The following is a 111,621-nucleotide window of genomic DNA, read 5'->3' on the forward strand; positions in this document are numbered from 1 at the left end:
CCGCGGGCTTGTCGCTCCACCATGGATCTCGACCGGCCGTCGGCGGGCTGCCGGCCCGGACCGGGGCGCCGGCGGGACGTCCGGCCGGGTAACCTCTGCTGACTTCCCCGGGGGCGATGTTTCCGGAATGCGTCAGGCCCTATGGCTCGATCACCTGGACGACATCGCGCGGTACGCCGAGACCCAGTCCTGCGCACCGCACGAGCTGGCCGCCGCCATCCGGGCGTGGGACGCCCGGCTCAGCACCGCTGTCTCGGCCGGTGCCGAGGCCGTGCTGGCGGGCCGGACCGGCGACGGCCTGCGGCTGTGGGGCATGTCGGCCGGCAGGGTCGAGGAGATCACCGACCCAGTGCTCCCGCTGTCATTATGGGGACTGCTCGACGAGCTCCACGGAACGCTGCCCGCAACCGGAGGACTGGAGCCGGCCCTGTACGCCGCAACGCTCGCCCAGTACGCGCTCATGGAGGAGAACCGCTGATGACCGCTGCCGACCGCGTTCCGCTCGACAAGTACCAGGCGATGAGCGAGGACGAGCTCTACGAGGAGCTGGGCCTGCGCCTGCTCGGCTCCGGCCCCGGTATGACGCCGGACGACCGGCGTGAGGCCCGCGGCTTCGGCCGCGACTGGTTCCACAACCAGTACGACCGGCTCCGGCACGGCATCTGCCTCCACCCCAGGCTCCAGAGCCACCGGAAGGACGGCGGCTCCGACATCCTGGTCGACGCAGGCGCCATCTACGGCATCGCGGGTCAGGTGGTCGACGATCCCGTCCAAGCGGCGATCGTGGGCGTGCTGGCCATGCGCATCGGGCTGACGGTCTTCTGCGCCGGTGTCTCACCCGAGGAGCCCCCCGGCGGGGCCTCCGGCTCCTGACCGGCCATGCTGGGCCGGCCTCCGAGACGGCGCGGTGGCCGGAGCCGTGCCGGCAAGTCGTCGCGGCTGGATCAGCGCAATGACCAACCGTTCCGGTGCATTGATCCGGTAAGTTCCTCAGCTCGATCGCCGTGACTTCGCGCGCCCTGACAGGTCGACGCTCTCTCAAGAGCTCCTGGCATGAGAGGGGCAGGGGCCTCCAGGTCGCCGCGAGCCCATGCCCCGCAATTGCGCGCCGTCGCCGACGGCCGGGACCCGGGCGCGCATGCCCCTGCGGGCGCAGTCGCGCAGCAGGCCGGCCCATGCGACGGACGAGGACACGGACTGAGCGAACGCTTCAGGCCCAGTCCGCGGGTGAAATACGCCGACCCGGACGTACGCGCCGCTGACGCGAGGGGGACATGGGCAGTGGCCGGTAATAACACCGCACTCTTTGTGCCCGTGCACAATCGCGGGGGTCTACCATCTGCGCATGACGCCGCCCAGCGCTGACGCGCGCATGACCGATCTGCTCGACCGGCTCCTGGGCTCGGTGGACTCGCTGACCGACGAACTGACCGCCGAGATCCTCAATGGCGAGCACTCGTACGCCGAGAGCACGCTGCTGAGCCACGAGCAGCTGCGCACCGCCGTGCACGACAACCTGTGCGCACTGCTCATGGCCTTGAACAACGGGGGTGTGCCCACCAACATGGACGCCCCGCGGGCGGCAGGCCGGCTCAAGGCCGAACAAGGCATCCCACTGGCCGCTCTGCTCCATGCCTTCCGCCTCGCCGGGCGGTTCATCTGGGACCGGCTGCTGGCCATAGCCCTCGACCAGGACAGCGCCACCTGGCTGCTGCACAGAGCCTCGGACGTCTGGCTGATCATCGACGAGTGCTCCAGCGCCGCTGCCGAGGCCTACCGCACCGCGGTGGAAGAACAGGCGCGCCGCGACGCCTCCGCACGCAGCGTCATGCTCACAACGCTGCTCGACGGCACCGCAGGGAACAGCTCCAGCGCCTGGGAGATCATGCGGGTCCTGCGGCTGGACCGCAATGGACCCTTCCTGGTGGTGTGCGCCGAGATCAACGACGGCGCCGATCCCCTGCCGGCCGTCGAGGGACAGCTTCGGGCGGTGGACATCAATGCCGAGTGGATCCACATGGCAGGAAGCCTGCTCGGCCTCCTCGCCCTCCCGAACGAGCACATGGCCCTGGCGGTGGAGGAACGGCTCGACGGCATCGCGCTCTCCCGCGTCGGCATCAGCCGGTCCTTCACTTCGCCCCTGGACGCGCCGAACGCTCGGCGGGAGGCCCAACTGGCGGCCCAGTGCCTGCATCCCGGGGCTCCCGGCACACACATCTACGGCAGCTCACCGATAGCCCTGCTCGCGGCGACCTCACCCGACGCCGCTTCCGAGGTGGCCCATACGGTCTTCGGCCCACTGCTCACCCTGCCGGCGGCGGAACGAGCCGTCCTGCTGGACACCTTGGACGTCTGGTTCACCGTCGGCGGCTCGACCACACGGGCCGCCGAGCACCTGCACTGCCACCGCAACACCGTCCTGTACCGGCTCCACAGGATCACCGAACTGACCGGCCGGCGAACCGGCGACGCGGACTCCTCCGCGGAGCTCTACGTTGCCCTGCAGGCCGCGCGACTGGGCACCATCCCCGGATAAGGGCTCGACCGGCACGGACACCGGTACGCCGCCCGCCTCCACACGCCAGTCCCGCCCCGAGCGAGGTGCTTTGTGCGGGCTCCCGGCTGAATGCGGAGCAGCGAGCGGCGCGACCCGGCCGGTCGGCGCGCGGACGACGCGTTGGGTAGGCAGCCGCAGCGTGCGAAGGCACTGGCGGTCGCCTGTGATGGCATGGGGCAACAGCTCCAAGCCGAGGGAGCCGGCGCAGGCGATCACGGCATCAGCCGGCCTTGGCCCAGGACGTTGGCGCAGCTGGTGTTGCGGCACCGTACTCGGCCGAGGGGCCACGGGCGCCAGTAGGCTGTCCGTGTCCCTTCAATCGAACGTCGGATTCCGCTTGTGATCGTGCACAAAACTGCCGCCCTCTTCGCTGGTGCCCGGCCCAAAGACCAGGAATCCATGCGGCCCTAGGCTCTGGTCCGCTCGCGGCTGGGGAGCCGACAACTGGTTGTGCCCAGTGCTCCCTGCCGCGCTTGTCCCGGGAACCACCCGTCTGCCGATCTCGAGAGCGGACGACTGGGCTCAAGAAAGGAATGGGCAATGACCGACGTCCCTGCCAGGGGTGGCCGCACCATTGGACGCGGGAAGCACGCGCAGACCAGCCGCCGCGCGTTCATTGGCTTTGTGCTGGGCGGAGCCACGCTCGCCGTGGCCGCCGACCTCCGGCTGGGCACACCTGCCTCTGCCGCGGTGCCCTCAGCGCCCCAGATCCCGGAGTTGTACGACCTCGAGGATATGCAGACCGACGCTGCGCGCCCCACATCCGCGCTGATCAAGATTGTCATCAACGAGGACGGCACCGCATCGTTCGAGCTTCCGCGGATGGAAGTCGGCCAGGGAATCACCACCTCGACAGCGATGATCATCGCCGAGGAGCTCGACCTGCCGGTCGACAAGGTGCACGTGACGTTGGCGCCCGCCCGCCCGGAGTTGGTGTTCAACCAGCTGACCGGCGGATCGAACACCACGGTCTCCACCTTTACACCGGTACGTGTCGCCGCGGCGATCGCCAGGAAAGCGCTGCTGGAAGCCGCGGCGATCGAGCTCGGGTCGGCAGTGGACCTGCTGAAGTCCAAGGACGGAGTGATCAGCGCGCCTGACGGTTCGTCAGTGACTTATGGCTCGCTGTCCACCAAGGCGGCCAGCCGTACTGTCAAGGCGGTGGAGATCGAGCTGAAGCCCGCTTCGAGCTTCTCGGTGATCGGCAAGCCCCACGGGCGGGAGGACGCCCGACGTGCGGTCACCGGGCGGAAACAGTTCACGATGGACCTTCAGGTGCCAGGGGCGCTGCCGACCATGGTCTGCCGTCCGCCCACACTGAACGGATCGCCGAAGTCGGTGCGCAACAGTGCCACAGTGCTTGCCATGCCGGGCGTAACGGACGTGGTGATGGTCGGCACAGGAGTCGCCGTACGTGCGGAGACGTTCGGGCAGTGCATCGACGCGGTGCGTGCGCTCGACGTGGAGTGGGAACCCGGCCCGGTGGAGGGTGAGTCCGACAAGACGATCCTGGCCCGGTTGAGGGAGGCCGAGGTGCCGCTGGCGGTCCCGAAGGTTCCGCTGCCGGCGGGCACGGTGGAGGCGGACTTCACCTTCATGTTCCGTAGCAGCGCGGCGCTCGAGCCGAACTGTGCGATCGCCGACGTCCGGTCGGACCGCGCGACGGTCTGGGCGGGACTGAAGTCGCCGATCGTCGCGCAAGGTGACATTGCCAAGGCCGTCGGGCTGCCGCAGAACGCGGTCACCGTCAACGTGGTAACCGGCGGAGGGTCGTTCGGACACAAGCTCTTCGGTGACGCCGCCATCGAGGCCGCCAAGATTTCCAAGGCGATGGGCAAGCCGGTCAAGCTGATGTGGCATCGCGCCGACGAGCCTCGGCAAGGGCGGGTGCACCCCATGGCGACGTCGCGGATCCGGGCTACGTACCTGGGCGGGGAGGTGCTCACCTTCGAACAGCGGCATACCAGTGTGGTCACTGACTTCAGCCACGGACTCGGCGAGATGATCACGGCGACGGCCGACAGGATGCCCGGCGGGCTCAGCGGGCTCGGGTTCTCCGAGAGCATCTTCACGCTGACCCAGGAACTTCCCTACAACTTCGGCGCCGTCACCCAGTTGCTCAACGAGACCGATACGCGCTTCAACACCGGGAGCATGCGCAACATCTACTCGCCGGACGTGGCGTGTGCCAATGAACTGGTGATCGACCAGCTCGCCCGGAAGATGGACAAGGATCCGCTGGCGTTCCGGCTTGCCTTCCTCAAGAACGACCGGGTCAAGGCGGTGCTCCAGAAGGTCGCTGACGTGGGCAAGTGGGGCAGGTCGATGCCCGACGGGACGGCGCAGGGCATCGCGGTCCACAGTGAATACAAGGGGGCGACCGCGGTGCTCGTCGAGATCGACTGTCGACCCGAGACCGTGAACCGCAAGATCAACAACGCCGTCACCGGGCCCCGGGTGACCAAGGCGGTGATCGTCGTGGACGCCGGACTGGTGATCAACCCCAAGGGCCTCGATGCCCAGATGCTGGGTGGTGTCGCGGACGGGATCGCGCTCGCCCTCACCAGCAGCCTTCACCTGAGCGACGGGCATTTCCTCGAAGCCAGCTGGGACAACTACTTCTACACCCGGCAGTGGAACGTGCCCTTTGACTTCGAGTGCATCGTGATGCCCTCTGACTCCGAGCAACCCGGTGGTGCGGGCGAAGCCGGGGTGGCCGCGTCCGTGGCCGCGGTCGCGTGCGCCTACGCCCGTGCGACCGGCACGGTGCCCACGCGGTTCCCGATCAACCACGACACGCTGTCCTTCGAGGTCAAGTCCTTCATCCCACCCGTTCCCGCGTCGCCGTCCGACGGCCTGAGCCACACCTACTGAGGAGCGCACCATGAGCACGCACGCCTTCATCCTCAACGGCAAGCGCGTCACCGTCGACGTCGACGACAACGTTCGGTTGCTGTGGGTCCTGCGTGACGTACTGGGCGTCACGGGACCGAAGTACGGCTGTGGCATCAACGTCTGCAAGGCCTGCACGTCCCACGTCAATGGCAAGGCCTTCAATCCTTGCGCCGTGAAAATCAAGGACGTGGGGCCGGACGACGAGATCACCACCATCGAAGGCTTGCCCGCCCCGGACGGGGCAGACCTGCATCCCATGCAGGAGGCCTGGCTGGAGTACGACGTGGCGCAGTGCGGCTACTGCCAGCCCGGGCAGATCATGGCGGCGGTGGCCAAGGTCAGGCAAGCACGGGCTGCCGGTCATGAGATCAGCGACGCCGACCTCGACGAGATCCGGAACATCTGCCGCTGCGGTACATACAACCGCATCCGGGAAGCGATCAAGGCGGGCGCTGCGCACATGTGACCCGCCCCAGCCCGAGTGCGAATCGATCGCCTCCCCGGCCCCGCGGGCTCCGGCCGCGGGGCGCGGCGGGCTCCAGGGACTCACCCGACTCCCGCTCCCGCCGGATGAGCACGGCGCCACCCGGCGAACTGCCGCAGCCGCCCGCGTCAGGTCGTCGCGCGGTGTGTGGAGCATGCCCTCGCGACAGCCGAGCCCGGCGTCCGGCTGTGCTCCCTTTTCGGCGCTGCTGCCGAACTGGACCCCCTCCCCGCCGGGCGCACCTAGATCGGCGTATCAGCCGAACAGGCGGGCCGCGAAGGTGCTCCTCCTCCGGCGGGGCCGCGCCGCCCGGACGGAGGAGGAGGGCGCCCGGGTGGCGCGGCGGTGGAGAGCGCTATGGAGACGGTGCGCTATGCGGCTTCCCGTCGGGTCTGGACACGCCAGTCCTGGAGTTCGAGGTCTTCCTCGAGCAGTGCGTCCAAGCGGGCGAGAACGGTCAGTCGGGTTCCGGGGAGGTCGTCGCAGCGCCGCCCGGTGACAGCGGCGAGTTCCCCAACGGGCACGTGGACGAGCACTTGACCACCCAGCCATGCGGGCAGAGCGATGAGGGCTTCGGTGGAGCCGGCGCGTACGACGTGGGCCATGGTCCGGATGTGGTCGCCGGCGGAAACCATGGGTCGCCCCCTTCTCCGCTCGCGGTCGCTTGTCTCGACCGATTCACCGGTGGGGGGTGGTAGATCACCATCCGCCTGATACGCCGGTGCGGTCAAGACGAATGCACAGGTGAAATGGGTTGCCGTGGTGACGGTTGCCGACGTGCGCCTGGCAGCAGCGGGACCGGCCGTGTGGCACACCCTCCGCCGGGAAGGCCGCTGCCAACCCAGGTCTGTCGTCACACGAGCCAACGGGCACCCTTCGCCATGGTCACGGCCTGCTCGGACATCGAACTCAGGCATCTAGGAATTCGCGTACCCCAGCGTCCCCGACAGCCGCTTGCCCGCCGCCACCACCGCGTCGATCACGGGCGGCAGCGCCTCGGGCGGCAGCCGGACGGTGGGCGCCGAGATGTTGACTGCGGCCACGGGCGTCCCGCGGAAGTCCAGCACCGGCGCCGCCACCGCGGTCAGGCCGGGCTCGTGCTCCTCGGCGCACACCACGTAACCGGCCCGGTGCTCCTCGTGAAGACGCTCCAGCAGGGCGGGGACGGTCCGGGGCGCGCGCTCGCTGCCGGGCAGGGTTTCTCCCGCGGTCGCGAGCAGGGCGGCCACCTCATCGTCCGAGAGGCCCATCAGCAGGGCGCGCCCGGAGGAGGTGCAATTGAGCGGGGACCTCTGTCCGACGCGCTCGTGGACCTGGAGGGTGCGGGCGGGGCGCTCCGACAGCACTGTCACCACGGCGTTCCCGGCCAGCGATGTGAGGTGCGCCGCCTCGCCGAGCTGACGGACGAGGGCGCGCAGCACGCCGGGCGCCTCATGCCGCAGCGGGTTGTCCTCGGCCGCCGCGGCGAGGGCGAAGAACTGCCAGCCCAACCGGTACTCCAGCGTCCCCGGGTCGCGCACGGCGAAGCCCTCCTCGGCCAGCACCTTCAGGGTGCGCGAGACCTGCGTCTTCTCCCTGCCGATCGCGTTCGCCACCTCCTGGACGCGCAGCGGCCCCTGGCCGAGGGCGCGCAGGACGTCCAGGGCGCGCTGGACGCTGCTGAGGCCGTCGTTGCTCATGGGCCCACTTTCCCGTAGGCGTGCGTATAGCACAACAGGAGTTGTCATATACGCCCTGCACCGCCTAAGGTCGCTGCGCATGTGTGGCATAGCTGCGATTTATCACCAGTCCCCCAAGGACTCCGACCCCCTCCATACAAGCGCCGCGGGCCGATCGATGCTGGGCGGCATCAGGCACCGCGGCCCTGACGACAGTGACCACTGGTCCATCGGGCGTTTCGCCTGGCTCGGCCATACGCGTCTGTCGATCGTCGACCTCGACGGCGGACGCCAGCCCCTCGGCGCCCCCGACACCCCCGGCGACTGGGCGCTCGTCTGCAACGGCGAGATCTACAACCACGCCGACATCCGCGCCGAACTCGGAGAGGCGTCCTTCGCCACCTCGTCCGACAGCGAGTCGGCCCTGGCCCTGCTGAAGCTGCACGGCCCGTCCGCTCTGGACCGCCTCCACGGCATGTGGGCACTGTGCGCCGCCACCCCTGACGGCCGCTTCGTCGCCGCCCGCGACCGGATCGGCATCAAGCCCCTGTACTGGGCGCGCCAGGACGGCACCGTCTGGTTCGCGTCCGAGCTGCGCGCCTTCCCGCGTGAGGTCCAGCCCGCGGTCGAGGCGTTCCCGCCCGGCTGCTCCTGGACGCCGGAGACTGGCGTCGTCCGGTTCGCCGAGCCTGTCACGCGTCCTGCCGAATCCGTCGAGAGCTGGCAGGACCTGATCCCCGAGATCGCCGAGAAGGCCACCTACGAGGTTCTCGTGGACTCCGTGCGTCGGCATCTCATGGCGGACGTCGAGGTCGGCGTCTTCCTCTCCGGCGGGCTCGACTCCAGCGTCGTGGCCGCCATCGCCGCCCGCGAGTACGCCAAGGCCGGCAAGCGGCTCAAGACGTTCGCCGTGGGCACCGATGACTCGCCCGATCTGCTCGCGGCCCGCGAGGCGGCAGCGTTCCTCGGGACCGAGCACCACGAGGCTGTCTTCGATGCGGAGCAGGCAACGGCCGTGCTGGACAAGGTGGTCGCGTCCGTCGAGTCCTTCGACGCCAGCCTCATCCGCAGCGCGGTGCCCAACTGGTTCCTCTCGGAGCTGGCCTCCCGGCACGTCAAGGCCGTCCTGACCGGTGAGGGCGCGGACGAGCTGTTCGCCGGGTACGACTACTACCACAGTGCGCACGCCGACCCCGCCGAAATGGACGCCGAGCTGGCGCGAACTATCGGTGAGCTCCACGGGCTGAACCTCCAGCGCTGCGACCGCGTCACGATGGCGCACGGCCTCGAGGCGCGGGTGCCGTTCCTGGACGCGCAGGTCATCGCGCACGCCATGTCGCTGCCGCCCGAACTGAAGGGACTTGAGCCCGACGGCATGGAGAAGGGCCACCTGCGCCGGGCGTTCACCGGCTGGCTCCCTGAGCATCTGCTGTGGCGCCGCAAGGAGCAGTTCGGCACGGGCAGCGGCGCGCAGGCCGTGCTGACCCCGCGGCTGGACGAGCCGGTGAGCGAGGCCGAACTCAGCGCGGAGGCACCGGAGGTGGAACTGCGGACGGCCGAGGAGCTGGCCTACTACAGGGCGTTCCGGCGAGCGCTGCCGGACGTGCGCCCGGACGCGGTGCTGACGCGGTTCGCCACGGCGTGACGGGAACGTGAGGATTCTCCTGCCGAACTGGCGTCAGGAGTCGTACGGGCCCCCGTGGGGGCCGGGCAGCGGCAGGCGGGGCATCTGCGGGTGCCGCAGGTGCTGCCCGCCGTCGTGGACGTGCGGCCTGAAGGTCTCAGGTCCCGGACATCACCCTCGTCATGCCTGGCTTGACGGGGTGTCCAGGATGAAGAGGCGCAGTTCCGCCGACACCGCGCCGGCGTTGTCCAGCTGGACCAGCGTCCGTGCGTCGGGGATTTCCACATACCGCCCCTGCGGCAGCAGTTCGGCGAGCCGCCGGCCGGTCGCGGGCGGCATCATGCGGTCCTGCGCTCCCCAGGCGATCAGTACGCGGCGGTCGAATTTCTGGAGCTTCCGTGCGGCGTTCAGGTAGGTGTCCGTTTCTGCGTCGCGGCAGAACTTGGCGAAGTCCCGGCGGATTTCGCGGCTGGTGGGCAGGGGCCGGTACCAGCGGCGAACCAGCTCGTAGGGGATGCGACGCTGGGCCATGCCGCCCAGCGAGGTCCGCATCCGCACCAGGAAAGCGACGGCGGCGACCGATCTTTTCCGGCGCCAGGATCATGCCGCACCGGCATGAAGCAGATCGTCGCGGCCGCCGACGCCCCGTACGGCTCCGCCTACCACTTCTTCGTCGGCGGCAAGGCACAGCTGGGCGAGGAGGTGATCCGCACCTCGGGCGCGGCATGTCTGCGCCTGATCGCAGACCTCTTCCAGCCCGGGACGGAGGACATGGCCACCGCCACCGCCACCGCGTTCACAGCCGCCGCAGAAACCCTGCGCGCACTCGACTTCGCCGACCCCTGCCCCGTCGCCAGCGCCGCGCTGGAGGTGGCCAGCACCCACGAGCCACTGCGCCGGGCCACCGCTGAAGTCTTCGCCGACTGGACGGACACCCTCGCCGAGTACTACGCGGAGGGAGACATCATCGGGCCCGCCGCGCAGGAGACCGCGAGTTCGGTCCGCTGCCACCGTCGTCCGCGCGGCGCACGACCAGTGAGGCTGGGCAACTCAGCCGCCGCCGACGGCGCTTTGAGGAGAGCACCCGGCTGTGGGCCACCCCCTCGCCGGCCCCGAGGACTTCGACGACCTGGAGGGGTGGACGCTCCACCGACTTCGCCACAGCGCGCTCACACATGACGCGGAGGACGGCACCTCAACACCGATGCTGCCGGCCCGCTCTCGCCACGCGTCCGTACGGTCCCTGGAGCGATACGCGCGGCCCGGCGTCGACGCGGTCGCCCAACTGAGCGCGGCCCCAGAAGATCGTCCGAGAAGGCTCGATGGCGAGTAGAAGACCGTCATCGACAAACCGGACCCGAAGAACCCGACCGGCGACCCTCCGGGCCACCCGACCCCACTGAAGGCTGAGGTGGCGGGCACAGCCGACGGACCGGAGGGCTGGAGTCAGTTGTTGACGCGGCCCATGAGCTGGTCGGGGTAGCGCGGCCCGGCGGCGGCGCCGGGAGGGAGAGCTGCGTCCAGGGCGGCGAGGTGGTCTGCGTCGAGACGGGCGTCGGCGGCCGCGGTGTTCTCTTCCAGGTAGCTGATGCGCTTGGTGCCGGGAATGGGGACGATGTCGTCGCCCTGGTGGAGGAGCCACGCGAGGGCCAGCTGTGTCGGCGTGAGGCCGACCTCTGCCGCGAAGGTACGGACCTGGTCGGCCAGGTGCAGATTGCGGCGCAGGTTGTCGCCCTGGAAGCGGGGGTCGAAGCGGCGGTAGTCATCTGCGGCGAGTGAAGCGGTGTCCTTGATCGCGCCGGACAGGAAGCCGCGGCCGACCGGTGAGTAGGGGACGAGGGTGATCCCGAGCTCGCGAGTGATCGGGAGGATCTCGGTCTCCAGGCCGCGTTCCCACAAGGAGTATTCGCTCTGGAGTGCAGTGATGGGGTGAACGGCGTGTGCCCGGCGCAGGGTGTCCGCGTTCACCTCGGACAGTCCGATGTGGCGGATCTTGCCTGCCGCGACGAGTTCGGCCAGGGCGCCGATGGTGTTTTCGATCGGAACGGCGGGATCACGCCGGTGGAGGTAGTACAGGTCGATGTGGTCCAGGCCCAGCCGGGTGAGGGAGGCATCGACGGCCTTTTTGGCGTACTGCGGGGTGGAGTCGACGGTGAAGGTGCCCTCGTGCAGGCGGGAGCCGAACTTGGTGGCCACGACGGCTTCCTCCCGCCGTCGGCCCGCCAGGGCACGACCCAGCAGGGTTTCGTTGTGGCCGGCGCCGTAGACGTCGGCAGTGTCCAGAAGGTTCACGCCCAGGTCGAGGGCGCGGTGGATGGTGGCGATGGACTGGGTGTCGTTGGTGGCTCCGTAGAACTCGGACATGCCCATCAGGCCGAGTCCGACGGCGGAGACCGACGGTCCGTTGATGCCCAGGTTGCGCTGCTTCATGAGTGGTGGCTCCTTGCTGTGGCGGATGGAGGGGGTGTGCAGCCGGAGCCGCACACCATAAAGTTATGCTCCATAATTATGATAGTCAACCTTTGTCAGGCCGAATAACTTTTCCTAGTCTGGAGCCATGACGGCAGACGACCCCCTGGCCTCCGAGGTGATCCACCTTTTCGCGAAGGTCACCGACCGCTACACCCGCGAGTACGAGGCCGCCGCGGCTCACCACGGCCTCACCCCTCAGCAAGTGAAGGCACTGATCGCCCTGGATGAGGCCCCTCTGCCCATGCGTCGCGTCGCCGAACGACTGGGAGCTGAACCGTCCAACCTCACCGGCATCGTGGACCGCCTGCAGAACCGGGGCCTGGTCGAACGCCAGCCCGAACCCAATGACCGGCGAGTCAAGCTTCTCGCCACCACAGACGCCGGGAAAGCAGCAGCCCAAGACCTGCGCAGCCGTCTGCGCTTCGCCCGCAATCCTCTCGCCGCCCTCAACGAAGACCAGCGCCGCGACCTACGTGACCTGCTGCAGCTGATGACCGAGGAGTAGAGATCGGGTCAGCAGCGCACTCACCAGGCACGCCCCCACGTCCCGGAGCCCAGCGGCCGATCGAAGATCCGCTTCACCGTGTGCCGCTGCTTGCGCGGCCCGTCCCGGTCCGCCCACAGCATCGGTGCACTCGCGGAAGCCGAACGCGCCGCGCATCTCCATCCGGTGTCGCTTGATCGCCCGCCCCGCCCAGTCGTACGCGGCGAACTCCTCCACGGGCACCTTCACCTGCTGGGCCACGTACGCCACCGCCGGAGCCGGGATCTCCCCGGCGCCCTCCGGGAACTGGGCCTCGACCTCGAAGAACTTCAGCAACAGTGCGAACCCCAGTCGGTTCACCCCCCGACTTGTTCCGTAGCCGCTCCTGGTCCTCCTCCAGCAGCGCCCAGACCTCGATCAAGTCTTCCGGCTCCCACTCCTGCCGCCCCCGGCTCCCCCGGTCGTCATGACCGGACCAACGTGGCCGAGCGCGCCCCTTGGCGAGCCCAGAAGATCGAAACCCGTGACAAGCCCACCCCAGATCCGCTACAGAGAGCTACTTGTCACTTCGCGGCAGCTTCGGGAGTACCGGGCCTCGATCCCCGTGAGTTCGCGAAAACTGAAGGTTGTTGAGCGGGAACTCACGGGTCTGATGTGCCGGTTTCCGGGCCTGGACCCGCGGGTTCGTGTTGAACACGCGGGTTGGCGTGGGGGTGGTCAGCGCTGCGACGGTTCGCTGTCCGGATCAGGGCAGGGTCAGGATGCGGGGGCCTTCTTCTGTGACGGCGACCGTGTGCTCGATGTGGGCTGCTCGGCTGCCGTCAATGGTGTGCAGGGTCCAGCCGTCGGTACCCGTGCGGTAGTCGTCGTGTCCGCCGGCCATGAGCATGGGTTCGATGGCGAGGGTCAGGCCGTGGCGGAGGGGGAAGCCGCGGCGGGGGCGTCCTCGGTTGGGGACGTGGGGGTCTTCGTGCATGCGGCGGCCGATGCCGTGGCCGCCGAAGTCGGCGGGCATGCCGCAGCGTGCCGATCGGGCGACGGTGCCGATGGCGTGGGAGATGTCGCCGATGCGGTTGCCGGGGTTGGCTGCGGCGATACCGGCGTCGAGAGCGCGCTGGGTGGCGTTGATCAGGTCCACGTCGGCGGGTCGTGGGGTGCCGACGGTGAAGCTGATGGCGGCGTCGCCGGTCCAGCCGTCGAGCTCCGCTCCGCAGTCGATGCTGACCAGGTCGCCGTCGCGCAGGCGGTAGCCGGTGGGGATGCCGTGAACGATGGCGTCGTTGACCGATGTGCAGATCACCGCAGGGAAGGGGGTAGGGGCGAAGGAGGGCTGGTAGCCGAGGAAGGGCGAGCGGGCCCCGGCCTTGGTCAGCACCGTGCGGGCCGCTTCGTCCAGTTCTTGCAGGGATACCCCGACGCCTGCCGCTTCCCGGGCGACGGCGAGGGCCTGGGCCACGACGCGCCCGGCTTCCCGCATTGCGTCCAGCGCCGTATCGGTCTTGATCTCCACCATGTCCTGCGATCCCTGCCTCACGCGCGAGCATCCAATTCTTATACCGGTATTAGTATCACGGGCATGGTGAGAACTCCTTTGACCCCGTGGGAACGGCAGCGCGGAGAGCGGTTCGGCGCGCTGCTGCGTCAGGCGCGAGGCGACCGCAGCATGGTGGAGGTCGCCGCAGCGGCGGGGGTCTCGGCGGAGACGCTGCGCAAGATCGAGACCGGTCGGGCGCCGACTCCGGCGTTCTTCACCGTGACGGCCCTGGCCGCAGCGCTGGAGGTGTCCTTGGACGCATTGGCGGCTGCCTGCGTCCAGGACAGCGACTGCGGTGACCAGGCCCTTTCAGCGTGAACCTCGACGGTGGGTTCGGCTTTCTCGAGATGGGCCGGGGTTTTACTGCGGCCAGGCCGGGCCGGTCTCCGGCTCCGATTGCAGAAGCTTTCGTGCCGAGTCCGCATAGCGGATGGCGGTCGTTTCGTCGATGCCGAAGACGAGAGCGAGCTGGAGCGGGTCGGCGCCGGGGTGAGGGCCTCTTCGAGTTGGCGGTCGACGCGGTGTCGTTCGAGGGTGGCGGTGAGGTTGCGGATGGCCCGGGTGGTCCGAGCTGGCCGGCAGGGCCGAGTCCGACGGCGGTCTTCCGGTGATCAGCAGGTGGGGGTTGGCGGTGTTCGGCCAGCGGTTGCCGCGGTAGTCGAGCCAGTCCAGGACGGCATGGCGGGTGAGGTCGCCGAGCGCGCGGACGTGGCCGCCGACGGTGATGCGCGGTTCCGAGATGGACATCCTCCAGTTGCATGGTGCGGATCGTCTTCGGCCGTGCCGCGTGGACGGAAGCCAAGGCGATGATGAGCCACAGGTCCGGGGTGGTGGCGGTGGCGATCGTCGTGTCGATGTCCTCCTGGTCGAGCTCCCGAAGTTACGTCACCTGAAGGTAAGACACCCGGAAGAGGAAGAGCCCCCTGGCCACCGGGTCAGGGGCTCACCAGGCTCGTGGGGAACTCATGGGATGTCGCGCACTCGGTCCAGGTCCTCGACGACACGAGGGTTCGGGGCAGCGCCAGGTCCGCTTGCGCCACCGCGTGCGTACCGGCGTGCCGAAGGACGGGGCCTCGTACCAGGGACTGGACGTGCCGGCCGCGGCCGATCGCGACCACCCCGCAGGCCGGACAGCCGGACAGCCGGACAGATCGGCGTCGGACTCGACGGCCGGCACCACCAAACCCTGTCCACCGCCAACGTCGGGATCGCGGGTGACATCGAGGACGTGCATGCCCTCCACGCCGAACCACTCATCGGTCCGAGCGCACTACGACGCGCCAGGACCACACGTACAGTGACGCACGCGAGGCCTTCTCTGGATTCAGTTGCTTGATCGCTGCTGATCTTGGAAGGCCTCGCTCCGTCTGGCCTCGCGCCACGGCGTGGACCCGGACAGCGAGAGACGGCTCACCCAGGCTCATCCACGAGAGCAAAAAAAACGGACGGCGATGTCGAGATCCCGTGGCCGGCTCCGTCCCCGCTATGAACGCGACCACAATGGGTCGCACCAGCACCAAGGAGAAATACGATGGCCAAGTACTTGCTGCTCAAGCACTACCGCGGCGCCCCGGCTTCGGTCAACGACGTGCCCATGGACCAGTGGACGCCGGAGGAGATCTCGGCCCACGTGCAGTACATGCAGGACTTCGCGGCCCGGCTGGAGGGGACCGGCGAGTTCGTCGACGGTCAGGCGCTCGCCCCCGAGGGGACGTGGGTCCGGTACGACGGCGAGGGCCGCCCGCCGGTCACCGACGGCCCGTTCGCCGAGACCAAGGACCTCATCGCCGGCTGGATGGTGATCGACGTCGACAGCTACGAGCGTGCCGTCGAGCTGGCCGGGGAGCTGTCGGCCGCCCCTGGGGCGGGCGGGAAGCCGATCCACGAGTGGCTCGAGGTGCGCCCGTTCTACGGCGTGTCGCCCACCATCACGGAGTGACCTCATCGATGAACGAGGCCCTGCTCCGGAGCCTCACGCCGAGCGTGATCGGGATCCTCGTCCGCCGCGGAGCCGACTTCGCGGCGGCCGAGGACGCCGTACAGGACGCGCTGGTCGAGGCGGTCCGCGTCTGGCCGGCCGACCCTTCCCCAAGCTCTTCGAGCAGGGGAGACCCCATGCGGGATGCGAAGGGCTGGCTGGTCACCGTGGCCTGGCGCCGGTTCCTCGACGCGACCCGGGCGGACGCCGCCCGCCGCCGGCGAGAGGACCTTGTCGACGGGGAGCCGGCGCCCGGGCCCGCGCCCGCGGTGGACGACACGCTCCAGCTCTACTTCCTGTGCGCCCACCCGTCGCTGACGCCGTCGTCCGCGGTCGCGCTCACGCTGCGCGCCGTCGGCGGACTGACCACCCGCCAGATCGCCCAGGCCTACCTGGTGCCCGAGGCGACCATGGCGCAGCGCATCAGCCGGGCCAAGCGCACCGTCTCCGGTGTGCGGTTCGACCAGCCCGGCGACGTCGCCACCGTGCTGCGCGTCCTCTACTTGGTCTTCAACGAGGGCTACTCCGGCGACGTCGACCTCGCTGCCGAGGCCATCCGGCTCACCCGGCAACTCGCGGCCGCGATCGACCACCCCGAGGTGGCGGGGCTGCTCGCCCTCATGCTGCTCCACCACGCCCGGCGCCCCGCCCGGACCGCGCCCGACGGCAGCCTGGTGCCGCTCTCCGAGCAGGACCGCGGCCGGTGGGACACCGAGTCGATCGCCGAGGGCGTCGAGATCCTGCAGGCGGCCCTCGCCCGCGACCGGCTGGGCGAGTTCCAGGCCCAGGCCGCCATCGCGGCACTCCACGCTGACGCGCGCACGGCCGAGGAGACTGACTGGGTGCAGATCGTCGAGTGGTACGACGAGCTCGCGCGCCTGACCGACAGCCCGGTCGTCCGGCTCAACCGCGCGGTGGCCGTCGGCGAGGCCGACGGACCGCGCGCCGGCCTGGCGGCGCTTGCGGCGCTGGACGACTCCTCCCCAAGCTCTTCGAGCAGGGGATGCTCCATGCCCCGCCACGCCGCGGTGGCGGCGTACCTCCACGAGCGCGACGGCGACCTGGCGACGGCGGCACGGCTGTACGCCGAGGCGGCCCAAAAGGCACCCAACCTCGCCGAGCGCGACCACCTGACGCGCCAGGCCGCCCGGCTCAACGCCCGCCGGTGTCGCTGACGGGTCGCGCTCGGATTTGCCCGCAGCACTTGGCGCAGCCCGTGGCCAGAGCGGTTGCCTCAAGAGATCCTGGGGTTGAGCACGTTGGTGGTCAGGCCGCGCCGGTTAGCCGGACAGCCGCGCCGCCTGCGGCTCGGGGCGCAGGGCCCTGACCGCGGACGCGGTCGCGCTGGAGGCCCACAAGGCGGCCGAGGGCGACACGCCGGACCGGCCCGCTCCCGACCCCGCACCGGCTGTTGCTGAGCCCGGGACGGGCGTCCCGGCGCGGGCCACGGTCACGTTCCTCAACCAGTGGCGGCTCGCTCATCCGCCGCCCGACACCCGGCCGCTGCCGTCGGTGGCGGGGAGGCGAGGGCGCCGATCACGTTGTCGGCGAGCTGGTCGGCGGTGGGTGCGGTTCTCGGAAAGAGAACGCCCTGGGTCCTTCTCCGATCTCGCGGATCAGGGCGATGCGGTCCATCGCCTCGTCGACGCTCGGGCGGTGCCCGGCGGGGACCCACCACAATGCGTGGTGGAAGTCGGCGAGACGCTCGAACCATTCCCGGCGGCGTGCCAGCACCTTGAGGTGCTCACTGCGGTAGGTGTAGTCCCGCAGAGCTTCGACCGATTCCCAGACCGAGCAGTTGATCAGGAGCATGTCGTCGTCGTTCTTGGGACGCAGGCCCGTCGAGTCGACTCCGCCGTCGTCGACCATGCGCCAGACGAAGCCGGGAGCCCGATCGGCGAGGGCGTTGATCTCCGGGAGCTGCGCGACGAAGTCGGCCAGTTGGGGACTGTCGAGCGGGGCGAGGATTCGCCCGACGTTGACCTGGGCGAGGTGGAAGTCGTTCACGGGGCCAAGCATGCCCGGGCGAGCCTTCTAAAGTCAACGAGTGCTGTTTTTAGATTTCTCGGCCACTTCGAGGGCGACGCAGCACCCTTGCGGAAGCGGATCCATCGCCGCGCTCCAGCCCTGACCGTCCGGCAATCCGGCGAGCAGGCCCTCGATCCCGGCCAGGTTCATCCCGCAGACCAGGGCAGGGAACTGATCTGCCAACGCGTGGAACGGGCAGTTGTTCAGTCGCAGCGTCTCGCCGTCCCAGAACGGCTCATAACCGCGTGACCGCAGGACCTCGACCGGATCGGCCTCGCCGCCCGAGGCGCCACCCTCGGCCTCCCCGGCCGCCCTGGCCGCCGCCTGCAGGTCCCCGTCGAGCCCGGCTTGCTCCACCACCTCGGCGAGCAGCCGGCTCGCCGTGTCATAGGAGCGGGGCGGCACGGACACCGCATGCTCACCCTCGGCTCGCCGGTACATCTTCGCGGGCCGCCCGGCCCCCGGACCGCTGCGCCCCGAAAGCCGCCGGAAACACACCTCGAGCAGCCCAGCCTCGACCAGCTTGTCCAGGTGAAACGCGGCCAGTGAACGGGAGATCCCGACCGCCTCGGCCGCCGCGTCCCGCCCCACCTCGCCCGGTGTCCGGGTGACGTGCCGATACAGTCCACGCCGCACCGGATCACCCAGCACGACCAACGCCTCCAGGGCGGCATCCTCACTGCTCACGGCACAATTCTATAACTAACGGCGATTTTGATGCTGACGTCATTCCGGGAAGCGGCAGTCGGCGCAGGGCTTCGCGACTTCGACGTCCGGCGAACAAGTCGGCGGCGAAACCGCCTGGTGCGGTGCCGGGAAGGTCCGCCGGGTTCGGTGACACGGCGGGTTGCAGGCGTCATCTTCGGTCGTGACGGGATCGCCTCTTGGAGGTGAGGTTGTGATGGCTGAGCAGGTCCGAGGGCGACGGTTGACCGATCCGGAGGGCCAACCAACGACATCTCCGCACAAGCGAGCGACTTCGAATCTCGCCAACATTCCACGGCTCCCGACCTGCCAACCGCCATCCGAAGTCGGCAACGAACGCCTCCCGCAGACACCTACATAGCCAGCCAGGCGTCGACGGTCTCGGTGCGCCAGCCGGCGCGTCGCGCGAGCTCTGCTCGCACCTGCTCGCCCCCTTCGCGGGGTTCGGTGCCGGCGAGGCGGTCGGCTCGGGGCCAGGCGCTCGATCTCGTCCGCGCGGTCGGCCCACTGCTGCAGTTCGCGCTGTTCGGCCTCCCGGACGGCGGCGGCCGCGGCTTCGACGGCGAGTTCGTCCTGGACGACGGCGTCGGCGTCCGGGTCGTACGTGCCGCGGTCGGCGAGCAGTCTGTGGTGGACCTCCACCCGATGCGTGGACCCGCACATCTCGCAGGTGTCGGCCACGAGCCGTTTCACCAACTCAGGAGTGTTGAACTGGTTGGGCTTGAGCGGCTCTTTGTCTTTCAGAAGCCGTTGTCTTTCCGAACGTGATCGCTGTGTTTCTGTTGGTCAGGCATGGGGTCGGCTGTGGTACGGCAGGGATGGCGTGTCGTGTCGTCTCCTCGGTGAAGGTGCCGTGTGCCGTCAGTGATGGGGCTGTTGGAGGAGCGGGAGCGTGCTGCCCGGCAGCGGGTGGAGGCCCTGCACCGAGCTGCGGGAGGCCGAACCCGAACCGGGCCGGCTTGCCGTAGGTAGGGACGTAGGGCCACTGGCCGAGCTGCCACGAGATACCAGCGGTTGCCCGATCATGTGTCCGCTGTGGCACCGCCGCCTCACGGCTCCCGCCAGCGGCGCGTCCGCCGCTGTCCCCATGCTGACGGAGCGTCCGCTCCCTGCTCGTCTGACCGTGGGTTCTCGTCGATCGACCAGGCGCGCCACAGCGCCCCTCACTCACAGCCCGGCGGGACATGCCTGCGCGCACGGCCCGCGTGGCCCTTAGGTCGGAAATGGCTTAATAACGACGCGGGACCAACTTGCCGTATGCCGTGGATCGAACCTTTCGTTGTGCGCCCTCGCAGCCCGCAGAGCACCACCTTTGGTGGACCACACCATCCCATCGATGGCAATTTCCTCTTCAGGGCACCAAGCTTCGAAACCCACTCTGTCCTCCAGGGATCGGATGGGTACCTCTACGGAGTTCTGCTCACTGGGCGTTGTCATCATGGATCAGTCCCTACCAGAAGAATCGACTCCACAGCCAATGCATCAGACTGGAGGTGTTGTGATGGCTTAAGTCCACAAGCGCGCAGCGCATGGGCAACAGGATTGCTAGCTGTTGTAGTGCAGTCCTCGCATCGTCCCGGTCGAAGTTCAGCCCGTCGACGGATAGCCGTGCGCTGGCGCCTTCTTCAACGCAGCGCATCTGCTGCTCAAGCTTGACGAAATCAGCTTCATTTTCCTTGTAGGCGTTCTTCTGGGCGTCTGTGAGGTTGCTAGGGTGTTCCCTTTATGTCCATCATCGCTCATTGGCCAGGGCGGTGCACATCGACCATGGGTCTGCCCGCCAGATGGCGTGCCCGGCGAATCCCGCGCCGGTCACACGGTCCGTTGTACAGTGCGGCATCCTTTCCCGACAGTCATCTCCTCGCCACTGCCTTCAAACGCTCACTTAGGAAAGCGGTCCAGGAGCGGTCCGTGCGCTGCGGGGATGGGTCGAATCCTGCTTTCTCCAGGATCTGCCCAGAGGGTGGAGGCGGCGGCGTTGTGTCCCAAGCTGAGGCGCTCTTCGTGATTGCGGCGGTATCCCCATGCTGGGTTCTCCCGCGCCAGACGCATGACCAGTTGCCGTAGCGTCTCTGATTTCGGTGGTCGGCCATGCATTCGGGATGGGTAGGTCCACTTCCAGGCAATGAGCCGTGTGTGCCAGCGCGGGACGATCGCGGGGGAACCAGTAGGCCATTTGTAGACGCCGCTGTTTGCTGACGTTCCGGAGCAGTGCTGCTATGACGCTCTGTCGCTCCATGAGAACCGCGGCCGTGGCTGGGCGCGTTGCGCGATGGCGAACTGGTGCCGGAGCATCAAGATCTCGACGTCTTTCGCCGCGCTCGAGCGGGCCAGCAGGACAAGCCATCGGAAGGTCTGGCAGGCGAGCAGGTAGATCAGCCGTATCACCACGACCGGCCTCCTGCCCCAGAACAGCCTGGGCATTGCTGAGTTCTGGCAGATCCGAACCAGCAGGTCAGCTCGGGTGACACAGTTGCCGGCACCCACACGGTATCGGCGACGAGCCTCCCTCATCCTGACCGGCGGCTTCGGCGACTGGACCGTGGACGACAACGGACGGCCTGTCCTGGACCCTGAACGTCCACTGTCCGCTGGCGCATACGAGGGCTGGACGACGGGGCCACGTTCGCGACCACAGCCCGGGCTGAGCAGCAGCGGAAGCCTGCTCCCGCCCGGCGCGATCAGGCTGGTGAGCACGGGGCTACCGCTCGGGGGTCGATTCTCGGCGACGTGTGGCGTTGAGGCTGCCGAGCAGGGAGAGCGCATGGGAGCTGGGGCTTCCTGGTTCTGCGTGGTAGATCACGACCTGTTGACCAGGTGCTCCGCGTACATCGAAGGACTGGTAGGTGAGTGACAGGGTTCCGACCTCGGGGTGGACGAGTTCTTTGGCGTCGTGGGTTTTTCCGTAGACGGTCTGTGCGGACCAGAGGATGGCGAATTCCTCGCTCGTTTCGGTGAGGTCGCTCACCAGTTCGCGCAGACGTGGGTAGTGCGGTTCCAAGCCCGTGGCCTGGCGCAGGCTGGAGACGACCGCCTCGGCCGCCCGGTGCCACTGTGCGAAGAAGCTGCGGCCTGCGGAGTCGAGGAAGACCATGCCGGCGAGGTTGTCCGCTTTCCCGAACGGAGAGAAGAGCGCGTCGGCCAGGCTGTTGGCTGCCAGCAGGTCCAGCGCCGGGTTGAGGACGAATGCCGGGGTGTTGGTGTACTCATCCAGCAGTTGACTCAGCATCGGGCTGACCGTCTCTCTCGGCTGTGTCCGCTGCCCGTCCGCCACGGTGTCCGCCAGTCGGTACAGATGGTCACGTGCCTCGTGATCCATGCGCAGGGCGCCGCTGAGCGCGTCGAGGATCTGTGGTGAGGGGCTGCGCTCGCGGCCTTGTTCCAAGCGGGCGTAGTAGTCGGTGTTCATGCCGGCCAGGACGGCGACCTCCTCCCGCCGCAGCCCTGCCACCCGGCGTCGGCCATAGGAGGCCAGTCCTACGTCGCCGGGCCGCAGTCGTGCGCGGTGTGCGCGAAGGAAGTCCCCGAGAGCGTTGGTGGTCACCTCGTCAGGCTAGACCGTTTCCCGGCTGTGTACCTGGGTGCGCCGTACCCGGGCACAGCCTGCCCTGGCTGGTCCTTCCGCCGCCGCCCAGACTTCGGAGAGCGGGCGTGGACGGAAGTACGGAAAGGGCCCGCGGTGAGGGAGCAGTCGAGCCCTGCGGGAGAGGTCGGTGAGGGGTGGACGGGGGTCGGTAGGTGGGTGACTGCGGACGGGACTCCCGGCAAGACCTGCGTGCCGCTACGACGAGGCCCGCCGCCGCGTCGTAGCGCCTGTACCGGCCGTTACACGCTGACCGGCTGTCATCTCGGCTGTCTCGACGACACCGGTTTCAACCGCCACGGGTGACGTCCGTGACGGTGTGCTCCACCACCAGCACCTCGTCTCTACAAGGAGGAACAAGCATGACGCAGAGCACCAAGGCCGTGGCCATCACGGGTGCGAGCAGCGGCATCGGTGAGGCGACCGCACGCCGTCTGGCTGCGGACGGGCACCGGGTCTTTCTCGGCGCGCGCCGTACCGACCGGCTGGAGCGGCTGGTCGAAGAGATCACCAGGGAAGGCGGCACCGCCGCTTTCGAGAAGCTGGATGTCACCGACGCGGCAGACACGCGCGCGTTCATCGATGCGGCGCTTGGCGAGTACGGCCGGATCGATGCCGTCGTGAACAACGCGGGCGTCATGCCCCTGTCTCCGCTGGACGCGCTGAAGACCGACGAGTGGGACCGCATGATTGACGTGAACGTGCGGGGAGTCCTGCACGGTATCGCCGCCGCCCTGCCCGCGATGCGCGCCCAGGGCGGCGGGCACTTCGTGAACATCGCCTCCGTAGGCGCGTACGAGGTCTCGCCCACCGCCGCCGTCTACTGTGCCACCAAGTTCGCAGTCCGCGCGATCACCGAAGGACTACGCCAAGAGTCCGCCGGGGACATCCGGGTCACCCTCGTCTCCCCGGGCGTAACCGAGTCCGAACTCGCCGCCGGCATCTCCGACCCTGAGGCCAGGGAGGCGATGAAGACCTACCGCGCCATAGCACTGCCCGCCCCGGCCGTCGCGGAGGCCATCGCCTACGCCATCTCCCAGCCTTCGCAGGTCGATGTGAACGAAATCGTCGTCCGTCCCGCCGCAAGCGCCCAGTGACCCACCCCGGAAGAAAAGGAGCTGACATGCAACCCACCGTCGCCGACTACGACAACCTTGTGCGAAGGCTGCGGGCCCTGGAGGACAAGGAAGCGCTGCGCGCCCTCATGATCCGCGGCTGGAGGGCGCTGGACCGCAAGGACTGGCAGACCTGGATCGAATGCTGGGCCGAGGACGCGGTGCTGGAGTTCGGGCCATGGGACACGACCAACGGAAAGGAGGCGGTCCGGGCGAAAGTGGAAGAAGCGGAATCGCCCTACCCGAGCATGCAGCATCACATCCTCAACATGCACTTCGACGTTGATGGCGACCGGGCGACCGGCATCGGCTACATGTGGTTCGTCGCTGTCACCGAATCCGGGAAGTCTTCCTCCCCCTACGCTATGGGCGGCCCCTACGACTGGGAGTACAGACGGGGCCCGAACGGCTGGCTCCTGATCCGCCAACGGCTCGGTGTCTGGTGGACCCACGGCGAGGACACCCTGAAGACCTTCGAGTGGACCCGGTCCCCCTGACTCGCTCCGCTTGCCCTTGCCTGCGCCCCACTCCGGCGGCTGGTCGAGCGGATCGCGCTTTCCGGGGCAGCGCTGGGAACGCCCAGACGCACGGGTTTCAGCAACGGGCCCGCGCTGAGGCTCATGTATGAGGGCAGTGGCGAGCGGGACGAGGGCCTGTCGCCGAAGGAGTGCCGGGCGCCTTGGCGGCCGAGCGGTGCTCCCCCGCGCGCCGGGCTGCCTCCGGCTGGCACCGAATGAGTTCCTGCTCGGAGTTCCGGTCTCGGAAATCACTGAGGCCCTGTCAGTCGCGCCCGCTTCTCCCGCAACCATCGCAGCGCAACGATGGCGTACAGCCCAACTGTGGCGTCCTTGTCCCGCCAGTGACACGGGGGTGTCGCCTCATGTCATGCCTTCAGGGCCTCCCGCCAGGAGTTTCTGCCAAGCAGTCCTGACGATTGTGGCCGGGTGGGCGGCAGGCGTCCCAGGCGAAGGGTTGTTTCCGAAGGTCAACGCCCATTGGATGAGGCAGGCTTTCTACAACATTCATATACAATTCGGAGTATTCGCCGATTCATGAGGGTGCTGGAGACGCTCACAGCCCAGCCCACCGGCCCGGCGGGCAGCTCTTGCACCTCGCGACCGTAGCGGCGCGTCGGACTGGCGGGCGGTGCGAGGCGAAAGTCCAGAACGGAGTCGGGAGCTCCAGAACTACGAGGTGACCCACATGCATCCACCCGACGGGCCCACCGAGAAGCAGATACCCGTCATGGTCCGCGCACCGGACCCGATCTCCCTGGCGGGCGTGACCAGCCAGCTCGGACAGCATCGGGGAGTGAGGCTCGTAGAGGGCGGAGGGGAGCGCTCTGCCGCGGTGGCCGTCATTGTCGCCGAGACGATGGACGACTCCACGATCCCGCAGCTGCGCCGCCTCGTCCGGATCGACGGGGCGCGGGTTGTGCTGGTGGCAGGCCAGCTCCGGGAGGCCGAGCTGCTCGCTGTCATCGAGTGCGGCGTCGGGGCGATCCTGTGGCGGCGCCAGGCCACCTCCGACCGGCTGTACCAGGCCGTGCTGGCAGCCTCCCGGGGTGAGGGGGACCTGCCCTCGGATCTGCTCGCCCGGCTGCTCAATCAGGTCGGGCAGCTGCAGCGCAGCGCCGACGACCGGCGCGGCACGCTGGCAGGGCTGGCCCCGCGCGAGGTGGACGTCATCGGGCTCATCGCCGAAGGGCTGGACACCGCGGAGATCGCAGGCAAGCTCTCGTACTCCGAACGCACGGTCAAGAACGTGCTGCACGGGATGACCACCCGGCTCCACCTGCGCAACCGCGCCCATGCCGTCGCCTATGCGCTACGGGAGGGCCACATCTGACAGGACCGATGGTGTGCTGCGTGGCGTCTTGGAGGCGGATCCGGGTACGGACCGGCAGGTGAGTCCAGCCCGCGACGACATTCGAGGTCAGCCGCCGGGCCGCTCCTGCGCGTTCGAACTCCTCGATGTTGCACAGGACTTCTTCGAAGAAGACCCGCAGCGTGAGGCGGGCGACCGTTGCGCCGAGGCAGTAGTGGTGGCCGAGCCCGAAGGCGATATGGCGGTTGTCGACCGCGTGATGGCGAAGCGGTACGGGTCGGCGAACACCTCCTCGTCCCGGTTTGCCGCGTCGCCCCATCCGCCACCGCTTCCCTGTGCCGTTCAGAAACGCGTCGCTGACACGTGTGCCATGCTTGAGTGAGGTAGAGCATCCCCCACGGGGCGGCCCGGCTCAAAAAGCGGATCAAGCCAAGCCGGGGATTCAGCCCTGACAGGCCACGGCCAGACCGAGGGATACAGCACGGTCAACGGCCCCATCGCGCCCGCGCCATCCCAGCACAAACGCCACACTTTGCATGTGCATATGATTCCCTGACAGTACGGCGAGCCCCCATTGACTCGCGACCACTCAGCACTTCCGCTGTGACAACGCGTGGCTGTCGTGGCAGCCCGCCGCGGGGACCGGCAGCCGGAGGGCAGGGAGCTGACGGTTCCGCTTGCGGGGCATCTCTACGGCGTGAGAGTGCGTACAGACGGTCAGGCGCAGGAGGACGCGAGGACGGCCGTGGCACGTGGCGTACGGGGCGGTTCAGCGCTTCTTTCGCGCTGCTTTCAAAAGGTTTGCTCTGGCTGGGTCTTCTTGCGGTTGTCCTGGATATGTCCTGCCGGGATCGAGGGCGGGGGTATCGATCTGCTTGACGGCCCCGGCGCGTAGTCCTCGTCCGGTGCGGTCGGTGGCACGGATGATCAGTGGTGTGGCCTTGGGGGCGGGCCAGCACACCAGATGGTAGTGCTCGGCGGAGTTTTCTTGTACGGCGTCGTGGGCGATGTCGCGGCCCCGCGCATGGGCGCGGAGCCGGTACCAGCCCGGCCCAGCCTGGCTGAGGAGGGGAAGCTGGTCGGGCGGGCCGTCGTAGAGGGTGTCGACGCGCAGTTCGCCGTGGGGGGCGTGCACGCTGGCTTCGACGATCTCTTCCCATTCGATGACGTCACCGGTCTCGGGCAGGCCAGCGGTTGCGGTGGCGCGTACTTTCACCTGCCCGGTGTGTATGCCGCAGGGGACCATCGCGCCGATGTCCATGGTCGCGATCAGGCCGTTGGAGAAGTCGAGGGTTTCCGGGGCGGTCTCTCCCCGGTCCGAGAGGCAGAAGGATCCGTCGTCGACCCGGACCGGAATCCACGGATGAGACAAGGCGCCTCCCTGGCGAGAGTCATGGGCACGGGGCGGGCACCGGGAAGGGTACCCGCCCCCTGGGTTGTCAGCTCGGTGTCCCTTTAGTCGACTTAGTCGCCCACGAGGACGCGGAAGGGGGTCACCGCCCAGTACCGCTCGCACTTGTAGAACTGCGATTGCAAGTCGCCTTGGGCATTGTTGTGGCCTTCGGCGATCATGCAGACGCTGACACCGGTGGGGCCGGTCTGCTGCGGCAGGTGGAACGTGCAGCCGTCGAAGATCCGCCGTCGGCCTCCTACAAGGGCTGGGGCGACGCACTCCCGCCCTGCCTGGCTCGGTTCACGACATTCGCACCCCCTGCACCCACGGCATCATCGATGCCCTGGCCGAAGCGGACATCCGCTGCTGGGCCGACAAGGGCTACCAAGGCGCCGGCGGCACGGTACGCGTGCGCCCTACCGCGGCCGCTGGGAGCGGCTGTCCGCAGGTCAACGGGCTGGCAACGTCTCGCACGCCCGCATCCGCGCGCTCGGTGAACAGGCCATGACCACCCTCGGACCTGGCGACTCCTGCGCAAACTGCGATGCAGCACCACCCACATCACCGGCCTCGTCCAGGCAGTCCTCACCTTCCATCTCAACACCTCAAACTGGGGGGGTGGAAAAGGGCTCAACGATGTTCGACCTGGCCGACCGGCTGGAGTTCACCACGCCGAGTGAGGACGACTTGGGGCTGGTTGAAGTTGACTTGCCCGCGGACCGGAAGGGGGCAGTCAGGGACGGCGAGAGGCAAGCCTGCGTTGCTGGTCACGACACGCAGATGCAGAACTCGTTGCCCTCCGGGTCCTGCCAGACCTGCCAGAGGTCCTCATGCACCTCCCCGACCGCTGTGGCTCCCAGCTCGGCGGCGCGGGCGACGGCTTTGGCGAAGTCATCGGCGACTAGATCGAAATGGATCCGGTTCTTCACGGTCTTGGGCTCGGGGACCAGTTGGAGGGCGAGGCCTGGGCCAAAGCTGATCCAGTCGTCCTCACGGCGGGTGATCTCCAGTTCGAGCAGCCCGCTCCAGAACCGGGCGAGGAGGTCGAGGTCTGTGGTGTCGATAACGACGCCGTTAAGGCGAATACCCATGCTGTCCTCTCGTCGTGACCGCTGGCCTTGGCCGGACGTGCAGGGTATCGATCGCCGGGTAAACCAGCAGCCGAAGTCCCGGCCCTTAGGTTGATCTTGATCGCGATCCGTAGATCAGGAGCGTCGCCTATGCCTGAGCACCGGCACGATCACACCCGCACGTACGCCACCGCAGACGCAACCAGGTGGGAAAAAGGCTCGCTTCTGGACTTCGCCGCCGAAGACAGCGGCGCCGAGAGGCTGGCCGAGCAGATGGCCGCCAACCTCGCCCCGAGGAGAGGGAGGTACGTCGACTTCAACACGGCGACGAGGCGTTCGTCGTCTTCGCAGGGAAGATCTTCCGCTACCCACGCGGGCAAGCCGAAGGCCGCCGGGACGCACGGCGAAAACGCCTGCAGGAAGGCGATCGTTCTCGCCGACGGCAGCTACCAGGGCACAGGGACACTCATGCCGCACCGCGGTCAGGCCCGGCAGGACCGGCTCCCGGACTGGAAGGAGCAGCACAACATCTCCCACCGCCGGGTCGGGGCCCGGGTAGAGCACGTCTTCGCCGCAGGAAGAACTGGAAGATCCTGCGGGACTGCCGGCTGAAGGGCGACGGGGTCTTCTGGGCCGCGAGCGGCATCGCCCACATCCACAACCTCGCCCTCTCTCAAGCTGAACACGGCGTTACGAGATCAATTCAAACTTGGGCACCTGGAGTGCTGTTCGGAGGGGGTGCAGAGCGCGCGGTCATCTGAGCTGCGAGCCAGTCCAAATCCTTGTACAGGAGCGGTTCTCCGAAGCGCTCCCGCTGCTCGTCGATCCACGGCCGATAGTTTCGCTGCACTGCGGCTACAGTGCCGCCACGTGCCTGATCGATGATCTCTGGATCGAAGGCGTCGGCCTGTGCAGCAACGGCAAGGTAGTTGAAGATCGCCAGATACTCGGTGATGAGCCTGATGGCCTCCACCTCTCCCGCTAGGCCCCGGTTGATCAGTGCCGTCACTCCGGCAGTGTCACGGTCATCGGGTATTCCCCTCTCTCGGAGGTCTCCCCGCCTATCCATGGTGGCGCTGAGGTACTCCAAGGTGGCCTGAGTGCGCCGTCGGTCGTGGTCAAACCGGGTGGCTTGGGCAAGCATTCGTAGCTGCCATGCCAGGGCGCCGAAGGCAACAACGCTCACAACGAACGAACCCGACGAGACCAGGAGAGACCAACGTTCATACGACGTCACAGACGATCATCCTACGAGAGCAGCCGTCGGTCCAGGGCTGTTTCGGATGAAGGCTCTCGTGGCGTCAATGAGGAGAGACACGGTCCCCTTTGACCCGCACCGCCTGGCAGCACTGGAGATGGGAAGATCTGGGCGGCGTAGGTGGGTGAGACAGCGGTGATGATGGTGCGCTAGCGGCCGTCGTCCGAGCTGCCGTTCGCGGTGCATGGTGTGCCTGCGCCGCCACGGCCATGTCGTCATCGGCGACGTCGCGCTGCGCTGCGCTGCTGCAAGCACAAGGCGCGCTGGACGTGCGACGAGCGCGATGTCCGCCGCACCGGACGGGCATTCGCGAGTTCCTCCTGAACCTCAGCGAGGGCGTGGAGGTGCAGCTGCCTGCGTACCGCGACAAGGGGGAACGCGATCCGGCGGACTGGGGGACGTGCCGACTGGCGGGCGCCAGCTGGTGTCGTGGATGTTCGACGAGGCCCGCCCAAGGTCCCATGGCCTACGGCAGGCCGCCGAGAACGGACGGGTATCCCGGCTGTCCGTCCGTGCGGGCGGCCCGGGACCTGCCTGGTACGCCGCCACCGCACCGAGCCTGGTGCAACGCAAGCCGTTGAGCAGCGGTGTGACTCTTCTTGGCGCTTTGAGTTAGGTATGGGACGTGCCTGTTCAAGCGGGGTCACATCGAGAGGAAAACTGATGCACAGGTCTGCATACGAGCAGATGGAACTCTGCGTGAAGGAGTACATGCCGTTGAACCGGCGACACCTGGTCGTAGATTTGGGATCGCGTGTCTCCGACAGGCAGAGTGTCACGCACAAAGACATGCTGGGTCAGCACGACATTGACTATGTGGGCGTGGATGTGCTCGATGGGCCAAATGTGGATGCGGTTATGACCAAGCCGTACCGTATTCCGGTGAAATCCAACAGTGTTGATTTTTTGCTCTCGGGCCAAGCCTTCGAACACATTCCGTTCTTCTGGGCAACGATGATGGAGATCGCGCGCGTTCTCAAGCCCACGGGAATGGCATTCGTCACGGCGCCGTCGCGCGGTCACGTGCACGATGCGCAGGACTGCTGGCGCTACTACCCAGACGGGTTCCGGGCCATGGCCGCGTACTCAGGCCTCGATCTGCGCGAGGCCTACACGGATTTCCCGCCCATGAAGGGAATTAGGCATGACTATGCGGCCATTGATGCCAAACATGCCTACTGGGGCGACTCGGTCGGGGTGTTCCAGAAGCCCCGCCACTACCGGCGACTGCCGATTTTCTTCGTACGGGAACTGACTGTCTGGTGGGCCAACCGCGTTGGAGGTGTCAAAGGCACACCTCTACTCAAGCCAGTCGAGGGACGCGCACTGTGCGGCCGCCCTGCGGACATCTCGTAGGTGCGCGACCGAGTCGATTCGTTCGAGCCGAGGACTGGTCCCTGGCCGTGATGGTGAGGACGGGATGACCGGGGCTTGACGGGTGACGGCATGATCTGCGGCAGACATAAGCCTGATCAGATCACCGGACCGCGGACATACCGGCCCTAGTTCTCGTGATTCTGCGGGACGCCCCCTGCCGCTCCGCGCCTCGCCGGATCCGGCGAGGCCGCGAGCACTCTCCTGCTGGTCAGGGGGTGAGATCCAGTACGCGGACCGGCTCGCCTGCCCACCGGCCCGGTGCGGTGGTGGCGATGATCGCTCCGTCGGGACGGTCCGGGGTGGGCTGCGCCACGTACTGGCTGTGCGCCGCGGCCCAGGTCTCCTGCCGCGCCACAGCCAGGGCGGCAGCCAGGTCCAGATCCAGGACGGTGATACCGGGCAGGGAGACCAGGTGCTCGGCCGTGCCAGGCCGAGCGCGATCTGCTTCGACTAACGCGCACGCCGGGGCATACAGGAACCAACCCGACTCGGCATGGGCGCGGTGGATCAGGCGGGAAGCGAGGACGTTGCCCTGGCCGGCCGCAGCCATCGCGGTGTCGTCCAGGACGATGTGCATGGCGTCGCTCACCGGCCGGTCACCCGAGCCAGGCGCCGGTCCAGCTCACCGTCCAGATCCTGCTCCTCGGCAGCGGTCGGCGCGTAGCCGTTCCATTCCTTCAACGCGGCCAGGGCTCGCTCGGCCCGCTCGGCCCGCTCAGCCGGAGTCAGCAGCGTCTCAGCAAGACGAGCGAGATACGCGCGCAGCGACAAACCCTCAGCAGCAGCTATGGCGGCCAGCCGCTCCTTGGCTTCCTCAGGGATACGGACGTTGGCGTCGGACATCGTCGTGCTCCTTCCCACCCCCCAAGGATACGGGTACGTACCCGTACCCTCGTCATCGCCTTACCTGTTTCCGTCACGACCCTGTTGTGTGGCCGACTCCAGTGCAATGCTGAGGCAGCGGTGATCCTCCAGCCCCCGGGCAGAGGCCCCCACCCCTGGGCGGGGCCGCGCCGTCCCTCCCGGCCTCCCCACGGGAGGGCCGACGGCTGTGCAGACTCCCGCGCCGTCTACACGTTCCCCTCACCCTGGCCGCCTCAGCCCGCTCCACCCGGCGCAGCAACAGCCGACGGGGCTACGCGGCCGTGACCAGGGCCATGGCTGGGCTGGTCCGGCCAGGTAGCCATCCGTGCTTACGCAGTACGGGGCGCGTCTGCTGCATCACTGCGAGCAGTACACCCGTGACCGGCCGGAAGGCTGACCGGGCATGGCCTGGGCGCACACCGGGCGGTGCCCTGGCGGGATGCCGGGCGCCAGCTGCTCCAGCAGCCGGCGGCTGTCGATGTCTTTCCAGGTCGAGTCGCCGGTCCGGCCCGCAGGCAGCAGGTCGCCTCCGTTGTCGTCGCCCTTGCCGTCGCCGACCTTCCACAGGAGGGTGTCGCCGGTGTCATCGGCGTAGGCGACAGTGGCGGGCTCGTGCCCTAACGCAAGCACCCCGGGCCCCTGCGACCCCGGTCATTCCCTACGCACCCGCATCCGCACCCTGCGCCCCCTGCTGTCCTGTTCATGACCTGATCAGCCCACGCAGAGGGGCGCACCCGCCGTCGAAGGACTACCCCGCCTCAGCCCTCCGCTACCAGCAGCCACCACTGGAACACATCCCCCCGCTTGGACGTGCTGCTGCGCATCTTCCACCAGACGTTCGCCGGCTGCGGGGTGCGCCGGAACCTCGCCGGAGCGGAAGTGCTGCCGTGCTGGCCGGCCGACGCGGTCGTCGCGCTTCAGCACGCCATCGAAACGCAGGAGACCTCGATGGCCTGCGCTAACCCCGTTCTGGCTGTCGTCGATTTTCCGGGCGTCGGCCGGGCGGTCCGCGACGGAACGCGATCGGGATGATGTGTCGGTGTAGAGGCGATCGTGCTCAAGGCTGCGTGCCCTGGCGTTGGTCACCGCTCACGCTCAGGGCAACCATCGGGGGCGTTGGCGCTCGACCAGAGAGGGACGCTTTCCTGCGCCGATGTCTGACGACAAGAAGCGCTGAGCTGGCGGCGGCCACGATTCCAGTGGCAATGACCCAGCCGCCGGCATCATCCTTGGGCAGAGCGCAGGAGAAGCTGCCGTTCTCCGCTACCTGGACGGGGGCCGTGTCGTTGCTCCGCTCGGTGTCCTTGACACGCGTGTCGCGCGGTGAAGAGCCGGTCGAGGCAGAGACGGCCACGCAGCCGGAACGTGTGTCGTCGCTTGTCATGCGCAACGTGAATTCGTAGGAGACCTCTTCGCCGACCTCGCTGAACTGGCTGCAGGTATAGCTGCGGCCATGGTCCTTCGTCCGGCAGACCTGGTCGGACATCTCCTCCTCGGCTTCGGGGTCGTAAGGTGCCTGGGCCACCTCGGTGCCGGGCGGGACGATGAAGACGGTCCGGATCTCGCCCGTCTCGGCCGGGCCGTTGTTGCGGTAGCCGATGCGGAGGCGGCGACTGCTGCCGACCTCGCCGCGCAGCGTTGCGCCGAACGCCTCGATATCGGCGGTGTTGCGTACCGGCACGTCCACCTCTGTCCGCCCCGGGTCCGTGGTGAACGTCGCCCCCTTGCCGCCGGCCGGGTCCCGGGTGAGGGACAGGGACGCCCCACGCCCCGGCGTGGTGAGCCACGTCTCGGCCGAGCCCACGCAGCACGCGATCTCCCTGGTGCCGTAGGCCCACGCCCCGTAGGCCACGCGTTCGGTCAGCGCGTCACGGTTCGGCTTCACCCGCAGTGCGGGGGTCACCCGCATCGTCTCACCGGGAGCTATGACGGCATCGGGCAGTAGGCATCGGGTGGTGCTGGCGTCCTTGGAGTAGCGGCAGTTGCTGTGCCGGGCGGCCGCGGACAGATGTGCGTCTCCCTCTCCCTCGTTTTCGCCGTTGGCTTCGTCGTCGATGACCAGTCCGACGCCACGGGCGGGAACATCGCCAATGTTGCGAATGACGATGGGCACGCTGAAAGTTTCGCCGACAGCCATCTTCTTGAGATCGGGGCTTTTGTTGACCCGCAGTTCGGGCCGGCCTGCGATCACCGTCAGGCTTCCCCGGACGGCGGGCAGGCCCTCCGGCTTGAGGGTGTAGCGCAGGATGCCGGAGTCCCCGGCCCGGGCCCCGGCTGCGGGGCGGAACTGCAACTCCTGCTCGTTCGTGGCTTCGGAGTCGGGGTGCAACGGCATTGAGCAGGCGAAGGACGGCATCCTCGGCTTGCAGCCGTCGGCCCCCGCTTTGATGACCGCGACGCCGTCGATCCCCGACGCGTCCACGGTGAGCTCGGCATCCCGTGACGGCCCGTCGTATGCGTACTCCAGGCCAAGCGGATCGGAGGTATACGGCTCCTGCGGATGCAGAGGCACGTAGAAATGATTCTGTGTGATGTCGCGAGGGCCGCTCTCCGCGGCCGTGGCATGCCCCACACCCGTGAGCGCCGCCAAGGCCAGGACGGCGGCCCCCACCCACCGGACGACGACTGGGCGCTGACGCTCCCGTATGCCAACCATCGAGGCAGTATGCCGCACGCCCCTTTTGGCAGGATGCCTGAGGCTCTGCCCAGCACGGCACCCGCTCCTGAAGAGAGTCACAGGCCATCGCCCCGGCCACCGGCCCGAGAACCGCGTCTCAGCCATCGAGCGGACACCGACAACGGAGGCGGCGTACCAGGTCGCGCCGTCTTACGGGGAGCACCAGCTGCCGCTGGTTACGGCACAGGAAGAGTCGGTGACGACGTTCGAGCCGTCGCGCTTGAGGACGGTCCCACGGGGGCTCAGGGCTACCGCGAGCTGCAGGAGGGACAGAGAGTGGAGTTCGACATCACCCAGGGCCCCAAGGGGCCCCAAGCGGAGAACCTTTACCCCGTCACGTAGCCGAGGCTGCAGATCGAGGGCGGTGAAACCTTCTGGTGGAGGCCGTTCGGGTGGCCACGTCTGTCGGCGGGTTAGACGGGCGGTGTTCCGAGGGAACCTCGGCGAAGCCGCGCGTCCCATCCCGGGCGGCAGCGGAACTGGCTGAGGGAGAAGGCATGGACCACGGCGGGGATGTCATCGCAGAGCTCACCACCGATCACCGAGAGGTGGAGGACCTGTTCGCACAGTGCAGGGCGGCACCAACCGGTGACCCTGCCCGCAGGCAGCTGATGGACCGGGTAACCATGGAACTGGTGCGGCACTCCGTCGCCGAGGAGGAACACCTCTACCCGGCGGTCCGTGAGCACCTCGAGAACGGCGATGCCCTGGCCGACAAAGAGATCGCCGACCACGCAAAGGTGGAAGAGATCCTGAAAGACCTTGAGGGCCGGGCGCCGGACGATGCCTCCTTTGACCAGCTGGTGATGCAGCTCGAGAGTGAGGTGGGCGAGCACGTGCGCGACGAAGAGCAGCGACTCTTCCCCCTCCTGCGGCAGGCCTGCTCCACCGATCAGCTCATGCAACTGGGCCAGCTGGTGCGCCGGGCGAAGGAGACAGCACCCACACGCCCGCACCCAAGCGCCCCCGACAAGCCGCCACTGAACAAGCTGCTGGCCCCAGGGGCCGGGCTGGTCGACCGGATCCGAGACGCCATCACCGGCCGCGGCAAAGCCTGACCGACCGAGGGCGCGACTTCTTCTTCGCCATGCTCGCCGTGACGGCCATCCTGCCCGGGGCAGGATCCCTGATCTCGCATGTCCGTCAAAGCGGATCAAGCCCAGTGCCGGACTCACCGCAGGGCGAGGTAAGTGTTTGGGGTATCCGTTTCGTCGCCGGGTCGGCCGCCTTCGAGCAGGTCCCGGTCATGCAGGCTTGTCTGCGGGCGTTTTTCTCCCTTTCAACTCGCTGCGACTGGTAGTGATGCGCCGTCGCCGCGGTTGGTCCCCGCCATTCGCAGGGCGGCGCCCGCGAACGCGCGTCGCGGTCAGGAGCAGCAGCAGTGTGGCGGCGCCCGCGCTCGCGGCCATCGCGTGGCGCATCCCGGGCGGGCGAAAGGAGCAGCGGAGTTCGTGTGCGGAGGCGTCCGGCAGCGGAACCGCAATGAGGCCCGAGCGGCTCTCCGGGGTGCGCATCGGGCCGCCGTCCACCGCACACTGCCATCCCGGCGTACGGGCGGTGGCGGCAACGGCCGTCCCCGCTGATCCTGCCGGGAGGGCGGCGCGCACGCTGTGCCCGCCCGCCTCGATGTCCGTGGCGCCCGTGGCCCGCAGCTCCGCGATCACCCGCCGCAGCCTGTCTGTGTCCAGGCAGCCGATGGGCGTGCGCGGCAGTTCGGTGTCCTGGAAGACGGGGCCGATGGTGACGGTGACCCGGCCGTCCGCGGGGACGATGCCGAGTGGCTTGGTGGCAACCGCCTTTTCGGGGTAGTCGCCCCACAGACGTACGGTCTTCCCGCCGGGCCTTGAGAGCAGGGCATCGGTCCAGGGAGCATCGAGGTAGAGACGGCTGCCGGGGCGGCACCGAGCGGTGATGCGGTACGGGGCGGCCGCGGCGGTCAGCCGGAACGGCCCTCCCGCGCGCAGGACGGGCGGGGCGCCTGCTACCGAGCCGTCCTGTCCCGCGAAGGAGATCCGGGGCACCTCATAAACCTCGTGCCCCAGCACGGCCTGTTGGTGGGCGAACGCCGAGGAATCGGCCGGTGGTCGGGGTGCCTCGCGCGGCTGGACGGTAACCAGCGGTGGCGAGGGGAAACGTCCAACGCGCACCCGACCCGGGCCTTTGCTGTGCCGGACCCGGGCGCCGATGGAGAAGATCGCGTCGGCGACCGGGTTGTCCTGCGGGATCAGATGGCGGCCGTGCATGGTCCAGGAGTAGCCCAGACGCCGCAGGAGGCGGGCGGTCTGCCGCGGTACATAACTGCTGTAGTAGGCCGGGCCCTCGGTGCCGAGGAGCTGCGGGTCGTTGTTGACGATCTCGGTAGGCCCGGTATCGGTGCGGTACGCCGGCCAGCCGCTGACCCGGGTGGCGGCCTCCCGCACGGCGTCGTGCCGAGCGCCCCACGTGGGCTTGGGGGCGTAGAAGGCCACTTTGTTGCGATGTTGGTCGACGGCGACGGCGCTGGCCGCGGACTCGGCGAGTACCACCGCGGTGAGCGCGGCGGCGGCGAGCGGCTGGGCCAGGGGGCCGCCGCGTTGGTGGCCGAGCAGCAGCAACAGTGCAAGGGTCGTGCCGCCCGAGCCGAGTACCACCAGCCAGGTGAGGTGACTTACGCCATTCTCGTTCAGTACCGCTGCGGTGGCGATGGTGCAGGTGAACGCACCCGCGGCGAGTAGTGGCCCTGGGCGTGGCCGGTGCGTGAGGCAGAGCCAGGCGACAGATACCAGCAGGCCGGTGAGCACGAACGTGGCGCGGTACGGACTGCCGTTGGGCTGGGTGAGCCCGTACCAAACCTTGATGGTGGGCAGCCAGCAGAAGGAGGCGCCTACGGCGATCAGTGCGCCGCACCAGACAGCCCGCATGCGAGGGGCGATGTGCCTGCTGAGCGGGAAGGCGAGTACCAGGAGGAGGGCGAGCATGCCCACGAAGAACCTGGGCAGGCTGCCGAAGGCCCACTGCGCGGGCAGCAGCTGGAGCAGGTATTCCAGTGGTGGCGGAGGGTGGTAAGCGAGGGCGGGGATCGGCTGGGCGTTGGCGGCGGCCAGGTATGCGGGCCAGATCACGGGAGCGGCGAGCGCCGTACCGAGTGTGAAGGCGAGGGCCGCGCGAGCGGCGAAGCGCTGCCGACCCGCCCGGCTCCAGGTACCCGTGGCCAGCAGCACGACACCGACGACGGCTGTCCCGACCGCGGCCATCAGCGCAGTGTAGAAGTTTCCGGCCCATGCCAGGCCCGTCATCGGGGCGGCCCACAGCCAGCCGGACTCACGGGTGCAACGATCCAAGGCCAGCAGCATCAGCGGGAACGCCGTCAGGCCCCACAACCACATCGGGTCGAACATGCCGTCGTGGAGCGTCCAGCCCGACAGCCCGTACGCGGCGCCCAGCAGGCTCGCCTGCCACCACGTGCCGGTCCGCAGCCGTCGCAGCCACAGCGCCATGACCGACGCACCGAGACCGATGCTCAGGCACTCCCCCGTATAGACGCCCAGGTCGACCAGGCGTCGTGGGAAGACCGCAACCACCAGCGAGAACGGGTTGCCGAGGAAACTGACGAACTCCGCCCAATACGGCACTCCGAAGGCGCTGTTCCAATTGAAGAACAGATCACCGGACGAGGCGCCGTGCAACAGGTCCCACAGATGGGCGTGGAAGGGCACGAACTGATTACCGAGGTCGTTGACGGCGCGCGAGCGATCCCCGAAGGGGTACGTGCCGCGCACCGCGCCCGAGGCCAGGAAGGCAGCCATAGCAACCGCCGCGCCCAATCCCGCGCTCAGGCCATTGCCGACACCCGGAGTCTTCTCGGTGGCCTTCATGCCGGCACCGGGAGGCGGCGGGCGATCAGGAGGTTACGGGGATCGCGCCGACGGCGGCGATCAGCGGTGCGATACGCGCATTCATGGCGAGGACGGAGACGCAGACGTAGACCCCCGCCCTCGTCAGGGAGAGGTTCGTCGCGTTCGACGGCGGGACCAGCCGGGACTTGCTGCCGCCACCGGCGCGCTGTGTGTCCGCGCAGTCGAACAAGACGGTGCTGAAGCCGATCCACGAACAGCCCCTCGGAGTGGTTGCGCTCGTCCAGGCCCAGGAGCGCGTCGGCGGCACAGCGCGGCAGCATGCGCATATCCCCGGTGCCGCAGACCAGCCCGGCCTCGGCCCAGTGATTGACGTCCTGGTAGCAGCCGCGGCTCAACAGAGTCCGCAGCGTGCCGTCATGGTCCCCGGAGTGGCCTGCGACGATCTGACCGAAGCCCTCGCGCTGGAGTTCGAACACCCGGCCGATGAAGACGGGCGGATGCTGGAGATCGGCGTCCATCACGGCGACGTGGTCCCGGTGGACTCCCGCACACCCGCGAGCAGCCCGGCCTCCTTGCCGAGATTCCGCGACAAAGAGAGACAGCGGACGTGGTCCTCGATGGAGGCGAACTTACGCGGTAGGGGCTGGGTGCCGTCCGTGGAGCCGTCGAAAACACACACCATCTCGTACGTCCCCCCTCGTTCCGACAGCCGCCCGTGGAATCCGTCGTTGAGCCCTTTGAGCACCTGTTCTTCGTTGAAACAGGGCACCACTACAGACAACGCTCCAGAATCCTCGTACGCGGCAGCTCTCACACAAAGCACTGTACCGGTATGCCATGGTTTGATTTCTTTTTACCAGGCCCTCATTCACCTGATTTCCGCACTGCCCGACTCACAGCGGTGGCAGCAGTCCCTCACCCGATGTATCCCTACAAGCGTTCTTGACGCTCACGGGCCCCCGCCGAAACACACGCAGACCGCGGCTCCCACTTCTGACGCGCATCCATCGTTCAGGCCTATGACATGCGAGCCCCATCCGCCGTGACTCGGAAGCTGCCCATGAGGGCCGAGCTGACTACCTCGCTGCCGCGCAGGCCGATTGTCAGCGGCAACAGCGCGACAACCTGATGGCGGCGCGACCCAGAGCTGTTCTCCGCGATCACCGCGCTCACGGTGAAGACGGGTGATCATCGATGTCTTCGACAACGTGGCGGACCAATCCGCCCTGCTCACGCCCGCCGGCGCTGGACGATGCGGCAGGACGGCCGGTCAAACTGTAGGACGGATGGAGGAGACCCTCGACTCTGGCATGCCGCGAACTCCCGTCGCCACGGCGTCCGCGGTGACTGTCACTCGGAGGGGCAACGAGTCTGGCGCAGCCGCACGGTCCGAGCCGACCGCAGCATGGCCGACGAAAACGGTTCCACGGGGGTGCGTTGCAGCGCCAGCGGCCGACGACAGTGATGCTGAATTGAGCGGTGTCACTCCAGAGGGTGCTCCGGATGGCCCAGGTCGTAGCGGTTCAGTACCTCGGTCACCTGGCGCTGCGCCCGGTCGGCTGCCACGCGTGCTTCCGTCAGGACGTCACCGCATTGGCGCACCAAATCCTCATAGATCGGCGGGTTGTCGGCTCCGGTGGAGTTGCCGGTCACAGTATTGATCCTTTACTGGCGTTTCGTAACTCTTGGGGGCGCCTGACGGCCCTGGCGTAGGCTCCCTATGACTCTCGTCGGGGGAATTGCGCAGTCGCGCGGCTCTGAGGCAGGCACGAGGGGGCCAGGGCGGGAACGGCCATGACACGGCCTCGGTACGCCGGCTGCTGTCGTGTAACCGGCACGGACCAGGGCGACGGCGGAGCGCCCCTCGGTGGCCGGTCCTCAGGAGCGTCAATGGCGGATGGGGAACACCGCCAGTCGGCGCCTGAGGTTCTCGATGCTCGTTCCCTACGGCCCAGCGCCAAAGCCGAGAGCCGGCCTCACCGACACCGTGTACAGGGCGCTCTCGGACCATCACCCGACGGGATTTGCGAGCGCGTCTCCGCGAAATTCCGAACGGGTCCTGAATTCCCTCAGGCTCGGCGTATCCGCGCAGCGCCCCCATGACCGAGCAGCAGATATATCACAGCGGGCAAGCCGTAATTGAGGAGAACGCGAAGGCCCTCTGTATCCATGGTGAAAATGTCCTGCGACCACCAGGCCAGCCAGTCCGCCATGCCGTGCACAAAGTCGACGAAGACATTGGCCTGGTTGGCGTCGAGCAGGTACAGCAGGATCCACAGGCCCAGGAACCCGGCGGCTATGTCGGCAATCGTGTGGATGAACAGGGCTGCCCGCGGTGGGCCGGCCCCCTCCCGGTTGCGGTGGTAGCGGTGCCGGCTGCCCTGGGCCGGGGCGTAGGCCTGGTGTCCGGGCATGGGGTCGGTGTTGCTCACTAGGGGTCCCAATCTGACGCGTACATCGCCTTGACGGCAAGGAAGAGCGGCCACGGACCCGGGCAATGTTCCCCGGAGACATTCTCTGCCGTAGCACGCACACGGGCCGCGGAGGAATCCCGCATGTATGTCTGCGTCCCACGGGCGCTGCCGCGTTACCCAGGCACCGCGATACGTCCGATACAAGCACCTATGGGCATTTCCGTCACATGCTCGAACCTGCGAGCGTGACATTTGATCAGCCGAGGGCGCAGAAGTAGTTGTGCCGAGGTGGTCATCGGCACGGACGGATCCGAGGGTTCCCCCCGTGCCCGCGGATCCACCTCCGGCGCGGGCGGGGAAGGAGGCCACTCCACTGCCCCGCCCGCGCCCCAGCGTCCTCGGGACCTGTCCGCCCACATCGGTGAGGTGAGCACCGGGTACTGAGGGACGCAGGGCGGGGGCGCACTGGATCATGAAGGGCGGTGCCTGTGGCGATCGAGGGGTTGCTGCAGATCCGCCCTTTGGTGAACACCCGGGCCGCCGACACTCTCGCGGCAGGGAGGGGCACCCGCTGATGCGCGCCGTGGCCCTCGCCCCGGTGGCGGCCAGGGTCTCACCTGAGACGACCTCAGATCACCGAGACAATCCAGCGCACGCCCAGGGTCACCAGAGGTGAGGTGATCCCCACCCGGAAACGGAGAGCTCGCCGGATGGCTGCAGTTCCCGGCCGAGGGGATTCTTTCCGCATGACACGACACCGGCCGGCTTTCGTACCGGCACTGTTGCACCGATAACAAGGTTCTGGTGTCGGCGCACAACGCGCACGTCGCCTACGAGACCCTGATCCGCGGAACTACCCCAAGATGCAGGGAGCGTTTCTGCGTGACCGGCTCGGCAGGCGCTTTGTGAGCATGGGGTTCACCTTCGACCGGGGCTCGTTCAACGCCACAGGGCCTGATGGGCAGGTGAGGACCTTCACCCTGGGTCCGGCGCGGCCCGGCAGCAACGAGTACACGTTGGACCGGGTGCGCTACCGCGACTATGTCGTGGATACGCGCACCGCGCCGGACGCCGCGCGTGCCTGGTTCGCCGCATCTCGTCCCACGCGGAACATCGGCACTGACTACCCCGGACCGGCGCCCGGTCCGGTGCACGACGTCGCGTTGGCGCGCTCGCACGACATCGTCATTCACCTGCACCGGGTCAGAGCTGCGGAGTTGTTGGCGGACACGACCGCAGCGTCGGAGCAGGGCGTACGCCGGGAGCTGGGCAGCTCCGACTGACAGGCTCATGGCACCTGAGGTCGTCATTTCCCCTTGCCCGCGCCGCCCTGCGGGACAGCGAACCCGACACCGACCTGGGCCGCCTGAAGGACGGCCGGCCTCCGTTGTGCGGTGAAGACGAGACACCTCAACCACACCGGAGGCCTCCCCCATCGTTCAAGACTCCGCTGTGTCAACACCGCTCATGATCAATACACCGAGCACCGACTGATGTTGGGCCAGTCGACGTGTTGTTCTTCGAGGCGGGGCGGGCGGCGAAGTACTTGTGGTGGCCTGAGGCTGCCGCCGAGGTGGCCTTCGAGCAATGTCCGCCGCTGAGGCCGTTCCCAGTTCGCAAGGGGAAGCGGCTGGCGCCGGGATGGTGGTGGTCGGCGGCCACGGGGCGGCTGGTGCACTTCGGTTCCGCGGCGATGCGGCTGCACGTGATGCTGCTCGACCACCGCGTAAGGTTGCCCCATGCATGTGCCCGCCCATTTCGCAGCCGAAGAGTCGGCCGTCCACGACCTCCTGGCGCAGCACGGCGCCGCCGACCTGGTCACCGCGACTGACCAAGGTCTGCTCTCCACACTGCTGCCGTTCGTCTACGACCCCGAAGCCGGCGAGCGGGGCGCTCTGCTCGGACACCTGGCACGTAACAACGACCAGTGGCGCCTGCCGGTGCTGGGCGAGGCAATGGTCATCGTCCGCGGCCCGGACGCCTACGTAACGCCGTCCTGGTACGCGTCGAAGGCCGAACACGGCCGGGTCGTGCCCACGTGGAACTACGTCACCGCCCACGTCTACGGTGAGCTGACAGTCCACGACGACCCCGCGTGGGTCGGCAGCTTGGTTCGCCGGCTGACGCAACGGCATGAGGCGGGCAGCCCGCACCCCTGGTCGGTCGACGACGCCCCGGAGGCTTTCGTCGCCGGACAGTTGCGCGCGATCGTCGGGATCGAACTGGCCATCAGCCGCGTCCACGCCAAGTTCAAGCTCAGCCAGAACAGGCCGGAAGCCGACCTCGCCGGAGTCATCGATGGCCTCGCCGCCCGCGGCGACGCCGCCTGCGCGGCAGCCGTGCGCGTCAACGCCCCTTTCGCCCGTCGGCCCTGAACACGCGCCGCTGGATCCGCCATGTGAAGGGCAAACCGGCTCGACCACGCTAGCTTCAAGGGCGGAGGACCAGCTTCCCCTTCGTGTGACGGCCGAGCAGGTCCTCGTGCGCGTTGCGGGCCCGCGCAAGGTCATACTCCGCGCCGGCCAGCGGCCGCAGGCGACGCCGCGCCGTGAGGTCGAGCAGCTCCTCCAGCGCCGCACCGCCGGCACCGGCCCGGGCGATGAGCGGGATGAGCCAGAAGCCGGCGGCGGTGATGCTGTCCACCGCGAGCCGGCCCGGCGCAATCGCGGAGGCTGCCTGCCGGGACGAGGCGCCGTAGGTCACCAGACGGCCGAGATATCCGAGTGCGTCCAGGGCCGAGTCGAGGACGGGGCCGCCGATGGCGTCCAGGATGATGTCGACCGGGCGTCCGTGATTGGCGTCGAGGACCCGCTCTCGGTAGCCCTCCGCGTCTCCGGCGATCGCCGCGTCCGCGCCGAGCTCGAGGGCAAAGGCGCGCTTCTCCTCGGACGACGCCGTGGCGATGATCCGTCCTGCCCCGAACTCCCGGGCCAACTGGACGACGAGACTGCCCGTCCCGCCCGCGGCGGCATGGACCACCACGCTCTCACCGGGCCTGACGCGCACGACCGTCCGCAGCAGATGCCACGCCGTCAACCCCTGCACGAGAAGCGCCAGCGCTTCGCCCGCGCTCACCCCCTCTGGTAACGCGACCAGGTCGCGGTCGGCGACGACCGTCTTCGCGGCGTAACCGCCCTGCAGAACATAGCCGAGGACTCGTTGGCCGGCCGCGGTCCGGCCGACGACCTCCATGCCCGGAATACGCGGCAGCGGGCCTTGGGGGGCGTACGGACCGTCCGTGTGCTCGCCCGCGATCTGCTTGATGTCACCGAAATTGACACCCGCGGCCTCCACCTGGACCAGAGTCTCGCCCGGCCCCGCCACCGGATCCGGCACGTCGGCCTCCGCCAGGACTTCCGGGCCACCGAACCGCTCGAACCGCATGGCACGCATGAATGCCCCTCCCACAATGATCACTGTTCCCCCCAACCTACGCGGCACGAGGCGATCACGGCGGGGCATTCGCCACGCAGGGCGGCGCCAGCACGACGGCTCACGAGTTGGGCATCACCACGCAGGCCAACCGGCTGCGAATGTGGGCCATCGACGGCATGTGGGACGGGGTCTTCACCGCGCTGATGGCCCCGGCCGACGCCGATGAGGACCTGGCCTGGGCCGTGTCGGTGGACTCCACGATCGTGCGAGCTCACCAGCACGCTGCCGGGGCCCTCAAAAAGGGGCCCCGGTCGGCGAACCAGCCGACCACGCCATCGGCCGGTCCCGCGGCGGGCTGACCACTAAAATCCACCTCGCAGCCGATGCCCGCTGTCGGCCCTCGCGTTCGTTCTCACCGCCGGACAAGCCGGCGATGCACCCGCCTTCGCTGACGTCATGGCCCGCCTGCGCGTTCCGCGACAGCGTGGTCGTCCGCGCACCAGACCGGACGTGGTCCTGGCGGACAAGGCCTACTCGTCCCGAGCGATCCGCGAGCACCTGCGCAAGTTGTTGGCGTGCTGGAAATCGGCCTGGCCCATGAAATCCTGCAGGGACTTCCGCTGCAGCTTCGGGTCGTTGGTGTCGTAACCGTTGTTCAGCGGGCTGCAGGGACCGGGCTGGGCGTAGGCGTTGGGGCCGGGCAGGGAGGCGATCGCCGTGATGACGGCGCGGGTGTCGAAGTCGGCCGCCGGGCCCTTTCCCGGATACCAGCCCTTGGCGGTGTCGAGGCTGGTCCAGGCCAGCGGCACCACGTCGTAGCAGTTGACGTAGCGTTCGTTGACGGCCCAGGACAGGGAGTCCGTGATATAGCTCGCGAAGTCCGGGCCGCCGGCGGTGGGGGCGGCGAAGGTGTAGAGGCCGAATGCCGGGGCGGTGGTACCGGGCCAGGTCAGCGTCTGGAGGTAGGGGGCGACCATGGTGGCCAGGCAGCCGCCGAGGCTGTGGCCGATCACGAGGACCGTCGGGTTCGCCGGGACCGTGGCGAGGGCGCCGGACAGGGCCTGCACCAGGGTCAGGCCCGCCGTGCTCATGGCCATGGCCTGGCTGAACGCCTCCATCGCGCCCTTGGAGACGTAGGCCGGACCGTTCGGCGGCGAGCCGACGGCGGTGAACGGGACGACCGTGCCGACGTCGAGGTCCTCCAGCAGGTCGGTCACGTTGCCCACCGTGCCGCGCAGGACCACGGCGAACTGGTTGGAGCCGTCGGTGGACTTGGCCAAGTAGGCCATGTTCGCGTTGTCCTCGCTCAGCGCGGCCCACAGCAGGCTCCAGTCGCCCTGGGTGGCGAGGTCGGGGTTGGCAAGCTGCTGATTGATGCCCAGGAGTACCCGGGTGCACTGTTCGGCGACCGACTCCCCCGACGGGCGCGGGGTGGCGGCGGTCGCCGCGATCGCGGCCAGAGTCATCGCCACCTGACGCGTCGCCGGTGCGCTCTGCTGCGTCGGCATGCTCAACTCCCTCAGATGTCCCCCGACCCACCGGACGGTCGTGCGCAATCTACTTTCCGCCGTTTCCGACGTACGGATCCGACGGCATGTCGACGCCTGGCGTACCCGGGCGGACGAGGCCCGGTGGCGCGGCGCCCGTACCCACATCCCCGCGGAGTTCGGCCCCCTCGGCGGCCGGTCCGGGCGCGGCGGCCGGCAGGTTGGAATGCTCCTTCAGCCTGTCGGCGCGGCCGAGATCACTGACCGTCCTGGACCAGCCGGGCGCAGGCAGGACTACTGGGTGGGGAGCAGCCCTGCGGTGGAAGGCGATTCAATCCGTGTAGGGGGTCACGTCGAACCGTCGGAACAGGTCTACGACGAACTGCTGGAGCAGGGTGCGGGCGTGTTGGCGATTCTGGAGTTCGTCGGCACAGAAGCGGAATACCTCGTATCCAAGGGAGTTTGAGGCCTCGGTCGCCGCGCATGCCGGCTGCGTACTTGGCGCTGTCCGGTCATCCGCCAGTGGTGAAGTGCTGGGATCCGTCGACCTCGAGAACGAACCCGGGTCAGGCGGCGCCGGTTCGCGTCGCGGTGACGGCCACCGTGGCGTAGGGCATCGTGAAGTTGCCGCCCATCCCGTCGATGGCAGCCCCGACGCCGTCCAGCACCTCCGCAAGCTTGTCCGGGGGGAGCCGGGTGAAGGCGCCCTGAGTAGGCATCTGCTCCAGCCACTCGGCGCGGGTGTAGGACCGCTCCCAGTCGAATCGCCACTGCTCCGGATCGCTGAACCCGCCCGCCTGCCGTATCCCGTCGGCAGCCCGGGTGAACTGCGTCTGGTACCCGTCCACGGCCGGCGTCGTCATCGCCGCCCGGAAGTTGAACGGCGCGTCCGGCATCACCCGTTCACAGACGGCGGCGACGGCTTTCGCCACGTCGGGAGGGAGCTGGGGCACGTGCCAGAACGGTGCCAGCAGGCCGCCGGGCCGCAGTACCTGGTCGGCCTTGGTGGCTCCCGCGACCGGGTCGACCCAATGCCAGGCCGTCCCGGCGACGACCGCGTCGAATTCCCGCCCCGCAGGGTCCCAGGCTTCGAACGTCGCCACCTCGGCCTCAACCCCGGTCTGCCGCGCCCGGTCGGCCATACGCGCGTCGGGCTCGACCCCGAGCACCCGGCAGCCGACCGCCTGGAACTGCCGGGCGGCGATGCCGGTCCCGCAGCCGACGTCGAGGACGTCGGGCCCGGGGATGCCGGCGACGATCCGCCCCACCAGGGCGTCGGGGTAGCGGGGCCGGGTCCGGTCGTAGCGTTCGGCGTCCGTGCCGAATGACTCGGCTATCTCTCGGTGCCGATGGGGCTCGTGCTCGGATGGGCGCGCCTCTTCAGGCGGTACAGTGGGCATGCGCCCACTGTAGTGGGCACATGCCCACTCTTCAACGACGTACTTGGCCAGGGAATGAGGAGATGACGGTGCCGACAGGGACAGCACTTCGCGACGCGCGCGAGCAGCTGTTCGACGCGGCCGAGCGCGTTCTGCTCCGGGACGGGTCGAGCGCGCTGACCAGCCGGGCGGTCACCACGGAGGCCGGCTGCGCCAAGGGGGTCCTGCACCGGCATTTCGCCGACTTCGACGCCTTCCTCGCCGACCTCGTCATGGACCGCATCGCCCGGGTCGACAACCAGGCCGCCGCCCTGCGCAAATCCGCCGGGACCGGAACCGTCGCCGACAACCTCACCGACGCGCTGACAGATCTTTTCGGGCCGGTCGCTGTCGCGATCGTCGCTCTCGTCACCTCCCGAGACGCCCTGCGCGCCCGGTTGCGCCAGGCCGGGGTGGCCGGTATCCCGATCATGACGGAAGCCACGGCCGTGATCGCCTCCTACCTCGTGGCCGAGCGCGAACTGGGCCGCATCGCGCCGGACGCCGACATCAATACGCTCGCTCCCACGCTGGTCGGAGCGGGACACCTTCTGTTCGCCGACCGGAAAGGCACCCCGCCGGAGGCCGGAGCCGTCCGCAAGGTCGTGACCACGGTCATCCGCCCCTGATTACTGGTGGACTCACGTATTCAACTGTCGCCGGTTCTCAGTCCGTTTGGCGGGTTGGTGACGTTGTGGGGTCGCGTCATCGGCGGCTCCTCGGATCCGGCTCTCGACGCCGTGAGCGGTGTTGTTTAGGATCATGGGCACGGCATCGCGTGTCGGTCACCGGCTGGGTGAGGCATGGAGGTGCCCGTGAGATTGCCTTGCGGAGGCATTCCACACATGTCAGTCGAGTTGAATCACACCATCATCCATGCCCGGGACAACCGGGAGTCGGCCGAGTTCCTGGCGCACATATTGGGGCTCGAGGTCGGGACCGAGTTGGGCCCGTTCATTCCAGTGGCCACCACCAACGGGGTCACCCTGGACTTCGCCGCCATCCCGGCGGAGTCGATCGTCATGCAGCACTACGCCTTCCTCGTCTCCGATGAGGAGTTCGATGAGGCCTTCGCGCGTATCCAGCAGGCCGGGATCACGTACTACGCAGATCCGCATCTGAAGAAGCCTGGAGAGATCAACCACCACCACGGCGGGCGCGGCCTGTACTTCATGGATCCGGCCGGGCACGGCATGGAGATCATCACGCGGCCCTATGGCAGCCACGAGGAGCATCCGACGGCATCATGAGGCAGTGGCTGGCCAGGGGCAGGCCCCTGGCCAGCCGTAGTGCGTGCTGTTCACGCTGCGGATGTCGTATGCGGGTAAGGCTGTCCACCGTCTCTGTGCCACCGCTTCGCAAGAGGCGTTCCTGGAAGGGCACGTGGAAAGCATTTCCGTCCTGGACGGGGTGCCAACGGTTCGTATCCGCTATGACAACGGGAAACCGGCTGTCAAGCAGGTGTTGTTCGGCCGCTCCCGCACGGAGTCAGCCCGCTGGGCTGCTTTCCGATCGTGGTATGGCTTCTCGGCGTTCTACTGCACCCGGTGAGGAAGGTCCCATGAGAAGGGCGGCGTGGAGCGCGAGGGGGAAGGACGCGCCTGTCGACGGCAAGACCGTCTGGAGCGAGCAGGCGTGAGCAGGCCGCATCGTCAGCCGACGCATGATGGCACGAAGGCCGGGTCGGCCGGGCCCTTGCGCTCGAGCGCGTTCAGGACCCACTGGTGGACGACCGGGTCGTTGGGCGTCTGGTCGTGCTCGATGGGGTCGAGCGGACAGCGGTCCTGGAGAGTGATGTTGGTGACCTCGCGGTCCGAGCCGTTCAGGAACGCGCTGGTATAGGGCGTGACGATCTCGTCGTATCTGGTGGTGACGACGGTGTAGTACGGACCGGCCGGCGTCTCGTCCTTCGCGTTCAGGTCGGTCAGGAACTCCGACCCCGCCTGTTGCTCGTCGCAGGCCGGACAGGCGCTGTTTTCGCTGTTCTCGCTGTTTTCGAACTCGGGCGGCGGTGCGATCACGCCCTCCGTGCCGTGGTTGGACGGAACGATCCCCACCAGGTCGTCGACCTGGGTCGCGCCGCCGAGGTACTTGATGTAATAACGGGGCATCATTCCGCCCTGGCTGTGCCCGACCAGGTCGACCTTCTTGGCGCCCGTTGCCCCCATGACCGCGCCGACGAACGACTCGAGTTCCTTCGCCGACTGGGCAATGGGTCCCATGGCGTTGCCGCCGTAGTTCAGCGCGAAGACGCAGTACCCCTCATTTTTCAGCCTGGGGCTGAGGGTCGGCCAGTTCTTGGCCATGGTCTCGAACGTTCCGTGGACCAGCACGACCGGCTCGGGATGCTCGGCGGTGGGCTCGCAGGACCAGTCATTGGCACCGGGCGGCGAGATGTCGGTGGTGTCGGCGGTGGCCGGCGAAGCGGGCGACAAGACGGCGGCGCTGACCGCGAGAGCGGCGGCGGTAAGGATCGTGGGGAGGCGCGGAGGCATGCTGTTCCTCTTTGGACGGGGGGAAGGGACGGTAGGGCGGGGACAGGACTGGTGAACCCGTCGCGACGGTGGATGGCGCCTGGAGCGGCACGCCTTACGGGCGACTCCCGGATCCGAACACTGTTCGGCATGGCCGATTGGCAGCGATTTTGCGTGGCTGTTATCGGCATGTCAACCCTCGGTATCGCTTTCGTAAGCTCTGCCTCCGTCCTTTCCGGCCGATCAGTCCGGCCCGCAGGCAGCCCGCAAGCGCCTGTACGTAGGCTCGTGCGGCTCTGAAGCCGCTCAAGTCAGGACCGAATGCAGGGGTGCCCTCTGCCGGCGGGAAAGGGCTCCGTCCCTCGATCCGCCCTGCCAAGATCGTGCGCTGGTCGAGGACGGTGGCCTGGGACACGTGGACAGGCGGCTGCGGAGCGTACGGAAGGGCCGGGTACGCGGCTGATTCCCATTCCCGAAGAGCCATTGGAGTTCCAATGCCAGGCATTGGATTCCCCATTGGATACCTATCGGACTACGGCTTAATGTCGAGGACATCGCCGCTCTGACGATCTGCACTCAAAGCGTCAGTGATCGCAAAGCGTCAGTGATCGCAGAGTGTCAGCGGACGCAGCACCTTGGAGCGCGCGATACGCAAACCCACCCCTCCGGGCCCAGGTCAGCAGGGCCCGTATCCTCGGAGAAACACCATGTCGAAGATCCTTTTCGTGATGACCGGCGTCGACTACTGGACGCTGGCTGATGGCACCAAGCACCCGACCGGTTTCTGGGCCGAGGAGGCCGTCGCCCCGTACGAGGCGTTCAGGGCCGCCGGCCACGAGATCGTCGTAGCCACCCCGGGCGGCGTCGTCCCCACGGTGGACAAGGCCAGTCTCGCCGCCGAGGTCAACGGCGGCCAGGAGAACGCCGACAAGATCGCGAACACGCTCGCCGCGATGAGTGAGCTGCAGAACCCGATCAAGCTCGAGGACGTGAACCTCGACGACTACGCCGCGGTCTTCTACCCCGGCGGTCACGGCCCGATGGAGGACCTCGCCGTCGATGCCACCTCCGGCGAGCTGCTCATCGACACCCTGGAGGCGGGTAAGCCGCTGGGGGTGGTCTGCCACGCGCCGGCCGCCCTGCTCGCGGCCGTGAAGACCGACGGATCCAACGCCTTCTCGGGCTACCAGGTGGCCGCGTTCACCAACGCCGAGGAAGCGCAGGCCGGCTTCGCCGACAAGGCGAAGTGGCTGCTTCAGACCCGCCTGACGGAGGCGGGCGTGCGGGTGCAGGCGGGCGAGCCGTGGGCGCCGAAGGTGGTCGTCGACCGCAACCTGGTCACCGGCCAGAACCCGGTCTCCTCCACCCCGGTCGCCGCGGAACTGCTCAAGAAGCTGGCCTGAGCCGTGGGCGCTGACCGGCTGGGTGAGGTCCTGGACGCCACCTACGACTGTCCGACCCGGTATGGCGTGCGGCGCACCACGATGGATGACATCGCCTCCGCCATGGGCATGTCCCGGTCAGCGGTCTACCAGTACGTCCGCAGCAAGGACGACGCCTTCCGGCAGCTCGCCCACCGCCTGCACGCCCAGGCACTGGAGCGCGCCCGGCAGGCGGCGGCCGCCTGGGACGTCCCGTACGCCGAGGCGTCCGGGGCGTCCTGGCCGCCAAGCTCGACCTGGTCCTCCAGCTCTCCGGGGACTCCGCGCACACCGCCGAACTTCTCGACGCAAAGGCCCCGCTGTTCGGCGGGATCTGCACCGCCTTCACCGCCGGCCTGCGGCGCCTGCTGATCGGCCTGTTCAGCGAGGCCGGCGCCGTGGGCGGTATCTCGCCCGGCGAGGCGGCCGATATCGCGATCGTCCTGGTGATCGGGCTGGAGTCGGTGGGCGACGGCCGGCTGCTGCTGGGGCCCGCGAGCGACGCGCTCCTGTCCGGCCTGCTGGGCGCCCCGGTGGCGACCCGCTGACCGCGCGCCCCGAGGCGCTCGTTTCCCCCGTTTTCCTCGTTTCCCTGTCTTTCTCTCTGTGGAGCTCAGCCATGCACTTTTCCAGCGGGTTCAGCCACTGCAAAGCCCGCCTGGACGTGCCCCTGCACTGAACTGCCCCAGCCAGTCCCTGCCGCCCTCGCGGAACGGCCAGGGCGGCACCGCCGCCCCTCCGGTCCCTCACCCCCGGCCCGCCGGATACCTCACCTCGAAATACGCTCTCATGCCGTCCAAGCACCGTTCTCTGACCGCGCCTGCCGGCGCTGGATACGGGCTCGTTCTCATCCTCGGCCTCGCGGCCACGGTCGTGGCCATGATGCAGACCCTGGTCGTGCCCATCGTGGCCATCATCCGCGACGAGTTGTCCCTGACCGCCTCCACCGCCAGCTGGCTGACCACGGCCACCCTGCTGTCCGCAGCCGTCTTCACCCCGCTGCTGGGGCGGCTCGGGGACATGCGCGGCAAGCGCCCCGTCCTCATCGGCATCCTGCTGGTCACCGTGGCCGGCTCCGTCCTCGGCGCCACCACCAGCTCCCTGCCCCTGCTGCTGACCGCCCGGGCGATGCAGGGCGCCTCCACCGCGATCTTCCCGCTGGCCCTGTCCGTGCTGCGCGATGAACTGGAGCCCCGCCGGCTGTCCGGCGCCATGGGCCTGGTCAGCGGCACCCTCGCGGTCGGCGCCGGACTCGCCCTGGTCGGCGCGGGCCTGCTCACTCAGGGCACCGATCCCGACTACCACCGCGTCTTCTGGATGGCCACCGCCCTGTCCCTGATCGCTCTCGTCAGCGTCATCGCCGCCGTCCCGCCCTCCCGCGAGACCACTGGCGGACGCACCGACTGGGCCGGCGCGGCCACCCTGGCGGCCGCCCTCGTCCTGTTCCTGCTGCCCGTCTCCCAGGGCAACACCTGGGGCTGGACCTCCCCGCGCACCCTGACCCTGTTCGCCGCCGCGGCCGTCATGGCCACGGTCTGGGTGGTCGTCGAGCGACACGTCAGCGAGCCCATGGTGGACATGACCATGTTCGTGCTCCGGCCGGTGCTGTTCACCAACATCGCCGGTGTGCTGCTCGGCTTCGGCATGTTCACCCAGTTCATCGGCATCGCCTTCCTGGCCCGGACCCCCAGGGAGCTGGCCGGCTACGGCTTCTCCGCCTCTGTGCTGGGCGCCGCGACCACTTACCTGCTGCCCAGCACCCTCGCCTCACTGATCGCCGCGCAGCTGGGCGGCACCCTGGTGCGCCGCATCGGCGCCCGCGTCACCCTTGCTGCCGGCGCCGCCTCGGGGGTTGCCGGCTTCGTCTGGCTTGCCCTCGCCCACGGCAGCACCGCATCCGTCGTCAGCGCGGGCATCCTTACCGGCACCGCCGTCAGCTTCGGCTTCGCCGCCCTGCCCGCCTTCATCGCCAAGGGCGTGCCTGCCCACCAGAGCGGCATCGCCAACAGCATCAACTCCATCGCCCGTTCGGTCGGCAGCTCCGCAGGATCGGCCGTCATCACCACCCTGCTGGCCGCCAACACCCTGCCCCATCTCCCGCCCGGCACCCCTGCGCTGCCGGCCGAGACGCAGTACAGCGTCGTCTTCACCCTCGGTGCCCTGGCCTTCGCTCTCATCGCCCTGGTCGCCCTCACCGGCCTCGACTTCAACCGCACGGCACCCAGCCGCGTCGTGCTGCGGTCGCAACCGGCCAACAGCCTCCCGGCTCCGTCGGCACCGCCGCAAACTGCTCCGCTGAACACCACCGGCAACTGACCCTGACGGTCGGCACATCCCTCGCGCTGAACAGGCCCGTCCCCCGCCGGTTCAGCCCGTCCAGCTCACATGAAAGGAACGCTCGACACCGTGTGACACGGCCCGGCACAGCACCCCGCCCTCTCCACCCACCCCGACCCAAGGAGACTCCCCAGGAAGATCGGCATCATCGGCGCCGGCAACATCGGCGGCAACCTCACCCGGCGGCTGACCGCTCTCGGCCACGACGTGGCCGTCGCCAACTCCCGCGGCCCGCACACCCTGACCGCGCCGGCCGAGGAGACCGGCGCCACCCCGGTAGCCGTAGCCGAAGCCGCCCGCGGCGCCGAGATCGTTGTGGTCACCATCCCGCTCAAGAACATCCCCGACCTTCCGTCCGGCCTGTTCGACGGGGCCGACGACGGCTTCGCCGTGATCGACACCGGCAACTACTACCCCAAGCAGCGCGACGGGAGGATCGCCACCATCGAGGACGAGGGGCTCACCGAGAGCCGCTGGACCCAGCAGCACCTCGGTCACCCGGTGATCAAGGCGTTCAACGGCACCTACGCCCAGGACATCCTCGACAAGCCGCGCCCGAAGGACGACCCCGAGCGGATGGCGCTGCCGGTCGCGGGCGACGACGAGGCCGCCAAGAAGATCGTCCGCGGCCTCATCGACGAGCTCGGCTTCGACACCGTGGACGCCGACGGCATCGACGACTTCTGGCGCCAGCAGCCCGGCACCCCCGTCCACGGCCTGCGCGGCGGCGCCGCCGCGGTCACGAAGGCCCTGGCCGAGGCGTCCCCCAAGCGTCCGGCAGCGTTCCGGGCGTAAGGCTCCGGATGCCGCCACAGCCCGCCTTGCCATAGGGATCAGATAGAATTCCTTCGTGAGACATAAGGATCCCGATGGCCCGATCGGGGTACGGCAGTCCGCTGCTGCACCCCAACCGGACCTGAACCTGCTGCGCACCTTCCTGGCTGTGTACCGCTCCGGTTCCTTCACCGCCGCCGCAGGACTGCTGGGCCTGTCCCAGCCCACGGTGACCACCCAGATCCGCGCGCTGGAACGGCAGACGGGCCGCGAGCTGTTCCAGCGCCTGCCGCGCGGCGTCGCCCCGACACCCGTCGCCCACGACCTCGCGGCCAGTGTGGCCGCGCCCCTCGACATGCTCGCCGCCGCCGGGCACGACACCGCACCGGACAAGCCGGCCGCCCCCGTCCATCTGGCAGGGCCTGCCGAACTGCTGTGCACCCGCGCCCTGCCGACCCTCGCCCCGCTGGCGGCCGACGGAGTACGGCTGCGCGTGACCACGGGCCTGACCGACCCGCTCCTGTAGGAGTTGCGCGCCGGACGCTATGACCTGGTGATCGCCACCGTCCGGCCGCGCGGGAGGGCGCTGGCCGCCGTGCCGCTGATGGACGAGGAGTTCGTCCTGGTCGCCGCGCCCGCCTGGGCCGACCGCCTCACGGAACGGCTGGCCGCCGACGGCCCGGCCGCGCTGCACGCCGTCCCCCTGGTCACCTACGCCGAGGACCTGCCCATCGCCCGCCGCTACTGGCGCCACGTCTTCGGCACCCGGCTGTCCTGCCCCGCTGCCGTCACCGTCCCCGACCTGCGCGGCGTACTCGCCGCGGTCGCCGCGGGTGCCGGCTTCACCGTCCTGCCCCGCTTCCTGTGCCAGGACGAACTCGCCTCCGGCGCCCTCGTGCCCCTGCACGAACCGGACGACCCGCCCATCAACACCGGCTACCTCGTCCAGCGCCCCGGCAGGCCCGACAACCCCGACGTCACCCGGGTCCGCGACCTCCTCCTCGAGGCGGGCCGCACCTGGTGACTCCCGCGGTTCCCCCACCACTGAGCGGCATGCCGTGAGGGTCCGGGCTGCCCGACGCCGCGTCGAGCGCGGGCATGGTGGCGCAGCTCCGCCCAGCCTGTCGACGCCCGGCCTGTCGACGCCCGGCCTGTCGACGCCCGGCCGGGCCGGGAAGCCCATACGGGTGAACCAGCAGCCGTGCGGAGAGTTCCAGTAGCCGACGGCGCAGCCCTGTGGCGTGCCGGGGGGCGCGGGGCGGCGAGCGTCTCGTACGTGCTGGCCAGCTCTCGCTGAAGCCGGACCAGGTCGTCGGGGAAGTGAGGGGGCGATGCATTCATGAGAGCGCTTGTGCGATTTATTGCGCATTGGGCGTGCGCCCGTGTCGGTGGCGGCCGACCCTGGATGCAGAGGGCCCTGCTGAGCGGCGCCCAGCACTCCCCTGGCCTGGCGCATCAGCTCGGACCGAACTGGAAGGTGAACGTCACGATGAAGACACCCCCGATCGTTTCGCTGCAAGAGTGGGAGGCTGCGCACCAGCAGCTGCTTCTGGAAGAGAAGAAGTTGACCCGCGCCCGTGACGCACTGGCCGCCGAGCGTCGGCGGATGCCGTGGCTGGCGGTGGAGAAGGAGTACGAGTTCGACGGACCCGAGGGTAAGGCGAGTCTGCTCGACCTCTTCGAGGGGCGTCGTCAGCTGATCGTCTACCGCGCTTTCTTCGAGCCCGGCGTGTTCGGCTGGCCCGACCACGCCTGCCGCGGCTGCTCCATGGTGGCCGACCACGTCGCCCACCTCGCCCATCTGAACGCCCGCGACACCACCCTCGTCTTCGCCTCACGCGGGCCGCAGCCGGACATCGAGCGTGTGAAGGTGCGGATGGGCTGGACGATGCCCTGGTACACCATCACCGACGAGTTCGACACCGACTTCGGCGTGGACGAGTGGCACGGCACGAACGCGTTCATCCGCGATGGCGACAGGGTGTTCCGCACCTACTTCATCAACAGCCGCGGCGACGAAGCGTTGGGGAACACCTGGAGCTACCTCGACATGACCGCGCTCGGGCGGCAGGAGGAATGGGAGGACTCGCCCGAGGGCTACCCCCAGACCCCGCCGTACGAGTGGTGGAACTGGCACGACGAATACGGCGAGGACGCCGAGCCGCCAAAGGAGCGGGGGGCCCGAACTCCCTGAGGCCGGCGTGCCTGAGCCCTTCATCTGGCGGCTGAGCGTGGGCGACCGGCCCGGTGCCTTGAGCTGCTTGACCAGATAGCGCATCTGCGCTGGTGCGGACTTTCGGGGTATGCCGCGGACGAGGGTCTCCAGGGCCTCGCTGTCGTGCAGGTTCGCACCCGGGATGCCTCTCGAGAGGGGCAGACCGGTCCGCTCGGTGACACGTGGATCTCCGAGCCTCCGCGGTCGCGCCTTTGATCGACTCCTTCGACCGGACGCGGTCCGCCGCGGCCCCACGGGTGGTCCGATAGCCCCGCCGTCGAGCCAGGACCAGCGGCAGATCGATCCGCGGTGGCGAGCAGCGCCGTCACGTGAATAGGTGTCAGGATAGTTCGCGGCACCGCTTCCCGGGCCGCGCCGGCGAAGTTTTCGGCACGTGCCGGGTCAGCGCCGGGTGGACGGGGGGCTCGGTGTTTCCCATGCGCGCGCATAGCGGCGGGCGTCCGGGCCCTTCGGGTCTCGGCTGCGGTACACCACGTACGGCCGGACCAGATAGCCCAGCGGCGCGCTGAACACGTGCACCAGACGTGTGTACGGCCAGAACGCCAGCAGGGCGAGCACCACGAGGTTGTGAACCTGGAAGCTGATCGGAATGCCCTCCATCAGTTCCGGCTGTGGGTTCAGCGAGAACAGGCCGCGGAACCACGGTGCGACGGTGGCGCGGTAGTCGTAGCCGCCTCCGATGAGGTTGCTGCCGACGGTGTTGAGCATCCCGGTCGCGATGGCGGCGGCCAGCAGCGTGTACATGACCACATCGTTGGTCGTGGTGGCCTTGCGCACGGCGGGCACGGTGACCCGGCGGTAGAGCAGAATCGCCAGGCCCGCGACCGTGGCCAGCCCGGACAGCGTGCCTGCTGACACCGAGACGAGGTGGTACGTCCCCTCGGAGATGCCGACGAACTCGGTCCAGCTCGCCGGTATCAGGAGGCCCATCGCGTGCCCGCCGATCACCGCCAACAGCCCGAAGTGGAACAGCGGGCTGCCCAGCCGCAGCAGCCTGCTCTCGTAGAGCTGCGAGGACCGGGTGGTCCAGCCGAACTGGTCGTGCCGGTAGCGCCAGACATGCCCGAGCACGAAGGAGGTGAGTGCCACGTACGGTGCGGCGAGCCACAGCAAGGTGATCACCGGCGTCCTCCCATCTCCCGCTGCGTCGTCGGATCCATCGCGAACGGCTCCAGACCGACCTCCTCCTCGGGCGGCCCCTGTGCGGCGAGTTCGGCGATCCGGCGCCGGTTGGCCGTGTTGAGTTCGGGCAAGGTCGCGCACACCGCGTCGAGCACATCCGCATACGGCGACTCACTGGCCACCAGGGACAGCCGGAGCAATTCCACGACGGGCCGGTGCTCGAGGAGCAGTCGCCGACCGGACGCGGGGTCGATGGTCGCGGCGAACTCCAACACCACGGCGAGATGGTCAGGGAGTTCGTGGTCGCCCAGCGTGGCCCCTGCCGTCTTGTAGGCGTGCTTGAACCGCAACAGCGCCATGCCACGCTTGCGGGTGTCTCCGTAGGCGTAGTACGTCAGATGCAGGCAGTTGCGACGGCGCAGGTCGAAGGTCTCCACATAGTGCGCGGCCAGTTCCATCGGCGGCATCCCGCGAGCCCTGTCCGCAAACGACACCAGGGCCGGACCCGCCGGCGCGGGTACGGACCCTGCCACCGCCGCCATCTCCTCGAGCAGGTTCGGCGTCTGCCCGGTCGGATAGTCGAGCAGCAGCCCGGCGATCCGCCACACGATCCGCCGCTGCCGTTCGGACAGGTGCTGGGCCGGTGAGTTCCGGGTTCCTCGCTTGCCCAGCCGGAGCGGGCTCATCGGACGCCCTCCGCCGCGGGCTCCTGCTCGGCGTCATGGTCGGAGCGGCCCGGTTCCTCGGGGGCCGGGAACAGGCCGTCGGCGGACTTGCCGTCCCAGTCGAGCAGGTTGATGCGCGTCCGCTTGTCCTCGGGCGCTGCGCCATTGGTGTCGGTGAGGTGGAACTTCTCCGCCATTGCATCGAACGCGGTCATGCCCGGCCCGCCGTCGCCGTCCAGGCTGCACCCCGTGGCGACCGCGTCCAGCCGGTGGGCGTCCGCGCCCGCACCGCTGGGAATCACGTAGCGCTCCTCGTACTTGGCGATCGCCAGCAGGCGGTACATCGCTTCGACCTCGTTCGGCGTGAGGCGCACCGCCTCGGCGATCTCCGGCTTGGTCGGCTCGCCGAGGTTGACCCGGCGCATATGCGAGCGCATCGCGGCAAGTCGCTGCAGCGCGGCACGGACCGGCCCGACGTCGCCCGCGGTGAACAGCTCAGCCAGGTACTGCACCGGGATGCGCAGCGCGTCGATCGCGCCGAAGAGGTTGCCTGCGTCCTCGCCGTCATGTCCGGTCTCGCCGAGCACGTCCACGACGGGCGAGAGCGGGGGCACGTACCAGACCATCGGCATCGTGCGGTACTCCGGATGCAGCGGCAGCGCGACCTGGTAGTCGACGATCAACCGGTAGACGGGCGAGTTCTGCGCCGCCTCGATCCACTCGCTCGAGATGCCCGCCCGCTCGGCCTCGGCGATCACCCGCGGGTCGTGCGGGTTGAGGAAGACACCCAACTGGGCCGGATAGAGGTCCTGGTCGTCCTCGACCGAGGCCGCTTCCAGCACCGCGTCGGCGTCGTAGAGCAGCACACCGATGTAGCGCAGCCGCCCGACACAGGTCTCCGAGCAGACGGTCGGGATGCCGACCTCGACCCGCGGGTAGCAGAACGTGCACTTCTCGGCCTTGCCGGTCTTGTGGTTGAAGTAGATCTTCTTGTACGGGCAGCCGGTGACGCACTGCCGCCAGCCGCGGCAGCGGTCCTGGTCGACCAGGACGATGCCGTCCTCACTGCGCTTGTAGATCGCGCCGGAGGGGCAGGACGCCGCGCAGGACGGGTTGAGACAGTGCTCGCAGATCCGCGGCAGATAGAACATGTACGTCTGCTCGAACTCGAGCTTCACCTGCTCGGACACCTTGGCAAGCACCGGATCCCGGCCGATCTGCTCGGGGCCGCCGCCCAGGTCGTCGTCCCAGTTGGCTCCCCAGGTGACCTTGGTGTCCTCGCCGGTGATCAGCGACTTGGGCCGGGCGACGGGCGTGGTGTCCGACGGCGGAGCGGACAGCAGGTTCTCGTAGTCGTATGTCCACGGCTCGTAGTAGTCCGACACCGTGGGCAGATCCGGGTTGGCGAAGATATTCAGCAGCCGCTTGACGCGGGACCCCGTGCGCAGCCGGAGCTTGCCGCGCTTGGACAGCTCCCAGCCGCCCCGCCACCTGTCCTGGTTCTCGTACTGGCGCGGATATCCCTGCCCCGGCCGGGTTTCCACATTGTTGAACCAGACGTACTCGACACCGCCGCGGTTGGTCCACGCCTGCTTGCAGGTGACGCTACAGGTGTGGCAGCCGATGCACTTGTCCAGGTTCATCACCATGGCGAGTTGTGCCATGACCCTCATCAGTACCGCACCTCCTGGCCCCTGCGCCGGATCGTCGTGACCTCATCACGCTGGTTGCCGGTCGGGCCGTGGTAGTTGATCGCGAATGACTGCTGGGCGTAGCCGCCGATCAGATGCGACGGCTTGATCATCAACCGGGTGAGCGCATTGTGGATGCCGCCGCGTTTGCCGGTCTTCTCGGTGCGCGGAACATCGACCGCCCGGTCCTGGGCGTGATACATGAACACGGTTCCCTCGGGCATCCGGTGGCTCACGATCGCCCGCGCGACCACGACACCGTTGCGGTTGACCGCCTCGATCCAGTCGTTGTCCTTGACGCCGATCTTCGCCGCGTCCACATCGGACATCCAGATCGCCTGCCCACCCCGGGACAACGTCAGCATGTGCAGGTTGTCCTGGTACGCGGAGTGAATCGACCATTTCGAGTGCGGGGTGAGGTATCGGACGGTGACCCCGGCCTCGCCGGTCGCGCCGACAGCGGGTTCGGCGAACAGCGCCGTCATGTCCAGCGGCGGCCGGAAGACCGGCAGTTGCTCACCGAGTTCGAACATCCAGTCGTGGTCGAGGAAGAAGTGCTGCCTGCCGGTCAGCGTGTGCCACGGCTTGAGCCGCTCGGTGTTGATGGTGAACGGGGCATAGCGCCGGCCGCCGGTCTCGCTGCCCGACCATTCCGGTGAGGTGATCACCGGCACCGGCCGGGCCTGAGTGTCCGCGAAGGTGATCCGCTTGGCCTCGTTCTCGGCCGCGAGGTCGGCGAGCTTCGTGCCCGTGCGCCGCTCGAGGGCATGGAACCCTTCGGTGGCGAGCCTGCCGTTGGTGGTGCCCGACAGCGCCAGGATCGCCTCTGCAGCATGGGTGTCCTTGGCCAGCGACGGCCTGCCCGCGGCGACTCCGGACGGGACGACACCGTTGACGCCCCCCAAGTATTCGACCTCCGCGTCCGGGTGCACCGTCACGCCCTTCGTGGTCAGACCGAGGGTGTCCACCAGCGGGCCGAGCGCGGCCATCTTCTCGCCAACAGCCGGGTAGTCACGCTCGACCACGACCAGCCGGGGCATCGTCCTGCCCGGTATCGGCTCACACTCGCCTGCCTTCCAGTCGAGCACTCGGCCGCCCGGCTGCGCGGTGGCGTCGGCGGTGTCATGCGTCAGCGGCACCGCGACGATGTCCTTGCGCGTGCCGAGATGCTTCGCGGCGAGCCAGGAGAAGCCGCGTGCGATCCGGTGGAAGGCCTCGAAGTCGGTCTTGGACTCCCACGGCGGCGATATGGCCGGGGAGAAGGCGTGCACGTACGGATGCATGTCCGTGCTGGACAGGTCGTGCTTCTCGTACCAGGTCGCCGCGGGCAGCACCACGTCGGAGAACAACGTGGTGCTGGTCATCCGGAAATCCAGCGACAGCAACAGATCCAGCTTGCCGACCGGTGCCTCCTCCCGCCAGGTGACCTCCTCGGGCCGGACACCTTCGCGGTCGGTCGCCTGCAGGTTGGAATCCGTGCCGAGGAGATGGCGCAGGAAGTACTCGTTCCCCTTGGCGGACGAGCCGAGCAGATTGGCGCGCCACACCGTCAGTACGCGAGGGAAGTTCTCCGGTGAGTCCGGATCCTCGCAAGCGAAGCGCAGGTGCCCGGACTTCAGACCGTCCACGACGTGCTGCGCGCCGTCCTTGCCCAATCGCTCCGCTTCGTCGGCCAGGTCCAGCGGATTACGGTTGAACGTCGGGTAGCTCGGCATCCAGCCCAACCGAGAGGCAAGCGCGATGTTGTCGGCCGCGGTTCGTCCCGCGAAGCGCCCGGTGGCCAGCGGCGATGCCATCGCCTCCGAGGTGAACGGGTCGTAGCGCCACTGGTCCGTGGCCAGGTACCAATACACCGTGCCCTGCATCTGGCGCGGTGGCCGCTGCCAGTCCAGTCCGAAGGCGAGCGTCGCCCAGCCCGTGATCGGTCGGCACTTCTCCTGGCCGACATAGTGGGCCCAGCCGCCGCCGTTGACCCCCTTGCAGCCGGTGAGCATCGTGAGCGCCAGGAACGAGCGGTAGATCTGGTCGGAGTGGAACCAGTGGTTGGTACCCGCGCCCATGAGAATCATCGACCGGCCGCCGGACCGCTCGGCGTTGTCGGCGAACTCGCGGGCGATCCGCTCGGCGGCCTTCGCGGGCACTCCGGTGATCGGCTCCTGCCAGGCGGGCGTATAGGGCTGTGACGCGTCGTCGTAGTCGGCCGGCCAGTCGCCGGGAAGCCCCGGCCGGTGGACGCCGTACTGAGCCAATAGCAGGTCGAACACCGTGGTCACCCGCTGCCCGCCGACGATCTGTGTGGGCACGCCGCGGTGCAGGACGCCCGCATCTGCGGTGTCGGCACCGTCGAACCGGGGCAGCCCGACGGTCACCGCATCGGCGTCGGCGTCGCTGTCGCCGCCATACAGCGACAGCATCGGGTCGGCCTCGCCGAGATCCAGATTCCAGTGGCCCCGTCCGGAATCCGTGAACCGGTGACCGAGCGACCCACCGGGGACCACGGGGGCGCCGTCGGCGTCCAGCAGCACCGTTTTGAACTCGGCGCCCTCTCCGGTCTCGCCCAGGTCGGCGGCCGTGAGGAACTTGCCGGGAACGTAGGCGTCGCCGCGTTCGGTGAGGGTGACCAGGAACGGAAGGTCGGTGTAGCGCTTGACGTAGTCGGTGAACCGCGGGGTCGCCCTGTCGACGAAGAACTCCTTGAGGATCACGTGTCCCATGGACATGGCCAGCGCGGCGTCGGTGCCCGGCCGCGCGGGCAGCCACTCGTCGGCGAACTTGGTGTTGTCCGCGTAATCAGGGGAGACCACCACGACCTTCTGGCCCCGGTAGCGCGCCTCCGTCATGTAGTGCGCGTCAGGTGTCCGGGTCACCGGGACATTGGAACCCCACATGATCAGATAACCCGCGTCGAACCAGTCGGCGGACTCCGGAACGTCGGTCTGGTCACCGAACACCTGAGGCGAGGCCACTGGCAGGTCGGCGTACCAGTCGTAGAACGACAGCATCGAGCCGCCGATCATGGAGATGAACCGGGCCCCCGCCGCGTGGCTCACCATCGACATCGCGGGAATCGGCGAGAACCCCGCGACCCGGTCGGGCCCGTGCCGCTTGATCGTGTGCACATGCGCGGCGGCGACGATCTCGGCGGCCTCCCACCACTCGGCCCGCACGAACCCGCCTTTGCCGCGTGCGGACTTGTATCTGCGAGCCTTCTCCGGGTCGTCGACGATGTCGGCCCAGGCCAGCACCGGATCGTCCAGCCGCTGCTTGGCCTCGCGGTAGAGCTCGAGCAGCGTCGCGCGCACGTACGGGTAACGGACCCGTGCGGGAGAGTAGGTGTACCAGGAGAACGACGCGCCCCGCGGACAACCGCGCGGTTCGTACTCGGGCTTGTCCGGGCCGATCGACGGGTAGTCCGTCTGCTGCGCCTCCCAGGTGATGATCCCGTCCTTGACGTAGACCTTCCAGGAGCAGGAACCGGTGCAGTTCACCCCGTGGGTGGACCGCACGACCTTGTCGTGGGCCCAGCGGTCCCGATAGAAGACGTCGGCGGACCTGCCGCCGATCTTGTGCACCGTCCGCAGGTCCGCCGAGGTCTCGCCACGCTGAAAATGCCCGCCAATGCGGAGCAGGGAATCTTCGAAATCGGTGTCCGACGTGCTCCCTTGTATGCCGGATGTGCCATTCGAGGAATCGGACACGAGCCCCGCCTCTCCTGATATTTCCGTGAACACGCCCTGCGCTCCGCGGGCTTACCGTAAACGGCAAGTTAATGCGCTACAAGGCTTCCACCCGCATGCCCTGGAAATGCGCACATAATGGGGATGATGTTTGTGCGTTCGCCGTAACACCGTGTTTACACCTCCGACCCCTTGCAAGCTTCGCGCGTAGCCCTCCAGAATGCTTCGACCATCCCTGAGGTGGCTTTTTTGGTAAATGGCCGGTTGGCTCTGCGGTATTTGTTGGTGAGGTCCATGACGGCGTGTTGGCCGGTGGCCCTGGTTGGCCCGGGGGTGACGTTGGGGGCACGACGGCTGCGGGCCAGGCGGATGCCGGTGGTTGTCGACGTGGCGCCGCGCTTCGTGTTCGCCGGTGCGTACCTGCCCGCAGCGCGCGCTCCCCTGCTCCCCAGGATCGACCGAGTCACGCAGCATCTGACGTTCGATCCGCTCGAGGAGGTGCCGTCGCAACTCGTCGACGTTGCGTGATTCCTGCCGACTCCGATGGGAGGCAGGTGCAGGCCAAGTCCCGGCGGGGCGGAGCAGGGTACGGTCGCCGCGCCGACCTTGTGCCGGAGGCGACGCAGCTCGCCGTGGAAGCGCCGCAATCCCGAGCGGGAGTTCTGGGCCGAGTCGGGTGATGAGGTTGCAGAGGTCTCCGGTAGGGGGCGGTCGTCCGCGGGGGGGGCCGCCGCTGCGTCCACTTCCTGTGACCAGACGTCGCTGCCAAGCATCCCCTACCGCAGGCCGCGCCTGCAGCGGGATCCAGATGCAGTCTGCGGAGCGGGGGTCGTCGAACGGTGCTCCGCGCCGCTGACTGCTTGGGACGAGGGGTCCCGGAGGGGGTGGTTCACAAACGCCGAGACCGTCCGCCGTAGCGGCCGGAGTTCCGCCGGCACGGTGGAACTGGCGCGGGGCGGCCGGACGCCGGGGAGCCGGCGCCGTGAGGAAGCGCCTGGCGCCGGAGCCCCGCCCCAGTCATCCGCGGCCGACGGCCAACTGGCTCCGGCCCCTCATCAGTTGAACGTCCCGGCCTCGGCGGCCAGCTCCACCAGCAACGGCGCGGGCTCCCAGCCGTCGCCCTCGTGGAAGCGCCTGAGCCTGGCCAGCACCTGTGCGGCGCCCACCGTGTCGGCGTAGAACATCGGTCCGCCGCGATACCTGGGGAAGCCGTACCCCGCGATGTAGACCACGTCGATGTCCGAGGCGCGCAGGGCTATGCCCTCCTCGAGGATGCGCGCGCCCTCGTCGATGAGGGCGAAGACGAGACGCTGCACGATCTCGTCCGCCTCAAACGTGCGGCCCTTGGTGCCACGCTTCTCGTGGAACGAAGCCAGCAGGTCTTCGACGACGGGACTCGGGATCGCCTGGCGGCTGCCGGGCTCGTAGTCGTACCACCCGGCACCCGTCTTCTGGCCGAACCGTCCCATGTCGCACAGGGCGTCGGAGATCTCCTCGCGGGGCATGCCGGGGTCTTCGGCGTAGCGCCTCTTGCGGATCGCCCATCCGATGTCGTTGCCCGCCAGGTCGGCCGTCCGGAACGGGCCCATGGCGAAGCCGAAGTTCTCCGCGGCGGAATCGATCTCGGCCGGTGTCGCGCCCGAGCGGAGCAGATCCATCGCCGCATCCCGGTACTTGGCCAGCATCCGGTTGCCGATGAAGCCGTCGCACACCCGGGCCACCACGCCGGTCTTGCCGATCCGCTGTCCCACCGCCATCGCCGTGACCAGCACGTCGTCCGCGGTATCCGCCCCGCGCACGATCTCCAGCAGTTTCATGACGTTCGCAGGGCTGAAGAAGTGCATGCCGAGGACATCCGCGGGGCGCCCGGTCACCGCGGCGATCGCATCGATGTCGAGGGTCGAGGTGTTCGACGCCAGCACCGCGCCGGGCTTCGCCACCTGGTCGAGCCGGGTGAACACCGAACGCTTGACGTCCATGTCCTCGAAGGCCGCCTCGATGACCAGGTCGCTGTCCGACACATCCGCATAGTCCAGGGTCGGTGTCAGGAGCGCCATACGCCGTTCCAGCCCGTCAGGCGTCAGTTTCCCCTTGTCGACCTGGTGTTGGTAGTTCCGGCGCATGATGCCCAAGCCCCGGTCGAGCGCCTCCTGGCTGGACTCCACGATGACGACCGGAATCCCGGCGTCCAGGAAGTTCATCGCGATGCCGCCGCCCATCGTCCCGGCACCGATGACCGCCACCGTGTCCACCGTCCGCGCCGCCGTCTCGCGCGGGACGTCGGGGACCTTGCGGGCGGCCCGCTCGGCGAAGAACGCATGACGCAGCGCGGCCGACTGCTCGCCGTCCATCAACTCCAGGAACGTCTTCCGTTCCTCGGCCAGCCCCTCCTCGAACGGAGTGGTACCCGCCACCTCGACCAGAGCCAGAGCCGCCGCCGGCGCCAGGAATCCGCGGCCGCGCCGACGCAGGCGCTCCCGCACCGCGTTCATCGAGGCCGCGCCGGCGTTCTCCACGCTCAGGTCCCGGACCCGCGGGAGCGGCCGTACCGCGGCGATCTCGACCGCGAGTTCCACTGCCGCTGCGATCACGTCGCCGTCCACGACCCGATCGAACAGCCGTTGTCCCTGGAGGTCTGCGAGCTCCCGCGCCGTACGGGGCGCACCGCTGGTGATCATGTCCGCCGCGACATCGGCACTCACGACGCGTGGCAGCCCCTGGGTGCCGCCGGCGCCGGGGACCAGCCCGAGGTTCACCTCGGGGAGCCCGATCCTGCTGCCCGACGTCGCGACCCGGTAGTGGGCGCCCAGCGCAAGTTCCAGTCCGCCGCCGAAACAGGTGCCGTCGATGGCGGCCACGACCGGCTTGACGGCGTCCTCCAGTGCCGCGATGACGTCACCGAGGGGCGGTGCGGCGGTGGTCCTGGGCGTCCCGAACTCCGAGATGTCGGCCCCGGCGGAGAAGCATCCCTCGCGGCCGGTGAGCACGACGGCATCGACGTCGTCCGAGTCGAGGGCACGGTGCAGACCCTGCACGATGCCCTGCCGCGTTGCGTGCCCGAGCCCGTTGACCGGCGGGTTGTCGAGGCGGAGGATCGCTGTGCGTCCTACGACGCTGTACTGGGTGGACATGGGGCGGCACCACTCCCTGAACGAAATTCGGTGATCAACGGGTCGGGGACGGTCGAAGCGGGGGACGACAGGCACATCCGGGCGTCTGTCGCCCGCGACGCCGGGCAACGACGACCTGCCACGTCAGCTCTCCCCGATCGCACCGGACGGCGACATCCTGTGGGCGCGAGGCGAACAGCCGGGGCATGTCAGACAGCCGGAACTCTCGCTGAGGGGGGCGCACCACTCGTCCCTTCCTCCGTGTCGCGGCCCGCCGTCGACCGGGACCGGTCGAAACGCATGAGTCCCTCCTGCGCGACGGCGGCCACCAGGCGCCCGCCCGTATCGAACAGTCTTCCGCGGGTCAGCGCCCTGCCGTGCTCGGCCGAAGGGGAGGCCTGGTCGTACAGCAGCCACTCGTCCGCGCGAAAGGGGCGCAGGAACCACAGCGAATGGTCCAACGACGCACCCTGTAGGGCGGCTTGGGGATGCGGCAGTCGCGCGGATCCCAGCAGCGCCATGTCGCTGAGATAGGTCAGCGCGCAGGCGTGGACGGCACCGTCGTCCGGCAGGGGGCGTCCGTACCGGATCCACACCCGCTGGCAGGCCGCCCCCTCAGGAACGTGGCCGATCTCCCCTCTGGGCACCCATCGCATCTCCCAGTCGCGCCACTCCGCAGGTCGCGGCATGCTCCAGCCACTGATGAGGTCGGACTCCGGGATGTGGCCGGGGGCTGGCACGGCCGGCATGTCCACCTGGTGTGAGACCCCCTCGTCCCCGCGGTGGAACGACGCCGTCACCGTGAAGATCGCCTCCCCCGCCTGGACTGCGGTCACCCGGCGGGTACAGAAGCTGCCGCCGTCGCGGATCCGCTCGACCAGATGGTCGGTCGGCTCCTGCGGACGGCCGGGCCGCAGGAAATAGCCGTGCATCGAGTGAGCCGAGTACGACCGGTCGAGGGTACGCGCCGCGGCCATCAGCGACTGGGCGGCGATCTGGCCACCGAACGTTCGTGCCCACTGGCTGGGGATCGGGCCGGACCGGAACCGGTCCGGCTCCATCTCCTCGAGGGCCAGGACCTCCTGCAGACCGGCCCTCCTGCCGCTCGGTCCGCCTGTCACGCCGACACCGCCCCGCGCAGTTCGCGACGCAGGATCTTGCCGCTCGTGGTCTTGGGCAGCTCGTCGCGGATGCCTACGGTCCGGGGGGCCTTGTAGGGGGCCAGGTGCTCGCGGCAGTAGGCGACCAGCTCTTGGGGCTCGACGGACCGGCCGGGCCGCAGGCTGACGAAGGCCGCCACCGTCTCGCCGCGGTACGGGTCGGGCACGCCGACCACGGCGGCCTCGCGTACCGCGGGGTGCCGGTAGAGGACGTCCTCGACCTCGCGCGGCCACACCTTGAAACCGGAGGCGTTGATCATGTCCTTCTTGCGGTCGACCACGTACACCCAGCCCTGCCGGTCCATGAAACCGACGTCGCCGGTGAGCAGCCGCCCGTTCGGGATGGACTCCGCGGTGGCTCCAGGCCTGTTCCAGTAGGCGGGCACCACCATGGGGCCCTCGACCGCGATCTCGCCGACCTCGTTCGGTGCCAGGTCCTTGCCGTCCTCGCCGACGATACGGACCATCGCCGTGGGAAGCGGCAGGCCGATCGACAAGGTCCCCGAGTCGGGGTCCACGGGAGCCTCCCTGTCCACGGGCACCACCACGCACGGGGCGCTGGTCTCGGTGAGCCCGTAGCCGTTGCGGATGTACCGTCCCGTCTGCTCCCGGAACCGCTCGACGATCGCCGGGGGCAGCGGGGCACCGCCCGAGTTGAGCGTCCTGAGGGAGCCGAAGGCGTCGGCGGAGAAGTCGGGGTGTGCCATCAGCGCCATGTACGCGGTGGACGGCCCCACCATGAACGCCGGCCGTTCCCGCTTGAGCGCGTCGATCACCACCCCCGCCTCGAAGCGGTATGCGAGGACCAGGGGGCTCGCCAGGTCGACCGCGGTGAGCAGTTGGACGACCATGCCTGTGATGTGGAACAGCGGGGCCAGCGCGAAGATCGGTGAGCCCGCGGGGACCTCGTCGTACAGCCGCAGCAGAACCGCGTTGACCGTCAGGTTGCGGTGGGTGTTGGTCGCCCCCTTCGGCAACCCGCTGGTGCCGGAGGTGTAGGAGATCAGGGCGATGTCGTCGGGGGTCCGCCCGGGAGGCGCAGGCAGCCGTCCCGCCCGTGCCCTCGCCACGTCGAGAATGTCGTCGGTGCCCTCGCTGCGCTGCCGGGTCAGTCCGGCGAAGATGCGCGGATCGTCCAGGGTCTGCAGGTCCAGCGGGCTGGCGGTGAGCGCTGTGGTCACCCCCGCCGCGGTGGCCCGCTCACGGACGTGCTCCGCCCATGCCCGCTCATCGCACACCATCGCGGTCACCCCCGCGTCGGTGAGGATGTGCGCGAGTTCGTCCCGGTACATCGGATTCAGCGGCACGACCACGCCGCCTGCCTTCCAGGCACCGAACAGCGCCAGCACGAACTGCGGGACGTTCTGCAGGTACAGCGCCAGCCGGTCGCCGGGACGGAACCCGCGCTCGAGCAGGTAGTGCGCCACCCCGTCGGTGAGCTCGTCCACCTCACGGTAGGTCAGCGTGCCACCGAGATAGGTGATGGCAGGCCCGTCGGGGGCGGTGGAGACCGCGTGGGCCAGCAGTTCCAGTGCCGTCCGGTCAGCGACCGGTTCCACCGTCGCCATCCGTTCGTTGTACAGCGCCGTCCACGGTCTGTCGTCAAACCAGCTCATCGCGGCCGAACCCGCCTTTCAGGGGACAGTTGTATGGGTGTGCACGTGGGCGCGGTGACCTTTTACCTGCGCCTGGTCAGCGCGCCCCGGAGATCCCGCCGTCCACGGGGATCACCGTGCCGGTCAGATAGGCACCCGCGCGCGAGGCCAGGAAGATCGCTGGGCTCGCGATGTCCTCGGGGGCGCCGATGCGGCCGAGGGGCACCCGCTCGACCACGGAACCCCGCAGCTCGGGGTCGTCCAGGGCATGGGCCATCATCTTGGTCGGGAACGGGCCGGGGGCAAGGGCGTTGACGGTGATGTGGTCACCCGCCAGGGTTGCGGCCATCTTGCGGGTCAGCATGTGCACCGCCGCCTTGCTCGCGACGTAAGAGAAGTTGTCGGACGCGGAGACGACGAGCCCGTCGATGGACCCGATGTTGATGACTCGGGCGGGGTCCTCCGCAGTGGCGGCAGCCCGCAACTGCGGCAGCAGCCGTTGCGTCAGCGAGAAGACCGCCTTGACGTTGACGTTCAGCACCTTGTCGAAGCCCGAGTCGGGGAACTCGCCGATCGGCGCGCCCCAGGCGGCCCCCGCGTTGTTGACCAGAACGTCCAGCCGCGGCGCGACGTCCGCGACCCGCTCGGCCAGGCTCGTAAGACCCTCGGCGGTGGACAGGTCCGCCGGATGTGCCAGGCAGGTTCCGGCACCGGCGGACCTCAGCGCTGACAGTTCCGCCGCTGCCTTCTCGCATGCCTCTGCCTTGCGAGAGGAGATGATCACCGTGGCCCCGGCCGCCACGAAACCGTGCGCGATCATCAGTCCGATACCGCGCGAGCCACCCGTGACCACCACCGTTTTTCCGCTGACGTCGAACAGCGCGGCGGGATTCATGACACCACCTCGGACAGCCCGGACGCGCCCATGCCGCCGCCGATGCACATCGTCATGCCCGGTACCGTCTCCGGGAGTCCGGTTCGCAGCACCACCCGGCGCGCGACATTCCCGCCGGAGGAGCCGTGCTGCACGGCGCGTCCGAGGATCACGTCCTCGACCTCGCCACCCTCGAGCCACGCGCGGCGCACGGCATGCGCTATCGCGTGGGCGGCCAGCTCCTGGGTCGGGGGGTTGTCGAACGCGCCGCGGTGGGCCTTCCCGATCGCCGTACGCGCCGTCGAGACGACGACTGCCTGCCTCATTCCCGCTCCTTTCCTCGGTTGGGGGTCAACTTGTTCCGGGTGTGTCAGAAGCCGGCCTGCTCCGCGACCTCTCGGGCCTTTGTCACCAGTGCGTCGATGCGCTCGACGGTCGGAGTCCCGGAGGCGGCCTTGTTCTGCGGTTCCTCCATCGCACGGCGCATGACGCCCTCTGCGATGATCGCGACCTTCCACAATCCCAGCGCGTGCCAGTAACCCAGCGCTGTCACGTCGCGGCCGGATGCGGCCAGGTACGCCTCCACGAGTTCCTCGCGGCTCGGAAAGCCGTCGAGAGCGGTGGCGACGAAGTCACCTGAGGTGTTCTCACCCTTGGCCGGCCAGTAGGCCAGCAGGCTGCCCAGGTCCGCCACCGGGTCCCCGAGCGTGCACAGCTCCCAGTCCAGCACCGCCGTGACCTCGCCGGTGTCATGACGGGTGATGACATTGCGCAGGTGGAAGTCCCCGTGCACCAGCGTCAGCTCGTGCTGCTCGGGAACGGCGGCCTGCAGCCGTCGGGTCAGGTCGTCCAGCTCGGGGGATGTGCGGGTCCTGGACTTCTCCCACTGCCCCATCCACCGTCTCAACTGGCGCTGCGCGTACGGCTTGTGGCCGGAGAGGTCGATCAGCCCGGTGGCCCGGAGGCCGACGGCATGGATCTTGGCCAGGGTGCGGGGCAGGGACACTCCGATGGCACGGCGCCGCTGAGGGCTCAGCGCCTCGGCGACGGACAGGCGGTCGACCACGAGCCCGTCGACGAACTCCATCAGCAGCAACGGCACGTCGGTGATCCCCGGGTCCCGGCACAGCCCCAGCACGCGCGGGGTCGGTACGTCGGAACCCCCGAGCGCCGACAGGATCCGCGCCTCGCGCGCCACGTCGTGCGCCGATGCGAGAAGGTGCCCGAGCGGTGGGCGGCGAAGCACCCATCTGCGGCCCGCCTCGTCCCTCACGAGGTAGGTGAGATTCGACTGCCCGAGGCCGATCCTGCCGAAGGACAGCTCGCCGGACCGCTCTACGCCGAGACTGTCGACCCACCCGGTGACCGCGACGGGGTCGATTCCGACCACAGCGGCGTCAGACATCGGCCCCGTCCTCCCGCTCGGGAAGGCCTGCGCCCCCGACCATCCCGCCGCCGTAACCCACCACGGCCCCACCAAAGCCCCTGAGCGCGGCGTCCGATCGGAGGACCGCGGTCAGCGGTCCCATGGCCCGGGACATCCGGGAGGTCGTCGCGGTAGGGCCGGTCGGGCCGAGTCCGTTCACGCGACCCCCAGCAGCCTGCTCTGGTACCTGCGCATGCCCCGCAGCCACCGATCGGAGTCGGAGGCCTTCTGCCGGTACATCTCCAGCACGTTCTCGTGCGGGAGGATGAGGAAGCGCTCGTCGTCCGTCGCCTTGAGGACGGCGTCCGCCACCTGCGTCGGCTCCAGGACGGCACCCGCCGACGTAACCGCCCGGGTCGCCGCGGCGCCGAGCGGGTCAGCGGATTCCTCGCCCGGTGTGAGCATCCTGGTGTTCACACCCATGGGGCACAGGCAGCTCACACGCACGCCCTGGTCGCCGTACGTGACCGAGAGCCACTCAGCGAAGGCGACTGCCGCATGTTTGGTGACGGCGTAGGCCGACGAGCCGATCTGGGTGAGCAATCCGGCCGCGGAGGCGGTGCTGACGAAGTAGCCCTCGCCGCGCTCGAGCCAGCCGGGCACCAGCAGCCGAGCCGCCCTGATGTGGGCGCGAAGGTTGACGTCGATCACCCGGTCCCAGACGTCCTCGGGGGCGTCCAGCCCCTTTCCTCCGCTGATACCCGCATTGGCGAAGTAGAGGTCGACCGGACCGAACGCGCTCCCGGCCTGGGCGATCAGCTGACGGATCTGCGCCTCGTCGGAGACGTCGGCAGCGGCGCCGATCGCCCCTCCCGGATGCGCGTTGTCGATCGTCGCTGAGACCTCTTCCGCGGCCGCGCCGTCGATGTCCGCGACGAGCACACTGGCACCCTCGGCGGCGAGCCCCCGGGCCAGTGCCGCCCCGATGCCCCCACCACCCCCGGTGACGATGGCGACCTTCCCTGCAACCTTCACCAGGAGTTCCTTTCGACGGGAAGCGTCGTACCTCTCAGGACCTGTATAAGTGAATATGACGTCAACCTCAAGTGAGTGGGATGTGGAATCGCCCCACGCAGGCTCGGGCAGCTCACGCACAGACCGCGAGCAGACGCCCGGTCCGGCGGCGCGCGGGTACGGCGCAGAGCGGCGTCGGGCCGGCGTCACGCTGGATGTGGGCCCGATCCGAGAGCCCGGCCTGACGAGTACCTGTTCGAGGGTGCAGCCGAGCAACTACGAGCAAGGTCGGCTGCGTACGCGGACGGCCTCCCCGATGCGCTCCGCGGTGAACTGGCTCTCGGCGGCAGTTGGGACTCTCACGGATGTGGGCTGTGGGCCGGGCACGTTCGCCCGGATGCCGGCGGGGCACTCCTCGCGAGTCGTGGCCGTGGATCCCGACCCGGCCGTGATCGAGCGGGGCCGTGAACTCGCGGAGGCGGCCGGAATCTGCAACATCAGCCGGCGCACACTCCCGGCGAGGACGTCTCGTTCGAGGCAGGAGAACTCGCCGCCGGCGTTTGCGACCAGTCTTTTCACCGGATGGTCGGCACCGACCGGCCGGCTCCCGGCCGCGTGACGGCTGCACGAGCAGGCAGCCACACCGTCGCGCCGTCCCCGGGCAAGGGACCACTCTCCCGGGCGGTTTGACGCCAACGATCAGTCAGCCACCAGGGGCGATGGTCGCCGACGGAATTTGCGATGAAAGCACGTAGTGACAACCAACTCACCCAGGGAGAAACTCGCCATGTCTGCTGTACCCCCATAAGGAGTAAAAGACATGACAACGCCGCCCCCTGTCGACGCCCGTAAAGCCCTGGACTTCATAAGGACCAGCGGACTCGTCGATCTCACCGTCCCGCTGGAACGCGTCGTCGGCCAGGTCAGCCAACTCGATGACGTGGCGGGCTACGTGCTCGCGTGGGAGCGCTACGTCCTCGTCGTCGCCAACCAGGTCGCCGAGCCCCCCGAAGCCGGCACGGACGCCTGACCCCGACAACCGTGGAACGCCGGGAGGCATCCGATGAACACGACGCAGCCCGGCGGCGGATCGTCCCCAAGGCGCGCGGTGGAGACCCGGGCGGTCGCCTGGCTCGCTGCGCGCCGCACCCTGATCGACCCCGCGGGCGCCGGCCCCGACGGGGTCATGTTCGCCCGTAAAGCCCTGATCGAGACGGCGTTCCTCGTCGGTCTGCGGGCCCGCCTCGATCCGCATCCGCTGGACGGCGACTACACGGCGCTGCTCGATCAGGTCCAGAACATCACCGACCGCCCCTCGTACCGGGAGCTCATCGCCCGCGACGAAGCCGCCCTGCTGCTCTACGCCGGCACCTATGCGGCGCTGCGGCTGTGCGGACGCGACGACCCGGCGTTCCGGCGGATCATCGAGCAGGCCGCCGCGGGCGGATACGCAACCGTCTTCGAGCGGATCCCCTACCGGCAGCTCGATCTCCTCCACACCCTGGAGCTGTGCCGGATCGAGCACACCCTGCCCGCTGTGGACGACGTCCTGCCGTTCACGCTGCTCTGCAACGAGCCCAACGTCATCAAACTCGCCGACCGCGACCTCTACGCCATCACGCACACGATCTTCTACGCCACGGACTTCGGCCTTCGTGAACCGCGCTGGCCGGACGGCTTCGATCCGGGCGAGGCGGTCGAGCTCCTCGAAGCTCTGCTGGTGCTCAGCCGGGGCCGGAAGAATGCCGACCTGGTGGCGGAGCTGCTGTGCTGCCTGCTGTGCCTGGGCGTGAGGGAATCCGGGGAGGCTGACCGTGCATGGGACTTCCTGGTCTCGGTGCAGGAGGCCGACGGGCGCGTGGACGGCCCGCCCGGCATCGTCCATCCGAAGCTTTCCGACGGCGACGAGGAGTACCAGCGCTGGGCCACCGGCTACCACACGACCATCGTCACCGCCCTGGCCGCGCTCCTGGACCGCAGCCCGAGAACACTGCGCAAGCCCCGACCCGCCGCTCCCCCCACCCGGCTCGACGTGGCGCAGCCGCTCCGGCGCGCAGTGGTCTGGTTGGGGGAGACGAGCATGCGCTGCTCCCCCGACAGCGGGCTGCCCGCCTCGGCAGCCGCCGCCTTCGGAGCGGCAGCCGTGGGCGAGCCCGGGCTCTCCCGTCCCGCACTCCGCCACTTCGCGGAACGCCTGGCGGACGCGGACGCGGACACCTGGCAGCACCACGGCATGGAGGTGGCCGGAGAGTTCGCGGCCGGTCTCCGGGCGCTGGAGCTCACGTGTCCGTCGCTCGACAGGTTCCTCACGGCCACCGCGGCCACCGTCAGCCGTCTCGACAGCGTCCCCGCGCAGGCCGTGCACAACGTCCGCCGCCTCGCCGAACTTGGATTGATCCGGCCTCGGCGTGCCGCTGCCCTGACCGCCGACGCGGACCGTGCCCGGCGGCCCGCGCCCGCGGCAGCCGCCGCTCAACTGCCCGATGCCCGGAAGAGATACCACCTGGGCCACATCGCCGGGGCCGTCCGTGACCTGGCCCGTGCCGGATGGGCAGGGCACCGTGTCACCCAGGACGCCATCGCGTTCCTCCTCGCCCAGCAGAGCACCTGGGGTGCCTTCGGCCACCCCGCGTGCGACGACCCGGCCACCCGGGAACGCGTCCAGCTGTCCTGGACGCAGAGCATCGTCACGGCTCTGGCCACGGCGCACCTGGGCACCGACGCCGCCACCCCCTCCCCCACCCCGGACGGCCACCGCCTCTGACGATGCCCCAGGCGGCCGTCTGACGGCGATCCGCACGTCGCAGGCCAGGTTGGCGGCGTCCGGTGGAACGCTCGGTGTGCTGCGGATCGGCACGCCCGAGGGCTTGGAGGCCGAGGTTGTTCAGGCTGAGGGTGGGTGGGAGCGCAGAGTTGCGGAGAGGAACCACGTTCTTATCGGTGCAGTCAGGGTTCTCTGGGCAGGTACGACGGCCTCACCCAGTTCACCCAGGCCGATGACCGACCGCGCAGCCGCATCCGTACCGGCCGTGCCACGCGGCCCGCTTCCAGGAGGCCGTCACGCGGGGCACGGGTGCCGGCCCTTCGCCGCCGGCCCAGGCCGCCACCGGCACCGCGAACGTGAACGTCGCACCCGCAGGTCCGCGCCCGGGTGCGCGGCAGTTCAGACGGCCCTCACGGCGGGGCACGGCCTCGTGGCGACGTTCTGGTCGGCCGGGGGCCTGGCGTCACTGGTACGGGCCCGGATCCGGAGCGGAGCCAGCCCAGCCATCCGTTCCGGCGGCGTTCGCGCTCCCCCCTCGGCTTCGGCCCGCTCCCCCTCGGTGCGCACCCGTTCTTGCTGAGCAGGCGACCGGTCAGAGTCGCTCGAATGCCCTAACTCACCCATGACATCGCACGGTTGAGCCTCGCCACATTTGACAGCGCCCCCACGCTCCCCGAGGCTATGCGCAATGACATTCATGTTCACATAAGGGGGATGCGCTGTGCGTATCGCGTTCGTCGGCAAGGGCGGGAGCGGCAAGACCACGCTCTCGGCCTTGTTCGCCAGGCATCTGGCAGATTCACAGGCGCCCGTCGTGGCCATCGACGGAGACATCAATCAGCATCTGGGCAGCGCACTGGGAATGGAGGAGCGGGACCTCGTCGCCGTTCCTCCCCTGGGCGCCCAAATCGCCGACATCAAGGAGTATCTGCGCGGCGACAACCCGCGGATCACCTCGCAGCAGGCCATGGTCAAGACCACCCCCGCAGGGCGCGGCTCGCGCCTGCTGCGGCTGCTCGGGCCGGACCCGGTGCACGCCCGCCACGTCCACGACGCGGCGGGGGTCCAGCTCATGGTCACAGGGACCTTCGAGGAGGAGGACCTCGGCGTGGCCTGCTACCACTCCAAACTCGGAGCCGTCGAGCTCTACCTCAACCACCTCGTGGACGGTCCGGGCGAATACGTCGTCGTCGATATGACCGCCGGCGCCGACTCGTTCGCCTCCGGCCTGTTCACCCGCTTCGACATGACCTTCCTCGTGGCAGAGCCCACCCGGAAGGGCGTATCGGTCTATCGGCAGTACCGCGACCACGCCGCCGAGTTCGGGGTGCCGATCGCCGTGGTGGGCAACAAGGTGACCGGGGAAGACGACATCGCCTTCCTCCGGGAGCACGTAGGCGAGGACCTGCTCACCTGCCTCACGCACTCCGACTGGGTACGCGCCCGCGAGCAGGGCCGCGACACCGGCGACCTCGAGCCGGGCAACCACAACGCACTTGAGACGCTGCGTGCGGCCGTGGACAAGCGGCCCAAGGACTGGGCGGCGTTCCAGCGCCAAGCCATCGAATTCCATCTGCGCAACGCCATCGCCTGGGCCAACGAGGCCACCGGCCAGGACCTGGCCGCTCAGATCGACCCCGGATTCGAGCACGGCCCGGCAGCCCTCCCGAACGCCGAGACCTCTCAGCCCGCGCCCTCCGCGGCCTGACCCGCACGGACCACCCCTTGCTCGCACCGACCCGAACGGGTCGGTCCACCTTCGCACGAGAGGACACCACGCCGTGTCTCTGGACGTTTCACCGCACCTCCTGGCCCAGGCCGAACGGGACGAGATCCGCGAAGAGGACTTCGTGGCCACCATCCGCGAGTCCCTGCCGTATGCCTACGAGCTCATCTCCGGCTTGAGCGAGAAGCTCCGCGCGGGTGATGCCGAGTTCGTCGACAACCTCACGCCGCCGCCCTCGGAAGCCGAGCGCGGCCAACTTCTGCGCGCCCTGGCCAGCAACGCCATCCGCAGCAGCCTGGAACGGCACTTCGACATCTCGCTGGCCTTCATGAACTGCCATCGGGTCGCCGCGTTCCGGCAGGAGGCACAGGGCGGCGAGGCCTACGCGAGGTTCACCTCGCTGCGCGCCCAGATCCTGAACCAGTCTCCCGAGCTTCGCGACTGCTGAACCGACCTGCGTTCCCGTACCGGCGAGGGCCACACCTCCTGACAGCCTACGGGGCCACCACGGTGCCTCAGGCGACGTCTTCGCGCTCCCCGGGTCCGTGGCACTGCTGACCGAGGCGCCCCTTGAGCTGCACCTCAAGGGGCCCGAGGCCCTCTTCGACGGGGTGCTGCCCAGTCGATGTCCCTCTTCGACTGCCGACCGAGGGCTGTACGAGGCGATGTGCCTGCTGTGGCCGTGCCGGCCTGAGCCGTTCAACCGGGGGGTGGCTGTCGCGGCGGTGCGGCTGTGGCCGACGACGACGTCGGCGATGGTCCACCCCCGGCAGTGTGCGGGCCGGTGCTGAGCAGTTCCGAGGTAGTCGGCGGACAGTCCCCGGGTCAGGCCCGTCCCACGTCCCTTGTCGACCTGCGCCGCCCCGCCGCGACCGCTCCCGCGCCGTCCCGGCGACGACGGGACCAGTGGACGGCCCGGCACCGGACGCTCACAATCCGCGGGAGACCGCCGCGGTCCAAGAAGTCCTGGGCCCGCGAGGCGGCGGTGCCGCGGCCCCTGCCCGAAGGGCTGGGCCGGTGACCGGCCCCGGAGCCGACAGGACGCATCCCTGCCGAAACAGCAGTCCGATACGATCTTCGAGCAGATCACCGGGAACCTGCTCGCCGATGCCGTGCGGCGGAGCCGGCCCATCCACCGCGCTCTCCGCGGCGCCCGGCGCCGGAAAGACGTCCTGGCACAGGCCGGAAGCCGCATCACCGCAGGTAGCCGAATTCCGTCCGTGGCCTGCACAGCCCAGCAGGTCCCCGCCGTCCGGCGTTTCCGCGACCGTGTGACCGAGTTGGACGAGAAGACTCACGGGTCGCCGAATGCCCCGGAGGCCAAGAGCGACGAGTGGAACATTGAGCTTCAACGGGGCAGCCTGTACGCATGCGGTCGCTCTTCCGCTCATCTCCTCGACGAGGAGCGGGCGATCATAGCCGGGTCCTCTTCACACTCGGGAAGTGTGTTCCGTTCGCGATCGCCCTGCTCGTGGTGGGTCTCGAGCTCTCGCCCGCACACTTTCTGTATACCGGTCCCCTCCTCACCGCTACGCCGGCGCTGGCCGCGGTGACGATGGGCCCCAAAGGCACCATCGCGGCAGCGGCTGTCGCTCTGACCGTGAGCGTGACCACCGCCACCTACAACCAGGCGTGGGGTAGTCAGATGGTCTACACCAACTTTCTGGCTGTTTTCCTGGTGTCCGTGGCCAGTGTCACCACGAGTAGTGCCGTGCGGACTCGCAGGCAGACCGAGCTCGACCAGGTCCGCCGGATCGCCGCGGCAGCACAAGATGTCATTCTGCGGCCCGTGCCCGCCCGGCTGGGCCAGGTGCGGGCGGCCAGCATGTACCTCGCGGCTGAGACGGGAGCGCAGATCGGCGGTGATCTGTACGAGGCTGTGCAGACCCGCTACGGGATCCGGATGATCGTGGGAGACGTCCGGGGCAAGGGGCTTCCTGCCGTACGCGCAGCCGCAGCCGTCCTGGGCGCTTTCCGGGAGGCCGTGCACTACGAGGATGACCTGGCGGAGGTGATAAACCACTGCGCGGCTGCGCTCCGGCGGGAGTGCGCCGTGCCCGGTGCGATGGATCAGGAAGCTCTGGTGGAGGGTTTCGTCACTGCCCTCGTGGCTCAGGTGCCGGACCGACCCGTGGTCCAGGTGGTCAACCGCGGCCATCCACCCCCGCTGAAGCTACGCCACGGCGGAGTGCACGCCCTCACGCCCACCTCACCACTGCCGCCCCTCGGACTGGAAGACTTCCTCACCGGCCCTCCCGCCGAGCCCGAGAGCTATCCCTTCGCACCCGGCGACCGTCTGCTGCTGCACACTGACGGCGTGATCGAAGCCCGCAATCGCGACAACGACTTCTTCGCCCTGCCCGAGGCCATGGAAGCGGTACACGCCCACACCCCGTCGGAGTTCCTGGAACAACTGCACCAGGAATTGATCCGCCACACCCAGAGCCACCTGGCAGACGATGCGGCGATGCTCCTCATCGAACGGCTCGACGATGAAGTCGGCAAACAAGTCGACGCAGCTGCCACTTCCTCGAGTGAGAACGCGTTCCAGGCGTCACCCTTGCCGTCCTCCCAGCCCGTCGCGCCGACGCGGCGGACCGGGGAGACGTCCACGCCTCGGTCCACCAGCTCCTCGCGGGCCGCCTCGATGCCCGAGACACAGATCTGAAGGCCCTGCAGCGTGCCCGGGGCCATCGCCTTCGTACCGGGCGCCGCGGGCATCCCCTGCACCATCGCGATCGCACACCGCGAGCCGGGCGGGGTCATCCGGATGATGCGCATACCGGGGCGACCTCGTCGTCGAGGTGGACCGCGAAGCCAACCCTGTCGGCGCCCGCATCCCTCACCTGCTGGCTGCCGGTGCAGGTCCTCGTCCGCCTCCGCTCCGACCGCGTCAGGGCGACGGCCGACACCCCGCGGGGTCTACGCACCCCAAGGGCGGCCGACCGCCGAAGCACGGCGGCGAGTTCACCTTCGGCGACCCAGCCACCTGGGGCCCCGAGGAGGCCGTGACGACCACGGACACCCGCGATGCGGCCGGTGCTCTTACCGGGCGGCCCGGTTGGCGTGGAGCAGGGCGGCGCCGAGGGGAGTGAGAGTGTGGAGGACCGAGGCGGTGTGGCGGTGGCCGGCGATCAGGCCGGCGTCGCGCAGTGCGGTGGTGTGGTGGGACGCGGTGGCGGCGGAGACGCCGGCGGCGCGGGCCAGTTCGCCGGTGGTGGCCCCGGTGGCGGTGGCGCAAAGGATGACGGCGCGCGTACGGCCGAGCAGAGCACACAGGGGTGCTGCGGGCGGGAGGGTGGGGGTGGGCGGTTCATGGTGCAGGGAATAGATGAGGACGGGGGGTAGCTCGGGGTCCGCCAGGGAGATGGGGTCGTCCCAGCAGAAGTAGGAGGGGACCAGCGTCAGGCCACGGCCGCACAGGTGTAAGTCGCGGTCGCCGCTGCCGTAGGCCACCCGCAGGATCGGGGGCTGCCAGCACATGGCGGGGCCCAGGGTGCCCAGCAGGGCCTCTGTGCCGCCGTCGAGCAGGGCGCGGATGCCGGCGGCGCGTTCGGCGTCGATGCGGCCCTGGATGCGGTCGCCGTAGGGGGCGATGACGGTGTGGTGGTAGGCGCGCAGCGCACGGATCAGGTGGAGAAGTAGCGGCAGATTCCTTCCCAGTGCCGCGTCAGCCAAGATTCGCCCCGCTCGGCACCGGGTTTGCGGTGAGGGTCCGCCTCGCATGCGCCGGCGGCATCACGGACGTACACCTGCCGGTGGCCGCAGGTCTGATGCCGGCCTTGCGGGTTCAGTGGAGTTGCCGCTGCCAGTCCGCAGGGACCTTGTCCTGGGGGCCCGGGGTCGACTGGGAGGCCGGATGCGCGGCGGGCGGGGGCAGCTGCGGCCCGTCGTAGTACTGGTCGGTCTCGATGCTCCAGAACCAGCTCTCTCCCGGTTCGAAGCTGGTCAGGAGGGGGTGTCCCGCCTCGCGCGCGTGCTTCGTTCCGTGCTGTGAGGGTGAGGAATCGCAGCATCCGATATGCCCGCACGCCGCGCAGCGCCGCAGGTGAAACCACCACCCCGGTCCGTCGCCCGCCAAGCACTCCGCGCAGCCTTCTCCGCTGGGTGTGGCGGTTGGATCGAGGCCTGGGATCTGGTCGTGGGCCATGAGGGATGCCTCCCTGGTGAGGCGCGTCGTCAGGTTTGGGTGCCGGGGGGTGCCAGGATGCCTTCGAGGAGCCCCGTGGCCTGGCCGACCTCGATGAGGTAGCCGTCCGGATCGCGCATATAGCAGCGCAGCTCGGCGCGCCGGTCGAGGGGCGGGGTGAGGAACTCGGCCCCCTTGGCCCTCGCCGTGGCGTAGAAGTCGTGGATGTCCGCAACCCGTACGTTCAGGAAGCTGGAGACGGTGTTCGGGTCCTCCGGTGTACGCAGAACGACATCGGGTTTGTCGTCGGTGGGTCCGCCGCCGGGGTTCATGATGATCCAGCCGTTGGCGACCTTGACGATGCAGGGGTTCTCATCCAGCACCACCTGTCCACCCAGTATCTCGGCGTAGAACGCCCGCGAGCGGGGGACATTCCCGACCGTGAGGAAGTGCGTGAGCACCAGGCCCTCGGCCGGTGCAGGAAGATCGTCGGCTGTGGCGCCGGAACGGGTGAAATCCGACATGTATCGAGCGTATGGCGCGCGTGGCCGCACGGCATTCTCACCCGACTGCACCGGACGTACGGCAGTTGCTCACCCCGCTGCCGGTACTGCGCGCGGGCCGCTCCGCCGAGCCGCTCCCCCACCGGTACCGCGGCAGCAGCAGGTTGGTTGGAACGGTGAGCGGCGTCGCGGCCCAGCGCGGGCACTACCGCACCGAGAGTCCGCGGGCTACGGGCCCGGCCTTCTCCTCACGGCGGGTGCGCAGCAGGAGCGCGACCCAACTGCGGTATGGCGCCCAGTGATCGCCGATCCCGGCGAGCCGGCGCGCATCGGAGGCGTCGGGATGGCCGAGGCCGTATGCCTCGGCCACCGAAGCGTGGAGCCGGCGTTCATGGCGGGGGAAGACATCGGGGTGTCCGGCGCCGCGGATGAGGATGAGCTCCGCGGAGAAGGGGCCGATGCCGGGCAGGGTCCGCAGATGAGCGAGGGCGTCCTCCGCCGGCATCGCGCGCAGCCGGGCGGCATCGAGATCACCGGCGAGAGCCGCGTCGGCGAGGACACGCAGCCGTTCGACCTTCGTCTCGGGCAGGCCCGGAACACGGCTGAGTCCGCGCAGGACCAGCGGGGTGGGGAAGGCGTGCAGCGACTCCCCGGCGACGGTGACGCGCTGTCCATGGCGCTCGGAGATGCGGGCCTTGATCGCGGCGGCCTGGACCATCCGGATGCGGTGGCCGATGACCGCCCAGGCCGCGGCCTCGTACGGCGAGTAGAAACACACCGGCCGCAGCCCCGGGTACGCCGCGATGAGCTCGGCCACGACGGGATCGGCCTCGGCGAGCCGCGGGAACCCACTGCCGTCGACGTCGAGCGAGAGGATGCGGGCCAGTTGCGCCCGCACCGCGCACATCCCATCCGATGCCGCAGATGCCGTGCCCCTCCCGTCCTTGCCCGGATTCCCGGTGTGCACGGTGACATCCGCCTGTACGGTGCCCTCCGAGCTCTGCGCCTGCCTTACCTCCGCACTCACCGTCGAGTGGCCGTCGTCGGCGGGGAAGGCCAGGCGCAGCACCCTGCCGTCTGAGGCGCGGCGATACCTGGCGGGTGTAAAGCCCTCCAGGAACCGCATGCTCGCCGCCAGTGAGAACGGCCCGCGCGGAGTGATGGCGATGGCGGTCATGGTCAGTCTTCGTGCGTAGTGATGGCGTAGCCCTCAGGGCCGGCAAACGTGAACATCCTGCCGAACGGGCCGTCCTCGGGTGCCTTGACGATGGGAACCCCGGCGGCCTGGAGCCTGTCGTGCAGGGCCTGCGCGTCAGCGGTCCGGAACCACAAGGCGACCCCGAGGCCGGGCCGCTCGACGGCGTCGAGATCCACTCCCGGCAGCGGCTCGCGGACGGCGAACGGAACCGGCTCGGTGGCGAACACCACGGCGCCGGGCGGCGAGGCAGGCGCCCGGCGCAGCCCGAGATGCTCCTCGTAGAAAGCGGCAGCCGCTTCCACATCGCGCACCTGCAGCGCGATGAAATCCGGCCCGCCGGCGGTGGCAGTCATATGTGCTCCTCGATCGCTTGGCATGTCAGGACTTTGACATACTGAAGATAGACGGCGCCGCGCTTACATGTCAAACTCCTGACATGCATGATGCAACTGCTTCCGGCCAGGCCCAGCCGGCCGCCGACGTGACCGGGCGCCTGGGATACCGCCTCAAGCGCACCGCCGCGACCCTGCGCAGCGCACTGGACAGAGCACTGCGTGAGTACGGCCTGACGGTGCCGCAGTACGCCTGCCTCGAACTCCTCGACCAGCGCCCCGGCCTGTCCAACGCCGAGCTGGCCCGCGGCGCCTTCGTCACGCGGCAGTCCATGAACGTCGTTCTTCGCGGACTGCAGGACGCCGGCCTCATCACCCGGCCGGCCACCACCGACCGCGGTCGCGCGCTGCCCGCCCACCTCACCGAGGAGGGCCACCGTCGCCTCGCGGCGGCACGCTCCGCCGTCTACGCCATCGACCAGCGCATGACCGACGCCGTCCCGGAGCAACGCCTCGCCGAGCTCCTCGCCGACCTCGACCGCATGGCGGCGGCACTCGGCGGGTGAGAACGGCCGCGCGTCCAGGTCGTTTCGTCTGGATCATCGTGTGGGCCAGAGGAAGATGCCTGCGATGTGGAGTCCGGCGAGGCAGATCGATCGTCATGGCCCGCCCTGCGGGTTCCTCGCCGACACGGGTTTCGCTCTACCGAGCAGCTGGCGGACATCGGCGCTTCGGCATCCGTCGGCTCCGTCGCGGACTCGTACGACAACGCGATGGCCAAGCCCTGAACGGCACCTTCAGGGCCGAGCTGATTACGATGCAGGGCCCCCGGACGGGCTACCAGGACCAACCGTGCCGCTTCAGCAGTAGCCACGTGCCTTCCACTGTGCAGGAGACATGGAACAGCCGGCCGACCAGCGTCTTGATCCTCGCCAGGGTCCACCGTTGGTCCGACCACCCGTGCGCGAGCGGACCATGCTCCAACTCCCGTTCCAGACGCTCGATCTGGGCCGGACCCAGCCTCGGTCGTCCCGGCGAGCAACCGGTCGAGGGAACGGCCGACTTCACCACACGGGCCGACGGTCTGGCAGCTGTGAGGAACATGGGCCGGGTCAACTCGAGCCAACGCCACACGGCGCGCAGCAGCGTGTCGACGATGTGGGCGGGCTGCGGCGCGGTCCGGGGCGCCGCGGATGGTGATGGCGGCGGCGCCGAGATGCGGGCTGCCCAGGTTGCAGCGCGCCGCCCCCAGGGTGACCGTGGAGAGGAGGTCGCCGAAGAAGCGACGGCACGAGCCGTGGCACGGCAGCGCCCGGTGGCACGGCAAGACCGGTGCAGCGCGCGGCGGCACGGCAGGTGATGACACTGCGCCGGTACACGGCGAACCGCCCCGTCATCTCGCTCTGGCGCCCGTGGCTCCGCGAACCGGTACGAGTGCCCGATCCGGGTGAAGCGCACAGAAGCGGAGAAGTCAATGGTGAACGGACCAATGGGCAGGCGCCCTTACGGAGAACATCCGGAGCGGGCGGACACGGACATCGCCAAGCAGACTGCGGAGTTCACCGGCCGGTACGTGGTACTGCTCGACCAGGCGGAACCGGAGCGCGGGATCAACGCCCTGCGCGCCGCCGTCGGTATCCCGTCCGTCGAGCACGTCCGCGGCGCCGAGGCCGGCAGCGCGGCAGAACTCCTCCAACGCCCCGATGTCTCGGTGCTCTTCGACGAACTCGGCGTCGCCGTCGTCGAAGCGCACCCGGACCAGCGCCACGCGCTGGTGACTGCGGCCGAGGCGGAACCCAGCATCATCGCGGCGGAGCCGGAGCGCGTGGTGTACGCCTCGGTGATCACCGAAGCACAGCGCCCACTGACCGGGTTCTACCCGACCTACCGCAGCGACGACGACGAAGTCGACCGCCACACCAGGGCCGAGATCGCGGACACGCTGGGCCCGGCCTGGGACGAGCACCAGACCACCTGGGGTCTCCAGGCGACCCGGGCCAACTGGTCCGTGCTGACCGGGCGCGGTGTGAAGATCGCTGTCCTGGACACGGGCGTGGACACCGACCACCAAGACCTGGTCGGGTGCATAGACGACACCGCCTCCTTCGTCCCCGGCCAAGGCCCGGAGGACGGCCATGGTCACGGCACGCACTGCATCGGCACCGCAGCCGCCCCGGCCGACCCCGAGAGCGCTGCCCGCTACGGGGTGGCCGTGGACGCCCGGGTGCTCGCCGGCAAGGTGCTCAACAACCGCGGAAGAGGCTCCGACGGCCAGATCATCGCGGGCATGGCGTGGGCGGTCTCCCAGAACGCCCAGGTGATCTCCATGTCGCTCGGCGCTCCGGTCGAACCGGGTGAACTCTTTCCCCAGACGTACGAGAACGTGGCCCAGCGCGCGCTCCAGCGCGGAACCGTGATCGTCGCCGCGGCGGGCAACAGCAGCCGTCGGCCCGGGTTCGTCGCGCCCGTCGAACGACCCGCCAACTGCCCCTCCATCCTGTCAGTGGGCGCGCTCGGCAAGGACCTGGCGACCGCGTGGTTCTCCTGCGGGGCCATCAACGGCGCGGGCGGGGAAGTGAACATCGCCGCGCCCGGCGTCGAGGTCTTCTCGGCCGCTCCGGACGGCGTGTACACGTCGATGGACGGCACCAGCATGGCCACGCCCCACGCCGCAGGTGTCCTCGCGCTGCTCGCCGAGGCGCACCCCGACGCATCGGCCGCCGACCTCAGCGCCCGTATGCTGTCCATGGCGCATCCGCTGCCGCAGCCCGCCGCGGACGTCGGCTCGGGTCTGCTCCAGGCCCCGTGAGCCAGGCGCCCCCCTCCGAACCGGTCGGGGTCATCGTCTCCGTCGACCCCGACCGGTACGCGCAGACGGTGGACGCCGCGCGCCGCGTCGGTCTGGCGGTCACCGGCGAACAGCCCGTGCTCGGCTCACTGTCCGGAACCATCGCCGAGGACCGGATCCCAACCCTGGAGGCCCTCGACGGCGTCGAGTCCGTCGACCGCGAGCGCATCATCCGCCTCCCCCCGCCCGACTCGCCGATCCAGTAAAAAACAATCGCCGATGCGCGGCGCGTAGGTGCCAGCGCCGGCTGCAACGTGGGCGAGGAACGAGGCCGCCAGCGCGGCAAGCACCGTCGGTGACTGGGCGCCGTACTTGACGGGACTCGCCGACAAGCGCACGCGGCGATCAGGGCCCGAGCTTGATCCCGGCGGCGATCGGCAGGTGGTCGCTGCCGGTGGCGGGCAGAGTCCAGACGTCGACAACGGTCGCCGAGCGGGTCATGGCGTGGTCGATCCGGGACATGGGGAAAGCCGCAGGCCAGCTGAAGGCGAAGCCACGCCCTACCGAGTTCATCTGCGAGGTGACCGAGGCCAGCCCGCGGTCGTCCACCGCGCTGTTGAAGTCACCCAGCAGGATCACCGTGTCCAGCTCCTCGGCGGCGATGGCCGCGCCCAGCAGTCCAGCGCTTTCGTCCCGCAAGCCGGAGTGGAAACCGTTCCATCGGATACGGACCGAGGGCAGGTGGGCGACGTACACCGCGATCTCGCCCCTTGGCGTACGTACGCTGGACCGCAACCCACGGCTCCAGCCCTCCCCGATCCCCTCCGGCTTGATGTCCAACGGCCGGACATCTGCCAGCGGATGTTTCGACCAGAGCCCGACCGTTCCTTCGACCGCGTGGTAGGGGAAGTCCGATGCCAGGGCTGTCCGGTAGACCGGCAACGCGGAGGGCGTCAACTCTTCCAGAGCGACGAGATCCGGTGCGGACTCGATCAGGGCGCCCGCGGTGGCCGCGGGGTCCATGTTCTCGTCACTGACGTTGTGCTGGAGCGCCATGATGTCGTGCGCGCCGCGGTCCTCAGGGAGCAGCAGCCCGCCGAAGAGGTTCGCCCAGACGGCTGCGGGCAGCAGCAGGGCCACCAGCGCGGTGACCGAGCGACGCAGCAGTGCCAGGCCGAGCAGCAACGCAATGGCCAGGCCGAGCCAGGGCAGAAATGTCTCCAGCAGGCTGCCGAGGCGGCCCACGGTGTTGGGCACAGCGGAGTGGAACGCCAGCAGGCCGGCGGTCAGCACGGCAAGCGACGCGAGAACACGCCCACGCGCCCAGGGCGACCGGCCCTTCGCGTCCTTGCCCCAACGCCACCGGTCGATGTGACGCAGCCACCGCCGACGCGTTGCAGTCTTCGACCCCGGCGCCACACAGCTGTTCGCCCGCTCCACCAAGTCCCACCCGTCTGCCTCGGACCCGTCCTTGCCCCACAGCTACGAGCACGACGTGCCCGGTACGACGCATAATCCGGTGATCAGGTTCCCGACGACAAACTCGGCATTTCAAGGCAATGGACCGAGCGGGCCATCAGCGACTGGCTGCCCGAGTCGACGTCACCGCCGTGTCTGCATCGGTTTGCTTCCGCCACCACAGCTTGCGCTGCCGCCCTTGCTGGTGCCTCCGGCACGCCTCTTTACGCGCAGCGGGCCGAGGAGGCCCATCCTGTCTGTCCCAAGGGCTCAACCAGCCCGCCTCCCCAAGCACGGGTCGACCGGTGTGAGAACTCCGAGCCGGTCCTCGATTGCCTGGGCCGCGCCCAGGCACAGGTCCTCCCGGAACGCGCGTCCGACGATCTGCACTCCGGACGGCAGCCCGTCGGCCACTCCGGTCGGTACGGCCACGCCGGGCACGCCGACGAAGCTGGTCACGGTGCACAGGCGCATTCCCGCCCCAACTCTGAGAACGAGGCCCTCCTCGAACGGCACGTGAAGGTAGTAGCCATGGGTCGGGCTGCGGTGACGGCGCAAGGCCGGGCGAGCATGTCGCCGTAGTGGTCCTGGACTCCGATGGCCGACGCAACGGTGCGGTGGTCAGATGCCGAACTCCTGCGGGGACAGGCCGAGCACCGAGCATGCCTCTCGCAGGACCTGCTCCTCGGCCGGCGCTACAAATCCGTCCGCACCGGCGACGACGAAGCCGGTCTGCACGACCGCCCTGGCCTCCGTCGGCTTCTTCGCCGCCTTGGCGATCTCCTGCATGACCTCCGCCTTGCCCTGCTGAAAGTTGACCGCCAGCTGGTCGACATGCTTGTTGAACCGCTGCTGCAGCTGGTCGGACGGGAAGTTTTGCAGGACATCGTTGTGCAGGATCAGCGACTCCACATGCTGCCGCTCGGCCGGGTCGACATGCCCGTCGGCGGCCGCGACCAGGGCGCACATCGCCATGCTGGCGTCCCGGTAGGCGCCGCTCTTCAGCTCCGCCTTGAGGGAGGTGAGTTGGGACTTGAGCGTTTTCACCAGCTGGGCCCGCGATCCGCCGGATGGCCCCGCACCCTGCCGCCCGTGTCCGCCAGAGCCCCGCGTCCCCTGCGACTGCTGCTGCAGATTCTTGGCCTGGTCCTTGATCCGATCCCACATCGCCACTCGCTCCACCTCGGCATCTGCCCAAGTCGTTCGACCCTCCACGCGCTTTCCGCGCGTCCTCCTGCCAACGCCTCCCGGCCCCCGAAAGTTCCGCGGCCGGCCTGCCTGCGCCCGGTGCGCGAAGGGCACAGGTCAAGCATCACTCGACGCCGCATACTCAACCGTCACCCGCGACGTGACAGCAGGTCCATCACGACCCGGGCATCTCGGCCCTGGACTGCTTCAGCGGCGTATTTCGCCCGCCGGCCACGGGCCGACGCGGGTGACCGGCGGGGAAGCGCTCCAGCACGGTTTCCTGATGACCGGCAGCGTTCTGCTCCCCGTGAAGGCCATGGTGCTCAACACGCTCAGCATGGCGGTGATGTTCGGTGCCCTGGTGTGGGTCTTCCAAGACGGCTACTTGTCCGGTCTGCTGGGCTTCACCCCGAGCGGCTCGATCGAGCCCAGCATTCCCATCCTGATGTTCTGTACCGCCTTCGCCCTCTCGATGGACTACGAGGTCTTCATGCTGTCGCGTATCAAGGAGGAGTACGACCGGACCGGTGACACGGTGAGGGCGGTGGCCGTCGGTCTGGAGCGCAGCGGCCCGTTGATCACCTCCGCGGCGGTCATTCTCGCGGCCTCGTTCGCGACGTACGCCTCGTCGGGCATCGTCTTTCTCAAGATGCTGGGCCTGGGCATGGTTGTGGTGATCCTGGTGGACGCCACGCTGATCAGGGCGGTGCTGGTCCCGGTCTTCATACGGCTGGCCGGAACGGCCAACTGGTGGGCTCCCGCGCCGTTGCGCGCACTGCACGACCCCGGTTCGGGTTCTCCGAGTCCGGGCCACTCGACGCACGCGCCGGGCGGTCCGCGACCGAGAGCGTCGGCGCGTCAGCCGGCCGTTGCTGAATACGGCAACTCGTCGTTACCGGCATGGGCGGTCATGAGACGAAGATCGCCGCCTGGAAGGACGAGCAGTGGCCCGTCATGAAAAGAGGGCGGCGGACTTGGGCGCCCTCTGCTTCGAGGCCGAAGCCGGCCAGGGCCTGAGGCCGTCCAAGGGCCGTACCCAGGGCCGTCGTGGCGACACACCCGTCGCGCGGGTCACCGCCGCGGGTACAGAACGCGTCTCCATGGCGGCGCTGATTGTGAACCCGGCAGCATACGCCGGGACCTGGTAAATGGTCAGCCATGATCGAGCGGCGATCATGCGGGGCCGCGGTCGACGTGGGTGCGGTTGGCCAGCCTGCACTGTATGCCTATGCGCCGACGACCCACTCAGCAATTCGTTCCAGCAATTTCCTGCCTGTCGGGTTCTCCTCGGACAAGATCGTGACCTGGAATACATGCGGCATCGCCTCGTACACGTCGACGGAGACCTTGGTCCCGGCGTCGGAGGCGGCCTGCGCGAAACGCAGGGTGTCGTCAAGGAGCGCCTCCGCCGCGCCGACCGTGAACAGCAGCGACGGAAGGCCGTCGAGGGCGCCGTGGATCGGTGACTGTGGGGCTTGGTCAGGCCGGGCGCCGCCCAGGTACTGGCCGATGAGGCGGGTGAGCAGCGCGCGGTCGACGCCTGAGTCGTGAGCGGCGTTGGCGTCAATGGACGGGCTGGACAGAGTGAGGTCGGTGACCGCGGAGTTGGCGATGACGGCCGCCGGGAGGGCGGTGCCGGACTCCTTGAGGGCGAGCAGGGCGGACAGCGCCAGCGTGGCACCGGAGGACTCACAGAAGACGACGATCTTCGCAGCGGGCACACCCTGGTCGAGCAGGCTCCGATAAACGGCAACGACGTCGTCCAGCGGAGCCGGGTAGGAATGGGCCGGGGCCAGGCGGTAATGCACGACGAGCACAGGGCGGGCGGTTGCCCGGGAGACCCGGTGGGCCGTCAGGTTCATCAACTCCGGCATACGGTGCTCGAACCCGCCCCCGTGGACGTAGAGCACCACACCGTCCTCGACGGACGCCCCACCCGCCGTCACCCAGACCGCGGACACGCCCCCGCTCTCAGGCAGCACCGGGCTCAGGTCGGCGTCAGCGGGCAACGCGAAGGACCGGCCCCCGAGGCTGGCCAGTTCTGCCATGACCGCGGCGCCGGCTGTGGTGGTATCGGGTTCGGCGGGGATGCGGGTGATGTCCATGATCAGTGGTCTACCGGGTGGTCATCGGCACCGGCAACACATTTAAATGTCGCCTCAATCTGGCGAATCGGCAGTAGCAGAGGAGGATTCAAGCCCCCACGCTCGCCATCTTCGAAGTTCAGACCGGCGATCGCCTCGGCAATGCCGGCCAGGTCGCCGCCGCGTCGACTATTTCCAGCACTTGGTCAGTGCGGCCCAAGCTCATCTCGGGCGGCCCGGCCATCGGTACACGTTCTACGCTCGGTCCTCGCTCGGTGGCTTCCGGGGTGAGCCGGGGGCCGTTGCGGGAGCCGCAGCAGCCTTACGCTGATCTGCTGGCCGACGAGAACGGGGACTGGGGCCCGACCACCCCAACACCGGCTCCGGGGGGCTTCGAGCCGACGGGGTGCGGCACCGGACCGCGCCGGACTCGGCCGGAGACAGGTCCCACCCTTTCGAACCGCAACTGCATGCTCAGCTGACGGCAGCGCCGAACCACTGGGGCAGCTGGCTGAGCAGATCCTGCTGATCTTCACCGACCCACGCCACGTGACCGTCCGGCCGCAGCAGCGCCGCGGGCGCGTCCAGTTCCTCGCTGACGTCGACGACGTGGTCGACCCGATCCGCCCAGCCCGCCACCGAGAGCCGGCCGGTCTGGTCGAGCAGCAGCCCGCGGCCGCCGTGCATCAGCTCGTAGAGGCGCCCCCGCTTCAGCCCCACGTCCCGCATCCGCCGGCCGAGCAGTTCATGTCCTTCGCCGAAGTCGTAGCGGACCCCGATCGCAGAGATCTTCTCGATCAGGTACCGGTTCACGTCCTCGAAGTCCATCAGTTCCGACACCAGCCGGCGCACTGACCGGGGACCCGGCTCGGGGGACAGCAGCTCGGTCTGCGCGCGGGTGTTGTCCAGCACGTCGGCGGCCACCGAGTGCCGTTCGGCGTGGTAGCTGTCCAGCAGCCCCTCCGGTGCCCAGCCGTTGACCTCGGCGGCCAGCTTCCAGCCGAGGTTGAACGCGTCCTGCACGCCGAGGTTGAGCCCCTGCCCGCCGGTCGGCGGGTGGATGTGCGCCGCGTCGCCGGCCAGCAGCACCCGGCCGGTCCGGTAGCGCTCGGCCAGCCGGGTGGCGTCACCGAAGCGGGAGAGCCAGCGCGGTGAGTGCGCGCCGAAGTCGGTGCCGGCGATCGCCCGCACCCGCTGCCTGAGCTCCTCGAGGGTCGGTGGGACCGTGCGGTCCTCGGCCACCCCTTCGGCGGGCACGATGAGGCGGTACACCCCGTCCCCGAGCGGCATGGTGCCGAACCGCACATGGGTCTTGCGGACTTCGGCCACCACGGCGGCCAGCGTCTCCGGCCCCACGGCCACCTCCACCTCGCCCAGCAGCGTCTCGACCCTGGTGGGCTCGCCGGGGAAGCCGACGCCGAGCAGCTTGCGCACCGCACTGCGGCCACCGTCACAGCCGACGAGGTAGCGCGAGCGCAGCTGCGTGCCTCCCCCGCCGGCTACGCCCTCATTGGCGGGGGTGCCCCCACTGGCCAGCTCGACGGCCACCCCGTCCTCGTCCTGGCTCAGCCCGACCACTTCGCAGCCGCGCCGGATCTCGGCACCGAGCTCGGTGGCGTGCTCGGCCAGCAGGCGCTCGGTGATGCTCTGCGGGATGGCGAGGACGTACGAATGTGCGGTGTCCAGCCGGTCAGGCCACGGCTTGTCGATGCCGGCGAAGAATCCGCCGACCGCGAACTGCTCGCCGAGCGCGAGGAACCGCTCCAGCAGACCGCGCTGGTCCATCACTTCGACGCTGCGCGCGTGCAGGCCGAGCGCGCGGGCCTGCCCGGTCGGCTCCGCCTCCTTCTCCAGCACGACCACGTGCACGCCGTGCAGCCGCAACTCGCCGGCCAGCATCAAGCCGGTCGGTCCGCCGCCGACCACGATCACGTCAATCATCAAAACCCCCCATTCAACGAGATGGATTTGGCCGGCTGCTCCGCGCAGTCCGGCGGCGCGCACACCCGCACCTCCGCGCCGAGTCCCCGCAACCGCACCCGAGTCCCACCGGCGGTTCGACGTCCCGCGAGACCCACACGTCGACCAAGCGCAGGTACGTCGCGAATCCCTGATTTCCGCAGGTTCTGGCTTCGGCCGGAGATTCTGCAGCACGACCCGGGTCTTGCCGCAAGGCCCCCGGCGCGCTATACGTTGAGAGTGGCAAGGAGTGGGTGACCTCCTTGCCTTTGCCTTTTTGTCGTCCGCTTGTCGTCCGCTGTGGACGGACTGACTCCTCCCGAAGCGGTGACGCGCCGCGTACGGCGACGCCGGCAGCCCAGGAGGACCTCCCATGGGCCTGCGGAGGCAGCCGCGGAACGAGAGGTTCTCCACCCTGTTCAGCAAGGTCGGCTCGGAGTCGAGAGCGCGGCCATTCTCATGGTGCGTTCGTCGCCGCGCCGCACGAGCGCTGGGCGGAGCTCGCCAAACGCATGCACGGCCCGAGTACGCCCACGACGACACCACTTGGGTGAACGGCCCTACGCTCCCCCTTGCCGCGGGCTCAGTGGGTGGGGTGTGGGTCAGTCGCCACTCTGCAGGACATCAAGGCAGTCACGGGCGGCGGCGACGAAGGCGGTCCGCGCCTCAGCCAGGCGCTCCAGCGCCAGGGCGTGCTGGTGACCGATCTGCAGGGCCGCGTCTCCCGACGGGTCCGAGAGCAGGGCCCTGCTCTGCTGAGGGGTGAGGAACCCGGCCGCCTCGAAGCTCGCCGCCGTCCGGTCGCGGGCCGCTGCGTATCCCTCCTGGCCGAGGGCACCGGTGCGCAGCCGATGCACCGCCTCGCGCAGCCGCACGAACTCGCGGTGCGCCGCCAGGGCACGCCCACCGGGCGAGTCGGGGTTCCCACGCTCGGTGTCACTGGCGGTCGAGGTAGCCAGATCCATGGCCCTCTGCGCCCCGGCCCGGGGAGCCAGCTGCAGTGCCAGACCCGCCGCGGCCTCAGCTCGCGCGCAGGCGTTGGCCGCCCCTGCCGCGAGGACGCCGGGACCCTCCAGCTCCACCCCGGCCCGCGACCCGTCCAGCGCCCGAATCGCGCTGCCCAGGGCACCGGAGGTGAGCGTGTCGTCATCGGCGAGGAGTTCGGCCCGGGCCACCCGGCGCTCGACCTCGACGAGGGCAGCACTGAACGCCGCACACGCGTCCCGCCGCAAGCCCCGCTGCCATTGCTCGTGAGCCGAACGCCGCTCCAGCCGCGCCTGGTCGAGCGCGGCGCGGTAGGTGGCGTCGGCCTGCTCGAGCATGGCATCCGCTTGGGCCCGCGCAGCGGCCACCTGGGCCCGGGCCGCCGCGAAGGCGCCCACCGCCCCCACAGCCACGCCGGCCAACGTGCACGCACCGCCGATCACCGCGGCCGTCACCTGCCCGTCCAACCCCGCCCCCTCTTCTTTCGCCGCGCACCCCGACCAGAACCGCCCGGGCCCGCACTCTGCCACTCAAGCCGACCACGTGTCAGGGCAGTCGGCGCAGCAGACCAGTGGGCGGGCGGGAGCGCGGTGATGGATCTTCCGGCCCTGCAACACCAAAGGCGTGCTGCCCGGCGGCGAAGGACTGGCCGGGAAGGTCGCCGGACTCACCGGCTGAGCACCCATGCCCGATCTCCATCTGCGGGGCACCACCGCTCGTACGACCAGGCCCGGGCGCGGCGCGTGGACCGCACACACCCTGCACCGCCAGCGCGAGGACCTCGCCCGTCGGGGACTGGTCGCCGCACGCGGGGGCCGAAGCCTGCTCCACCGCGACCGCGCTCGCCCGGCCCGGCCGCCCGCAGCCGCTGCTCGACTTCATCCACCGTGCTCGCCGACGACGACACGAAGGCATTCCCCAACCGTGACCCCGGCAGAGGTTCCCGACCAAGCCGCTTGACGAGTCAGCCGCGCGGGATGTCTGTGACAGCGGGCGGTGCCCACCAGGTAGTGCTCGTACGGCATGGATCTAAGCTCCCCCGCGTTGAGCCCGGCGCCGACCGGGCGGTGGGAATGGGAAGGCGTCAGCATGTCGGAGGACGAGCGGGAGTTGATCGATGCCCAGCGGGAGCACTGGCAGCCGGTCTGTGGCGAGCACCCCGGCATGTACGGCCAGGAGCCGTCCGAGCCAGCCGTTCACGCGGCCGGTGCTGTCGTGGCCTCGGAGTATTTCTTGATGAGTTCGTAGGAGCGAATGCGGTCGCGGAGGTCGTAGACGGGTGTGGTCAGCATCAGTTCGTCTGCTCCGGTCTCACCAACCAGTTGCGTGAGCCGTTGCACGACGGTCTTGGGTGTCCCGACGGCTTGCTGTGCCCGGAAGCCGGCCAGCGCCTGTCGCTCCTTCGCCGTGAAGGCGTGGGTGGCCGCCTCGGCAGGCGTGGGGAAGGGCGTCTCACTCGATCCTTTGAGGAGCCCGGCTTTGACGACGTCCATCGGTCCGACTCGCCACGCGGCTTCTTCTTCCGTCTCGGCACACACCGCCTCCACGCACAACAGCACCCGAGGTTGCTCGCACCAACGGGACGGGGTGAACCCCGTCCGGTAACGTTCCACGGCCGCGAGGGTGTTGTCCGGCCGGATGTGGTGTGCCATGGCGATCGGCAGGCCGAGTCCCGCGGCCAGAGCAGCACCTGCGGTGCTGGAGGCCAGCAGCCATGGCTCCGGCAGCGGGCCGAGTGCGACTTCGTCGACCAGAAAGGACAGGATCGCGGCTATGTCGCCTTGGTACTCCGCATCCGTCGCCGGTGCTGCTCCGCGGCGAAGGGCCCGTGCGGTGGCCTCGTCAAATGTGCCAGGTCCGCGGCCGATGCCCAAGTCGATGCGGTCCGGGTGCAAGGCGGCCAGCGTTCCGAACTGCTCCGCCAGCGTGATGGGTGCGTGGTTGGGGGCCAGTACTCCACCCGAACCGAGACGGATGACCGAGGTCGAAGCAGCAGAGTGCGCGGTCAACACCACTGGTGGGAAGGCGCCGATCGCGGGCGAGTGGTGATGCTCGGCGTACCAGATCCGGTGGTAGCCCAGCCGTTCCAGTCCCTGTGCGAAGGCCGCGGTGTCCCGCAGGGTATCCACCGCTCGGGCATCCGTTTGGACCATCGCGACTTCCAGCGCTGAAAGAGGTATATCGACCATGTCGCCAGCATAGAGATCACGCGTTCGGCGAGCAGAGCGATGGTCTTTCTTCGCACCACGGAGCTACTTGTGTCTCGTGATCCTGTTCGAGTCACCTTTCGCCGAAGGGCTCGTTGTCCCCGGCATGGATCTCACCTCGGAACAGATCGATGATTTACGGGAGTTGGCGAGCTCGCGTCAGGTGTCTGCTGATGTGGCCATGCGGGCCCGGATTGTATTGTGGTCCGGCGAGGGCTAAGTTCTTCGCGCTCTCCCGACCGTGCCACCCATGGTCAGGAGCCCGGCCAGGCGGGCCGTGCAGCGCCGGTCTCTCCGGCCTCCAGTTCTCCGCGCGCTGCGGTCAGCTCGGCGGTCACCTGCTCGCGGGTGGCGGCGGGCATTTCCAGCTCCTGCACTGCGGCCAGCGCCCTGTCCAACTCCCTCGCCACAGTCCGGGCATTGATGGGGCTGCGGTCCCCGTGACTGGCACGGATATCGGCGCTGTACGCGAACTGCGCAATGGCCTCGGCTGCTGATAGCGCTGGAAGGCCTGCTGATCCCAGGCCATGTCGCCAAGGGTGTGCGGGGACCAGGGTGACGGCAAGGCGCTTTACCACCCGCTACATCAGACCTACTGGCTCTTCCAGGCGACGTATGCCAGGAGGGGGAGGCCGATGATGGCGAGGTGGATGATGCCGGTCTTCCAAAAGCGTAGGCCCGCGGCGAGGGCGAAGCCGCCGCCTGCCAGCCATGCGCTGAAGACGAGGATGCCGTGCTGCTCCTCGGCCGTCCGCTGCATCTCGTACTGGTTGGGGGCGCCGAAGCTGATTCCGGAGACTACCATTCCGTATCCCAGGATGATCACGAGCAGGAAGTCGAAGAGTCCGACGAGGACGGCGATCAGACCGTCATGTTGGCGTGGCTGGCGTTCCATGGGATAAGCCTTTCGTAAGGGCGGGCCGGCATCCTGAGTACTCGTACTCATCCACTCAGCACCCCGGCACGGTGCGCCGGTCCAGCCGTGGACCAGCGGCGACCCTGGAGCTCCTCGGTGACGGCTCCCCTTGCGTCGCCCTCGGTGTCGGACAATCGTGGAGTCCGACGACCACCAGACCTCACCGTCGTAGGTCATCGACGGGGCGGCGCAGGTGTTCACGGGCTCGGGCTGGAACCAGGTGTAGTTGTCGTTGAGCTTGGTCAGACGCACGCCCTGGACGTCTCGACGACGTCGGCGCTGTCCTTGCCGGGGCGGGACTCCAGCCGGGTGGTCCACGCATTTCTTGACGACGTCGGTGAAGCGGGGTCGTTGCCGCCGACAATGATCGTCACCAGGGTGGTGTTCTGGTCGGGGTAGCCCGCCGTGGATCTGCGGCACCTCGCCCTGGCCGCCGCCCGTCACGTTGTAGGTGCGAGCACCGGAGCACGCGACGCAGTGGTAGTCCATGTTATTGTCCCGCGCGTCCGCCATCTCTCCGTTGGTGGTCGCGGCGCCCGGCAGGGTGGCCTGGCGGGACCAGGCAAGCTTGGACCGGTGGCACTTCGCGGTCGTGTCGACCTCGACCTCGCCCTCGTCGTGGGCCCTCGTTGACCTTGTCGCGGAAGCCGGTCTCCGGGTGGTAGTCCTTGCCTTCCGGTCGCGGTGGCACCCTCGCCGGAGGAGTAGGAGTCCCTTAGAGCGACCACGAAGTTTTTCGGCTTGCCAGGCAGCGGCTGAAGGCCACGGAGTCCCAGGCGATGTTCTCCTCGCCGCGTCCGTCGGCGGCGGTGGCGTTCTCGCGAGAGAACCTGGCCGTAGCGCTGATGAGCGAGGTCGCCGCCTGCGTAGAGTTGCCCGGGTGAGAGATCTTCGCCTGTTGCCCAAGGCTCATCTGCACACCCATCTGGAAAGCACGGTCCGGCCCGATACCGTTCGCGAGCTGGGGGGTGAGCCACCCGCCCAGGACCGGCCGTTCACCAGTTTCCGCGAGTTTGCCGACCAGCGGGCCACCGTGCGCGCCCTGCTGCGCGGCTACCGGCAATTTCGCCGTATCGCCGAGGAGTTCTGCCAGGACGAGGCGGCACAGGGGGTCCGCTACGCGGAGGTCACCTTCACCGCGGCGGCTCACGGCGAGCGCCTTGGCGATCCGGAGATGCCGCTGGAAGCGGTGTTGGAGGGACTGGCCGTCGGCGAACAGCGGTACGGCATCCAGACTCAGGTGATCCTGGACCACTCGCGCCGTCGCCCTGTCGAGCGGCTGTGGCATACCTTCAAGCTGGCCACCCGGTACCCGCAGGTGATCGCCATCGGCTTGGCAGGAGACGAGGCCTACCCGGCAGCCCCCTTCGTCGAGGTGTTCCGGGCCGCCCGCGAGGCGGGACTGCACCTGGTGCACCACGCCGGAGAGACGGCTGGCCCGGCCAGCGTCTGGGAGGCCTTGGCAGTGGGAGACACCGAGCGGATCGGGCACGGCATCCGCGTACTGGAGGATCCGGACCTGGTGGCCGAGTTGTGTACACGCCGTGTGCCGCTGGAGGTGTGCCCCTCCTCCAATGTCCTGCTGGGGCTGGTGCCGTCTCTGGCCCAGCACCCGCTGCCGCGCCTGGTCGAGGCCGATCTGGTGGTCACCTTGAACACCGATGGGGAGACGCCGCTGGCGGCGGAGTACGAGCGCGCCAGACAGATCTTCGGGTACGGCGATGCCGAGCTGGCGAGCATGGCCCACGCTTCGGTCGGGGCAAGCTTCGCTCCTGTGGGGGTGAAGGCACGGATCAGTGCCGAGATCGATCAGTGGCTGCACAACGGACAGGCCATTGGAGACCATGGACTTTGAGCGAAAGACGGGCACCGACGGGTCTGAGGTGACGGGCGCCGGGGTCCTCCCAGCCAAATGATCACGATTGACAACGAGCTAGTGCACGCAGAACTCGTTGCCCTCCGGGTCCGTCATGACCACCCATTCCCCGGACGGTTCCTTGACATGGGTCTGGATCCGGGCGCCGAGGACGTGGAGGCGCTCCACCTCCGTGTGCCGCTCGCCGGACGGGCCGTGCAGGTCGATGTGGAGACGGTTCTTGGTCGTCTTCTTCTCCGACTGCGGCACGCGATTGAAGAGCAGCCGGCGCCCCAGGCCCGTTCCGCTCTCCGGGTCGTACGGATCCTCGGGGTGGCGTACCGCCGCCGCGTCACGCCAGGCGTGCCGGTCATGGTGGTCGACCAAGATCTCGGGAGGGATGGCGCCGAGGTCGAGGAGCTTGCCGATGAGGGTGCTGTGGTCCTCGACCTTGTAGTGCAGCGCGGCCGCCCAGAAGTCGGCCTGCGCGTGCGGATCGTGGGCGTCGACGACGAGCTTCCAGTGCACGGGTGTTGCGGTCATGGTCACCATTTATAAGCCCCGGCACTGACATTGAGGGGTGTGCCGCCCGCGCCTGGTACCCGTTGGGAGTCGTCGTGCCCACCAGGTGGTGCTCGTACGGCATGGATCTGGGCTGACGTGCACAGAACCCGGCGCCGGCCGGGAGGTGGGAAGGGGTTTCGGCATGTCGGAGCACGAGCAGGAGCTGGTCGAGGCCCAGCGGGAGCGCTGGGCAGCAGGCCTACGGCGAGCACCCCGGCATGTACGGCCAGGAGCCGTCCGAGCCGGCCGTTCACGCGGCCGACGTCTTCCGTGGCACCGGTGCCCGCGAGGTACTGGAGCTGGGCGCCGGGCACGGCCGTGACGCGCTGCACTTCGCCCGCGAGGGCTTCACCGTGCTGGCCACCGACTTCAGCCCGGTCGGCCTGGAACAGCTGGGCCAGACGGCCACCACCCAGGGTGTGGCGGAGCGGGTCACCACCGCGGTGCTCGACGTGCGCGAGCGGCTTCCGCTCGCGGACGCCTCGGTGGACGCGGTGTTCGCGCACATTCGGCCGTTCTCAGCCCACCAAATTGTTCAGCAGCCCTGTTGCCACTGGTACGCCTCTCGGGAAGCCGCCCGTCCAACCCCTGCGCGACGGGGTGCTGTGTCACGTCGCCGGAAACGGAAACGCGGAAGGCGACGCGCCGTGCGCGACACCCAGAAACGACCGGAAGCCAGCGCCCAGGAGGCAGCCATGAGCGGCGAAGACATGGCGGACAACGTGTACCAGCCGACCGACACCAACGAGGAGCAAGAGGACGCGGCTCCCCTGGATCTGCAGGACGCCGTGGACGAGCGCGACTACGACGAGATGCTCGACGAAGGTTACTCCCCGCCCGAGAAGCCGCTGGGCGTCACCAAGCACTGCACGACGGCGGCCGAGCAGTCCGAGGGCAAGACGCTCGACCAGCGACTGGCCGAGGAGGCCCCCGACGTCGGGGAACCGGCGGGCGACGGTGTGGGAGACCTGCCGGAGGGTGAGGGAGAGCCGATCGACTCCGAAGCCGGCACGGACCGGTCAGGCCGACTCGTCGCCCCCGACGAGGGAACCCGCGCCGACACCACCAAGGAAGCCGTCGCCACAGACAAGGGCATCGACGCGGGCGCCGCCGGAGCCGAGGAAGCCGCCGTGCACATCGTCGGGGACGGACAACTCAAGGACATCGACGACAGGGAACCGGACCACTGATCGATGGAGTCCGCCACGCACAGATCACGGTACCGACGGCGACCGTGATCGCCGCCGGACTCCGGCCCGCGGCTATGGGTACCCGCTCGGCGGCAGGGAGAGCGCAGTGTCGCGGCTCGGGCGCGACCTAAGGTGGTACGGAATGCGGCGTAGTGATCGCGTGGTGGTGGTGACCGGATCGTCGAGCGGCATCGGGGCGGGCCACCGCCGAGACGGTCGCACGTAAAGGCTGCGCCGTGGTGCTGGTCGCACGGCGTGGGGAAGCGCTGGCGGTGGCCGCCCGCGAGCTCGAGAGGCACCGGGGGCACGGACGCTGGTCGTGCCCACCGACACGACGGACGTCAAGGCGGTCGAGGACCTCACGCAGCGTGCCGTGGAGCGGTTCGGCCGGATCGACGTGGGGGTCCGCAACGCGGCCGTCAACGCATTCGGCCGCTTCGAAGGCGTGCCGCTGGAGGACTTCCGCAGGATCATCGGCGTCAATGGACGGGCTACGCGCAGGGGGCGCGGGCCGCCCCTTGGGGCCATGCGGGAGCACGGCGCGGGCACGCTGATCAACATCTCGTCCATCGTGGGCGCGGTCGCCCAGCCGTACAGCCACCCGTACAGCATGTCGAAGCACGCGGTGCGCGCTCTCTCGGGTCGAGCCTGCGCCAGCAGTTGCCTGTGGACTGGGCGACATCGACCGGCGGCGATGCCCGGAGCCGCAGCCCGGTCAGGTTCAGCCGGTGCGCTTGAGGGCGTCCCTGGTCCGGTCGGCGATGGAGGCGAAGGGACCGACCGTCCACTGCGCCATCGGCGATCCGGCCGCACCCGGATGTGGATGGGTGGGAGCTATCTCCTCCACTGTCTGCAGCCTGGTGCCCATGCTCCGGCGCTTGTCCTGGGGGCACTCCCGCACTACGAAGGGGAACTCCTCCCGCTCCTCATGTTCGGCGTGGTCGATCACGGCCCTCTCGAAGTTGGCGAGCTTGGTGTCGAACTGGGCTGTCGAGGGGTCCATCTTCTCCAGCTCGGCCAGAATCTTGTTCGCGTCCGCCTCTTCCTTGTTGCGAGCGTCGGCCTCCGTCTCACCGGCTGTGTCTTTCGCGACCGGGCGGAGGATCATCTCCTCGGCGGTCTCGTGTACCGCCAGCAGGGCCCGCAGCTCGTCGAAGGCCTGCTGCTTGTGTTCGCCCTCGGCGCTCTTCACATCCGAAAAGAGGTCTCGGATGCGAGCATGCTGCTCGAGCAGGATGCCCACGACATCGCCCTCCGGCAGCTTCGCCGCCTCCGCACGTTCCGTCTGCGCACTGCTCATGGCGCTACCTCCCTGTCCTGGCTCTCGCCGGCCCGGACAGCCAGTGCCTCCGGGTCGTGTCGAGGAAACGGGTGACCCTGGTGGCGCAACGGAAACCCGCACTTCTCACAGGCCGACGGGTCCCTGCCCAGACTTTGAGCTCCACAGGCCCCCCGCCTCCCGGTGTCCCGGTCCGCCACCGGCTCCCGCCTGCTTGGGGATTCGCGCGCCGGACCTGAGCAGCCGGCAGCAGGTAGCCGCCGGCCACCGCCGCCCGTAGGGCGGAGGTGAGCACATCTCTCCGTGGGCGCTCCGTGAGGGCACCCTGCTGAAGTACCTCGAGGGCGGCGAAACCGCCTGGAGGGACGAGCCGGCTGGTGACGGCGCGGCGACCTATGTGGCCGAGGATGAGCCGGTGTCGCTGCACGTGGCCGAAGCCAGATGATCAACCCCGCTGCCGGCGCACGTGGGCAGGCGAGGTGGCACAGGAGCAGCCTCTGAGTGCGGGCTGGTAGCGGCCGCTCCTCGCTCCTGAGCATTCCAGCGAGTCCAGCAGCATCCACGCCGGCCGCCACGCTCTCGTCTGTGGTGAGCGGACCGGTGGGCGTCGCGCCGCGGTGGGCGTCGCGCCGCCGTTGCTTGGCATCTCTGGTGCGCCTTTATTCCTGTTTATTCCTGAGTCGGCGATGAGCTCTCACTATGGGTTGTTCGGCTGCTTGCCCGGCAGGTCAGGCGCACCGTGGCGCGGCGGGTGGATGGGCGGGGCCGCCGTCTCCGGGGTCACCTGTGAACCGCCCGACGGCGCCGGCGGTTGTTCCGGCCGCTCCTGCGAGCTGCCCGGCGAGGGTGTGGCTCCGCTCGCCAGCTGCTCGGCCCGCTGTTCCAGCACCTGGAGAACCGGGGCGCGGTTTGCATGCGCACGCTCGTATCCCTGCAGTTCATCGATCTGCTCGGCGGTCAGGCTCCGAATGCGGTGGGTCAGAGTCTCGACCGACAACTGGTCGTAGTCGGGCAGGGGCAAACCGTCACGGTTCGCGGCAGTCATCGTGCCTCCTCATTCGTTCTCTACGGCCGCGCGATCAGGAGCGGTACTGGCTCTCGGGCTGGGCCGCGCCCTGCGGGCCGCCCCTTCCACCAGCGCTTTTCTCCCGCTGTGCAGTGCGCGATCTCGTTGCGAGTGCCGCACGGACGGCTACTCAAACCCCGCCTCCGAAGCCGACTGGCGACGTGCAAGGGCCACCGGCGGGGCCCCCGCGGTCACGTTACAGATTCGGCGGTGACGTTCCGTGGGCAACTTCTGCCGCAGCCACTCACCAGCCGGTGGTCCCGCCGACCCTTCGGCCGTGGTGTTTGGGTGAGGAGCTCGATCGCCACGTGTGCCCGGCCCACAACGCGGAAGCAGGGCTGAGGTCTACCGCGTCGTGCCCGCATGGCCTGGCGTGGTCGTGGAACACGAAAAACATCACACGAGTGAGGAGGCTGATCATGCCTGCAGGATCAAGCCGGAAGCGCGAACGGCAGTACGAGCACATCAAGAAGGGCGCGGAGGAGCGCGGCACGTCCTCCGGCCGGGCCAAGGAGATCGCCGCCCGGACGGTGAACAAGGAACGGGCGCGCTCCGGTGAGGCCAAGTCGGCCAGCCGTACGTCAACGCAGGACCCGAAGTCCGCCCCGCAGCGCGGAGGCGAGCGCTCGGGCAGTCGCACCGGGCCGAAGGGCCCCACCCGTGATCAGCTCTACAACGAGGCGAAGAAGCGGAACATCGAGGGCCGTTCCTCGATGACCAAGGACGAGCTCGCCAAGGCCCTCGGCCGCTAGCAGGCAGCAGGAGGGAGAACCGCGCTGTGGCCACCGCGCGAGAGATCATGACTCCCGGTGCCGAGTGCATCGGCAGTGACGACACTGTCCTGCAGGCCGCCCTGCGGATGACCGACCTCGGTGTCGGAGCCCTGCCCATCTGCGGCACCGACAACAGGCTCAAGGGAATGATCACCGACCGCGACATCGTGGTGAACGTCCTCGGCCACGGGAGGGACCCCGGGCAGGTGACGATCGGAGAGCTCGCCCAGGGCGCAGCCGTCACCATCGGCGCCGACGACGACGCAGAAGAGATCATGGCCACCATGACCGAACACAAGGTGCGCCGGCTTCCGGTGATCGACGGCGATGAATTGGTCGGCATCGTCGCTCAGGCCGACGTCGCCCGAGCCCTCTCTGATCCGCAGGTGGGCGACCTCCTCCAAGCCCTCTCCACCGACTGACCGGATCCGGCCCTGTTGAACAGTGATGTACCTGCTCGACTACGGCCCGTGGACGGCCACCGATACCCCGGCTCCGAGGTGCCGTGGGCCCAGGATGCTCCTCCTGTGCCGGTGTGGACTCCCGAAGAGCCGGATGTGCTCCCGTCGGGCCGCGGTACCCGCTGGGTCCGCCGACGCACACGTCCCGCTGCGCAATCGACCCCACGGCGAAGTTGTGGAGGAGGTCACTGAGGTCGCGTATGTCTGGCCGAGGTGCGGCGCGGGAAGTCCCATGGCATCCACGCGGACACAGGTCAAGCCCCGCAAAGGCCGACACCGTGCGGGGCACGGCACTTACTCGACGAGGTCACTTCTCGGCTCACAGTGCGTGAGTGCGATCTATGATTTCGTGTCCGGTTCGTGGCGACGGGTTTCGAATTCCGTGTGACCATTAGGGCACTTCGGGATCTTGTCCCCCTGCTTTACGTGCACTTTGCCGTCGCACTTGGCGCAGTAGAAGTCGCCGGTCTTCTGCGCCTTCTCCCCTGCCTTCGCCGTCATAAGGCGCCGCCTTTCCTGAGGGAAGCGCATCGTGGCGCTGTGTGGGAATCCATGGCACGTTGCTGACAGCCACGACCATTGTGGCCCTGCAGAGGAAGGGGCGCGCCTCGAAGGCCCCTTGGACACGGGCAGCGCTCCTTCCGCTAGGGCCGTGTCGGCCAGTCGTACGTCCACAAGGGACCCCGACACCCGCCCGCAGCGCGGAGGCGAGCGCTCGAGCAGCCCAGGGGTTCGAAGGGACCCACCCGCGATCAGCTCTACGACGAGGCACAGGGGCGCAACCCGATGGTGGGCAGCGAGCTGTCCGCGAAGGTCGGTGCTGCGGGCTGGGTCGGCCCCTCCCGGGGTGTGCGTCCTGTCCGAAGATGGTGCTGTGACGCTCGGTAGCAGCGTCGCCGTCCGAGAGGCCGCAGTTCTGGACGTCGGCCCGGCCGCGGTTCTGTACGTTCTCCTTGCCCAGCGTCTGGCGGAAGGTTCAGGCTGCGGGACAGTTCATGGTGGATGCACCCGATGAGATCGGCGTCGAGTCCGTCCTCAGCTGCCAGGCCCTGTCCGGCGGGCCTTGCTCCGTGCGGAATTCGTGCGACATAACGCGATGACTCTGGAACGCTACGGGCCTGGGGCCTGCGGCCTGGTGACGAACAGCCTGTGCGGGATGGGTAATCGATGACTTTCACGCTTGAGGGACCGGTTCTGGAAGGCACGCTCGTGCGCCTGGAACCACTGGATCAACGCCATGCGGCGGACTTGGCCGTGGCGGCGGAAGAGAACCGGAGCTCCTATCGGTTCACGTGGGTGCCTACGGCGGCCGGGGTCGAGGGATACATCGATGCCCAGCTCGCCCGCGCCGCGGCTGGGACGCTGGCTCCCTACGCGCAGGTGGAGCAGTCGTCGGGGCGGGCAGTCGGGGCCACGGCCTACTTGGATCCGTGGCTGTGGCCGACAGTCGACAGGCTGTGCGCGATCGAGGTGGGTGCCACCTGGCTCGCGACGTCGGCCCAGGGCACAGGGACGAACACCGAGGCCAAGTACTTATTGTTCCGGCACGCCTTCGAAAACTGGGGAGTGGCACGCCTCGACTTGAAGACGGACGCGCGCAACAGCCGCTCACGGGCCGCGATCGAAGGTGTCGGTGCACGCTTCGAGGGTGTGCTGCGGAACTGGTCCCAGTCGTGGGCGCCGGGCGAGGAAGGCCGGCTCCGTGACTCTGCGATCTTTTCGATCACCGCAGCCGAGTGGTCGGACTGCCGGAAGAGGCTCGAACAACGAATCGCTCGTGGCCTCGAACGCAGGCGACCGGGAGCAGATCTCCCCGCCCCAACCTGAGCCCGACCATCCTCGCCCGGGACCGCACGTTCGGGGACCAGCGGGTGGCGAGGCGCATCAGGAAACCGTCCACGTTCATCCGTAACCGGCTGGGGACGTTCACGTGTATGGAAAACCGGCCAACCACGGTGCGATGGACCGCTGGTGGCCAGGGGCCAGTGCTGCCCTGCGGTACCACCGACGATCGCGGATCAGGGACCCCCGAATCCAGCCATAGGAGGGGGCGGAGCCGGGGTTCAGCGCTTCAGCTGACGCAACTCACCAACGAAGGGCTGCGTCCCTGGTAGCGGCGAGGAGAGCTTTCGCCTGTTCGCGGGCGTGGGTGATGGGGTCCGCGAAGATGTTCAGGCCGTGGGCGACGAGAGCTCCTTCGTGAAGCAGCATGAGTGTTCGGCCAAGATGCACGGCCCCGTCTGGGGCGATGTCCCCGGCGAGGTGGGTGAACAGGTCGAGCATCCACTGCTTTTGCCCGGTGATGACCGAGTACGCCGGGTGGGACGGCTCGCTGATCTCCGCGTGGGCGTTGACCATGCTGCACCCCTTGGAACCGTTTTCCGCCGACCACGTGCGGGAGGCGTCGAAGACGGCCAGGACGCGCGCCGCCGGGGCCGGCTCTGCGGCGTCGAGGCGCTGGGCGAGGAAGGCCCGCCAGCGCTCGTCGCGGTCCGCGAGGTACTCCACCACGATCTGTTCCTTGGAGCCGAACCGGTCGTAGAGGGTCTTCTTGGTCACCCCGGCCTCGGCAGCGATCAGGTCCACGCCGACGGCATGGATGCCGCGCTCGTAGAACAGCCTCGCAGCGGCTTCCAGGACGCGCAGCGCGGCAGGCGTCATCTTGGTCCGTCGCAGCTCCTCTGCAGTGCTCATGTCTCAGCAGTATACAGATCTGTATAGTGAGCGAGGCTTCGGGTATACCGATCTGTTTAAAGGGGGTGAGACGTGAACTTCCTGCTGTCGACCGCCTTCGTGCTTTGCTGGAGTTCCGGGTTCATCGGCGCCAAGCTCGGCGCTGGGAGCGCGTCCGCAGTGACGATCCTGATGTGGCGGTTCCTGCCACTGGCCGTCATCCTGATCGTCGTTGCCGCCGCCGTCGCCAGACTGTCGTGGCGGGGCCTCGCGGTGCGGGACGTGGCCCGGCAGGCCATGATCGGCGTGCTGTCCCAGAGCGGCTATCTGCTCACCGTCTACTACGCGATCCAACTCGGGGTCTCCAGCGGCACCACGGCCCTGATCGACGGCGCCCAGCCCCTCGTGGCCGGAGCCCTTGCCGGACCGTTGTTGCGTCAGTACCTCTCGCGCAAGCAGTGGCTCGGCTTGTGCCTGGGAGTGAGCGGTGTCGCCATCGTCACCATGGCCGATGCCGCAGCCGGCGCCAATGTGGCCTGGTGGGCCTACCTCATACCGTTCCTCGGCATGTTCTCGCTGGTAGCGGCTACATTCCTCGAAGATCGGTCCCGCAGACGGGTCGCGCCCGCGGTGTCGATGACCGTCCACTGCACCACCAGTGCCGTCGTCTTCACGGCACTTGCCGTGAGTGCCGGAGCTGCGAAGCCGCCCGCTGAGATCTCGTTCTGGGCCGCTATCACCTGGCTCGTGGTCTTGTCGACTCTCGGCGGGTACGGAATTTACTGGCTCCTCCTGAGGCGCTCTGGAGTCACCAAGGTCAACACGCTCATGTTCCTCATGGTCCCGGTCACGGCAGTCTGGGGAGCCCTCATGTTTGGTGAACCATTCGGTCCGCAGACCGCTCTCGGCCTGGCCCTCGGCCTCGCAGGAGTGGTCATCGTCCATCGCGGTGACACCTCATCGACCAGGTGTGTGCGCGGGATACGAACGTCGGCGCCTGCTGGCTGACCCCCAGGAAGGCTGGTGGCGCATCTTCCGCAAGGCCGCCCTGGCCGGCCAGTCCTTTTGACGTGTCCCCGCGGCTGCCTTCATTTCTTCACGCTGGGTGTCTCCAGTTCCCAACCTGGATCCACCGGAGTGCCTGGATAAGTGCCTTGTGCCCACGGGGACATCACGAAGACGAGGGCCCCGCGCTCGGCGGGTCGACTGCCGCTCAGCGGGCACCCTGCCATGACGCGGCGGGCCCGGCCCCGGTATGGGAAGACCGGACCCGCCACGCGACCACGCCGGTGCGCGGGTTCCTGGATGCCGTTACTGACGCCCGCCGCCGCTTTCGTGACCGCCCTTCTGGCCGGCCTCCGAAGCACGCTGCGGATCGTTCGCGAAGTTCCCGCTGCTCTCGTGGCCACCCCTCTGGCCGGCCTCCGAAGCACGCTGCGGATCGTTCGCGAAGTTCCCGCTGCTCTCGTGACCGCCCCTCTGGCCGGCCTCCGAAGCACGCTGCGGATCGTTCGCGAAGTTCCCGCTGCTCTCGTGACCGCCCCTCTGGCCGGCCTCCGAAGCACGCTGCGGATCGTTCGCGAAGTTCCCGGGGTTGTTGGACGCAGCCATGACTGCTCCCTTCAATCGCATCGTGCGTTCCTTACGACCTCGCGAGTGCCCGACACGACAGGGCCTATTCGGCACTCTCGCCACCTTCTGCTGACTGGCAGTCAGCGCCCCGCTGCAACACTGCGGAGACGAGCACATTCGTTCAGCGGGCAGCCGGTGAGCCGGGGGCCTCGGCATCAGCGGCGGGCTGCGGACGTTGACGGGCCGGGCGCCAGGATGCGACCAGCCGCTGCGGTGAGCCCAGGGCGGGCAGTGTCCCCCCGCTGGGCACGGGCGCGGTGACCGGATGCGCCACCAGGTGCGCCACCAGGTGCGCAGTACAGCGCAAAGCCTCCGCGTGATGCGAACGGGCCGACATGAGGCGCAGTCCTGGTCTCTCCACCGCATCACCGGCAGATCACCATTGGCCCTGTGCCGGAGAACCGGCTGCTCACCGAATCAACCCGCGGTAGAGACGCCCAGGCAAGACTCGGGAGCGGAATGAGCACCGCTCGGGGAGAGTTGGGCTCGTTTTTGTTGGTCTCGCGAGGGCGCAGGGGTGGGGCGGCTGCGCAGGGGGCGGCTTCCCCGCATGGCGCATGCGGTGGCGTGCGCCGGGCAGACGGCCCACCGAAGTGGTTGCGTATTCCGGAAGGAGACGGCTGTGCTGATGGCCCACCCCGCAGTGTTGCGGAACCTGCTCGAGCAGTACGAGACCCTCGATGCCGTCCACGCGCATGCAGGGGCACCCGAGGCCCGGCAACGGCTGGAGGACGTCACCTACACCCTGTGCGTGGCGACCGGAACCCTGAACATTGAAGACGCCCTCATCGCTGCCCGCCAACAGCTTCAGGACCATCTGGGCCATCTCCAGAGCGACTCCCCGACGGCTTCCTGACCCTGCTGCCGGCTGCCGGCTGCCGGCCTCTGGACTGCAGACGAACGGGCCGGCTCCCCTCCACGAGATGAGAGGTGAGAGACATGCCTCGTTACGCGCGGCGCAACCACCTTCGCCGCCCAGGTGCACGCCCACGGCGTGAGCCCTCACCCATCACCTACTCGCTCAGCGAATTGTCGGCCGCGACCGGGACCACCCCGAGCGCGTCGCCGGCAGAGAGTGATGAGGAGATTCAGCGACTACGCCAGGAGAACGTGCAGCTCAAACGTGCGTTGCAGTCCCGGCCGGTGATCGACCAGGCCCGAGGCACGCTGATGGCCATCAGCTCCTGCACCGCTGACCAGGCCTTCGAGGTATTGGTGGATGCCTCCCAGAACACCAACCTCAAGGTCCACGGCATCGCCCGCGACCTTGTGGCCAGCACCAACGGTGCTCCGCTGGAGGACCCCGTGGCCACCGCACTGCGACTTGCACTGACCCGCATCCGTGCCCGGCGGTAGCGGCTCTCTATCAGTGGAACGGAGCGCCCCCCTTTCCACGGTCGTCCGGATTCGTCCGGTCACCGGCCCGCTTTTACCCCCCTGAAGCGGACGGAGCCGCGAGGCGCAGCCCTGTCAGCGACGGCCGAATAGTCACGAGCGCTTGAAAGTTGATCTCCTCCAGGGTTCTGGGCTAGTTGAGCCAGGCCGGGAGGATGGGTGATCTCAGCGAGGATGCCACCTTCTCGTTCGGCGGGCCGACCTGATCGTCGGCACTGGCCGCTGCTGACCGAGCTGGTTCTGTTCCGAGAGTGCTGGTCTGGGACGACGTGCCGTCGGCTCCTGGCCGTCCGGAGGTCCCACGCCCGCCTCGTTCCGCTCCTGTCCCCCGGCTTCTCCCGGCTTCCGGGGTCGGAGATTCTGCAGTGGCAGGTGATTGCGGCGTGCGCCAGGCGGACCCGCACACGCTGGACAGCGCTCCGAGCTGCGACAGGACCGCTCGCAGGACTGACCTCGCGCACCGGGCCTTCCCCTCCACACGATGCAGAGCCATTGGTGTGAACCGCGGTCTGAGCCCGGACGGCGAATACAACACCACCGCCGGCACCTGGTTACGGTCTGTCTGCTGCCAGTACCGAGCGGGCGGCCCTCGGGCACCTCCTCAAGACGCCGGAAGCCGACCCCATTCGGTGGCACAACGATCAGGCGATCAGGTCAGACCCAGCAAAGCCCATTCGAAGCCCTGGAGGACGGTCACACATGAGCACCAGCGAAACCGGCGAGGTCACCGGCACCAAGGACAAGGACTACAACCTGATTTGGTACGTCGAGGCGTGCCTGAGCAATGCGCTGCGGATGGAGACCTACATCCAGGACGCGGAACGACAGAACGACACCGAGGTGGTGGAGCTGTTCCGCAAAGCTCAAGCCGACAGCCGCAAGGGCGCCGAGCTGGGCAAGCAACTGCTGCGCACCCGGCTCGCCGGCTGACGATATTGCGGCGGAAGACTCGGCGAGGCCATCACGCCCAAGCCGGACCCCGCCTGCGTACACGCGCCGTACGGCACGCGACACCTCGCACCGCCCTCACGGACGCCTCCTGCTCTCGTGCGCGTCCATCGGGATCCAGGGTGTGGACGAAGTGCTCATCACCGCGCGGCAGCAGGCTGTCCGGCGAGCGCCCCTGACGCGAGGGGCTCCTTACCGCCTGAGGCGGGAGGCGGCCGCAGCCGCCGCCGATCGTGACCCGAAACGCAGCGTCCCGACCACCGCACTCACCAAGACCCGGGCAAGCTTGTAAGGGCGGCGGGTGTCACCTGTATGAGCGTCATCGGCTCCTCTTGCGCCACGGGGAGCCGCACCCGCCGGCGCCCGCCGTTCCAGGAGCTGTCGACCAGGCCGAACTGGAACGCCGAAAACCTTCGCCGACCGGGCCGTGCGAGCATGCACTCGGTACAGCAAGGGAGATCCGAGCATTGGTACGGGCGCACGGTCCGCAACGGCATCCCCTTCGCTCCTCAGCCGGGTACCCGGCACGCCTACGGCCGCCGCCTCGGGCGCTGAGGCCGCGGACGCGGCGGGCCGGCGAACTGCCGAGGCACGGGACTTCTTCCGGACGGGACGGGGGGCGGCGCGGCGCAGCGGGCCGTCCCGGTCCCTTACGCCTGAACTGGTGCCTCTCCTCCGGCGATGAGTGCGGTCGGTTACTGGCCCCGGCCAGTGACGTAGTCGCGGGCGCGGTCGACCAGCCCCAGGCCCGGGGCGAGAAGCTTGTTGATCGGCGGAGTGCTGGGGGAACTGGGGTGTGGCCTGGTGGGGGCCGTCTTCTTTGCGTTGCGGACCTTTTCTCCCAGGCTCTCCAGGACGAAGGGGTGACACCCCTCGCGCAGCCGTACGAAAAGGTTGGTCTCCTCGTCCTTGACGTGCGCGGTGACCTCGGTCTTGAGCTTGACGACCAGCCGGTCGAAGTCGCGGTCGTCGGCGGCGCGCCCCTCGAGGTCCTTGAGGAGCTGCTCCACGCGGCCGTGATCGGCGATCTCCTTGTCCGCCAGCGCGTCGCCCTCTTCCAGATGTTCGCGCACCGCCGGGTAGAGGTGCTGCTCCTCGGCCACAGAATGCTGCACCAGTTCGATGGTCAGCATGTCGACCAGACGCTTGCGCTCGGCACCGCCGGGCGCCGCCCTCTCGAACCGCTCGAAGAGGTCATCCACTTCGCGGTGATCGGTGGTCAGCTCCGCGATGACATCGCCGCCATGTCCCATTCCCTGCTGCCCTCCGATACTCGGCAACCGGGCCGTCCGGATACCGACAGAACGGGTTCCCGGGCATCGCAGCCCGTAACACCGCACTGCGCGGATTGCCCCGGATGCCTCGGGCAGCAGCCGAGGCGGCACCTGCGCACAGCTTCGGGCAGGCCGGCCTCCACGGCTCGTCGACCGCTGCCCAGCCGTCGGCGGGCGAATCTCTCCGCGCACCCGGTGCCAAGGGAGGTCAGGTGCCACCGCTCCTCCTCGCCGGCGCGCCGTTCCCGCCTGCACATGTGCCCGTACAAAAGGTACGTGCGGGTCACCAGGACCGAAGGCCTGGCCCCCAGCCGTCACGCTCGCTGTCGCCCCGCCTCACGGTTCCGCCTGCGCCTCCGATCAGGCGCGGAGAGGGAACCGATGGACGACGGGCGTGATCGCAGCCGTGAGGACTGTTCTGGGGGTATGGCCCCTCGGCACCGACGCTCTTCCCCGGATCTCCTTCCGGCCGTACCCCGCCGGTCCATGACGGGCGCCGCCGCGTTGAACGGAGAAGACCTGCCGCGCAATGGCCAGTGCCCGTCAGAGCGCCGACCACCAGGCAGGGTGACGGGCGAGTGCCGCCTGCAGTGAGCGTCCCCTGGAAAGAGAAGGTACTGCTGAGCGCCGTTCAGGACGTCAGTAC

109 protein-coding genes and 11 pseudogenes (1 of these 120 only partly in view) are annotated in these 111,621 nt (G+C 68.9%); 59 read left to right on the plus strand and 61 right to left on the minus strand.

The features are described 5' to 3' along the window. Window positions 1-127 precede the first annotated feature (127 nt). The 5 genes from ACTWQE_RS01030 (at window position 128) to ACTWQE_RS01050 (ending at window position 5,918) form a co-directional block, all read left to right on the plus strand. Window positions 128-478, plus strand: a complete 351-nt coding sequence (locus ACTWQE_RS01030; protein ID WP_443326843.1) for a hypothetical protein — start codon at window positions 128-130, stop codon at window positions 476-478. Then, on the plus strand, window positions 478-873 hold the full coding sequence (locus ACTWQE_RS01035; RefSeq protein ID WP_443326844.1) for a hypothetical protein: 396 nt from the start codon (window positions 478-480) through the stop codon (window positions 871-873). The genes ACTWQE_RS01030 and ACTWQE_RS01035 overlap by 1 nt, the downstream gene beginning before the upstream one ends. Window positions 874-1,345: 472 nt before the next feature. Beyond that, the gene (locus ACTWQE_RS01040; RefSeq protein WP_443326845.1) at window positions 1,346-2,536 is read left to right on the plus strand and encodes a PucR family transcriptional regulator; all 1,191 of its coding nucleotides are present in this window, start codon (window positions 1,346-1,348) and stop codon (window positions 2,534-2,536) included. 561 nt (window positions 2,537-3,097) lie between these two features. Next, window positions 3,098-5,431, plus strand: a complete 2,334-nt coding sequence (locus ACTWQE_RS01045) for a molybdopterin cofactor-binding domain-containing protein (protein WP_443326846.1) — start codon at window positions 3,098-3,100, stop codon at window positions 5,429-5,431. A gap of 10 nt (window positions 5,432-5,441) precedes the next feature. After that, window positions 5,442-5,918 carry a (2Fe-2S)-binding protein gene (locus ACTWQE_RS01050; protein ID WP_443326847.1) on the plus strand — a complete coding sequence of 159 codons (477 nt, stop codon included), beginning with the start codon at window positions 5,442-5,444 and terminating at the stop codon, window positions 5,916-5,918. Between the two features lie 389 nt (window positions 5,919-6,307). Here the strand turns inward: ACTWQE_RS01050 and ACTWQE_RS01055 are convergent, their stop codons facing one another. Then, on the minus strand, window positions 6,308-6,571 hold the full coding sequence (locus ACTWQE_RS01055; RefSeq protein ID WP_443326848.1) for a hypothetical protein: 264 nt from the start codon (window positions 6,569-6,571) through the stop codon (window positions 6,308-6,310). A 282-nt stretch (window positions 6,572-6,853) separates the two neighbouring features. Continuing rightward, the gene (locus tag ACTWQE_RS01060; RefSeq protein WP_443326849.1) at window positions 6,854-7,615 is read right to left on the minus strand and encodes an IclR family transcriptional regulator; all 762 of its coding nucleotides are present in this window, start codon (window positions 7,613-7,615) and stop codon (window positions 6,854-6,856) included. A gap of 79 nt (window positions 7,616-7,694) precedes the next feature. Between ACTWQE_RS01060 and asnB the strand changes: the two genes are divergently transcribed. Next, a complete protein-coding gene (gene asnB, locus ACTWQE_RS01065; RefSeq protein WP_443326850.1) occupies window positions 7,695-9,239 on the plus strand; it encodes an asparagine synthase (glutamine-hydrolyzing) in 1,545 nt (514 codons plus the stop codon). A 159-nt stretch (window positions 9,240-9,398) separates the two neighbouring features. On the opposite strand, the gene ACTWQE_RS01070 is transcribed toward asnB, so the two are convergent. After that, entirely contained in the window at window positions 9,399-9,770 is a 372-nt protein-coding gene (locus ACTWQE_RS01070; RefSeq protein WP_443326851.1) for an alpha/beta fold hydrolase, read from the minus strand. 63 nt (window positions 9,771-9,833) lie between these two features. Between ACTWQE_RS01070 and ACTWQE_RS01075 the strand changes: the two genes are divergently transcribed. After that, window positions 9,834-10,397 (plus strand): LmrA/YxaF family transcription factor, encoded by a 564-nt coding sequence (locus ACTWQE_RS01075; RefSeq protein ID WP_443326852.1) that lies wholly within the window; start codon window positions 9,834-9,836, stop codon window positions 10,395-10,397. Window positions 10,398-10,664: 267 nt separating this feature from the next. Here the strand turns inward: ACTWQE_RS01075 and ACTWQE_RS01080 are convergent, their stop codons facing one another. Next, a complete protein-coding gene (locus tag ACTWQE_RS01080; protein ID WP_443326853.1) occupies window positions 10,665-11,648 on the minus strand; it encodes an aldo/keto reductase in 984 nt (327 codons plus the stop codon). Between the two features lie 127 nt (window positions 11,649-11,775). On the opposite strand from ACTWQE_RS01080, the gene ACTWQE_RS01085 reads away from it, so the two are divergent. Continuing rightward, a complete protein-coding gene (locus ACTWQE_RS01085) occupies window positions 11,776-12,195 on the plus strand; it encodes a MarR family winged helix-turn-helix transcriptional regulator (protein ID WP_443326854.1) in 420 nt (139 codons plus the stop codon). On the opposite strand, the gene ACTWQE_RS01090 is transcribed toward ACTWQE_RS01085, so the two are convergent. Together ACTWQE_RS01090 and map are read right to left on the minus strand one after the other, a co-directional pair. Next, on the minus strand, window positions 12,160-12,534 hold the full coding sequence (locus ACTWQE_RS01090; RefSeq protein WP_443326855.1) for a DUF4158 domain-containing protein: 375 nt from the start codon (window positions 12,532-12,534) through the stop codon (window positions 12,160-12,162). The two genes, ACTWQE_RS01085 and ACTWQE_RS01090, sit on opposite strands and share 36 nt — an antisense overlap. Before the next feature lie 385 nt (window positions 12,535-12,919). After that, a complete protein-coding gene (map, locus tag ACTWQE_RS01095) occupies window positions 12,920-13,687 on the minus strand; it encodes a type I methionyl aminopeptidase (protein ID WP_443326856.1) in 768 nt (255 codons plus the stop codon). Window positions 13,688-13,750: 63 nt separating this feature from the next. Here map and ACTWQE_RS01100 point away from each other — a divergent pair, with 63 nt between their 5' ends. Continuing rightward, window positions 13,751-14,026: a helix-turn-helix domain-containing protein gene (locus tag ACTWQE_RS01100; protein WP_355858875.1), complete on the plus strand. Its 276-nt coding sequence runs from the start codon at window positions 13,751-13,753 to the stop codon at window positions 14,024-14,026. Window positions 14,027-14,068: 42 nt separating this feature from the next. Here the strand turns inward: ACTWQE_RS01100 and ACTWQE_RS01105 are convergent, their stop codons facing one another. Then, window positions 14,069-14,455 carry a hypothetical protein gene (locus ACTWQE_RS01105; RefSeq protein WP_443326857.1) on the minus strand — a complete coding sequence of 129 codons (387 nt, stop codon included), beginning with the start codon at window positions 14,453-14,455 and terminating at the stop codon, window positions 14,069-14,071. A gap of 11 nt (window positions 14,456-14,466) precedes the next feature. Here ACTWQE_RS01105 and ACTWQE_RS01110 point away from each other — a divergent pair, with 11 nt between their 5' ends. From ACTWQE_RS01110 to ACTWQE_RS01120, 3 genes are all read left to right on the plus strand, one after another. Next, a complete protein-coding gene (locus ACTWQE_RS01110) occupies window positions 14,467-14,601 on the plus strand; it encodes a hypothetical protein (protein ID WP_443326858.1) in 135 nt (44 codons plus the stop codon). A gap of 638 nt (window positions 14,602-15,239) precedes the next feature. Further along, window positions 15,240-15,647: a YciI family protein gene (locus ACTWQE_RS01115; RefSeq protein WP_443326859.1), complete on the plus strand. Its 408-nt coding sequence runs from the start codon at window positions 15,240-15,242 to the stop codon at window positions 15,645-15,647. A gap of 8 nt (window positions 15,648-15,655) precedes the next feature. Continuing rightward, complete coding sequence (locus ACTWQE_RS01120; RefSeq protein ID WP_443326991.1) at window positions 15,656-16,861, plus strand: RNA polymerase sigma factor; 1,206 nt, start codon at window positions 15,656-15,658, stop codon at window positions 16,859-16,861. 361 nt (window positions 16,862-17,222) lie between these two features. Here ACTWQE_RS01120 and ACTWQE_RS01125 read toward each other — a convergent pair whose 3' ends face one another. Next, window positions 17,223-17,693: a DUF3291 domain-containing protein gene (locus ACTWQE_RS01125; protein WP_443326860.1), complete on the minus strand. Its 471-nt coding sequence runs from the start codon at window positions 17,691-17,693 to the stop codon at window positions 17,223-17,225. 33 nt (window positions 17,694-17,726) lie between these two features. Next, window positions 17,727-18,401: a helix-turn-helix transcriptional regulator gene (locus ACTWQE_RS01130; RefSeq protein ID WP_443326861.1), complete on the minus strand. Its 675-nt coding sequence runs from the start codon at window positions 18,399-18,401 to the stop codon at window positions 17,727-17,729. A 465-nt stretch (window positions 18,402-18,866) separates the two neighbouring features. Between ACTWQE_RS01130 and ACTWQE_RS01135 the strand changes: the two genes are divergently transcribed. After that, on the plus strand, window positions 18,867-19,187 hold the full coding sequence (locus ACTWQE_RS01135; protein ID WP_443326862.1) for a hypothetical protein: 321 nt from the start codon (window positions 18,867-18,869) through the stop codon (window positions 19,185-19,187). 1,449 nt (window positions 19,188-20,636) lie between these two features. On the opposite strand, the gene ACTWQE_RS01140 is transcribed toward ACTWQE_RS01135, so the two are convergent. Both ACTWQE_RS01140 and ACTWQE_RS01145 read right to left on the minus strand, forming a co-directional pair. Further along, window positions 20,637-20,843 carry a hypothetical protein gene (locus ACTWQE_RS01140; RefSeq protein ID WP_443326863.1) on the minus strand — a complete coding sequence of 69 codons (207 nt, stop codon included), beginning with the start codon at window positions 20,841-20,843 and terminating at the stop codon, window positions 20,637-20,639. 277 nt (window positions 20,844-21,120) lie between these two features. After that, complete coding sequence (locus tag ACTWQE_RS01145; protein WP_443326864.1) at window positions 21,121-21,963, minus strand: helix-turn-helix transcriptional regulator; 843 nt, start codon at window positions 21,961-21,963, stop codon at window positions 21,121-21,123. 401 nt (window positions 21,964-22,364) lie between these two features. Between ACTWQE_RS01145 and ACTWQE_RS01150 the strand changes: the two genes are divergently transcribed. From ACTWQE_RS01150 to ACTWQE_RS01165, 4 genes are all read left to right on the plus strand, one after another. Then, window positions 22,365-23,099: an SDR family oxidoreductase gene (locus tag ACTWQE_RS01150; RefSeq protein ID WP_443326865.1), complete on the plus strand. Its 735-nt coding sequence runs from the start codon at window positions 22,365-22,367 to the stop codon at window positions 23,097-23,099. A 26-nt stretch (window positions 23,100-23,125) separates the two neighbouring features. Next, complete coding sequence (locus ACTWQE_RS01155) at window positions 23,126-23,614, plus strand: nuclear transport factor 2 family protein (protein ID WP_443326866.1); 489 nt, start codon at window positions 23,126-23,128, stop codon at window positions 23,612-23,614. A 649-nt stretch (window positions 23,615-24,263) separates the two neighbouring features. Continuing rightward, window positions 24,264-24,965: a helix-turn-helix transcriptional regulator gene (locus ACTWQE_RS01160; RefSeq protein ID WP_443326867.1), complete on the plus strand. Its 702-nt coding sequence runs from the start codon at window positions 24,264-24,266 to the stop codon at window positions 24,963-24,965. 13 nt (window positions 24,966-24,978) lie between these two features. Continuing rightward, window positions 24,979-25,326 carry a hypothetical protein gene (locus ACTWQE_RS01165; protein WP_443326868.1) on the plus strand — a complete coding sequence of 116 codons (348 nt, stop codon included), beginning with the start codon at window positions 24,979-24,981 and terminating at the stop codon, window positions 25,324-25,326. Between the two features lie 387 nt (window positions 25,327-25,713). Here ACTWQE_RS01165 and ACTWQE_RS01170 read toward each other — a convergent pair whose 3' ends face one another. Further along, window positions 25,714-26,316 carry a hypothetical protein gene (locus ACTWQE_RS01170; RefSeq protein ID WP_443326869.1) on the minus strand — a complete coding sequence of 201 codons (603 nt, stop codon included), beginning with the start codon at window positions 26,314-26,316 and terminating at the stop codon, window positions 25,714-25,716. A gap of 298 nt (window positions 26,317-26,614) precedes the next feature. On the opposite strand from ACTWQE_RS01170, the pseudogene ACTWQE_RS01175 reads away from it, so the two are divergent. Then, window positions 26,615-26,948: pseudogene (locus ACTWQE_RS01175) on the plus strand (transposase family protein); the annotation flags it as partial. 156 nt (window positions 26,949-27,104) lie between these two features. Here ACTWQE_RS01175 and ACTWQE_RS01180 read toward each other — a convergent pair. Continuing rightward, window positions 27,105-27,428, minus strand: coding sequence for a VOC family protein (locus tag ACTWQE_RS01180; RefSeq protein ID WP_443326870.1), 324 nt, complete (start codon window positions 27,426-27,428; stop codon window positions 27,105-27,107). Window positions 27,429-27,836: 408 nt separating this feature from the next. Here ACTWQE_RS01180 and ACTWQE_RS01185 point away from each other — a divergent pair. Further along, a pseudogene (locus ACTWQE_RS01185) lies at window positions 27,837-28,081 on the plus strand (transposase); the annotation flags it as partial. 29 nt (window positions 28,082-28,110) lie between these two features. On the opposite strand, the gene ACTWQE_RS01190 reads toward ACTWQE_RS01185, so the two are convergent. Beyond that, complete coding sequence (locus ACTWQE_RS01190) at window positions 28,111-28,644, minus strand: DUF4760 domain-containing protein (RefSeq protein ID WP_443326871.1); 534 nt, start codon at window positions 28,642-28,644, stop codon at window positions 28,111-28,113. Window positions 28,645-29,328: 684 nt separating this feature from the next. Between ACTWQE_RS01190 and ACTWQE_RS01195 the strand changes: the two genes are divergently transcribed. Further along, on the plus strand, window positions 29,329-30,021 hold the full coding sequence (locus ACTWQE_RS01195; RefSeq protein WP_443326872.1) for a methyltransferase domain-containing protein: 693 nt from the start codon (window positions 29,329-29,331) through the stop codon (window positions 30,019-30,021). Between the two features lie 229 nt (window positions 30,022-30,250). Here the strand turns inward: ACTWQE_RS01195 and ACTWQE_RS01200 are convergent, their stop codons facing one another. The 3 genes from ACTWQE_RS01200 to ACTWQE_RS01210 all read right to left on the minus strand — a co-directional run bounded on the left by ACTWQE_RS01200 (window position 30,251) and on the right by ACTWQE_RS01210 (window position 31,536). Beyond that, window positions 30,251-30,619: a hypothetical protein gene (locus ACTWQE_RS01200; protein WP_443326992.1), complete on the minus strand. Its 369-nt coding sequence runs from the start codon at window positions 30,617-30,619 to the stop codon at window positions 30,251-30,253. A gap of 8 nt (window positions 30,620-30,627) precedes the next feature. Beyond that, a complete protein-coding gene (locus ACTWQE_RS01205; RefSeq protein ID WP_443326873.1) occupies window positions 30,628-30,885 on the minus strand; it encodes a hypothetical protein in 258 nt (85 codons plus the stop codon). Window positions 30,886-31,263: 378 nt separating this feature from the next. Then, the gene (locus ACTWQE_RS01210; RefSeq protein WP_443326874.1) at window positions 31,264-31,536 is read right to left on the minus strand and encodes a hypothetical protein; all 273 of its coding nucleotides are present in this window, start codon (window positions 31,534-31,536) and stop codon (window positions 31,264-31,266) included. A gap of 174 nt (window positions 31,537-31,710) precedes the next feature. Here ACTWQE_RS01210 and ACTWQE_RS01215 point away from each other — a divergent pair, with 174 nt between their 5' ends. Then, entirely contained in the window at window positions 31,711-31,938 is a 228-nt protein-coding gene (locus tag ACTWQE_RS01215) for a hypothetical protein (protein ID WP_443326875.1), read from the plus strand. A 25-nt stretch (window positions 31,939-31,963) separates the two neighbouring features. Here the strand turns inward: ACTWQE_RS01215 and ACTWQE_RS01220 are convergent, their stop codons facing one another. Next, window positions 31,964-33,262, minus strand: coding sequence for a hypothetical protein (locus ACTWQE_RS01220; protein ID WP_443326876.1), 1,299 nt, complete (start codon window positions 33,260-33,262; stop codon window positions 31,964-31,966). 567 nt (window positions 33,263-33,829) lie between these two features. Here ACTWQE_RS01220 and ACTWQE_RS01225 point away from each other — a divergent pair. Both ACTWQE_RS01225 and ACTWQE_RS01230 read left to right on the plus strand, forming a co-directional pair. Further along, a pseudogene (locus tag ACTWQE_RS01225) lies at window positions 33,830-33,925 on the plus strand (cold shock domain-containing protein); the annotation flags it as partial. 155 nt (window positions 33,926-34,080) lie between these two features. Beyond that, window positions 34,081-34,641, plus strand: a complete 561-nt coding sequence (locus ACTWQE_RS01230) for a hemerythrin domain-containing protein (protein ID WP_443326877.1) — start codon at window positions 34,081-34,083, stop codon at window positions 34,639-34,641. Between the two features lie 186 nt (window positions 34,642-34,827). On the opposite strand, the gene ACTWQE_RS01235 is transcribed toward ACTWQE_RS01230, so the two are convergent. The 5 genes from ACTWQE_RS01235 to ACTWQE_RS01255 form a co-directional block, all read right to left on the minus strand. Then, window positions 34,828-37,437, minus strand: a complete 2,610-nt coding sequence (locus ACTWQE_RS01235) for a YfhO family protein (protein WP_443326878.1) — start codon at window positions 37,435-37,437, stop codon at window positions 34,828-34,830. After that, complete coding sequence (locus ACTWQE_RS01240; protein ID WP_443326879.1) at window positions 37,434-37,937, minus strand: hypothetical protein; 504 nt, start codon at window positions 37,935-37,937, stop codon at window positions 37,434-37,436. Before ACTWQE_RS01240 ends, ACTWQE_RS01235 begins: the two co-directional genes overlap by 4 nt. Beyond that, window positions 37,937-38,233, minus strand: coding sequence for a glycosyltransferase (locus tag ACTWQE_RS01245; RefSeq protein WP_443326880.1), 297 nt, complete (start codon window positions 38,231-38,233; stop codon window positions 37,937-37,939). The genes ACTWQE_RS01240 and ACTWQE_RS01245 overlap by 1 nt, the downstream gene beginning before the upstream one ends. 668 nt (window positions 38,234-38,901) lie before the next feature. Beyond that, a complete protein-coding gene (locus ACTWQE_RS01250) occupies window positions 38,902-39,072 on the minus strand; it encodes a hypothetical protein (RefSeq protein WP_443326881.1) in 171 nt (56 codons plus the stop codon). A 416-nt stretch (window positions 39,073-39,488) separates the two neighbouring features. Next, on the minus strand, window positions 39,489-39,833 hold the full coding sequence (locus ACTWQE_RS01255; protein WP_443326882.1) for a hypothetical protein: 345 nt from the start codon (window positions 39,831-39,833) through the stop codon (window positions 39,489-39,491). Window positions 39,834-40,696: 863 nt separating this feature from the next. Between ACTWQE_RS01255 and ACTWQE_RS01260 the strand changes: the two genes are divergently transcribed. Beyond that, a complete protein-coding gene (locus ACTWQE_RS01260) occupies window positions 40,697-41,116 on the plus strand; it encodes an erythromycin esterase family protein (RefSeq protein ID WP_443326883.1) in 420 nt (139 codons plus the stop codon). Window positions 41,117-41,572: 456 nt separating this feature from the next. After that, window positions 41,573-42,208, plus strand: a complete 636-nt coding sequence (locus ACTWQE_RS01265) for an FMN-binding negative transcriptional regulator (protein WP_443326884.1) — start codon at window positions 41,573-41,575, stop codon at window positions 42,206-42,208. 55 nt (window positions 42,209-42,263) lie between these two features. Here ACTWQE_RS01265 and ACTWQE_RS01270 read toward each other — a convergent pair whose 3' ends face one another. After that, complete coding sequence (locus ACTWQE_RS01270) at window positions 42,264-43,226, minus strand: quinone oxidoreductase family protein (RefSeq protein ID WP_443326885.1); 963 nt, start codon at window positions 43,224-43,226, stop codon at window positions 42,264-42,266. A 101-nt stretch (window positions 43,227-43,327) separates the two neighbouring features. Here ACTWQE_RS01270 and ACTWQE_RS01275 point away from each other — a divergent pair. Continuing rightward, window positions 43,328-43,775, plus strand: a pseudogene (locus ACTWQE_RS01275) (IS5 family transposase); the annotation flags it as partial. On the opposite strand, the gene ACTWQE_RS01280 reads toward ACTWQE_RS01275, so the two are convergent. Next, window positions 43,739-44,863 (minus strand): lipase family protein, encoded by a 1,125-nt coding sequence (locus tag ACTWQE_RS01280; RefSeq protein ID WP_443326886.1) that lies wholly within the window; start codon window positions 44,861-44,863, stop codon window positions 43,739-43,741. The pseudogene ACTWQE_RS01275 and the gene ACTWQE_RS01280 sit on opposite strands and share 37 nt — an antisense overlap. Between ACTWQE_RS01280 and ACTWQE_RS01285 the strand changes: the two genes are divergently transcribed. Further along, a complete protein-coding gene (locus tag ACTWQE_RS01285; RefSeq protein ID WP_443327002.1) occupies window positions 44,757-45,161 on the plus strand; it encodes a hypothetical protein in 405 nt (134 codons plus the stop codon). The genes ACTWQE_RS01280 and ACTWQE_RS01285 overlap by 107 nt on opposite strands. Before the next feature lie 100 nt (window positions 45,162-45,261). Here the strand turns inward: ACTWQE_RS01285 and ACTWQE_RS01290 are convergent, their stop codons facing one another. Beyond that, window positions 45,262-46,095, minus strand: coding sequence for a class I SAM-dependent methyltransferase (locus ACTWQE_RS01290; RefSeq protein ID WP_443326887.1), 834 nt, complete (start codon window positions 46,093-46,095; stop codon window positions 45,262-45,264). Window positions 46,096-46,163: 68 nt separating this feature from the next. Here ACTWQE_RS01290 and ACTWQE_RS01295 point away from each other — a divergent pair, with 68 nt between their 5' ends. Further along, on the plus strand, window positions 46,164-46,742 hold the full coding sequence (locus ACTWQE_RS01295) for a TetR/AcrR family transcriptional regulator (RefSeq protein ID WP_443326888.1): 579 nt from the start codon (window positions 46,164-46,166) through the stop codon (window positions 46,740-46,742). 216 nt (window positions 46,743-46,958) lie between these two features. Then, window positions 46,959-47,363, plus strand: coding sequence for a VOC family protein (locus ACTWQE_RS01300; RefSeq protein WP_443326889.1), 405 nt, complete (start codon window positions 46,959-46,961; stop codon window positions 47,361-47,363). Between the two features lie 402 nt (window positions 47,364-47,765). Here ACTWQE_RS01300 and ACTWQE_RS01305 read toward each other — a convergent pair whose 3' ends face one another. Beyond that, on the minus strand, window positions 47,766-48,608 hold the full coding sequence (locus ACTWQE_RS01305; RefSeq protein ID WP_443326890.1) for an alpha/beta fold hydrolase: 843 nt from the start codon (window positions 48,606-48,608) through the stop codon (window positions 47,766-47,768). 686 nt (window positions 48,609-49,294) lie between these two features. Between ACTWQE_RS01305 and ACTWQE_RS01310 the strand changes: the two genes are divergently transcribed. From ACTWQE_RS01310 to ACTWQE_RS01340, 7 genes and pseudogenes are all read left to right on the plus strand, one after another. Further along, on the plus strand, window positions 49,295-49,990 hold the full coding sequence (locus ACTWQE_RS01310) for a type 1 glutamine amidotransferase domain-containing protein (protein ID WP_443326891.1): 696 nt from the start codon (window positions 49,295-49,297) through the stop codon (window positions 49,988-49,990). A 3-nt stretch (window positions 49,991-49,993) separates the two neighbouring features. Further along, the gene (locus ACTWQE_RS01315; RefSeq protein WP_443326892.1) at window positions 49,994-50,380 is read left to right on the plus strand and encodes a TetR/AcrR family transcriptional regulator; all 387 of its coding nucleotides are present in this window, start codon (window positions 49,994-49,996) and stop codon (window positions 50,378-50,380) included. A 26-nt stretch (window positions 50,381-50,406) separates the two neighbouring features. After that, window positions 50,407-50,556 (plus strand): hypothetical protein, encoded by a 150-nt coding sequence (locus tag ACTWQE_RS01320; RefSeq protein ID WP_443326893.1) that lies wholly within the window; start codon window positions 50,407-50,409, stop codon window positions 50,554-50,556. 241 nt (window positions 50,557-50,797) lie between these two features. Next, entirely contained in the window at window positions 50,798-52,324 is a 1,527-nt protein-coding gene (locus tag ACTWQE_RS01325) for an MFS transporter (RefSeq protein ID WP_443326894.1), read from the plus strand. 159 nt (window positions 52,325-52,483) lie between these two features. Continuing rightward, window positions 52,484-53,140, plus strand: a complete 657-nt coding sequence (locus ACTWQE_RS01330; protein WP_443326993.1) for an NADPH-dependent F420 reductase — start codon at window positions 52,484-52,486, stop codon at window positions 53,138-53,140. 55 nt (window positions 53,141-53,195) lie between these two features. Next, window positions 53,196-54,143, plus strand: a pseudogene (locus ACTWQE_RS01335) (LysR family transcriptional regulator). Window positions 54,144-54,608: 465 nt separating this feature from the next. Further along, complete coding sequence (locus ACTWQE_RS01340; protein WP_443326895.1) at window positions 54,609-55,313, plus strand: DUF899 domain-containing protein; 705 nt, start codon at window positions 54,609-54,611, stop codon at window positions 55,311-55,313. A 105-nt stretch (window positions 55,314-55,418) separates the two neighbouring features. On the opposite strand, the pseudogene ACTWQE_RS01345 reads toward ACTWQE_RS01340, so the two are convergent. From ACTWQE_RS01345 to ACTWQE_RS01365, 5 genes and pseudogenes are all read right to left on the minus strand, one after another. Then, window positions 55,419-55,576: pseudogene (locus ACTWQE_RS01345) on the minus strand (IS5/IS1182 family transposase); the annotation flags it as partial. A 160-nt stretch (window positions 55,577-55,736) separates the two neighbouring features. Continuing rightward, window positions 55,737-56,477 carry a respiratory nitrate reductase subunit gamma gene (gene narI, locus ACTWQE_RS01350; RefSeq protein ID WP_443326896.1) on the minus strand — a complete coding sequence of 247 codons (741 nt, stop codon included), beginning with the start codon at window positions 56,475-56,477 and terminating at the stop codon, window positions 55,737-55,739. Next, window positions 56,474-57,163, minus strand: coding sequence for a nitrate reductase molybdenum cofactor assembly chaperone (narJ, locus tag ACTWQE_RS01355; protein WP_443326897.1), 690 nt, complete (start codon window positions 57,161-57,163; stop codon window positions 56,474-56,476). Before narJ ends, narI begins: the two co-directional genes overlap by 4 nt. Further along, the gene (narH, locus tag ACTWQE_RS01360) at window positions 57,160-58,815 is read right to left on the minus strand and encodes a nitrate reductase subunit beta (protein WP_443326899.1); all 1,656 of its coding nucleotides are present in this window, start codon (window positions 58,813-58,815) and stop codon (window positions 57,160-57,162) included. Before narH ends, narJ begins: the two co-directional genes overlap by 4 nt. Next, on the minus strand, window positions 58,815-62,501 hold the full coding sequence (locus ACTWQE_RS01365) for a nitrate reductase subunit alpha (protein ID WP_443326994.1): 3,687 nt from the start codon (window positions 62,499-62,501) through the stop codon (window positions 58,815-58,817). The genes narH and ACTWQE_RS01365 overlap by 1 nt, the downstream gene beginning before the upstream one ends. A gap of 384 nt (window positions 62,502-62,885) precedes the next feature. Here ACTWQE_RS01365 and ACTWQE_RS01370 point away from each other — a divergent pair, with 384 nt between their 5' ends. Beyond that, window positions 62,886-63,038, plus strand: a complete 153-nt coding sequence (locus ACTWQE_RS01370; RefSeq protein ID WP_443326900.1) for a hypothetical protein — start codon at window positions 62,886-62,888, stop codon at window positions 63,036-63,038. A gap of 527 nt (window positions 63,039-63,565) precedes the next feature. Here ACTWQE_RS01370 and ACTWQE_RS01375 read toward each other — a convergent pair. From ACTWQE_RS01375 to ACTWQE_RS01405, 7 genes are all read right to left on the minus strand, one after another. After that, a complete protein-coding gene (locus ACTWQE_RS01375) occupies window positions 63,566-65,641 on the minus strand; it encodes a 3-hydroxyacyl-CoA dehydrogenase NAD-binding domain-containing protein (protein WP_443326901.1) in 2,076 nt (691 codons plus the stop codon). Window positions 65,642-65,829: 188 nt separating this feature from the next. Next, the gene (locus ACTWQE_RS01380; protein WP_443326902.1) at window positions 65,830-66,741 is read right to left on the minus strand and encodes an acyl-CoA thioesterase; all 912 of its coding nucleotides are present in this window, start codon (window positions 66,739-66,741) and stop codon (window positions 65,830-65,832) included. Then, on the minus strand, window positions 66,738-68,396 hold the full coding sequence (locus tag ACTWQE_RS01385; protein WP_443326903.1) for an AMP-binding protein: 1,659 nt from the start codon (window positions 68,394-68,396) through the stop codon (window positions 66,738-66,740). The genes ACTWQE_RS01380 and ACTWQE_RS01385 overlap by 4 nt, the downstream gene beginning before the upstream one ends. A gap of 76 nt (window positions 68,397-68,472) precedes the next feature. Next, window positions 68,473-69,270 (minus strand): SDR family oxidoreductase, encoded by a 798-nt coding sequence (locus tag ACTWQE_RS01390; RefSeq protein ID WP_443326904.1) that lies wholly within the window; start codon window positions 69,268-69,270, stop codon window positions 68,473-68,475. Beyond that, window positions 69,267-69,575 (minus strand): thiolase family protein, encoded by a 309-nt coding sequence (locus ACTWQE_RS01395; protein WP_443326905.1) that lies wholly within the window; start codon window positions 69,573-69,575, stop codon window positions 69,267-69,269. Before ACTWQE_RS01395 ends, ACTWQE_RS01390 begins: the two co-directional genes overlap by 4 nt. Before the next feature lie 44 nt (window positions 69,576-69,619). Beyond that, window positions 69,620-70,654 carry a phosphotransferase family protein gene (locus ACTWQE_RS01400; protein WP_443326906.1) on the minus strand — a complete coding sequence of 345 codons (1,035 nt, stop codon included), beginning with the start codon at window positions 70,652-70,654 and terminating at the stop codon, window positions 69,620-69,622. Window positions 70,655-70,831: 177 nt separating this feature from the next. Continuing rightward, window positions 70,832-71,653: an SDR family oxidoreductase gene (locus ACTWQE_RS01405; protein WP_443326995.1), complete on the minus strand. Its 822-nt coding sequence runs from the start codon at window positions 71,651-71,653 to the stop codon at window positions 70,832-70,834. Window positions 71,654-71,945: 292 nt separating this feature from the next. On the opposite strand from ACTWQE_RS01405, the gene ACTWQE_RS01410 reads away from it, so the two are divergent. The 6 genes from ACTWQE_RS01410 to ACTWQE_RS01435 all read left to right on the plus strand — a co-directional run bounded on the left by ACTWQE_RS01410 (window position 71,946) and on the right by ACTWQE_RS01435 (window position 78,787). Then, window positions 71,946-72,248, plus strand: a complete 303-nt coding sequence (locus tag ACTWQE_RS01410) for a methyltransferase domain-containing protein (protein WP_443326996.1) — start codon at window positions 71,946-71,948, stop codon at window positions 72,246-72,248. Window positions 72,249-72,449: 201 nt separating this feature from the next. Then, entirely contained in the window at window positions 72,450-72,659 is a 210-nt protein-coding gene (locus ACTWQE_RS01415) for a hypothetical protein (protein WP_443326907.1), read from the plus strand. A gap of 33 nt (window positions 72,660-72,692) precedes the next feature. Beyond that, window positions 72,693-74,393 carry a DUF6895 family protein gene (locus ACTWQE_RS01420; RefSeq protein WP_443326908.1) on the plus strand — a complete coding sequence of 567 codons (1,701 nt, stop codon included), beginning with the start codon at window positions 72,693-72,695 and terminating at the stop codon, window positions 74,391-74,393. 721 nt (window positions 74,394-75,114) lie between these two features. Continuing rightward, window positions 75,115-76,101, plus strand: coding sequence for a nucleotide-binding protein (locus tag ACTWQE_RS01425; protein ID WP_443326909.1), 987 nt, complete (start codon window positions 75,115-75,117; stop codon window positions 76,099-76,101). 73 nt (window positions 76,102-76,174) lie between these two features. Further along, window positions 76,175-76,567, plus strand: coding sequence for an SCO5389 family protein (locus ACTWQE_RS01430; RefSeq protein WP_443326910.1), 393 nt, complete (start codon window positions 76,175-76,177; stop codon window positions 76,565-76,567). 1,023 nt (window positions 76,568-77,590) lie between these two features. Continuing rightward, window positions 77,591-78,787, plus strand: coding sequence for a PP2C family protein-serine/threonine phosphatase (locus ACTWQE_RS01435; protein WP_443326911.1), 1,197 nt, complete (start codon window positions 77,591-77,593; stop codon window positions 78,785-78,787). A gap of 377 nt (window positions 78,788-79,164) precedes the next feature. On the opposite strand, the gene ACTWQE_RS01440 is transcribed toward ACTWQE_RS01435, so the two are convergent. The 5 genes from ACTWQE_RS01440 to ACTWQE_RS01460 all read right to left on the minus strand — a co-directional run bounded on the left by ACTWQE_RS01440 (window position 79,165) and on the right by ACTWQE_RS01460 (window position 82,302). Further along, window positions 79,165-79,797 carry an ArsR/SmtB family transcription factor gene (locus tag ACTWQE_RS01440; protein ID WP_443326912.1) on the minus strand — a complete coding sequence of 211 codons (633 nt, stop codon included), beginning with the start codon at window positions 79,795-79,797 and terminating at the stop codon, window positions 79,165-79,167. A gap of 112 nt (window positions 79,798-79,909) precedes the next feature. Beyond that, window positions 79,910-80,269 (minus strand): UBP-type zinc finger domain-containing protein, encoded by a 360-nt coding sequence (locus tag ACTWQE_RS01445; RefSeq protein WP_443326913.1) that lies wholly within the window; start codon window positions 80,267-80,269, stop codon window positions 79,910-79,912. 29 nt (window positions 80,270-80,298) lie between these two features. Continuing rightward, window positions 80,299-80,772, minus strand: a complete 474-nt coding sequence (locus ACTWQE_RS01450; protein ID WP_443326914.1) for a VOC family protein — start codon at window positions 80,770-80,772, stop codon at window positions 80,299-80,301. A 184-nt stretch (window positions 80,773-80,956) separates the two neighbouring features. Next, on the minus strand, window positions 80,957-81,928 hold the full coding sequence (locus tag ACTWQE_RS01455; protein ID WP_443326915.1) for a DNA-3-methyladenine glycosylase family protein: 972 nt from the start codon (window positions 81,926-81,928) through the stop codon (window positions 80,957-80,959). A 2-nt stretch (window positions 81,929-81,930) separates the two neighbouring features. Then, entirely contained in the window at window positions 81,931-82,302 is a 372-nt protein-coding gene (locus ACTWQE_RS01460; RefSeq protein ID WP_443326916.1) for a VOC family protein, read from the minus strand. Between the two features lie 83 nt (window positions 82,303-82,385). On the opposite strand from ACTWQE_RS01460, the gene ACTWQE_RS01465 reads away from it, so the two are divergent. Beyond that, window positions 82,386-82,847, plus strand: coding sequence for a MarR family winged helix-turn-helix transcriptional regulator (locus ACTWQE_RS01465; RefSeq protein ID WP_443326917.1), 462 nt, complete (start codon window positions 82,386-82,388; stop codon window positions 82,845-82,847). 274 nt (window positions 82,848-83,121) lie between these two features. Here the strand turns inward: ACTWQE_RS01465 and ACTWQE_RS01470 are convergent. After that, window positions 83,122-83,319 (minus strand): annotated as a pseudogene (locus ACTWQE_RS01470) (helix-turn-helix domain-containing protein); the annotation flags it as partial. A 451-nt stretch (window positions 83,320-83,770) separates the two neighbouring features. Between ACTWQE_RS01470 and ACTWQE_RS01475 the strand changes: the two are divergent. Together ACTWQE_RS01475 and ACTWQE_RS01480 are read left to right on the plus strand one after the other, a co-directional pair. Continuing rightward, complete coding sequence (locus ACTWQE_RS01475) at window positions 83,771-85,090, plus strand: S8 family serine peptidase (protein WP_443326918.1); 1,320 nt, start codon at window positions 83,771-83,773, stop codon at window positions 85,088-85,090. Next, the gene (locus tag ACTWQE_RS01480; protein WP_443326919.1) at window positions 85,087-85,335 is read left to right on the plus strand and encodes a hypothetical protein; all 249 of its coding nucleotides are present in this window, start codon (window positions 85,087-85,089) and stop codon (window positions 85,333-85,335) included. The genes ACTWQE_RS01475 and ACTWQE_RS01480 overlap by 4 nt, the downstream gene beginning before the upstream one ends. 139 nt (window positions 85,336-85,474) lie before the next feature. On the opposite strand, the gene ACTWQE_RS01485 is transcribed toward ACTWQE_RS01480, so the two are convergent. The 3 genes and pseudogenes from ACTWQE_RS01485 to ACTWQE_RS01495 form a co-directional block, all read right to left on the minus strand. After that, window positions 85,475-86,440: an endonuclease/exonuclease/phosphatase family protein gene (locus tag ACTWQE_RS01485; RefSeq protein WP_443326997.1), complete on the minus strand. Its 966-nt coding sequence runs from the start codon at window positions 86,438-86,440 to the stop codon at window positions 85,475-85,477. 357 nt (window positions 86,441-86,797) lie between these two features. Continuing rightward, window positions 86,798-87,016, minus strand: a pseudogene (locus tag ACTWQE_RS01490) (amidase); the annotation flags it as partial. A 132-nt stretch (window positions 87,017-87,148) separates the two neighbouring features. Further along, entirely contained in the window at window positions 87,149-87,700 is a 552-nt protein-coding gene (locus tag ACTWQE_RS01495; protein WP_443326920.1) for a tellurite resistance TerB family protein, read from the minus strand. Window positions 87,701-88,052: 352 nt separating this feature from the next. On the opposite strand from ACTWQE_RS01495, the gene ACTWQE_RS01500 reads away from it, so the two are divergent. Further along, window positions 88,053-88,673, plus strand: coding sequence for an MMPL family transporter (locus ACTWQE_RS01500; protein ID WP_443326998.1), 621 nt, complete (start codon window positions 88,053-88,055; stop codon window positions 88,671-88,673). Further along, window positions 88,625-88,842, plus strand: a pseudogene (locus tag ACTWQE_RS01505) (IS630 family transposase); the annotation flags it as partial. The gene ACTWQE_RS01500 and the pseudogene ACTWQE_RS01505, both read left to right, overlap by 49 nt. 99 nt (window positions 88,843-88,941) lie before the next feature. On the opposite strand, the gene ACTWQE_RS01510 reads toward ACTWQE_RS01505, so the two are convergent. From ACTWQE_RS01510 to ACTWQE_RS01535, 6 genes are all read right to left on the minus strand, one after another. Beyond that, complete coding sequence (locus ACTWQE_RS01510) at window positions 88,942-89,820, minus strand: alpha/beta hydrolase fold domain-containing protein (RefSeq protein WP_443326921.1); 879 nt, start codon at window positions 89,818-89,820, stop codon at window positions 88,942-88,944. Window positions 89,821-90,273: 453 nt separating this feature from the next. Further along, window positions 90,274-91,740, minus strand: coding sequence for a rifampin monooxygenase (rox, locus tag ACTWQE_RS01515; protein WP_443326922.1), 1,467 nt, complete (start codon window positions 91,738-91,740; stop codon window positions 90,274-90,276). Between the two features lie 620 nt (window positions 91,741-92,360). Further along, window positions 92,361-93,155, minus strand: a complete 795-nt coding sequence (locus tag ACTWQE_RS01520; protein ID WP_443326923.1) for a hypothetical protein — start codon at window positions 93,153-93,155, stop codon at window positions 92,361-92,363. Between the two features lie 783 nt (window positions 93,156-93,938). Further along, window positions 93,939-94,931, minus strand: a complete 993-nt coding sequence (locus ACTWQE_RS01525) for an LLM class flavin-dependent oxidoreductase (protein ID WP_443326924.1) — start codon at window positions 94,929-94,931, stop codon at window positions 93,939-93,941. Between the two features lie 610 nt (window positions 94,932-95,541). Continuing rightward, on the minus strand, window positions 95,542-95,844 hold the full coding sequence (locus ACTWQE_RS01530; RefSeq protein ID WP_443326925.1) for a hypothetical protein: 303 nt from the start codon (window positions 95,842-95,844) through the stop codon (window positions 95,542-95,544). Between the two features lie 263 nt (window positions 95,845-96,107). Further along, window positions 96,108-96,239, minus strand: coding sequence for a hypothetical protein (locus ACTWQE_RS01535; protein WP_443326926.1), 132 nt, complete (start codon window positions 96,237-96,239; stop codon window positions 96,108-96,110). Between the two features lie 506 nt (window positions 96,240-96,745). Here ACTWQE_RS01535 and add point away from each other — a divergent pair. Continuing rightward, window positions 96,746-97,720 (plus strand): adenosine deaminase, encoded by a 975-nt coding sequence (gene add, locus ACTWQE_RS01540; RefSeq protein ID WP_443326927.1) that lies wholly within the window; start codon window positions 96,746-96,748, stop codon window positions 97,718-97,720. A gap of 78 nt (window positions 97,721-97,798) precedes the next feature. On the opposite strand, the gene ACTWQE_RS01545 is transcribed toward add, so the two are convergent. Then, window positions 97,799-98,263 (minus strand): VOC family protein, encoded by a 465-nt coding sequence (locus ACTWQE_RS01545; protein WP_443326928.1) that lies wholly within the window; start codon window positions 98,261-98,263, stop codon window positions 97,799-97,801. Window positions 98,264-98,502: 239 nt separating this feature from the next. Here ACTWQE_RS01545 and ACTWQE_RS01550 point away from each other — a divergent pair. The 3 genes and pseudogenes from ACTWQE_RS01550 to ACTWQE_RS01560 form a co-directional block, all read left to right on the plus strand. Continuing rightward, window positions 98,503-98,781 (plus strand): annotated as a pseudogene (locus ACTWQE_RS01550) (class I SAM-dependent methyltransferase); the annotation flags it as partial. A gap of 198 nt (window positions 98,782-98,979) precedes the next feature. Continuing rightward, a complete protein-coding gene (locus ACTWQE_RS01555) occupies window positions 98,980-99,474 on the plus strand; it encodes a DUF5709 domain-containing protein (RefSeq protein WP_443326999.1) in 495 nt (164 codons plus the stop codon). 319 nt (window positions 99,475-99,793) lie between these two features. Further along, a pseudogene (locus ACTWQE_RS01560) lies at window positions 99,794-100,054 on the plus strand (SDR family NAD(P)-dependent oxidoreductase); the annotation flags it as partial. A gap of 141 nt (window positions 100,055-100,195) precedes the next feature. Here the strand turns inward: ACTWQE_RS01560 and ACTWQE_RS01565 are convergent. Then, on the minus strand, window positions 100,196-100,774 hold the full coding sequence (locus ACTWQE_RS01565; protein WP_443326929.1) for a hemerythrin domain-containing protein: 579 nt from the start codon (window positions 100,772-100,774) through the stop codon (window positions 100,196-100,198). Window positions 100,775-101,450: 676 nt separating this feature from the next. Next, complete coding sequence (locus ACTWQE_RS01570) at window positions 101,451-101,798, minus strand: hypothetical protein (protein ID WP_443326930.1); 348 nt, start codon at window positions 101,796-101,798, stop codon at window positions 101,451-101,453. Window positions 101,799-102,238: 440 nt separating this feature from the next. On the opposite strand from ACTWQE_RS01570, the gene ACTWQE_RS01575 reads away from it, so the two are divergent. The 3 genes from ACTWQE_RS01575 to ACTWQE_RS01585 all read left to right on the plus strand — a co-directional run bounded on the left by ACTWQE_RS01575 (window position 102,239) and on the right by ACTWQE_RS01585 (window position 104,880). Then, on the plus strand, window positions 102,239-102,571 hold the full coding sequence (locus ACTWQE_RS01575) for a plasmid stabilization protein (protein WP_443326931.1): 333 nt from the start codon (window positions 102,239-102,241) through the stop codon (window positions 102,569-102,571). 26 nt (window positions 102,572-102,597) lie between these two features. After that, window positions 102,598-103,014, plus strand: coding sequence for a CBS domain-containing protein (locus ACTWQE_RS01580; protein ID WP_443326932.1), 417 nt, complete (start codon window positions 102,598-102,600; stop codon window positions 103,012-103,014). 1,206 nt (window positions 103,015-104,220) lie between these two features. After that, complete coding sequence (locus tag ACTWQE_RS01585; RefSeq protein WP_443326933.1) at window positions 104,221-104,880, plus strand: GNAT family N-acetyltransferase; 660 nt, start codon at window positions 104,221-104,223, stop codon at window positions 104,878-104,880. Between the two features lie 258 nt (window positions 104,881-105,138). On the opposite strand, the gene ACTWQE_RS01590 is transcribed toward ACTWQE_RS01585, so the two are convergent. After that, complete coding sequence (locus tag ACTWQE_RS01590) at window positions 105,139-105,747, minus strand: TetR/AcrR family transcriptional regulator (protein ID WP_443326934.1); 609 nt, start codon at window positions 105,745-105,747, stop codon at window positions 105,139-105,141. Window positions 105,748-105,819: 72 nt separating this feature from the next. Here ACTWQE_RS01590 and ACTWQE_RS01595 point away from each other — a divergent pair, with 72 nt between their 5' ends. Continuing rightward, complete coding sequence (locus tag ACTWQE_RS01595) at window positions 105,820-106,734, plus strand: DMT family transporter (RefSeq protein WP_443326935.1); 915 nt, start codon at window positions 105,820-105,822, stop codon at window positions 106,732-106,734. 303 nt (window positions 106,735-107,037) lie between these two features. On the opposite strand, the gene ACTWQE_RS01600 is transcribed toward ACTWQE_RS01595, so the two are convergent. Then, window positions 107,038-107,337 carry a general stress protein gene (locus ACTWQE_RS01600; protein WP_443326936.1) on the minus strand — a complete coding sequence of 100 codons (300 nt, stop codon included), beginning with the start codon at window positions 107,335-107,337 and terminating at the stop codon, window positions 107,038-107,040. A 643-nt stretch (window positions 107,338-107,980) separates the two neighbouring features. Here ACTWQE_RS01600 and ACTWQE_RS01605 point away from each other — a divergent pair. The 3 genes from ACTWQE_RS01605 to ACTWQE_RS01615 all read left to right on the plus strand — a co-directional run bounded on the left by ACTWQE_RS01605 (window position 107,981) and on the right by ACTWQE_RS01615 (window position 109,683). Next, complete coding sequence (locus ACTWQE_RS01605; protein WP_443326937.1) at window positions 107,981-108,214, plus strand: DUF5133 domain-containing protein; 234 nt, start codon at window positions 107,981-107,983, stop codon at window positions 108,212-108,214. Between the two features lie 254 nt (window positions 108,215-108,468). Continuing rightward, window positions 108,469-108,714, plus strand: coding sequence for an ANTAR domain-containing protein (locus ACTWQE_RS01610; protein ID WP_443326938.1), 246 nt, complete (start codon window positions 108,469-108,471; stop codon window positions 108,712-108,714). Window positions 108,715-109,452: 738 nt separating this feature from the next. Beyond that, window positions 109,453-109,683, plus strand: coding sequence for a hypothetical protein (locus ACTWQE_RS01615; RefSeq protein ID WP_443326939.1), 231 nt, complete (start codon window positions 109,453-109,455; stop codon window positions 109,681-109,683). 713 nt (window positions 109,684-110,396) lie between these two features. Here ACTWQE_RS01615 and ACTWQE_RS01620 read toward each other — a convergent pair. Next, window positions 110,397-110,954, minus strand: a complete 558-nt coding sequence (locus ACTWQE_RS01620; RefSeq protein ID WP_443326940.1) for a hemerythrin domain-containing protein — start codon at window positions 110,952-110,954, stop codon at window positions 110,397-110,399. Between the two features lie 652 nt (window positions 110,955-111,606). Then, on the minus strand, window positions 111,607-111,621 hold the final stretch of the coding sequence (locus ACTWQE_RS01625; protein WP_443326941.1) for a hypothetical protein. The gene runs 468 nt beyond the window's last position; only the last 15 of its 483 coding nucleotides appear in the window; its start codon lies off the right edge, out of view; it ends in the stop codon at window positions 111,607-111,609.

It is taken from the genome of Streptomyces sp. 8N706, assembly GCF_052245415.1.
GTDB lineage: Bacteria > Actinomycetota > Actinomycetes > Streptomycetales > Streptomycetaceae > Streptomyces.

Bases quoted from the DNA above. Each gene is read 5' to 3' on its own strand.
- ACTWQE_RS01030 (WP_443326843.1), top strand. From the start codon at position 128: ATGCGTCAGGCCCTATGGCTCGATCACCTGGACGACATCGCGCGGTAC.
- ACTWQE_RS01035 (WP_443326844.1), top strand. From the start codon at position 478: ATGACCGCTGCCGACCGCGTTCCGCTCGACAAGTACCAGGCGATGAGC.
- ACTWQE_RS01040 (WP_443326845.1), top strand. From the start codon at position 1,346: ATGACGCCGCCCAGCGCTGACGCGCGCATGACCGATCTGCTCGACCGG.
- ACTWQE_RS01045 (WP_443326846.1), top strand. From the start codon at position 3,098: ATGACCGACGTCCCTGCCAGGGGTGGCCGCACCATTGGACGCGGGAAG.
- ACTWQE_RS01050 (WP_443326847.1), top strand. From the start codon at position 5,442: ATGAGCACGCACGCCTTCATCCTCAACGGCAAGCGCGTCACCGTCGAC.
- ACTWQE_RS01055 (WP_443326848.1), bottom strand. From the start codon at position 6,571: ATGGTTTCCGCCGGCGACCACATCCGGACCATGGCCCACGTCGTACGC.
- ACTWQE_RS01060 (WP_443326849.1), bottom strand. From the start codon at position 7,615: ATGAGCAACGACGGCCTCAGCAGCGTCCAGCGCGCCCTGGACGTCCTG.
- asnB (WP_443326850.1), top strand. From the start codon at position 7,695: ATGTGTGGCATAGCTGCGATTTATCACCAGTCCCCCAAGGACTCCGAC.
- ACTWQE_RS01070 (WP_443326851.1), bottom strand. From the start codon at position 9,770: ATGCGGACCTCGCTGGGCGGCATGGCCCAGCGTCGCATCCCCTACGAG.
- ACTWQE_RS01075 (WP_443326852.1), top strand. From the start codon at position 9,834: ATGAAGCAGATCGTCGCGGCCGCCGACGCCCCGTACGGCTCCGCCTAC.
- ACTWQE_RS01080 (WP_443326853.1), bottom strand. From the start codon at position 11,648: ATGAAGCAGCGCAACCTGGGCATCAACGGACCGTCGGTCTCCGCCGTC.
- ACTWQE_RS01085 (WP_443326854.1), top strand. From the start codon at position 11,776: ATGACGGCAGACGACCCCCTGGCCTCCGAGGTGATCCACCTTTTCGCG.
- map (WP_443326856.1), bottom strand. From the start codon at position 13,687: ATGGTGGAGATCAAGACCGATACGGCGCTGGACGCAATGCGGGAAGCC.
- ACTWQE_RS01100 (WP_355858875.1), top strand. From the start codon at position 13,751: ATGGTGAGAACTCCTTTGACCCCGTGGGAACGGCAGCGCGGAGAGCGG.
- ACTWQE_RS01105 (WP_443326857.1), bottom strand. From the start codon at position 14,455: ATGTCCATCTCGGAACCGCGCATCACCGTCGGCGGCCACGTCCGCGCG.
- ACTWQE_RS01110 (WP_443326858.1), top strand. From the start codon at position 14,467: ATGGTGCGGATCGTCTTCGGCCGTGCCGCGTGGACGGAAGCCAAGGCG.
- ACTWQE_RS01115 (WP_443326859.1), top strand. From the start codon at position 15,240: ATGGCCAAGTACTTGCTGCTCAAGCACTACCGCGGCGCCCCGGCTTCG.
- ACTWQE_RS01120 (WP_443326991.1), top strand. From the start codon at position 15,656: ATGAACGAGGCCCTGCTCCGGAGCCTCACGCCGAGCGTGATCGGGATC.
- ACTWQE_RS01140 (WP_443326863.1), bottom strand. From the start codon at position 20,843: ATGCCCAGGCTGTTCTGGGGCAGGAGGCCGGTCGTGGTGATACGGCTG.
- ACTWQE_RS01150 (WP_443326865.1), top strand. From the start codon at position 22,365: ATGACGCAGAGCACCAAGGCCGTGGCCATCACGGGTGCGAGCAGCGGC.
- ACTWQE_RS01155 (WP_443326866.1), top strand. From the start codon at position 23,126: ATGCAACCCACCGTCGCCGACTACGACAACCTTGTGCGAAGGCTGCGG.
- ACTWQE_RS01180 (WP_443326870.1), bottom strand. From the start codon at position 27,428: ATGGGTATTCGCCTTAACGGCGTCGTTATCGACACCACAGACCTCGAC.
- ACTWQE_RS01195 (WP_443326872.1), top strand. From the start codon at position 29,329: ATGCACAGGTCTGCATACGAGCAGATGGAACTCTGCGTGAAGGAGTAC.
- ACTWQE_RS01200 (WP_443326992.1), bottom strand. From the start codon at position 30,619: ATGCACATCGTCCTGGACGACACCGCGATGGCTGCGGCCGGCCAGGGC.
- ACTWQE_RS01205 (WP_443326873.1), bottom strand. From the start codon at position 30,885: ATGTCCGACGCCAACGTCCGTATCCCTGAGGAAGCCAAGGAGCGGCTG.
- ACTWQE_RS01220 (WP_443326876.1), bottom strand. From the start codon at position 33,262: ATGCCGTCCTTCGCCTGCTCAATGCCGTTGCACCCCGACTCCGAAGCC.
- ACTWQE_RS01230 (WP_443326877.1), top strand. From the start codon at position 34,081: ATGGACCACGGCGGGGATGTCATCGCAGAGCTCACCACCGATCACCGA.
- ACTWQE_RS01235 (WP_443326878.1), bottom strand. From the start codon at position 37,437: ATGAAGGCCACCGAGAAGACTCCGGGTGTCGGCAATGGCCTGAGCGCG.
- ACTWQE_RS01240 (WP_443326879.1), bottom strand. From the start codon at position 37,937: ATGGACGCCGATCTCCAGCATCCGCCCGTCTTCATCGGCCGGGTGTTC.
- ACTWQE_RS01255 (WP_443326882.1), bottom strand. From the start codon at position 39,833: ATGCCCGGACACCAGGCCTACGCCCCGGCCCAGGGCAGCCGGCACCGC.
- ACTWQE_RS01260 (WP_443326883.1), top strand. From the start codon at position 40,697: ATGCAGGGAGCGTTTCTGCGTGACCGGCTCGGCAGGCGCTTTGTGAGC.
- ACTWQE_RS01265 (WP_443326884.1), top strand. From the start codon at position 41,573: ATGCATGTGCCCGCCCATTTCGCAGCCGAAGAGTCGGCCGTCCACGAC.
- ACTWQE_RS01270 (WP_443326885.1), bottom strand. From the start codon at position 43,226: ATGCGTGCCATGCGGTTCGAGCGGTTCGGTGGCCCGGAAGTCCTGGCG.
- ACTWQE_RS01280 (WP_443326886.1), bottom strand. From the start codon at position 44,863: ATGTGGGTACGGGCGCCGCGCCACCGGGCCTCGTCCGCCCGGGTACGC.
- ACTWQE_RS01290 (WP_443326887.1), bottom strand. From the start codon at position 46,095: ATGCCCACTGTACCGCCTGAAGAGGCGCGCCCATCCGAGCACGAGCCC.
- ACTWQE_RS01300 (WP_443326889.1), top strand. From the start codon at position 46,959: ATGTCAGTCGAGTTGAATCACACCATCATCCATGCCCGGGACAACCGG.
- ACTWQE_RS01305 (WP_443326890.1), bottom strand. From the start codon at position 48,608: ATGCCTCCGCGCCTCCCCACGATCCTTACCGCCGCCGCTCTCGCGGTC.
- ACTWQE_RS01310 (WP_443326891.1), top strand. From the start codon at position 49,295: ATGTCGAAGATCCTTTTCGTGATGACCGGCGTCGACTACTGGACGCTG.
- ACTWQE_RS01325 (WP_443326894.1), top strand. From the start codon at position 50,798: ATGCCGTCCAAGCACCGTTCTCTGACCGCGCCTGCCGGCGCTGGATAC.
- ACTWQE_RS01340 (WP_443326895.1), top strand. From the start codon at position 54,609: ATGAAGACACCCCCGATCGTTTCGCTGCAAGAGTGGGAGGCTGCGCAC.
- narJ (WP_443326897.1), bottom strand. From the start codon at position 57,163: ATGAGCCCGCTCCGGCTGGGCAAGCGAGGAACCCGGAACTCACCGGCC.
- narH (WP_443326899.1), bottom strand. From the start codon at position 58,815: ATGAGGGTCATGGCACAACTCGCCATGGTGATGAACCTGGACAAGTGC.
- ACTWQE_RS01375 (WP_443326901.1), bottom strand. From the start codon at position 65,641: ATGTCCACCCAGTACAGCGTCGTAGGACGCACAGCGATCCTCCGCCTC.
- ACTWQE_RS01385 (WP_443326903.1), bottom strand. From the start codon at position 68,396: ATGAGCTGGTTTGACGACAGACCGTGGACGGCGCTGTACAACGAACGG.
- ACTWQE_RS01390 (WP_443326904.1), bottom strand. From the start codon at position 69,270: ATGAATCCCGCCGCGCTGTTCGACGTCAGCGGAAAAACGGTGGTGGTC.
- ACTWQE_RS01395 (WP_443326905.1), bottom strand. From the start codon at position 69,575: ATGAGGCAGGCAGTCGTCGTCTCGACGGCGCGTACGGCGATCGGGAAG.
- ACTWQE_RS01400 (WP_443326906.1), bottom strand. From the start codon at position 70,654: ATGTCTGACGCCGCTGTGGTCGGAATCGACCCCGTCGCGGTCACCGGG.
- ACTWQE_RS01410 (WP_443326996.1), top strand. From the start codon at position 71,946: ATGCGCTCCGCGGTGAACTGGCTCTCGGCGGCAGTTGGGACTCTCACG.
- ACTWQE_RS01415 (WP_443326907.1), top strand. From the start codon at position 72,450: ATGACAACGCCGCCCCCTGTCGACGCCCGTAAAGCCCTGGACTTCATA.
- ACTWQE_RS01420 (WP_443326908.1), top strand. From the start codon at position 72,693: ATGAACACGACGCAGCCCGGCGGCGGATCGTCCCCAAGGCGCGCGGTG.
- ACTWQE_RS01445 (WP_443326913.1), bottom strand. From the start codon at position 80,269: ATGGCCCACGACCAGATCCCAGGCCTCGATCCAACCGCCACACCCAGC.
- ACTWQE_RS01450 (WP_443326914.1), bottom strand. From the start codon at position 80,772: ATGTCGGATTTCACCCGTTCCGGCGCCACAGCCGACGATCTTCCTGCA.
- ACTWQE_RS01455 (WP_443326915.1), bottom strand. From the start codon at position 81,928: ATGACCGCCATCGCCATCACTCCGCGCGGGCCGTTCTCACTGGCGGCG.
- ACTWQE_RS01460 (WP_443326916.1), bottom strand. From the start codon at position 82,302: ATGACTGCCACCGCCGGCGGGCCGGATTTCATCGCGCTGCAGGTGCGC.
- ACTWQE_RS01465 (WP_443326917.1), top strand. From the start codon at position 82,386: ATGCATGATGCAACTGCTTCCGGCCAGGCCCAGCCGGCCGCCGACGTG.
- ACTWQE_RS01475 (WP_443326918.1), top strand. From the start codon at position 83,771: ATGGGCAGGCGCCCTTACGGAGAACATCCGGAGCGGGCGGACACGGAC.
- ACTWQE_RS01500 (WP_443326998.1), top strand. From the start codon at position 88,053: ATGGCGGTGATGTTCGGTGCCCTGGTGTGGGTCTTCCAAGACGGCTAC.
- ACTWQE_RS01510 (WP_443326921.1), bottom strand. From the start codon at position 89,820: ATGGACATCACCCGCATCCCCGCCGAACCCGATACCACCACAGCCGGC.
- rox (WP_443326922.1), bottom strand. From the start codon at position 91,740: ATGATTGACGTGATCGTGGTCGGCGGCGGACCGACCGGCTTGATGCTG.
- ACTWQE_RS01525 (WP_443326924.1), bottom strand. From the start codon at position 94,931: ATGGTCGATATACCTCTTTCAGCGCTGGAAGTCGCGATGGTCCAAACG.
- ACTWQE_RS01530 (WP_443326925.1), bottom strand. From the start codon at position 95,844: ATGGAACGCCAGCCACGCCAACATGACGGTCTGATCGCCGTCCTCGTC.
- ACTWQE_RS01545 (WP_443326928.1), bottom strand. From the start codon at position 98,263: ATGACCGCAACACCCGTGCACTGGAAGCTCGTCGTCGACGCCCACGAT.
- ACTWQE_RS01555 (WP_443326999.1), top strand. From the start codon at position 98,980: ATGAGCGGCGAAGACATGGCGGACAACGTGTACCAGCCGACCGACACC.
- ACTWQE_RS01565 (WP_443326929.1), bottom strand. From the start codon at position 100,774: ATGAGCAGTGCGCAGACGGAACGTGCGGAGGCGGCGAAGCTGCCGGAG.
- ACTWQE_RS01570 (WP_443326930.1), bottom strand. From the start codon at position 101,798: ATGACTGCCGCGAACCGTGACGGTTTGCCCCTGCCCGACTACGACCAG.
- ACTWQE_RS01575 (WP_443326931.1), top strand. From the start codon at position 102,239: ATGCCTGCAGGATCAAGCCGGAAGCGCGAACGGCAGTACGAGCACATC.
- ACTWQE_RS01585 (WP_443326933.1), top strand. From the start codon at position 104,221: ATGACTTTCACGCTTGAGGGACCGGTTCTGGAAGGCACGCTCGTGCGC.
- ACTWQE_RS01590 (WP_443326934.1), bottom strand. From the start codon at position 105,747: ATGAGCACTGCAGAGGAGCTGCGACGGACCAAGATGACGCCTGCCGCG.
- ACTWQE_RS01600 (WP_443326936.1), bottom strand. From the start codon at position 107,337: ATGGCTGCGTCCAACAACCCCGGGAACTTCGCGAACGATCCGCAGCGT.
- ACTWQE_RS01615 (WP_443326939.1), top strand. From the start codon at position 109,453: ATGAGCACCAGCGAAACCGGCGAGGTCACCGGCACCAAGGACAAGGAC.
- ACTWQE_RS01620 (WP_443326940.1), bottom strand. From the start codon at position 110,954: ATGGGACATGGCGGCGATGTCATCGCGGAGCTGACCACCGATCACCGC.